The 112,860-nt window shown below is 70.1% G+C and carries 112 protein-coding genes and 1 tRNA gene (2 of these 113 only partly in view); 93 read left to right on the plus strand and 20 right to left on the minus strand.

All coding sequences use genetic code 11. From position 1 onward, the window contains the following. Positions 1-461 carry the beginning of a pyridoxal phosphate-dependent aminotransferase gene (locus ACIPYQ_RS06165; protein ID WP_361753628.1) on the minus strand. It extends 766 nt beyond the left edge of the window, so 461 of the gene's 1,227 nt are visible here — the first part of the coding sequence; its start codon is at positions 459-461; its stop codon lies off the left edge, out of view. A 236-nt stretch (positions 462-697) separates the two neighbouring features. Here ACIPYQ_RS06165 and ACIPYQ_RS06170 point away from each other — a divergent pair. From ACIPYQ_RS06170 to ACIPYQ_RS06215, 10 genes are all read left to right on the plus strand, one after another. After that, positions 698-770: transfer RNA gene (locus tag ACIPYQ_RS06170), tRNA-Trp, on the plus strand. A gap of 106 nt (positions 771-876) precedes the next feature. Next, the gene (gene secE / locus ACIPYQ_RS06175) at positions 877-1,158 is read left to right on the plus strand and encodes a preprotein translocase subunit SecE (protein ID WP_361753626.1); all 282 of its coding nucleotides are present in this window, start codon (positions 877-879) and stop codon (positions 1,156-1,158) included. Positions 1,159-1,242: 84 nt separating this feature from the next. Beyond that, on the plus strand, positions 1,243-2,157 hold the full coding sequence (gene nusG, locus ACIPYQ_RS06180; RefSeq protein ID WP_401246684.1) for a transcription termination/antitermination protein NusG: 915 nt from the start codon (positions 1,243-1,245) through the stop codon (positions 2,155-2,157). Positions 2,158-2,327: 170 nt separating this feature from the next. Continuing rightward, entirely contained in the window at positions 2,328-2,762 is a 435-nt protein-coding gene (gene rplK / locus ACIPYQ_RS06185; protein WP_266934889.1) for a 50S ribosomal protein L11, read from the plus strand. An 88-nt stretch (positions 2,763-2,850) separates the two neighbouring features. Further along, positions 2,851-3,579, plus strand: coding sequence for a 50S ribosomal protein L1 (gene rplA / locus ACIPYQ_RS06190; protein WP_030710300.1), 729 nt, complete (start codon positions 2,851-2,853; stop codon positions 3,577-3,579). A 180-nt stretch (positions 3,580-3,759) separates the two neighbouring features. Next, on the plus strand, positions 3,760-4,686 hold the full coding sequence (locus tag ACIPYQ_RS06195; protein ID WP_401246689.1) for a hypothetical protein: 927 nt from the start codon (positions 3,760-3,762) through the stop codon (positions 4,684-4,686). A 295-nt stretch (positions 4,687-4,981) separates the two neighbouring features. Continuing rightward, positions 4,982-5,512, plus strand: a complete 531-nt coding sequence (rplJ, locus tag ACIPYQ_RS06200) for a 50S ribosomal protein L10 (protein WP_030653597.1) — start codon at positions 4,982-4,984, stop codon at positions 5,510-5,512. Between the two features lie 110 nt (positions 5,513-5,622). Next, a complete protein-coding gene (gene rplL / locus ACIPYQ_RS06205) occupies positions 5,623-6,006 on the plus strand; it encodes a 50S ribosomal protein L7/L12 (protein ID WP_361753619.1) in 384 nt (127 codons plus the stop codon). Positions 6,007-6,593: 587 nt separating this feature from the next. Continuing rightward, positions 6,594-10,076: a DNA-directed RNA polymerase subunit beta gene (gene rpoB / locus ACIPYQ_RS06210; protein WP_030008451.1), complete on the plus strand. Its 3,483-nt coding sequence runs from the start codon at positions 6,594-6,596 to the stop codon at positions 10,074-10,076. A 97-nt stretch (positions 10,077-10,173) separates the two neighbouring features. Beyond that, positions 10,174-14,073 (plus strand): DNA-directed RNA polymerase subunit beta', encoded by a 3,900-nt coding sequence (locus tag ACIPYQ_RS06215; RefSeq protein WP_361753617.1) that lies wholly within the window; start codon positions 10,174-10,176, stop codon positions 14,071-14,073. 104 nt (positions 14,074-14,177) lie between these two features. Here ACIPYQ_RS06215 and ACIPYQ_RS06220 read toward each other — a convergent pair whose 3' ends face one another. Continuing rightward, positions 14,178-16,643 (minus strand): YfhO family protein, encoded by a 2,466-nt coding sequence (locus ACIPYQ_RS06220; protein WP_401246693.1) that lies wholly within the window; start codon positions 16,641-16,643, stop codon positions 14,178-14,180. Between the two features lie 483 nt (positions 16,644-17,126). On the opposite strand from ACIPYQ_RS06220, the gene rpsL reads away from it, so the two are divergent. From rpsL to tuf, 4 genes are all read left to right on the plus strand, one after another. Next, positions 17,127-17,498 (plus strand): 30S ribosomal protein S12, encoded by a 372-nt coding sequence (gene rpsL / locus ACIPYQ_RS06225; RefSeq protein ID WP_007265893.1) that lies wholly within the window; start codon positions 17,127-17,129, stop codon positions 17,496-17,498. A gap of 2 nt (positions 17,499-17,500) precedes the next feature. Further along, positions 17,501-17,971 carry a 30S ribosomal protein S7 gene (gene rpsG / locus ACIPYQ_RS06230; protein WP_007265894.1) on the plus strand — a complete coding sequence of 157 codons (471 nt, stop codon included), beginning with the start codon at positions 17,501-17,503 and terminating at the stop codon, positions 17,969-17,971. Positions 17,972-18,010: 39 nt separating this feature from the next. Then, entirely contained in the window at positions 18,011-20,143 is a 2,133-nt protein-coding gene (fusA, locus tag ACIPYQ_RS06235; protein WP_266603891.1) for an elongation factor G, read from the plus strand. A gap of 148 nt (positions 20,144-20,291) precedes the next feature. After that, the gene (gene tuf / locus ACIPYQ_RS06240) at positions 20,292-21,485 is read left to right on the plus strand and encodes an elongation factor Tu (RefSeq protein WP_150518320.1); all 1,194 of its coding nucleotides are present in this window, start codon (positions 20,292-20,294) and stop codon (positions 21,483-21,485) included. 192 nt (positions 21,486-21,677) lie between these two features. On the opposite strand, the gene rfbC is transcribed toward tuf, so the two are convergent. Together rfbC and rfbA are read right to left on the minus strand one after the other, a co-directional pair. Beyond that, positions 21,678-22,277: a dTDP-4-dehydrorhamnose 3,5-epimerase gene (rfbC, locus tag ACIPYQ_RS06245; protein WP_361753610.1), complete on the minus strand. Its 600-nt coding sequence runs from the start codon at positions 22,275-22,277 to the stop codon at positions 21,678-21,680. After that, a complete protein-coding gene (gene rfbA / locus ACIPYQ_RS06250; protein ID WP_319725466.1) occupies positions 22,274-23,149 on the minus strand; it encodes a glucose-1-phosphate thymidylyltransferase RfbA in 876 nt (291 codons plus the stop codon). The genes rfbC and rfbA overlap by 4 nt, the downstream gene beginning before the upstream one ends. A gap of 81 nt (positions 23,150-23,230) precedes the next feature. Here rfbA and rfbB point away from each other — a divergent pair, with 81 nt between their 5' ends. From rfbB to ACIPYQ_RS06485, 47 genes are all read left to right on the plus strand, one after another. Then, positions 23,231-24,208, plus strand: a complete 978-nt coding sequence (gene rfbB / locus ACIPYQ_RS06255) for a dTDP-glucose 4,6-dehydratase (protein ID WP_361753608.1) — start codon at positions 23,231-23,233, stop codon at positions 24,206-24,208. Further along, the gene (rfbD, locus tag ACIPYQ_RS06260) at positions 24,205-25,125 is read left to right on the plus strand and encodes a dTDP-4-dehydrorhamnose reductase (RefSeq protein ID WP_361753606.1); all 921 of its coding nucleotides are present in this window, start codon (positions 24,205-24,207) and stop codon (positions 25,123-25,125) included. The genes rfbB and rfbD overlap by 4 nt, the downstream gene beginning before the upstream one ends. After that, a complete protein-coding gene (locus ACIPYQ_RS06265) occupies positions 25,122-26,456 on the plus strand; it encodes a hypothetical protein (RefSeq protein ID WP_401246699.1) in 1,335 nt (444 codons plus the stop codon). Before rfbD ends, ACIPYQ_RS06265 begins: the two co-directional genes overlap by 4 nt. 68 nt (positions 26,457-26,524) lie before the next feature. Further along, positions 26,525-27,214 carry a glycosyltransferase family 2 protein gene (locus tag ACIPYQ_RS06270; protein WP_319725460.1) on the plus strand — a complete coding sequence of 230 codons (690 nt, stop codon included), beginning with the start codon at positions 26,525-26,527 and terminating at the stop codon, positions 27,212-27,214. Continuing rightward, entirely contained in the window at positions 27,211-27,657 is a 447-nt protein-coding gene (locus tag ACIPYQ_RS06275) for a DUF2304 domain-containing protein (RefSeq protein WP_401246702.1), read from the plus strand. Before ACIPYQ_RS06270 ends, ACIPYQ_RS06275 begins: the two co-directional genes overlap by 4 nt. A gap of 5 nt (positions 27,658-27,662) precedes the next feature. Then, positions 27,663-28,562 carry a glycosyltransferase gene (locus ACIPYQ_RS06280; RefSeq protein WP_401246705.1) on the plus strand — a complete coding sequence of 300 codons (900 nt, stop codon included), beginning with the start codon at positions 27,663-27,665 and terminating at the stop codon, positions 28,560-28,562. A 31-nt stretch (positions 28,563-28,593) separates the two neighbouring features. After that, positions 28,594-30,441, plus strand: coding sequence for a hypothetical protein (locus tag ACIPYQ_RS06285; RefSeq protein ID WP_401246708.1), 1,848 nt, complete (start codon positions 28,594-28,596; stop codon positions 30,439-30,441). A 189-nt stretch (positions 30,442-30,630) separates the two neighbouring features. Continuing rightward, positions 30,631-31,740, plus strand: coding sequence for a hypothetical protein (locus ACIPYQ_RS06290; protein WP_401246711.1), 1,110 nt, complete (start codon positions 30,631-30,633; stop codon positions 31,738-31,740). A gap of 469 nt (positions 31,741-32,209) precedes the next feature. After that, the gene (gene rpsJ, locus ACIPYQ_RS06295) at positions 32,210-32,518 is read left to right on the plus strand and encodes a 30S ribosomal protein S10 (protein ID WP_003948644.1); all 309 of its coding nucleotides are present in this window, start codon (positions 32,210-32,212) and stop codon (positions 32,516-32,518) included. A 14-nt stretch (positions 32,519-32,532) separates the two neighbouring features. Further along, positions 32,533-33,177: a 50S ribosomal protein L3 gene (gene rplC / locus ACIPYQ_RS06300; RefSeq protein WP_007265899.1), complete on the plus strand. Its 645-nt coding sequence runs from the start codon at positions 32,533-32,535 to the stop codon at positions 33,175-33,177. Positions 33,178-33,181: 4 nt separating this feature from the next. Beyond that, positions 33,182-33,832, plus strand: a complete 651-nt coding sequence (gene rplD / locus ACIPYQ_RS06305) for a 50S ribosomal protein L4 (protein WP_030388861.1) — start codon at positions 33,182-33,184, stop codon at positions 33,830-33,832. Continuing rightward, a complete protein-coding gene (gene rplW / locus ACIPYQ_RS06310) occupies positions 33,832-34,155 on the plus strand; it encodes a 50S ribosomal protein L23 (protein WP_007265901.1) in 324 nt (107 codons plus the stop codon). The genes rplD and rplW overlap by 1 nt, the downstream gene beginning before the upstream one ends. Positions 34,156-34,194: 39 nt before the next feature. Continuing rightward, positions 34,195-35,031, plus strand: a complete 837-nt coding sequence (rplB, locus tag ACIPYQ_RS06315) for a 50S ribosomal protein L2 (RefSeq protein ID WP_008739715.1) — start codon at positions 34,195-34,197, stop codon at positions 35,029-35,031. A 12-nt stretch (positions 35,032-35,043) separates the two neighbouring features. Beyond that, positions 35,044-35,325, plus strand: a complete 282-nt coding sequence (gene rpsS / locus ACIPYQ_RS06320; RefSeq protein WP_008739713.1) for a 30S ribosomal protein S19 — start codon at positions 35,044-35,046, stop codon at positions 35,323-35,325. A 43-nt stretch (positions 35,326-35,368) separates the two neighbouring features. After that, complete coding sequence (gene rplV / locus ACIPYQ_RS06325; RefSeq protein ID WP_037792011.1) at positions 35,369-35,716, plus strand: 50S ribosomal protein L22; 348 nt, start codon at positions 35,369-35,371, stop codon at positions 35,714-35,716. Then, on the plus strand, positions 35,716-36,558 hold the full coding sequence (gene rpsC / locus ACIPYQ_RS06330) for a 30S ribosomal protein S3 (protein ID WP_008739710.1): 843 nt from the start codon (positions 35,716-35,718) through the stop codon (positions 36,556-36,558). The genes rplV and rpsC overlap by 1 nt, the downstream gene beginning before the upstream one ends. Positions 36,559-36,563: 5 nt before the next feature. Next, complete coding sequence (gene rplP / locus ACIPYQ_RS06335) at positions 36,564-36,983, plus strand: 50S ribosomal protein L16 (RefSeq protein WP_008739704.1); 420 nt, start codon at positions 36,564-36,566, stop codon at positions 36,981-36,983. Next, positions 36,983-37,207: a 50S ribosomal protein L29 gene (gene rpmC, locus ACIPYQ_RS06340; protein WP_008739703.1), complete on the plus strand. Its 225-nt coding sequence runs from the start codon at positions 36,983-36,985 to the stop codon at positions 37,205-37,207. Before rplP ends, rpmC begins: the two co-directional genes overlap by 1 nt. After that, entirely contained in the window at positions 37,207-37,488 is a 282-nt protein-coding gene (rpsQ, locus tag ACIPYQ_RS06345) for a 30S ribosomal protein S17 (RefSeq protein WP_030008467.1), read from the plus strand. The genes rpmC and rpsQ overlap by 1 nt, the downstream gene beginning before the upstream one ends. Before the next feature lie 137 nt (positions 37,489-37,625). Beyond that, positions 37,626-37,994, plus strand: coding sequence for a 50S ribosomal protein L14 (gene rplN / locus ACIPYQ_RS06350; protein WP_008739701.1), 369 nt, complete (start codon positions 37,626-37,628; stop codon positions 37,992-37,994). 2 nt (positions 37,995-37,996) lie between these two features. Next, the gene (gene rplX / locus ACIPYQ_RS06355) at positions 37,997-38,308 is read left to right on the plus strand and encodes a 50S ribosomal protein L24 (protein ID WP_030008468.1); all 312 of its coding nucleotides are present in this window, start codon (positions 37,997-37,999) and stop codon (positions 38,306-38,308) included. Next, positions 38,308-38,859 (plus strand): 50S ribosomal protein L5, encoded by a 552-nt coding sequence (gene rplE, locus ACIPYQ_RS06360; RefSeq protein WP_030388859.1) that lies wholly within the window; start codon positions 38,308-38,310, stop codon positions 38,857-38,859. The genes rplX and rplE overlap by 1 nt, the downstream gene beginning before the upstream one ends. Before the next feature lie 5 nt (positions 38,860-38,864). Beyond that, positions 38,865-39,050: a type Z 30S ribosomal protein S14 gene (locus tag ACIPYQ_RS06365; protein ID WP_003956452.1), complete on the plus strand. Its 186-nt coding sequence runs from the start codon at positions 38,865-38,867 to the stop codon at positions 39,048-39,050. 223 nt (positions 39,051-39,273) lie between these two features. Then, on the plus strand, positions 39,274-39,672 hold the full coding sequence (gene rpsH / locus ACIPYQ_RS06370; protein ID WP_007265911.1) for a 30S ribosomal protein S8: 399 nt from the start codon (positions 39,274-39,276) through the stop codon (positions 39,670-39,672). Positions 39,673-39,692: 20 nt separating this feature from the next. Then, positions 39,693-40,232 carry a 50S ribosomal protein L6 gene (rplF, locus tag ACIPYQ_RS06375; RefSeq protein WP_266442974.1) on the plus strand — a complete coding sequence of 180 codons (540 nt, stop codon included), beginning with the start codon at positions 39,693-39,695 and terminating at the stop codon, positions 40,230-40,232. 2 nt (positions 40,233-40,234) lie between these two features. Then, positions 40,235-40,618 (plus strand): 50S ribosomal protein L18, encoded by a 384-nt coding sequence (rplR, locus tag ACIPYQ_RS06380; RefSeq protein ID WP_030008471.1) that lies wholly within the window; start codon positions 40,235-40,237, stop codon positions 40,616-40,618. A 45-nt stretch (positions 40,619-40,663) separates the two neighbouring features. Then, positions 40,664-41,266 (plus strand): 30S ribosomal protein S5, encoded by a 603-nt coding sequence (gene rpsE, locus ACIPYQ_RS06385; RefSeq protein WP_030388857.1) that lies wholly within the window; start codon positions 40,664-40,666, stop codon positions 41,264-41,266. Next, complete coding sequence (gene rpmD, locus ACIPYQ_RS06390) at positions 41,266-41,448, plus strand: 50S ribosomal protein L30 (RefSeq protein WP_005313525.1); 183 nt, start codon at positions 41,266-41,268, stop codon at positions 41,446-41,448. The genes rpsE and rpmD overlap by 1 nt, the downstream gene beginning before the upstream one ends. 1 nt (position 41,449) lies before the next feature. Next, a complete protein-coding gene (gene rplO / locus ACIPYQ_RS06395; RefSeq protein ID WP_008739693.1) occupies positions 41,450-41,905 on the plus strand; it encodes a 50S ribosomal protein L15 in 456 nt (151 codons plus the stop codon). A 187-nt stretch (positions 41,906-42,092) separates the two neighbouring features. After that, entirely contained in the window at positions 42,093-43,406 is a 1,314-nt protein-coding gene (gene secY, locus ACIPYQ_RS06400; protein ID WP_361753591.1) for a preprotein translocase subunit SecY, read from the plus strand. After that, positions 43,406-44,053, plus strand: coding sequence for an adenylate kinase (locus ACIPYQ_RS06405; protein WP_319725412.1), 648 nt, complete (start codon positions 43,406-43,408; stop codon positions 44,051-44,053). Before secY ends, ACIPYQ_RS06405 begins: the two co-directional genes overlap by 1 nt. A gap of 92 nt (positions 44,054-44,145) precedes the next feature. Next, a complete protein-coding gene (gene map / locus ACIPYQ_RS06410) occupies positions 44,146-44,997 on the plus strand; it encodes a type I methionyl aminopeptidase (protein ID WP_361753588.1) in 852 nt (283 codons plus the stop codon). 138 nt (positions 44,998-45,135) lie between these two features. Continuing rightward, positions 45,136-45,357, plus strand: a complete 222-nt coding sequence (gene infA / locus ACIPYQ_RS06415) for a translation initiation factor IF-1 (RefSeq protein ID WP_003956442.1) — start codon at positions 45,136-45,138, stop codon at positions 45,355-45,357. A gap of 74 nt (positions 45,358-45,431) precedes the next feature. After that, entirely contained in the window at positions 45,432-45,545 is a 114-nt protein-coding gene (gene rpmJ, locus ACIPYQ_RS06420) for a 50S ribosomal protein L36 (protein ID WP_003956441.1), read from the plus strand. Positions 45,546-45,746: 201 nt separating this feature from the next. After that, positions 45,747-46,127, plus strand: coding sequence for a 30S ribosomal protein S13 (gene rpsM, locus ACIPYQ_RS06425; protein ID WP_030710357.1), 381 nt, complete (start codon positions 45,747-45,749; stop codon positions 46,125-46,127). A 54-nt stretch (positions 46,128-46,181) separates the two neighbouring features. Then, on the plus strand, positions 46,182-46,586 hold the full coding sequence (gene rpsK / locus ACIPYQ_RS06430) for a 30S ribosomal protein S11 (RefSeq protein ID WP_003956432.1): 405 nt from the start codon (positions 46,182-46,184) through the stop codon (positions 46,584-46,586). Positions 46,587-46,736: 150 nt separating this feature from the next. Then, the gene (locus ACIPYQ_RS06435) at positions 46,737-47,759 is read left to right on the plus strand and encodes a DNA-directed RNA polymerase subunit alpha (RefSeq protein ID WP_007265920.1); all 1,023 of its coding nucleotides are present in this window, start codon (positions 46,737-46,739) and stop codon (positions 47,757-47,759) included. A gap of 104 nt (positions 47,760-47,863) precedes the next feature. Then, a complete protein-coding gene (gene rplQ / locus ACIPYQ_RS06440; protein WP_319733898.1) occupies positions 47,864-48,337 on the plus strand; it encodes a 50S ribosomal protein L17 in 474 nt (157 codons plus the stop codon). A gap of 102 nt (positions 48,338-48,439) precedes the next feature. Further along, the gene (gene truA, locus ACIPYQ_RS06445; protein WP_401246722.1) at positions 48,440-49,291 is read left to right on the plus strand and encodes a tRNA pseudouridine(38-40) synthase TruA; all 852 of its coding nucleotides are present in this window, start codon (positions 48,440-48,442) and stop codon (positions 49,289-49,291) included. 44 nt (positions 49,292-49,335) lie between these two features. Further along, the gene (locus ACIPYQ_RS06450) at positions 49,336-50,964 is read left to right on the plus strand and encodes an ABC-F family ATP-binding cassette domain-containing protein (RefSeq protein ID WP_401246725.1); all 1,629 of its coding nucleotides are present in this window, start codon (positions 49,336-49,338) and stop codon (positions 50,962-50,964) included. Between the two features lie 69 nt (positions 50,965-51,033). After that, entirely contained in the window at positions 51,034-52,302 is a 1,269-nt protein-coding gene (locus tag ACIPYQ_RS06455) for a glycosyltransferase family 87 protein (protein WP_401246728.1), read from the plus strand. Between the two features lie 231 nt (positions 52,303-52,533). After that, positions 52,534-52,977: a 50S ribosomal protein L13 gene (gene rplM / locus ACIPYQ_RS06460; protein ID WP_073912858.1), complete on the plus strand. Its 444-nt coding sequence runs from the start codon at positions 52,534-52,536 to the stop codon at positions 52,975-52,977. A 42-nt stretch (positions 52,978-53,019) separates the two neighbouring features. After that, entirely contained in the window at positions 53,020-53,538 is a 519-nt protein-coding gene (gene rpsI / locus ACIPYQ_RS06465; RefSeq protein ID WP_361753580.1) for a 30S ribosomal protein S9, read from the plus strand. 136 nt (positions 53,539-53,674) lie between these two features. Next, positions 53,675-55,033 carry a phosphoglucosamine mutase gene (gene glmM / locus ACIPYQ_RS06470; RefSeq protein WP_361753578.1) on the plus strand — a complete coding sequence of 453 codons (1,359 nt, stop codon included), beginning with the start codon at positions 53,675-53,677 and terminating at the stop codon, positions 55,031-55,033. A 233-nt stretch (positions 55,034-55,266) separates the two neighbouring features. After that, complete coding sequence (locus ACIPYQ_RS06475; RefSeq protein WP_401246733.1) at positions 55,267-55,605, plus strand: hypothetical protein; 339 nt, start codon at positions 55,267-55,269, stop codon at positions 55,603-55,605. Next, positions 55,602-57,119: a C2 family cysteine protease gene (locus tag ACIPYQ_RS06480; protein WP_401246735.1), complete on the plus strand. Its 1,518-nt coding sequence runs from the start codon at positions 55,602-55,604 to the stop codon at positions 57,117-57,119. Before ACIPYQ_RS06475 ends, ACIPYQ_RS06480 begins: the two co-directional genes overlap by 4 nt. Then, complete coding sequence (locus ACIPYQ_RS06485) at positions 57,116-57,883, plus strand: hypothetical protein (RefSeq protein ID WP_401246738.1); 768 nt, start codon at positions 57,116-57,118, stop codon at positions 57,881-57,883. Before ACIPYQ_RS06480 ends, ACIPYQ_RS06485 begins: the two co-directional genes overlap by 4 nt. A gap of 5 nt (positions 57,884-57,888) precedes the next feature. On the opposite strand, the gene ACIPYQ_RS06490 is transcribed toward ACIPYQ_RS06485, so the two are convergent. After that, positions 57,889-58,851 (minus strand): DUF389 domain-containing protein, encoded by a 963-nt coding sequence (locus ACIPYQ_RS06490; RefSeq protein WP_401246741.1) that lies wholly within the window; start codon positions 58,849-58,851, stop codon positions 57,889-57,891. Between the two features lie 24 nt (positions 58,852-58,875). Beyond that, positions 58,876-59,925: a type I pantothenate kinase gene (coaA, locus tag ACIPYQ_RS06495; protein ID WP_361753568.1), complete on the minus strand. Its 1,050-nt coding sequence runs from the start codon at positions 59,923-59,925 to the stop codon at positions 58,876-58,878. A 260-nt stretch (positions 59,926-60,185) separates the two neighbouring features. Here coaA and ACIPYQ_RS06500 point away from each other — a divergent pair, with 260 nt between their 5' ends. The 8 genes from ACIPYQ_RS06500 to ACIPYQ_RS06535 all read left to right on the plus strand — a co-directional run bounded on the left by ACIPYQ_RS06500 (position 60,186) and on the right by ACIPYQ_RS06535 (position 68,207). Further along, positions 60,186-60,947 (plus strand): hypothetical protein, encoded by a 762-nt coding sequence (locus ACIPYQ_RS06500; protein WP_401246744.1) that lies wholly within the window; start codon positions 60,186-60,188, stop codon positions 60,945-60,947. A gap of 108 nt (positions 60,948-61,055) precedes the next feature. Beyond that, positions 61,056-62,903, plus strand: coding sequence for a glutamine--fructose-6-phosphate transaminase (isomerizing) (gene glmS / locus ACIPYQ_RS06505; protein WP_401246746.1), 1,848 nt, complete (start codon positions 61,056-61,058; stop codon positions 62,901-62,903). Positions 62,904-62,925: 22 nt separating this feature from the next. After that, positions 62,926-63,294, plus strand: coding sequence for a holo-ACP synthase (locus ACIPYQ_RS06510; protein ID WP_361753562.1), 369 nt, complete (start codon positions 62,926-62,928; stop codon positions 63,292-63,294). A gap of 26 nt (positions 63,295-63,320) precedes the next feature. After that, positions 63,321-64,709 carry an NAD(P)H-hydrate dehydratase gene (locus ACIPYQ_RS06515; protein ID WP_401246750.1) on the plus strand — a complete coding sequence of 463 codons (1,389 nt, stop codon included), beginning with the start codon at positions 63,321-63,323 and terminating at the stop codon, positions 64,707-64,709. 340 nt (positions 64,710-65,049) lie between these two features. Continuing rightward, a complete protein-coding gene (gene alr / locus ACIPYQ_RS06520; RefSeq protein ID WP_401246753.1) occupies positions 65,050-66,186 on the plus strand; it encodes an alanine racemase in 1,137 nt (378 codons plus the stop codon). Beyond that, positions 66,183-67,394 carry an alpha/beta fold hydrolase gene (locus ACIPYQ_RS06525; RefSeq protein ID WP_401247673.1) on the plus strand — a complete coding sequence of 404 codons (1,212 nt, stop codon included), beginning with the start codon at positions 66,183-66,185 and terminating at the stop codon, positions 67,392-67,394. The genes alr and ACIPYQ_RS06525 overlap by 4 nt, the downstream gene beginning before the upstream one ends. Beyond that, on the plus strand, positions 67,345-67,911 hold the full coding sequence (tsaE, locus tag ACIPYQ_RS06530) for a tRNA (adenosine(37)-N6)-threonylcarbamoyltransferase complex ATPase subunit type 1 TsaE (protein WP_401246756.1): 567 nt from the start codon (positions 67,345-67,347) through the stop codon (positions 67,909-67,911). Before ACIPYQ_RS06525 ends, tsaE begins: the two co-directional genes overlap by 50 nt. Before the next feature lie 116 nt (positions 67,912-68,027). Then, complete coding sequence (locus ACIPYQ_RS06535; RefSeq protein WP_361760648.1) at positions 68,028-68,207, plus strand: hypothetical protein; 180 nt, start codon at positions 68,028-68,030, stop codon at positions 68,205-68,207. A 33-nt stretch (positions 68,208-68,240) separates the two neighbouring features. Here ACIPYQ_RS06535 and ACIPYQ_RS06540 read toward each other — a convergent pair whose 3' ends face one another. Beyond that, positions 68,241-68,798 (minus strand): hypothetical protein, encoded by a 558-nt coding sequence (locus ACIPYQ_RS06540; protein WP_361760645.1) that lies wholly within the window; start codon positions 68,796-68,798, stop codon positions 68,241-68,243. 167 nt (positions 68,799-68,965) lie between these two features. Here ACIPYQ_RS06540 and tsaB point away from each other — a divergent pair, with 167 nt between their 5' ends. From tsaB to ACIPYQ_RS06565, 5 genes are read left to right on the plus strand one after another with little or no spacing between them, the layout of a single operon-like run. Then, a complete protein-coding gene (gene tsaB / locus ACIPYQ_RS06545) occupies positions 68,966-69,628 on the plus strand; it encodes a tRNA (adenosine(37)-N6)-threonylcarbamoyltransferase complex dimerization subunit type 1 TsaB (RefSeq protein WP_327415826.1) in 663 nt (220 codons plus the stop codon). A 29-nt stretch (positions 69,629-69,657) separates the two neighbouring features. Continuing rightward, positions 69,658-70,137: a ribosomal protein S18-alanine N-acetyltransferase gene (rimI, locus tag ACIPYQ_RS06550; protein ID WP_319727525.1), complete on the plus strand. Its 480-nt coding sequence runs from the start codon at positions 69,658-69,660 to the stop codon at positions 70,135-70,137. Continuing rightward, on the plus strand, positions 70,130-71,263 hold the full coding sequence (tsaD, locus tag ACIPYQ_RS06555; protein ID WP_401246762.1) for a tRNA (adenosine(37)-N6)-threonylcarbamoyltransferase complex transferase subunit TsaD: 1,134 nt from the start codon (positions 70,130-70,132) through the stop codon (positions 71,261-71,263). Before rimI ends, tsaD begins: the two co-directional genes overlap by 8 nt. Further along, positions 71,260-71,532 carry a hypothetical protein gene (locus ACIPYQ_RS06560; protein WP_361760632.1) on the plus strand — a complete coding sequence of 91 codons (273 nt, stop codon included), beginning with the start codon at positions 71,260-71,262 and terminating at the stop codon, positions 71,530-71,532. Before tsaD ends, ACIPYQ_RS06560 begins: the two co-directional genes overlap by 4 nt. A 52-nt stretch (positions 71,533-71,584) precedes the next feature. Then, on the plus strand, positions 71,585-72,208 hold the full coding sequence (locus ACIPYQ_RS06565; RefSeq protein ID WP_401246765.1) for a hypothetical protein: 624 nt from the start codon (positions 71,585-71,587) through the stop codon (positions 72,206-72,208). Between the two features lie 600 nt (positions 72,209-72,808). Here ACIPYQ_RS06565 and ACIPYQ_RS06570 read toward each other — a convergent pair. Next, positions 72,809-74,017 (minus strand): methyltransferase domain-containing protein, encoded by a 1,209-nt coding sequence (locus tag ACIPYQ_RS06570; protein ID WP_401246768.1) that lies wholly within the window; start codon positions 74,015-74,017, stop codon positions 72,809-72,811. A gap of 195 nt (positions 74,018-74,212) precedes the next feature. Between ACIPYQ_RS06570 and ACIPYQ_RS06575 the strand changes: the two genes are divergently transcribed. Both ACIPYQ_RS06575 and ACIPYQ_RS06580 read left to right on the plus strand, forming a co-directional pair. Further along, positions 74,213-75,082: a polysaccharide deacetylase family protein gene (locus tag ACIPYQ_RS06575; protein WP_361760623.1), complete on the plus strand. Its 870-nt coding sequence runs from the start codon at positions 74,213-74,215 to the stop codon at positions 75,080-75,082. Beyond that, a complete protein-coding gene (locus ACIPYQ_RS06580) occupies positions 75,079-75,954 on the plus strand; it encodes a polysaccharide deacetylase family protein (RefSeq protein ID WP_401246771.1) in 876 nt (291 codons plus the stop codon). The genes ACIPYQ_RS06575 and ACIPYQ_RS06580 overlap by 4 nt, the downstream gene beginning before the upstream one ends. On the opposite strand, the gene ACIPYQ_RS06585 is transcribed toward ACIPYQ_RS06580, so the two are convergent. The 5 genes from ACIPYQ_RS06585 to ACIPYQ_RS06605 form a co-directional block, all read right to left on the minus strand. Continuing rightward, entirely contained in the window at positions 75,945-77,363 is a 1,419-nt protein-coding gene (locus ACIPYQ_RS06585) for an FtsW/RodA/SpoVE family cell cycle protein (protein WP_401246774.1), read from the minus strand. The genes ACIPYQ_RS06580 and ACIPYQ_RS06585 overlap by 10 nt on opposite strands. Further along, entirely contained in the window at positions 77,351-78,598 is a 1,248-nt protein-coding gene (locus ACIPYQ_RS06590) for an LCP family protein (RefSeq protein WP_401246777.1), read from the minus strand. The genes ACIPYQ_RS06585 and ACIPYQ_RS06590 overlap by 13 nt, the downstream gene beginning before the upstream one ends. Before the next feature lie 56 nt (positions 78,599-78,654). Beyond that, positions 78,655-80,022 carry a sensor histidine kinase gene (locus tag ACIPYQ_RS06595; RefSeq protein ID WP_401246780.1) on the minus strand — a complete coding sequence of 456 codons (1,368 nt, stop codon included), beginning with the start codon at positions 80,020-80,022 and terminating at the stop codon, positions 78,655-78,657. Further along, the gene (locus ACIPYQ_RS06600) at positions 80,015-80,698 is read right to left on the minus strand and encodes a response regulator transcription factor (protein ID WP_401246783.1); all 684 of its coding nucleotides are present in this window, start codon (positions 80,696-80,698) and stop codon (positions 80,015-80,017) included. Before ACIPYQ_RS06600 ends, ACIPYQ_RS06595 begins: the two co-directional genes overlap by 8 nt. A gap of 169 nt (positions 80,699-80,867) precedes the next feature. Next, positions 80,868-81,329 (minus strand): hypothetical protein, encoded by a 462-nt coding sequence (locus tag ACIPYQ_RS06605; RefSeq protein WP_361760596.1) that lies wholly within the window; start codon positions 81,327-81,329, stop codon positions 80,868-80,870. 257 nt (positions 81,330-81,586) lie between these two features. Here ACIPYQ_RS06605 and groES point away from each other — a divergent pair, with 257 nt between their 5' ends. After that, the gene (gene groES, locus ACIPYQ_RS06610) at positions 81,587-81,895 is read left to right on the plus strand and encodes a co-chaperone GroES (RefSeq protein WP_030011064.1); all 309 of its coding nucleotides are present in this window, start codon (positions 81,587-81,589) and stop codon (positions 81,893-81,895) included. A gap of 112 nt (positions 81,896-82,007) precedes the next feature. Further along, positions 82,008-83,636: a chaperonin GroEL gene (groL, locus tag ACIPYQ_RS06615; RefSeq protein WP_361760593.1), complete on the plus strand. Its 1,629-nt coding sequence runs from the start codon at positions 82,008-82,010 to the stop codon at positions 83,634-83,636. A gap of 73 nt (positions 83,637-83,709) precedes the next feature. Here the strand turns inward: groL and ACIPYQ_RS06620 are convergent, their stop codons facing one another. The 3 genes from ACIPYQ_RS06620 to ACIPYQ_RS06630 form a co-directional block, all read right to left on the minus strand. After that, positions 83,710-84,405, minus strand: coding sequence for an ester cyclase (locus tag ACIPYQ_RS06620; protein WP_401246788.1), 696 nt, complete (start codon positions 84,403-84,405; stop codon positions 83,710-83,712). A 110-nt stretch (positions 84,406-84,515) separates the two neighbouring features. Next, positions 84,516-85,289, minus strand: coding sequence for an SDR family oxidoreductase (locus tag ACIPYQ_RS06625; protein WP_361760587.1), 774 nt, complete (start codon positions 85,287-85,289; stop codon positions 84,516-84,518). 31 nt (positions 85,290-85,320) lie between these two features. After that, positions 85,321-86,007: an MOSC domain-containing protein gene (locus ACIPYQ_RS06630; RefSeq protein WP_401247677.1), complete on the minus strand. Its 687-nt coding sequence runs from the start codon at positions 86,005-86,007 to the stop codon at positions 85,321-85,323. A 92-nt stretch (positions 86,008-86,099) separates the two neighbouring features. Between ACIPYQ_RS06630 and ACIPYQ_RS06635 the strand changes: the two genes are divergently transcribed. Continuing rightward, entirely contained in the window at positions 86,100-86,999 is a 900-nt protein-coding gene (locus ACIPYQ_RS06635; protein ID WP_361760584.1) for a LysR family transcriptional regulator, read from the plus strand. A 192-nt stretch (positions 87,000-87,191) separates the two neighbouring features. Here ACIPYQ_RS06635 and ACIPYQ_RS06640 read toward each other — a convergent pair whose 3' ends face one another. Next, positions 87,192-87,518 (minus strand): WhiB family transcriptional regulator, encoded by a 327-nt coding sequence (locus tag ACIPYQ_RS06640; RefSeq protein WP_030710411.1) that lies wholly within the window; start codon positions 87,516-87,518, stop codon positions 87,192-87,194. 390 nt (positions 87,519-87,908) lie between these two features. Between ACIPYQ_RS06640 and ACIPYQ_RS06645 the strand changes: the two genes are divergently transcribed. The 4 genes from ACIPYQ_RS06645 (at position 87,909) to ACIPYQ_RS06660 (ending at position 92,382) form a co-directional block, all read left to right on the plus strand. After that, on the plus strand, positions 87,909-88,520 hold the full coding sequence (locus tag ACIPYQ_RS06645; protein WP_003948568.1) for a response regulator transcription factor: 612 nt from the start codon (positions 87,909-87,911) through the stop codon (positions 88,518-88,520). Between the two features lie 348 nt (positions 88,521-88,868). After that, entirely contained in the window at positions 88,869-89,498 is a 630-nt protein-coding gene (locus tag ACIPYQ_RS06650) for a sigma-70 family RNA polymerase sigma factor (RefSeq protein ID WP_030389108.1), read from the plus strand. A 114-nt stretch (positions 89,499-89,612) separates the two neighbouring features. Further along, positions 89,613-91,112 carry an IMP dehydrogenase gene (gene guaB, locus ACIPYQ_RS06655; protein WP_361760580.1) on the plus strand — a complete coding sequence of 500 codons (1,500 nt, stop codon included), beginning with the start codon at positions 89,613-89,615 and terminating at the stop codon, positions 91,110-91,112. A gap of 145 nt (positions 91,113-91,257) precedes the next feature. Beyond that, positions 91,258-92,382 carry a GuaB3 family IMP dehydrogenase-related protein gene (locus tag ACIPYQ_RS06660; protein WP_030767410.1) on the plus strand — a complete coding sequence of 375 codons (1,125 nt, stop codon included), beginning with the start codon at positions 91,258-91,260 and terminating at the stop codon, positions 92,380-92,382. A gap of 76 nt (positions 92,383-92,458) precedes the next feature. On the opposite strand, the gene ACIPYQ_RS06665 is transcribed toward ACIPYQ_RS06660, so the two are convergent. Together ACIPYQ_RS06665 and ACIPYQ_RS06670 are read right to left on the minus strand one after the other, a co-directional pair. After that, a complete protein-coding gene (locus tag ACIPYQ_RS06665; protein ID WP_401246795.1) occupies positions 92,459-92,932 on the minus strand; it encodes a hypothetical protein in 474 nt (157 codons plus the stop codon). 117 nt (positions 92,933-93,049) lie between these two features. After that, positions 93,050-94,279 (minus strand): nucleotide sugar dehydrogenase, encoded by a 1,230-nt coding sequence (locus tag ACIPYQ_RS06670; protein ID WP_401246798.1) that lies wholly within the window; start codon positions 94,277-94,279, stop codon positions 93,050-93,052. Between the two features lie 230 nt (positions 94,280-94,509). Here ACIPYQ_RS06670 and ACIPYQ_RS06675 point away from each other — a divergent pair, with 230 nt between their 5' ends. The 7 genes from ACIPYQ_RS06675 (at position 94,510) to ACIPYQ_RS06705 (ending at position 109,012) form a co-directional block, all read left to right on the plus strand. Further along, positions 94,510-96,216, plus strand: coding sequence for a glycerol-3-phosphate dehydrogenase/oxidase (locus ACIPYQ_RS06675; RefSeq protein WP_401246801.1), 1,707 nt, complete (start codon positions 94,510-94,512; stop codon positions 96,214-96,216). A gap of 1,055 nt (positions 96,217-97,271) precedes the next feature. After that, positions 97,272-99,266 carry a serine/threonine-protein kinase gene (locus ACIPYQ_RS06680; RefSeq protein ID WP_401247680.1) on the plus strand — a complete coding sequence of 665 codons (1,995 nt, stop codon included), beginning with the start codon at positions 97,272-97,274 and terminating at the stop codon, positions 99,264-99,266. 77 nt (positions 99,267-99,343) lie between these two features. After that, positions 99,344-101,872, plus strand: a complete 2,529-nt coding sequence (locus ACIPYQ_RS06685) for a protein kinase (protein WP_401246804.1) — start codon at positions 99,344-99,346, stop codon at positions 101,870-101,872. Between the two features lie 125 nt (positions 101,873-101,997). Next, complete coding sequence (locus ACIPYQ_RS06690) at positions 101,998-103,626, plus strand: serine/threonine-protein kinase (RefSeq protein WP_401246807.1); 1,629 nt, start codon at positions 101,998-102,000, stop codon at positions 103,624-103,626. Positions 103,627-103,719: 93 nt separating this feature from the next. Further along, positions 103,720-105,348 (plus strand): succinic semialdehyde dehydrogenase, encoded by a 1,629-nt coding sequence (locus ACIPYQ_RS06695; protein ID WP_401246810.1) that lies wholly within the window; start codon positions 103,720-103,722, stop codon positions 105,346-105,348. Between the two features lie 9 nt (positions 105,349-105,357). Further along, entirely contained in the window at positions 105,358-107,208 is a 1,851-nt protein-coding gene (locus ACIPYQ_RS06700) for a GMC oxidoreductase (RefSeq protein WP_401246813.1), read from the plus strand. A gap of 166 nt (positions 107,209-107,374) precedes the next feature. Further along, positions 107,375-109,012: an LPXTG cell wall anchor domain-containing protein gene (locus ACIPYQ_RS06705; protein ID WP_401246816.1), complete on the plus strand. Its 1,638-nt coding sequence runs from the start codon at positions 107,375-107,377 to the stop codon at positions 109,010-109,012. Positions 109,013-109,293: 281 nt separating this feature from the next. Here ACIPYQ_RS06705 and ACIPYQ_RS06710 read toward each other — a convergent pair whose 3' ends face one another. After that, positions 109,294-109,557 (minus strand): chorismate mutase, encoded by a 264-nt coding sequence (locus ACIPYQ_RS06710; RefSeq protein WP_319726447.1) that lies wholly within the window; start codon positions 109,555-109,557, stop codon positions 109,294-109,296. Between the two features lie 298 nt (positions 109,558-109,855). Here ACIPYQ_RS06710 and guaA point away from each other — a divergent pair, with 298 nt between their 5' ends. The 3 genes from guaA to ACIPYQ_RS06725 all read left to right on the plus strand — a co-directional run. Then, entirely contained in the window at positions 109,856-111,448 is a 1,593-nt protein-coding gene (gene guaA / locus ACIPYQ_RS06715) for a glutamine-hydrolyzing GMP synthase (protein ID WP_361760549.1), read from the plus strand. Between the two features lie 148 nt (positions 111,449-111,596). Further along, positions 111,597-112,370, plus strand: a complete 774-nt coding sequence (locus ACIPYQ_RS06720; RefSeq protein WP_401246821.1) for a class II aldolase/adducin family protein — start codon at positions 111,597-111,599, stop codon at positions 112,368-112,370. Positions 112,371-112,487: 117 nt separating this feature from the next. Then, positions 112,488-112,860 carry the 5' portion of a hypothetical protein gene (locus ACIPYQ_RS06725; RefSeq protein WP_401246824.1) on the plus strand. 869 nt of this gene lie beyond the right edge of the window, so only the first 373 of its 1,242 coding nucleotides appear in the window; its start codon is at positions 112,488-112,490; the stop codon falls past the right edge of the window.

Genomic DNA, 112,860 nt, shown 5'->3' on the forward strand with positions numbered 1-112,860 from the left:
TCGGCGACGACCTCGACCGGGACACCGCCGGCGAGACGGATCGACTCCGGGTAGGTGGTCCAGTACGGAGCCGGGACGATGACCTCGTCACCCGGGTCCAGGATGGCCGCGAAGGCCTCGTAGATCGCCTGCTTGCCGCCGTTGGTCACCAGGACCTGCGACGCGTCGACCTCGTAGCCGGAGTCGCGGAGGGTCTTGGCGGCGATCGCGGCCTTGAGCTCGGGCAGGCCGCCGGCCGGCGTGTAGCGGTGGTACTTGGGGTTGCGGCAGGCCTCGACCGCGGCCTCGACGATGTAGTCCGGGGTCGGGAAGTCGGGCTCACCGGCACCGAAGCCGATCACCGGGCGCCCGGCGGCCTTGAGGGCCTTGGCCTTGGCGTCCACGGCGAGGGTGGCGGACTCGGAAATGGCGCCGATACGGGCGGACACCCGGCGCTCGGAGGAAGGCGTTGCAGAGGTCATGCGAGCAATCGTCCCAGACGGCAAAGAAGCGCCGCACACCGTTTCAGTCATCGGACCGGACACGCACCGGACGGCGGACGGAGACCCTCCGACGGCGAGCGGAGCATGTCAGCCCGGGTGCTGTTCGACGTCAGGGCCCGGTTCACGTACACTCACCTGTCGTTGGACCTCGCCAGCCGCTGCAGAGCGTGAGCACTCCGTGCACTCGCTCGGATGCGGTAGGTTGGGGGACGCAAAGGGTCGTAGCTCAATTGGTAGAGCACTGGTCTCCAAAACCAGCGGTTGGGGGTTCGAGTCCCTCCGGCCCTGCTCCACACTCCTTCTCGGATGTGTGTGCGCAGGTACGTACTTAGATGCAACGCCGTGCGGCGCAACCGGGCGCGGTACGGCCACGACCCGGATTCAGGTGAGAGACGTGACGGACGCCCTGGGCTCCATCGACATGCCTGACGCCGAGGACGAGACGCGCGAGAAGAAGGCCCGTAAGGGCGGCAAGCGCGGCAAGAAGGGCCCCCTGGGCCGTCTCGCGCTTTTCTACCGCCAGATCGTCGCGGAACTCCGCAAGGTTGTCTGGCCCACTCGTCATCAGCTCACGACGTACACCACCGTGGTGATTGTCTTCGTCGTCATCATGATCGGTCTGGTGACCGTGATTGACTATGGGTTCCAGGAAGCCATCAAGTTCGTCTTCGGCTGATCCCCGCGGAGGGCGGCGCCTTGATGGGTGCCGCCCGTTTTCGCATGTTCCACCACCTTTTGTATCCAGGAAGAAGCAGCCACCGTGTCTGACCCGAACCTGAACGCGAGCCACGACTCCGTCGAGTCCGTCGAGGACGAGCTCGACATCGTCGAGGCGGCAGACGCTGTGGACCCCGATGAGGCCGAGCACGCCGACGCCAAGGCGGGTGTCGCCGCCGAAGAGGCCGCGCTGCACGTCGAGGACGAGATCGAGGCCGACGCCGAGATCGAGGACGACGCCGAGTTCGAAGAGGCCGCCGACGACGTCGAGGTTGACGTCGAGGCCGAGGACGACGACGCGGAGGCCGAAGAGGCCGCTCCGGTCGAGCCCGCCGAGCCCGTCGACCCCGTCCAGGCCCTGCGCGACGAGCTTCGCCTGCTTCCCGGCGAGTGGTACGTGATCCACACCTACGCCGGCTACGAGAAGCGCGTGAAGGCCAACCTGGAGCAGCGCGCCGTCTCGCTGAACGTCGAGGAGTTCATCTACCAGGCCGAGGTGCCCGAGGAAGAGATCGTCCAGATCAAGAACGGCGAGCGCAAGAACGTCCGGCAGAACAAGCTGCCCGGTTACGTTCTCGTCCGCATGGATCTGACGAACGAGTCCTGGGGCGTCGTCCGCAACACGCCTGGCGTCACCGGCTTCGTCGGCAACGCGTACGACCCGTACCCGCTGACCCTGGACGAGATCGTCAAGATGCTCGCGCCGGAGGCCAAGGAGAAGGCCGACAAGGCCGCCGCGGAGGCGGCCGGTCTGCCCGCGCCCTCCGTCAAGCGCACCATCGAGGTCCTGGACTTCGAGGTCGGCGACTCGGTCACCGTCACCGACGGCCCGTTCGCGACGCTGCAGGCGACGATCAACGAGATCAACCCGGACTCGAAGAAGGTCAAGGGCCTCGTCGAGATCTTCGGTCGCGAGACCCCGGTCGAGCTCAGCTTCGACCAGATCCAGAAGAACTGATCCACCTCTTCTGAGACACAGCTTCCGGACAGGTCAGATTGCCCCTCGAAGGGCGGTCTGACCTGCTCGGTTTTCAGCCCCGCACCGATACCCGTTATCGTGGTGCGGTATGCCTCCATCCGGATGACCGGTTGGCGGCGAAAAACTCTCACTAGGACCCGGAGAGAGCAATGCCTCCCAAGAAGAAGAAGATCACGGGGCTCATCAAGCTCCAGATCAAGGCCGGTGCGGCCAACCCGGCTCCGCCGGTCGGCCCCGCGCTCGGTCAGCACGGCGTCAACATCATGGAGTTCTGCAAGGCCTACAACGCCGCGACCGAGTCGCAGCGTGGCATGGTCGTGCCGGTGGAGATCACGGTCTACGACGACCGTTCCTTCACCTTCATCACCAAGACTCCGCCGGCCGCGCGCCTCATCCTGAAGGCCGCGGGCATCGAGAAGGGCTCCGGCGAGCCGCACAAGACCAAGGTCGCCAAGCTCACCGGCGCCCAGGTCCGCGAGATCGCCGAGCTGAAGATGCCCGACCTGAACGCCAACGACGTCGACGCCGCGATGAAGATCATCGCCGGCACCGCGCGCTCGATGGGCGTCACGGTCGAAGGCTGATCCAGCCCCCTCCAGCACCACCAGTGGTAGGACCAAGCGCTGGTCCGCACCACGACTCCATGCCTGAAGCCAAAAAACAGGAGCAGAAGTGAAGCGCAGCAAGACTCTCCGCGCTGCGGACGCCAAGGTCGACCGGGAGAAGCTGTACGCCCCGCTCGAGGCCGTCCGTCTCGCCAAGGAGACCTCCGCGACCAAGTTCGACAGCACCGTCGAGGTCGCCTTCCGCCTGGGTGTCGACCCGCGCAAGGCCGACCAGATGGTGCGTGGCACCGTGAACCTCCCGCACGGCACCGGCAAGACCGCCCGGGTCCTGGTCTTCGCGACCGGTGACCGTGCTGCGGCCGCGGAAGCCGCCGGCGCCGACATTGTCGGCGACGACGAGCTGATCAACGAGATCGCCAAGGGCAACCGCCTGAACGAGTTCGACGCCGTTGTGGCCACCCCGGACCTCATGGGCAAGGTCGGCCGCCTCGGCCGCGTGCTCGGTCCCCGTGGCCTCATGCCGAACCCGAAGACCGGCACCGTCACGATGGACGTCGCGAAGGCTGTCACCGAGATCAAGGGTGGCAAGATCGAGTTCCGCGTCGACAAGCACTCGAACCTGCACTTCATCATCGGCAAGGTCTCCTTCTCCGATGAGCAGCTGGTCGAGAACTACGGCGCGGCCCTGGACGAGATCCTTCGTCTGAAGCCGTCCGCCGCGAAGGGCCGCTACATCAAGAAGGCCGCCCTGAGCACCACGATGGGTCCCGGCATCCAGCTGGACTCGAACCGCACCCGGAACCTCCTCGTCGAGGAAGACCCGGCTGCTGTCTGAGCCTGACGGCTCGCTGAGTGGCTGAACGGGCCCCTCGCCCCCTTCACAGGGCGGCGAGGGGCCCGTTTCCGTGTTTCGGGCCACAGGCGGGTCGTCACGGGCCCGAAGGGGGCGAGATCCGCCCGAGGGGGAACGTAGGGTCGCCTTGAATTCGACGCACGATCACGGGGGAGAACCAAGATGCACAAGCCTGTCCGGACCCGGGCCGGTATCGCGATGGCGGGTACCGCACTGCTCGTGGGCGGCCTCACGGCCTGCGGCGGCGCGAAGGCCGACGCGGGCGGCGGAAACGGCGAGGGGGGCCACGGGGGCGACGCGAAGGCGCACTCTCCCGTGGAGGCGGTGAAGGCGTCGTACCTGAAGACGGTGGCCGCCAAGTTCGCCAAGGCGGAGCTGTCCACGGTCGGGCCGGACGGGAAGACCAGCGGCCAGTCCGGTACGAAGGGCTGGTACCCGGCCACCCAGGACCTGATCCTGAAGGGCGAGGACCCCGACACCCGGTCGATCATGATGGGCGACATCGCCTACACCCAGACGGACAAGCCCGTGTACGGCAAGCCCTGGATGAGGATGAACCTGTCCAAGGACGGGAAGCCGGGCATCCGGCTGAACGAGGACCCGGCCGAGTACCTCGCGATGCTGCTGGGCCAGGAGAAGCTCAAGCGCGTCGGCGCCGAGAAGACCGACGGCATCGACGCGCAGCACTACAAGGGCAGCCTGACCAACGAGGACCTGCTCAGGGCGGACGAGTCCACCAAGGTCATGGACGAGAAGAACCGCCAGTACCTGCGCGAGGCCGTGAAGCACGTCAAGACCTTCGAGGTCGACCTGTGGATCGGCAAGGACGGCTACCCCGTCCGCGTCGACAGCGTGAGCACGGACGGTCAGGGCGCCTCGAAGACCACGGCCAAGTTCTCCGACTTCGGCAGCGTCCCGGCCGTCCAGGCGCCGCCGGCCGACCAGGTCATCGCCTTCGAGAACGTCATGAAGGGCGTCGACGAGTCCCTCGCGGAGACCGACCAGAAGCTGAAGGACGCCGACGACGACCTGAAGGAGGCCGACAAGACGCTGCGGGACGCCGGACTGGGCGGTCTCGGCGGCTCCTGAGACGGCGGGGCGAGCGGGGCCGGCAGGGCCTGGGACGGCGGGGCCTGAGGCGATTTGCCTCGACTGGACGGCTTCACGTACTCTTCCGGAGAAGCCAAAGACCGCTGGTCGTTGCCGCGCCCGCAAGGGTGTGGTGGCCGAAGGATCCGTTGAGTGCGGACGACCCGCGTAGGTGACTGTGGAAGGTTCCCGGAATTCGTTCCGGTTGAGCCACGCCCTGGCGCCTGCGCCGGGGCGTTTCGTTTTTCAGCCCCTTCTGAGCGGTCCTCATCACCCGGAAGGAGGCGAACGCACCATGCCGACGCCCAACAAGGCTGCATCGGTAGCCGAGCTCAAGGACGCGTTCCAGAGCTCGAACGCCGCCGTGCTGACCGAGTACCGGGGTCTCACCGTCGCGCAGCTCAAGACGCTGCGTCGCTCCCTCGGTGAGAACGCCCAGTACGCCGTGGTGAAGAACACGCTGACCAAGATTGCGGCCAACCAGGCCGGGATCACCGCGCTGGACGAGCACTTCGCTGGTCCGACCGCGGTCGCCTTCATCACCGGTGACCCGGTGGAGTCGGCGAAGAGCCTGCGTGACTTCGCCAAGGACAACCCCAACCTGATCATCAAGGCGGGTGTCCTTGATGGTAAGGCGCTCTCCGCCGATGACATCAAGAAGCTTGCGGACCTCGAGTCCCGCGAGGTTCTGCTCAGCAAGCTGGCCGGCGCGTTCAAGGGCAAGCAGTCTCAGGCTGCCTCGCTCTTCCAGGCGCTGCCGTCGAAGTTCGTCCGCACCGCGGAAGCGCTTCGCGTCAAGCTCGCCGAGCAGGGCGGTGCCGAGTAATTCGGCTCGCGCACTGATCCACGCCGCCTAGTGCGTGGGTCGTAGCGGGCCGTTACGCCCGCCTCTATATACATCCGGCACCTGCCGATTTAGTGGAAGGATCGCCCATCATGGCGAAGCTCTCTCAGGACGACCTCCTCGCCCAGTTCGAGGAGATGACCCTCATCGAGCTCTCCGAGTTCGTGAAGGCCTTCGAGGAGAAGTTCGACGTCACCGCCGCCGCGGCCGTCGCCGTTGCCGGCCCCGCCGCCGGTGGCGCTGCCCCCGAGGCCCCCGAGGAGCAGGACGAGTTCGACGTCATCCTCACCGGTGCCGGCGACAAGAAGATCCAGGTCATCAAGGTCGTGCGTGAGCTGACCTCCCTGGGCCTGAAGGAGGCCAAGGACCTCGTGGACGGCGCTCCGAAGCCGGTCCTCGAGAAGGTCGCCAAGGAGGCCGCTGACAAGGCCGCCGAGTCCCTCAAGGCTGCCGGCGCGGCTGTCGAGGTCAAGTAACACCTCTGAGGCCTCTCTGAGGCCTCAACCAAGGGCGATCACCCGTAAGGGTGGTCGCCCTTTGGCGTACCCGCAGTGCCTGACTTGCCCTGGTCTCGTTGGGGAGTAGGGTGATCATCGTTGCCCCGAAGCAGGGTCCGAAGATGATCCGCTCGGAGCAGGGGGCCTTGACGAACGGCACGCGGCGCGCAATTCTCAGACCCGTCGAGAGGTCGACCACCTCGATCCGAGATCTGAGGCATGGATCGGCTACGAAGAGGGCAGTACTGATACGCGCTCTGTGTACGAGGGCCGCACGCGTTGTACGCAGGGCCGGACGAGCACTGCGTTGGTTGAACGAGTTGGGGAAGGCCTGTTGCCGGTTTCCGGAAACCTGGTCTGGACATCAGTGAGCCAAGTGGCTACACTGACCCTTTGCGCTGCCTGTTAGCTGTCCCCTGCCCGTCGCCAGGGACATGCCCACGCTTGAGCACACTTGATTGATCCGCCCTGACCTGGCCTTTCAGCTGGATTTGGGGGGCTTGTCTTCTGTGTCTGCTGGGACCGGTACGCGCGTAGTGAGTCCGAGCCCTCGGAAGGACCCCCTCTTGGCCGCCTCGCGCAACGCCTCGACCAATACGAACAACGGTGCCAGCACCGCCCCGCTGCGCATCTCCTTTGCAAAGATCAAGGAGCCCCTCGAGGTTCCGAACCTCCTGGCGCTGCAGACCGAGAGCTTTGACTGGCTTCTCGGCAATGCTGCCTGGAAGTCTCGCGTCGAGTCGGCGCTTGAGAGTGGACAGGACGTCCCCACCAAGTCCGGTCTGGAAGAGATCTTCGAGGAGATCTCGCCGATCGAGGACTTCTCCGGGTCGATGTCGCTGACCTTCCGCGACCACCGTTTCGAGCCGGCGAAGAACTCTGTCGACGAGTGCAAGGAGCGCGACTTCACGTACGCGGCTCCGCTGTTCGTCACGGCCGAGTTCACGAACAACGAGACCGGAGAGATCAAGTCTCAGACGGTCTTCATGGGCGATTTCCCGCTCATGACCAACAAGGGCACCTTCGTCATCAACGGCACCGAGCGTGTCGTCGTGTCGCAGCTTGTCCGCTCCCCTGGTGTCTACTTCGACTCCTCCATCGACAAGACGTCCGACAAGGACATCTTCTCCGCCAAGATCATCCCGTCCCGGGGTGCCTGGCTGGAGATGGAGATCGACAAGCGCGACATGGTCGGTGTACGCATCGACCGCAAGCGCAAGCAGTCCGTCACCGTCCTCCTGAAGGCTCTCGGCTGGACCACCGAGCAGATCCTCGAGGAGTTCGGCGAGTACGAGTCCATGCGCGCCACCCTGGAGAAGGACCACACCCAGGGTCAGGACGACGCGCTGCTCGACATCTACCGCAAGCTGCGCCCGGGCGAGCCGCCGACCCGCGAGGCCGCTCAGACGCTGCTCGAGAACCTCTACTTCAACCCGAAGCGCTACGACCTCGCCAAGGTCGGCCGCTACAAGGTGAACAAGAAGCTCGGCGCCGACGAGCCGCTCGACGCCGGTGTGCTCACCACCGACGACGTCATCGCGACGATCAAGTACCTGGTCAAGCTGCACGCAGGCGAGACCGAGACGACCGGCGAGTCCGGCCGTTCGATCGTGGTCGAGACCGATGACATCGACCACTTCGGCAACCGTCGTCTGCGCAACGTCGGCGAGCTCATCCAGAACCAGGTCCGCACGGGTCTGGCTCGTATGGAGCGCGTCGTCCGCGAGCGCATGACCACGCAGGACGTCGAGGCGATCACGCCGCAGACCCTGATCAACATCCGGCCGGTCGTCGCCTCCATCAAGGAGTTCTTCGGCACCAGCCAGCTGTCGCAGTTCATGGACCAGAACAACCCGCTCTCGGGCCTGACCCACAAGCGCCGCCTGTCGGCGCTGGGCCCCGGCGGTCTGTCCCGTGAGCGGGCCGGCTTCGAGGTCCGTGACGTTCACCCGTCGCACTACGGCCGCATGTGCCCGATCGAGACCCCTGAAGGCCCGAACATCGGTCTGATCGGCTCGCTCGCCTCCTACGGCCGCGTCAACGCGTTCGGCTTCGTGGAGACCCCGTACCGCAAGGTCATCGACGGCGTCGTCACCGACGAGGTCGACTACCTGACGGCCGACGAGGAAGACCGCTTCGTCATCGCCCAGGCCAACGCCGGCCTGTCCGAGGACATGCGCTTCACCGAGAACCGCGTGCTGGTGCGCCGTCGTGGCGGCGAGATCGACTACATCGCCGGCGACGACGTCGACTACATGGACGTCTCCCCGCGCCAGATGGTGTCCGTCGCGACCGCGATGATCCCCTTCCTGGAGCACGACGACGCCAACCGTGCCCTCATGGGCGCGAACATGATGCGCCAGGCCGTTCCGCTCATCAAGGCGGAGGCCCCGCTCGTCGGCACCGGCATGGAGTACCGCTGTGCGGTCGACGCCGGTGACTCGATCCGCGCGGAGAAGGACGGTGTGGTCCAGGAGGTCTCGGCCGACTACATCACCGTCGCGAACGACGACGGCACGTACACCACGTACCGCGTCGCCAAGTTCTCCCGCTCGAACCAGGGCACCTCGGTCAACCAGAAGGTCATCGTCAACGAGGGCGACCGGATCATCGAGTCCCAGGTCCTCGCCGACGGTCCCGCGACCGAAGAGGGCGAAATGGCCCTCGGCAAGAACCTGCTCGTCGCGTTCATGCCCTGGGAAGGTCACAACTACGAGGACGCGATCATCCTGTCGCAGCGCCTCGTGCAGGACGACGTCCTCTCCTCGATCCACATCGAGGAGCACGAGGTCGACGCCCGTGACACCAAGCTGGGCCCCGAGGAGATCACCCGGGACATCCCGAACGTCTCCGAGGAGGTCCTCGCCGACCTCGACGAGCGCGGCATCATCCGCATCGGTGCGGACGTCGTCGCCGGCGACATCCTGGTCGGCAAGGTCACGCCCAAGGGTGAGACCGAGCTGACCCCGGAGGAGCGCCTGCTCCGCGCGATCTTCGGTGAGAAGGCCCGCGAGGTGCGTGACACCTCGCTCAAGGTCCCTCACGGTGAGATCGGCAAGGTCATCGGTGTCCGCGTCTTCGACCGCGAGGAGGGCGACGAGCTTCCTCCGGGCGTGAACCAGCTGGTCCGCGTCTACGTCGCCCAGAAGCGCAAGATCACCGACGGTGACAAGCTCGCCGGCCGCCACGGCAACAAGGGTGTCATCTCCAAGATCCTTCCGATCGAGGACATGCCCTTCCTTGAGGACGGCACGCCGGTCGACATCATCCTGAACCCGCTGGGTGTCCCGTCCCGAATGAACCCGGGACAGGTCCTGGAGATCCACCTCGGCTGGCTCGCCAGCCGCGGCTGGGACGTCTCCGGCCTCGGCGAGGAGTGGGCCGAGCGTCTGAAGGTCATCGGGGCCGACCGTGTCGAGCCCGGTACCAACGTCGCCACCCCCGTGTTCGACGGTGCCCGCGAGGATGAGCTCGCCGGCCTCTTCGAGCACACCATCCCGAACCGCGACGGTGACCGCCTGGTCCTCCCGTCCGGCAAGGCGCGTCTGTTCGACGGCCGCTCCGGCGAGCCGTTCCCGGACCCGATCTCGATCGGGTACATGTACATCCTCAAGCTCCACCACCTGGTCGACGACAAGCTCCACGCTCGGTCGACCGGTCCGTACTCGATGATCACGCAGCAGCCGCTGGGTGGTAAGGCGCAGTTCGGTGGCCAGCGCTTCGGTGAGATGGAGGTGTGGGCGCTCGAGGCTTATGGCGCCGCTTACGCCCTCCAGGAGCTGCTGACCATCAAGTCCGACGACGTCACCGGCCGCGTGAAGGTCTACGAGGCCATCGTCAAGGGCGAGAACATCCCCGAGCCGGGCATTCCCGAGTCCTTCAAGGTGCTCATCAAGGAAATGCAGTCGCTCTGCCTCAACGTGGAGGTGCTGTCCTCGGACGGCATGTCCATCGAGATGCGCGACACCGACGAGGACGTCTTCCGCGCGGCGGAGGAGCTCGGTATCGACCTGTCCCGGCGCGAGCCGAGCAGCGTCGAAGAGGTCTGACGGGCCTGACGGGGGGCTCGCTCAAGAGCCCCCCGTCATCCCCGGGACCGTTCAGACCATGATTGAGACTCGACCCCGAAAGAGGGATTGACGCACAGTGCTCGACGTCAACTTCTTCGACGAGCTGCGGATCGGCCTTGCCACCGCGGACGACATCCGAACCTGGTCGCACGGCGAGGTCAAGAAGCCGGAGACCATCAACTACCGCACCCTCAAGCCCGAGAAGGACGGACTCTTCTGCGAGAAGATCTTCGGTCCTACCCGGGACTGGGAGTGCTACTGCGGCAAGTACAAGCGTGTCCGCTTCAAGGGCATCATCTGTGAGCGTTGTGGCGTCGAGGTCACGCGCGCCAAGGTGCGCCGTGAGCGGATGGGCCACATCGAGCTTGCCGCTCCCGTCACCCACATCTGGTACTTCAAGGGCGTCCCGTCGCGCCTCGGATACCTGCTGGACCTCGCGCCGAAGGACCTCGAGAAGGTCATCTACTTCGCCGCGTACATGATCACGTTCGTCGACGACGAGCGCCGCACCCGCGACCTCCCGTCGCTGGAGGCGCACGTCTCCGTCGAGCGCCAGCAGATCGAGAACCGCCGTGACGCGGACCTCGAAGGCCGTGCCAAGAAGCTCGAGACCGACCTGGGCGAGCTTGAGGCCGAGGGCGCGAAGGCCGACGTACGCCGCAAGGTGCGCGAAGGTGCCGAGCGCGAGATGAAGCAGCTCCGTGACCGCGCCCAGCGCGAGATCGACCGCCTCGACGAGGTGTGGGCCCGCTTCAAGAACCTCAAGGTCCAGGACCTGGAGGGCGACGAGCTCCTCTACCGCGAGCTGCGTGACCGCTTCGGCACGTACTTCGACGGCTGCATGGGCGCCGCCGCGCTGCAGAAGCGCCTGGAGTCCTTCGACCTCGAGGAGGAGGCCGAGCGCCTCCGCGAGATCATCCGTACCGGCAAGGGCCAGAAGAAGACCCGTGCGCTCAAGCGCCTCAAGGTCGTCTCCGCGTTCCTGCAGACCAGCAACAAGCCCAAGGGCATGGTTCTGGACTGCGTGCCGGTGATCCCGCCGGACCTGCGTCCGATGGTGCAGCTGGACGGTGGCCGCTTCGCGACCTCCGACCTGAACGACCTGTACCGCCGCGTGATCAACCGCAACAACCGTCTGAAGCGTCTCCTCGACCTCGGTGCCCCCGAGATCATCGTGAACAACGAGAAGCGCATGCTTCAGGAGGCCGTGGACGCCCTCTTCGACAACGGTCGTCGTGGTCGTCCGGTGACCGGTCCCGGCAACCGTCCCCTGAAGTCCCTCAGCGACATGCTGAAGGGCAAGCAGGGTCGATTCCGTCAGAACCTCCTCGGCAAGCGCGTGGACTACTCCGCGCGTTCCGTGATCGTCGTCGGTCCGCAGCTGAAGCTGCACCAGTGTGGTCTGCCCAAGGCCATGGCGCTGGAGCTCTTCAAGCCGTTCGTGATGAAGCGCCTGGTCGACCTGAACCACGCGCAGAACATCAAGAGCGCCAAGCGGATGGTCGAGCGCGGCCGCACGGTCGTCTACGACGTCCTCGAAGAGGTCATCGCCGAGCACCCGGTTCTCCTGAACCGTGCGCCCACGCTGCACCGCCTCGGCATCCAGGCCTTCGAGCCCCAGCTGGTCGAAGGCAAGGCCATCCAGATCCACCCGCTCGTCTGCACCGCGTTCAACGCGGACTTCGACGGTGACCAGATGGCCGTGCACCTGCCGCTCTCCGCGGAGGCGCAGGCCGAGGCCCGCATCCTGATGCTGTCCTCGAACAACATCCTCAAGCCGGCCGACGGCCGTCCGGTCACGATGCCGACCCAGGACATGGTCCTCGGTCTGTTCTTCCTGACCACCGACGGTGAGCTCCGTGACACCAAGGGTGAGGGCCGCGCGTTCGGCTCCACGGCCGAGGCGACCATGGCGTTCGACAACGGCGAGCTCGCGCTCCAGTCGTCCGTCGACATCCGCTTCCCGGTGGGCACCATCCCGCCGCGCGGCTGGGTGGCGCCGGTCGCCGAAGAGGGCGAGCAGGAGTTCCAGCCGGGCGACAGCTTCCGTCTGAAGACCACCCTGGGTCGCGCGCTCTTCAACGAGCTGCTGCCCGAGGACTACCCGTTCGTCGACTACTCGGTGGGCAAGAAGCAGCTCTCCGAGATCGTCAACGACCTGGCGGAGCGCTACCCCAAGGTCATCGTGGCGGCGACGCTCGACAACCTGAAGGCGGCCGGCTTCCACTGGGCGACCCGTTCGGGCGTCACCGTGGCCATCTCCGACGTCGTCGTGCCCGAGGCCAAGAAGGCCATCGTCGCGGGCTACGAGGCGATGGACGAGAAGGTCCAGAAGCAGTACGAGCGCGGTCTGATCACCAAGGACGAGCGCACGCAGGAGCTCATCGCGATCTGGACCAAGGCGACCAACGAGGTTGCCGAGGCGATGAACGCGAACTTCCCCAAGACGAACCCCATCTTCATGATGGTTGACTCGGGTGCCCGAGGAAACATGATGCAGATGCGACAGATCGCCGGTATGCGTGGTCTGGTGTCGAACGCGAAGAACGAGACCATCCCGCGTCCGATCAAGGCGTCCTTCCGTGAGGGCCTCACCGTTCTGGAGTACTTCATCTCCACGCACGGTGCCCGTAAGGGTCTGGCGGACACCGCCCTGCGTACCGCCGACTCGGGTTACCTGACCCGTCGTCTCGTGGACGTCTCGCAGGACGTGATCATCCGCGAGGAGGACTGTGGCACCGAGCGCGGTCTGAAGCTGAAGATCGCCGTTCGCGGCGAGGACGGCGTGCTGCGCAAGGCCGACGACGTCGAGACCTCGATCTACGCCCGCATGCTGGCCGAGGACGTCGTCATCGACGGCAAGGTCATCGCGCCGGCCAACGTCGACCTCGGTGACGTGCTCATCGACGCCCTGGTCGCCAACGGCGTCGAGGAGGTCAAGACCCGCTCGGTCCTGACCTGTGAGTCCGCGGTCGGCACCTGTGCCTTCTGCTACGGACGCTCGCTCGCCACCGGCAAGCTGGTCGACATCGGTGAGGCGGTCGGCATCATCGCCGCCCAGTCCATCGGTGAGCCCGGTACCCAGCTGACGATGCGTACCTTCCACACCGGTGGTGTGGCCGGTGACGACATCACGCAGGGTCTGCCGCGTGTCGTCGAGCTCTTCGAGGCCCGTACCCCGAAGGGTGTCGCCCCGATCTCCGAGGCCGCCGGCCGCGTGCGGATCGAGGAGACCGAGAAGACGAAGAAGATCGTCATCACGCCCGACGACGGCAGCGACGAGACGGCGTTCCCGATCTCGAAGCGCGCCAAGGTCATCGTGCACGAGGGCGACCACGTCGAGGTGGGCCAGAAGCTCACCATGGGTGCCACCAACCCGCACGACGTGCTGCGCATCCTCGGTCAGCGTGCCGTCCAGGTCCACCTGGTCGGCGAAGTCCAGAAGGTCTACAACTCGCAGGGCGTGTCGATCCACGACAAGCACATCGAGATCATCATCCGGCAGATGCTGCGCCGCGTGACGATCATCGAGTCCGGCGACGCGGAGCTCCTGCCGGGCGAGCTGGTCGAGCGGTCGAAGTTCGAGACCGAGAACCGTCGTGTGGTCACCGAGGGCGGTCACCCCGCCTCCGGCCGTCCGCAGCTGATGGGTATCACCAAGGCCTCGCTGGCGACGGAATCCTGGCTGTCGGCCGCCTCCTTCCAGGAGACGACCCGAGTCCTGACGGATGCGGCGATCAACGCCAAGTCCGACAGCCTCATCGGCCTCAAGGAGAACGTCATCATCGGTAAGCTCATCCCGGCCGGTACGGGCCTCGCCCGCTACCGCAACATCCGGGTGGAGCCGACCGAGGAAGCCAAGGCAGCGATGTACTCGGCCGTCGGTTACGACGACATCGACTACTCGCCCTTCGGCACCGGCTCCGGCCAGGCTGTCCCGCTGGAGGACTACGACTACGGCCCGTACAACGGCTGAGAGCTCGTATGAAGAAACCCCCCGTCGCTCCGAGAGGAGCGGCGGGGGGTTTCCTCGTTCCGGGGCCTCCCCTTCCTGCGGGGCGCCCGGCGCAGGGGACGGGCTCAGGCGCGGCGGCGGCGCAGGCCTGTCACCGTGACGCCGGCGAGGAGCATCAGGGCCAGGGCGCCGCCTGCCAGGCCCGGGGTGAGGCCCTTGGGGGTGAAGGTGCAGGAGAGCTTGCGGGTGTCCGGGGTGAGGTCCACGGCGAGCAGGCCGTGGAAGCTCTTCGCCGGGGCCGAGCACTGCCAGCCCGGGATGTCGGTCACGGCCAGGACGGCCGTGCCGGTGGCGCCCCGGGGGATGGTGGCCTCGATGGAGTGGCCGCCCGTGGTGACCTCGGTGGCGCCGGTGGTGGTGAGGTGGCGGACCGCCGTGTCGAGGGCCGCGCGGTCCAGGCAGCCCAGCGGGTGCCCGCCGGCGGTGGCGTCCTTGGTCTGCGTCCGCACCGTCACGTCGATCCTGCCGGAGGCGGGGACCGGGCCGAGCGGGACGACCCCGGTCATCTCGTCCTCCAGCCGCTGCTGGGCGCCGCCGGTTTCGAGGGTTCCGTAGAGGGCGGGCGAGTACCAGTAGGCCTCGGAGCCGGGGGTGCACCGGGCGGCGTACGTCTGCTCGGTGGCGCTGCCCCCGCGGGTGACCTGGGGGACCTCGTAGACGGTCGCGCCCAGGACGTTCTCCTGGCGGGCGTAGACGCTGTCGGCCGGGGCGGGGGAGGTGTACGGGCCGGTGCGGACGGTGACCAGCGGGGGCGCGGGGAACTTCGAGGCGGTCCAGGTGCCCGGGGCGGAGCCCGGGCGGACCCGTGCGCCGATCGAGAAGATCGCGTCGAGCACCGGGTTGTCGGCGCCGAAGAAGGTCCGGCCGTCGTTCTTGAAGCCGTAGCCGAGGGGTTCCAGGGCCTGGTACGTGGCCTCCGGGAGGTAGCTGCTGTAGTACTGCGGGCCCTCCGCACGCAGGGCGAGAGCGTCGTTGTACGCGGTCTGGGGCGCGCCCGAGTCGGTGCGGTACGCGGGCCAGCCGTTCACGCCGCGGACCGCGTCGAAGTGGCCGGTGACCGACCGGTTCGACGTGGCGATCGGCTTGGCCCAGCGCTCGCGGGCCCGGCGGGCGTCGGCGCTCGCCGCGGCGACGGTGGACTCGGCGAGGACCACGCCGATCATCAGGGCCGCGGCCAGGGGGACGAGGACGCGCCGCTTCTCGCCGAGGGAGAGCAGGACGAGCGCGAGCAGCGAGACCGCACCGCCGCCGAGCACGGCGTGCCAGGTCCAGCCGCCGAAGTCGTCGGTGTGGCGCAGGACGAAGGTGGCCGCGACCAGCAGGGCGGCGGTCAGGGCCAGGTGGAGGGGGCGCGGCCGGTTCGCCAGCGCCAGCCAGGCGAGGACCACCACCATGCCGCTGAAGACGAAGGTCTCGCGGTACGGGTTGCCGTTCGGCACCGCCAGCCCGTGCCACACGAACTGCGTGGGCGGGAACTGGAAGGAGACGAGCACGAGCAGGGCCGCGGCCGCCCACACCAGGCGGGTCCGCTTCGCGATCCTCGCGTTGAGGAGGAAGCTTCCTGCCAGGATCAGGCCCAGCGAGGCCACGTACAGGCGCGGGCGGCCGCCCCACAGGTGGGTGGCCGGGAGCATGCCGGCGAGGAAGACCTCGATGCGTACGGGGTCGAAGGCGGCGGCCTTGGTGGGCTGCGCGGCGCCGCTGGACAGGAAGGACGGCAGGAGGAGCGGGAGGGTGAGCAGGATGCCCGTCCCGGCGGCCGTCGCGGCCCGCCACACGGCGCGCAGCCTCTGCCGGCCGGTCATGTCCCGGGTGAGCAGGCGGATGGCCAGGAGGATGCAGGCGGCCATCGTGGCCATCATCGCGGTGTAGAAGTTCCCGAACCAGGCGAGGGCGACCAGCAGGGCCACGCCCGGCCAGCGCCGCTCCTCCAGGCACCACTCGACGGCGATGCCGAGCAGGGGGAGCGCGACCAGGCCCCACAGCCACATCGGGATGTACGAGGCGTCGCTGAGCGCCCAGCCGCACAGGCCGTACGCGGCTCCGAGCACGCCGCGCTGCCACCACGGGCCGGGGTGCAGTTTGCCGAGGTACACCGTCATGACGGCGGCGGCGGTGCCCATCGTGATCGGGGTGATCGCGAAGACGGCCAGGTCGACGTGGGCGCGCGGGACGAGGACGGCCAGCCAGGAGAAGGGGTTGCCGAGGTACGTGTAGTAGTCGGACAGGAACTGCTGCCCGAAGCCGCCGCGCCAGGAGAAGAGCAGGTCGCCGGCGGCCTGCCCGTGGACCAGGTCCCACAGCGCCCGGTGGAAGGGCACGTACTGGTTGGCCTGGTCGTTCAGGGCGCGGCCGGTGTTGCCGAGGGGGAAGGTGCCGCGCGCCACCCAGGCCGCGCAGAAGGCGGCCGAGGTGATGACGAAGGCGAGCAGGGGCCCGTGGAGGCGGGTGGCCCGGTGGCGGGGCCGGCGGGCGGAACCGGGATGGGGATCGGGGGGAGGAGCGTCGACTGTGGTCTGCTCCGTTGCCACGGTCCCCAATGTCCTGCTCCCTGCTCCTCGACGGCAAGCGGCCAGTTTAGGTCGCCGGGGCGGCGCGGCCCGCAGGACGGGCCGCCCCGTGCGCCGACGAGGCGCGCGTCCGTCCGGTCACTGCGCCGCACCAGCAGTGCGGGCGAACCGTCCACGGAGGAGCTCCCGCCGGCCTCCCCGGGGCCGGTGTGCGGCCCGGGTTCCGGCAGAAGGCCGATGCGCCCCGCTTGCGATCAGTGGGTTTTCGTGCTGGGCATTTGTTTTGACCTACCTCTGTGAGGTAGGTACGCTCTGACCTTGTGCCTGGGGTGTGCCCTGGCTCCCGCGTGTGCATAAGACCCCGCGGAGAGTCCGGAAGAACACACCGCAATCTGCGCCTGCCTCACCTAGGTGAGAGCGTGCAGCGTTCGACACACCCGACCGCGTGGGTCGGGGGAGTTCCAGGTTAGTTTCACTACACGGCACACAGAAACCGGAGAAGTAGTGCCTACGATCCAGCAGCTGGTCCGTAAGGGCCGGCAGGACAAGGTCGAGAAGACAAAGACCCCCGCGCTTGAGGCTTCGCCCCAGCGTCGCGGCGTCTGCACGCGTGTGTTCACGACCACCCCGAAGAAGCCGAACTCGGCGCTGCGTAAGGTCGCGCGTGTGCGTCTGACCTCTGGCATCGAGGTCACCGCTTACATTCCGGGTGAGGGACACAACCTGCAGGAGCACTCGATCGTGCTCGTGCGTGGTGGCCGTGTGAAGGACCTGCCGGGTGTTCGTTACAAGATCATCCGCGGTGCGCTTGACACCCAGGCTGTCAAGAACCGCAAGCAGGCCCGCAGCCGCTACGGCGCCAAGAAGGAGAAGTAAGAATGCCTCGTAAGGGCCCCGCCCCGAAGCGCCCGGTCATCATCGACCCGGTCTACGCATCTCCTCTGGTGACGTCGCTCATCAACAAGATCCTCCTGAACGGCAAGCGCTCCACCGCCGAGCGCATCGTTTACGGCGCCATGGAAGGCCTCCGCGAGAAGACCGGCAACGACCCGGTCATCACGCTGAAGCGCGCGCTGGAGAACGTCAAGCCGTCCCTCGAGGTCAAGTCCCGCCGTGTCGGTGGCGCGACCTACCAGGTCCCCGTCGAGGTCAAGCCGGGTCGCCAGTCGACCCTGGCCCTCCGCTGGCTCGTGGGTTACTCCCGCGCCCGCCGTGAGAAGACCATGACCGAGCGCCTCATGAACGAGCTGCTCGACGCCTCCAACGGTCTTGGCGCTGCCGTCAAGAAGCGCGAGGACACGCACAAGATGGCCGAGTCCAACAAGGCCTTCGCGCACTACCGCTGGTAGTCCCAACCCACATCGAGACCGAGAGAAGACTGAGCCAGTATGGCTACCACTTCGCTTGACCTGGCCAAGGTGCGCAACATCGGCATCATGGCTCACATCGACGCGGGCAAGACGACCACCACCGAGCGCATCCTGTTCTACACCGGTGTGTCTTACAAGATCGGTGAAGTCCACGACGGCGCTGCCACGATGGACTGGATGGAGCAGGAGCAGGAGCGCGGCATCACGATCACGTCCGCCGCGACGACCTGCCACTGGCCGCTCGAGGACGTCGACCACACCATCAACATCATCGACACCCCGGGTCACGTTGACTTCACGGTCGAGGTGGAGCGTTCGCTCCGCGTCCTCGACGGTGCCGTCACCGTGTTCGACGGTGTCGCCGGTGTGGAGCCGCAGTCCGAGACTGTGTGGCGTCAGGCGGACCGCTACGGCGTTCCGCGCATCTGCTTCGTCAACAAGCTCGACCGTACCGGTGCCGAGTTCCACCGCTGTGTCGACATGATCAAGGACCGCCTCGGTGCGGTTCCGATCGTCATGCAGCTCCCCATCGGTGCCGAGGCCGACTTCCAGGGTGTCGTCGACCTCGTCACGATGAAGGCGTTCGTCTGGTCCGCCGAGGCGACCAAGGGCGAGATGTACGACATCGTCGACATCCCGGCCACGCACACCGAGGCTGCTGAAGAGTGGCGCGGCAAGCTGGTCGAGACCGTCGCCGAGAACGACGACGAGATCATGGAGCTGTTCCTCGAGGGCACCGAGCCCTCCGTCGAGCAGCTGCACGCCGCCGTCCGCCGCATCATCATCGGCTCCGGCAAGGGCAAGGGCCAGGCCACGATCACCGCGGTGTTCTGTGGCACGGCGTTCAAGAACAAGGGCGTTCAGCCCCTGCTCGACGCCGTCGTCCGCTACCTGCCGTCGCCGCTGGACATCGAGGCCATCGAGGGCCACGACGTCCGCGACGCCGACACGGTCGTGAAGCGCAAGCCGTCCGACGAGGAGCCCCTCGCCGCGCTCGCGTTCAAGATCATGAGCGACCCGCACCTCGGCAAGCTCACCTTCGTCCGGGTTTACTCGGGCCGCCTGGAGGCCGGCACTGCGGTGCTGAACTCCGTCAAGGGCAAGAAGGAGCGCATCGGCAAGATCTACCGCATGCACGCCAACAAGCGTGAAGAGATCGACGCGGTGGGCGCCGGTGACATCGTCGCCGTCATGGGCCTGAAGCAGACCACCACCGGTGAGACGCTGTGTGACGACAAGAACCCGGTCATCCTGGAGTCCATGGACTTCCCGGCGCCGGTCATTCAGGTCGCCATCGAGCCCAAGTCCAAGGGTGACCAGGAGAAGCTGGGTGTCGCCATCCAGCGTCTCGCGGAGGAGGACCCCTCCTTCCACGTTCACTCGGACGAGGAGACGGGCCAGACCATCCTCGGCGGTATGGGCGAGCTGCACCTCGAGGTGCTGGTCGACCGTATGAAGCGCGAGTTCAAGGTCGAGGCCAACGTCGGCAAGCCGCAGGTCGCGTACCGCGAGACGATCCGCAAGGCCGTCGAGCGTCACGACTACACGCACAAGAAGCAGACCGGTGGTACCGGTCAGTTCGCCAAGGTGCAGATCGCGATCGAGCCCATCACCGAGACCGACGGTCCGGCGTACGAGTTCGTGAACAAGGTCACCGGCGGCCGCGTGCCGAAGGAGTACATCCCTTCGGTCGACGCCGGTGCGCAGGAGGCCATGCAGTTCGGCATCCTGGCCGGCTACGAGATGACGGGCGTCCGCGTCACGCTTCTCGACGGTGGCTACCACGAGGTCGACTCCTCCGAGCTCGCGTTCAAGATCGCCGGTTCGCAGGCCTTCAAGGAGGCCGCGCGCAAGGCTTCTCCCGTGCTCCTCGAGCCGATGATGGCCGTTGAGGTCACCACGCCCGAGGACTACATGGGCGATGTCATCGGTGACATCAACTCCCGTCGTGGCCAGATCCAGTCCATGGACGAGCGTCACGGTGCACGCGTCGTGAAGGGCCTCGTGCCCCTCTCGGAGATGTTCGGCTACGTCGGAGACCTCCGCAGCAAGACCTCGGGTCGCGCCAGCTACTCGATGCAGTTCGACTCCTACGCCGAGGTTCCCCGGAACGTCGCTGAGGAGATCATCGCGAAGGCCAAGGGCGAGTAACTCTTCCGAGTACACGCTTTAGGCTTGTCACCGGAGCCTCTGGGGCAACAGGAATTAACTTCCGTTGCCCCGGAGGGACCGGCTTTCCAGCAAAGATCACCTGGCGCCGATGAGTAAGGCGTACAGAACCACTCTCCAGGAGGACCCCGTGGCGAAGGCGAAGTTCGAGCGGACTAAGCCGCACGTCAACATCGGCACCATCGGTCACATTGACCACGGTAAGACGACCCTCACGGCCGCCATTACCAAGGTGCTGCACGACGCGTACCCGGACCTGAACGAGGCCTCGGCCTTCGACCAGATCGACAAGGCTCCTGAGGAGCGCCAGCGCGGTATCACCATCTCGATCGCGCACGTCGAGTACCAGACCGAGGCGCGTCACTACGCCCACGTCGACTGCCCGGGTCACGCCGACTACATCAAGAACATGATCACCGGTGCCGCGCAGATGGACGGCGCGATCCTCGTGGTCGCCGCCACCGACGGCCCGATGCCGCAGACCAAGGAGCACGTGCTCCTGGCCCGCCAGGTCGGCGTCCCCTACATCGTCGTCGCCCTGAACAAGGCCGACATGGTGGACGACGAGGAGATCCTGGAGCTCGTCGAGCTCGAGGTCCGCGAGCTCCTCTCCGAGTACGAGTTCCCGGGCGACGACCTGCCGGTCGTCCGCGTCTCCGCGCTGAAGGCGCTCGAGGGCGACAAGGAGTGGGGCGAGAAGCTCCTCGGCCTCATGGCTGCCGTCGACGAGGCCATCCCGACCCCGCCGCGTGACACCGAGAAGCCGTTCCTCATGCCCGTCGAGGACGTCTTCACGATCACCGGTCGCGGTACCGTCGTCACCGGCCGTATCGAGCGTGGTGTCCTGAAGGTCAACGAGACCGTCGACATCATCGGTATCAAGGAGACCAAGACCACCACCACGGTCACCGGTATCGAGATGTTCCGCAAGCTCCTCGACGAGGGCCAGGCCGGTGAGAACGTCGGTCTGCTCCTCCGTGGCATCAAGCGCGAGGACGTCGAGCGCGGCCAGGTCATCATCAAGCCCGGTTCGGTCACCCCGCACACCGAGTTCGAGGCCCAGGCCTACATCCTGTCGAAGGACGAGGGTGGCCGTCACACCCCGTTCTTCAACAACTACCGTCCGCAGTTCTACTTCCGTACCACGGACGTCACGGGTGTCGTCACCCTGCCGGCCGGCACGGAGATGGTCATGCCGGGCGACAACACCGAGATGACGGTCGCGCTGATCCAGCCGGTCGCCATGGAGGAGGGCCTCAAGTTCGCCATCCGTGAGGGTGGTCGTACCGTGGGCGCCGGCCAGGTCACCAAGATCACGAAGTAATTCGTGCTCTGACCTGGTAGCCCGTTGAACCGGGCACCAAGTTGCACTGAAGGGCCCCGGCCCATCGCCTCGGCGGTGGGACGGGGCCCTTCGGCGTTGCGGACTCGGACTCGGGCGCGAGAGCGGGCACGGGTACGAGAGAGGGCCGCACCCCCGTCCGGGGATGCGGCCCTCTCTCGTACGTGCGGCGGGTCAGTTCACGCGCAGGGACTCGGTGAACTCCAGGCAGGCGGCGTGGTCGGGCAGCAGCCCGGTCTCGATCGCCTCGGCCAGCGACGGGGCGGCCTCGTCGCGGGCGGACAGCAGCGGGACGTCCGCCGGCCACTCGATGCCCAGGTCGGGGTCGAGGGGGTGGACCGAGTGCTCGCCGGTCGGGTTGTACGTCTCCGAGCAGAGGTACGAAAGCGTCGCGTCGTCGCTCAGCGCGCAGAAGCCGTGGCCCAGGCCCTCGGGGATGTACACCGCGCGGCGGTCCACGTCGTCGAGGCGGACGCCTTCCCACTTGCCGAAGGTGGGGGAGCCGACCCGCAGGTCGACGATGACGTCGAGCACGGCGCCGCGGACGCAGGTCACGTACTTGGCCTGGCCGCGCGGCACGTCGGCGAAGTGGATGCCGCGGACCACGCCCGCGGAGGAGACCGAGAGGTTCGCCTGCGCCAGGTTCAGCGGGTGACCGACGACCTCGGCCAGCCGGTCGAAGCGGTACCACTCGGTGAACAGGCCGCGCGGGTCGCCGTGCAGCTGCGGGGTGACCTCGAAGGCACCCGCGATGGAGAGTTCGCGGAACTTCATCGGGCGTCCTCCTCGTCGAGCAGCGTCAGCAGGTAGTTGCCGTAGCCGCTCTTGGTGAGGGGCTCGGCGAGCGCGCGCAGCTGGGCCGAGTCGATCAGGCCGGCCCGCCAGGCCGCCTCCTCGATGCAGCCGATCTTGAAGCCCTGGCGCTCCTCGATCACGCGGACGAACTCGGAGGCCTGGACCATCGATACGAAGGTGCCGGTGTCCAGCCATGCGGTACCGCGGTCGAGGATGGTGACGTTCAGCTCGCCGGCCTGGAGGTACGCGTCGTTGACGGCGGTGATCTCCAGCTCGCCGCGGGCGCTGGGCTTCAGGCCGCGGGCGATCTCGACGACCTGGTTGTCGTAGAAGTACAGACCCGGCACCGCGTAGCGGGACTTGGGCTTCTCGGGCTTCTCCTCGATGGAGATGGCCTGGCCGTTCTCGTCGAACTCGACGACGCCGTACGCGGTGGGGTCGGCCACCGGGTACGCGAACACGCGGCCGCCCTTGGCGCCGGTGTGCTGGGCGAGGCGGGTGCCGAGGCCACTGCCGTGGAAGATGTTGTCGCCGAGGATCAGCGCGACGGACTCGTCACCGATGAAGTCGGCGCCGAGGACGAAGGCCTGGGCGATGCCCTCCGGGCGCTCCTGGACGGCGTACTCCAGCCGCAGGCCGAACTGCGAACCGTCGCCGAGCAGTCGCTCGAACTGGTCGCGGTCCTCCGGGGTGGTGATGATCAGGATTTCGCTGATCCCCGCCATCACCAGGGTGGAGAGGGGGTAGTAGATCATCGGCTTGTCGAAGACGGGCAGCAGCTGCTTCGAGACTGCCCGGGTCAACGGCCAGAGTCGCGATCCGGTGCCACCGGCCAAAAGGATTCCACGCATGGGTGAACCCTATGCGAGAGCGCACGGGGGAGCCGAGCCAAGGGAATGTGACGTTCGGCAGGCCGCTAGACTCTTCGTATTATGCGCATCCTCGTGACCGGCGGCGCCGGCTTCATCGGTTCAGAATTCGTCCGCCAGCAGCTCGGTGCAGATGCCACGGCGCAGATCACTGTCTTCGACAAGCTGACCTACTCGGGCGTCGAGGCCAACCTCGCTCCGGTCGCGGACCACCCCGGCTACACCTTCGTCAAGGGCGACATCTGCGACGCCGAGGCCGTCGACCAGGTCATGCCCGGCCACGACGTCGTCGTGCACTTCGCCGCCGAGTCCCACGTGGACCGCTCGATCGCCGGCGCGGGCCCGTTCGTGATGACCAACGTCGTGGGCACCCAGGTCCTCCTCGACTCCGCCCGCAAGCACGGCGTCGGCCGCTTCGTCCACATCTCCACCGACGAGGTCTACGGCTCGATCAGCGAGGGCTCCTGGACGGAGGAGTGGCCGCTGGTGCCCAACTCCCCGTACTCCGCCTCCAAGGCGTCGTCCGACCTGCTGGCGCTGGCCTACCACCGCACCCACGGCATGGACGTGGTGGTCACCCGCTGCTCCAACAACTACGGGCACTACCAGTTCCCGGAGAAGGTCATCCCGCTGTTCGTCTCGAACCTGATGGACGGCAAGAAGGTCCCGCTGTACGGCAACGGCGGCAACGTCCGCGACTGGCTGCACGTCTCCGACCACTGCCGCGGCATCGACCTGGCCATGCGCAAGGGCCGCGCCGGCGAGGTCTACAACATCGGCGGCGGCACCGAGCTCACCAACAAGGAGCTCACCGGCGTCCTGCTGGAGGCCGCCGGCCTCGGCTGGGAGATGGTCGAGCAGGTCGAGGACCGCAAGGGCCACGACCTCCGCTACTCCATCGACATCAGCAAGATCGGCGCCGAGCTGGGCTACGCCCCGCAGGTCACCTTCGAGGACGGCATCAAGGCCACCATCGAGTGGTACCGCGAGAACCGCGCCTGGTGGGAGCCGCTGAAGGCGAAGGCGGCCCTGCAGAAGTGAGCACCGACCCGCGAGCCGGGCGCTGGCTCGTCACCGGCGCCGCCGGGATGCTCGGCCAGGACGTCCTGGCCGTCCTGAAGCGCGCCCGGATCGAGGCCGTGGGCCTGCGCCGTGCCGACCTCGACATCACCGACCCGGCTGCCGTCCGGGCCGCCGTCGAGGGCTTCACCGTGGTCGTGAACTGCGCCGCGTGGACCGACGTGGACGGTGCCGAGACCGCCGAGGAAGCCGCCACCGCCGTCAACGGCACCGGTGTGCGCGTCCTCGCCGAGGCCTGCGCCGCCGCCCACGTGCGCCTGCTCCACGTCTCCACCGACTACGTGCTGCCCGGCGACGCCTCGGAGCCGTACCGCGAGGACACCGCCACCGGGCCCGTGAACGCGTACGGCCGCTCCAAGCTGGTCGGCGAGCAGGCCGTGGCCGAACTGCTGCCGCAGGACGGCTACGTGGTCCGCACCGCCTGGCTGTACGGCGAGCACGGCCCCAACTTCGTCGCCACGATGCTGAAGCTGGCCGCCCAGCGGGACACCCTCGACGTCGTCGACGACCAGCACGGCCAGCCCACCTGGTCCTACGCGCTGGCCCGCCACCTCGTCGAGCTCGGCCGGGCCGCGCTCAAGGGCCATGCCATGGGCGGGATCTACCACGGCACCGCGAGCGGCCGGACCACCTGGATGGGGCTCGCCCGCGAGACCTACCGGCTGAGCGGGCTCGACCCCGAGCGGATCCGGCCGACGACCTCCGAGGCGTTCGTCCGCCCCGCCGTCCGCCCCGCCTTCAGCGTGCTCGCGCACGACCGCTGGGACGAGGCCGGAATGGCCCCGCTCGCCGACTGGCGCGAACAGCTGGCCGAGGCGCTCGCCACCCCCGCCTTCACGGCACTGGCCGGAGCGGCCCGGGACGGCCGGGCGGGATGAAGACCCTCCTGACCAAGTTGAGCGCGGCGCTGCCGCCGGGCACCGTCGCGGTGGCCGGCGGCACCGTCGTGCTCGGCGCGGCCTCGTACGTCCACCTGGGCGTGGCCGGCTACAGCCTGACCACGGACGCCCAGGCGAACGTGTCCGTGCTGTGGACGATCGTGATGTCCATCGGCATCGGCGTCTTCTTCCCCATCGAGCAGGAACTCACCCGGATCGTCTCCGCGCGCGTGGTCCTCGGTCAGGGCGCCGCCCCGGTGCTGCGCCGCGCGACCCTGCTCACCGCGGGGATCCTCGGCGCGACCCTGCTCGTCCTCGGCCTCGGCGCCCAGCCCATCGCCGATCTGCTCTTCCACGGGGACCGCGCCCTGGTCGCCGCGCTCGGCGGGGCCTTCACCGGCATGGCCGCCTGCTACCTCACCCGCGGGGTGCTCGCCGGCCTCGGCCGCTTCGGCGCGTACGGGGCCCAGCTCGCCGTCGACGGCGGCCTGCGGATCGCGCTCGCCTTCGGCTGCGCACTGTCCGGGCTGCACTCGGCGCTGGCCTTCAGCCTCATCCTCGCCGTCGCGCCCCTCGTCGCGACGCTGGTCACGCTGCCCGCGCTGCTGCGCGCGGTCGGGCCCGGCGAGCCCCTCGCCTGGCGGGACCTGTGCAACGGTCTCGGCCTGCTGGTCTGCGCGACCCTGCTGTCCCAACTGGTCGTCAACGCGGCCGTGATGAGCACCAAGCTGCTGGCCCCGTCCGACAGCGCGCTGATCGCGGCGCTGCTCAGCGCCCTGGTCCTGGCGCGGGTACCGCTCTTCGTCTTCGGTTCGCTCCAGGCCTCGCTGCTCAGCGGCCTCACCGCCGCCTTCACGGCCGGCGACCGGGTGGCCTTCTGGGCGATGCTGCGCCGGATCGGCACGGTCGTCGGAGCGCTCGGCCTGCTCGGCGGGGTGCCCGCCACGGTCCTCGGCCCCTGGCTCATCGAGGTGCTCTTCCACATCGAGGACCCGGTGCTGGACCGCCTCGACTTCTTCCTGCTGTCCGCCGGCACCGTCGCGTACATGTTCGCGATGGTTCTCGGACAGGCGCTCATGGTATTCAAGCGGCACAACCTGCAGCTGCTCTGCTGGGCCGTCGGCACCGCGGTGCTGGTGGGCATCACCCTGGTCCCCGGCGACGTGGCCGTGCGCGTGATCCTCGCCTACGCCCTCGGCTCCACCGCCACCGTCCTCGCTATGCTGGCAGCCCTCAGGCTGAGCTTCCCCGGAGCCGCGGCCGCAGCCGGTGAAGCACCCCGGCAGATGGCCGACGCAGGCCCCCCGGGCGTGGGCGCGGCCGGGAAATGACCATGCCTCCCCACGACGTCACACCGATCACCGAGCACTCGTATGTGCCACATTCCGCTGGAGCTACCGTGTCCCAATACGACGATGTCTGGCTGGTCATACCGGCCTATAACGAGGGCCAGGTGATCGCCGACGTGGTCGAGGGGGCCCGCAAGACGTTCCCCAACATCGTCGTCGTCGACGACGGCAGCACCGACGACTCGGCCAAGCACATAGCGACGACCGGCGCCCACCTGGTGCGGCACCCGGTCAACCTCGGCCAGGGCGCGGCCCTGCAGACCGGTCTCACCTACGCGCTCGCCCAGCCCGGCGCCCGCTACTTCGCCACCTTCGACGCCGACGGTCAGCACCAGACCAAGGACGTCGAGACGATGGTCGCGGTGCTCCGCCGCGACGAGGCCGACGTCGTGCTCGGCTCCCGCTTCATCGAGCAGAACGGCCAAGTGCCGTGGATCAAGCAGGTCGTGCTGCGCACGGCCGCCGCCGTCAGCCCGACCGCGCGCAAGCTCAAACTCACCGACGCGCACAACGGCCTGCGCGTGCTGGGCCGTGAGGCCGCCGAGCAGCTGAACATCACCATGAACGGCATGGCCCACGCGTCCGAGCTCGTCGGTTTCCTCGCCGGCTCCACGCTGCGCGTCACCGAGGTACCGGTGGACATCCTCTACACCGACTACTCACGCGCCAAGGGTCAGTCCCTGATCAACGGCGTCAACATCCTTTTTGACATTTCGCTGCGGGAGCGTGGGCGTCGATGAAGTACTTCTGGATCCAGCTGCTGCTGATCGTCGGCTCGGTGTCGATGGCCCTGATGTTCATCCGGACCTGGGGCCAGGCGAAGAACCGGGCGTGGAAGCGCATCGCGTTCTCGGCGTTCGTCGTCGTCAACGTGTACGCGGTGCTCCGCCCGACCGACGTCACCTGGCTCGCCCAGCAGCTGGGCGTCGGCCGTGGCACCGACCTGGTGCTGTACGTGATGGTCCTCGCGATGGGCTTCCTCACGCTCAACACCTTCCTGCGCTTCCGCTCGCTGGAGAAGAAGATCACCGACCTCGCCCGGACGGTGGCCATCAACGAGGGCGTCCGGCACAACGACGAGCGCCTGGGTGCGGACGCCGTCGTGGCGCAGGCCGCCGCCCCGGACTCCGCCGCCGGTGCCGAGGCCGAGGCCGGCGCCGACTCCGACTCCGTGAAGGCCTGAAGTCCATGGTGACCTTCGACTTCATGCTCCCCTACTACGGGGACGTGCAGCTGATGCAGGACGCCGTCCGCAGCGTCCTGGCGCAGACGGACCGGGACTTCCGCCTCGTCGTGATCGACGACGGCAAGGAGCCCGAGGTACCCGGCTGGTTCGCGCAGCTCGGTGACGACCGGGTCCACTACACGCGCAACGAGCAGAACCTCGGCATCACCAAGAACTTCCAGAAGTGCGTGCGGCTGTCCGAGGCCGACTACGTCGTCATCATGGGCTGCGACGACCTGCTGCACCCGCACTACCTGGAGACCGTGCGCGGGATCGTCGGGGCCCACCCGGGCATCGGCATGGTCCAGCCCGGCGTCGAGGTCATCGACGGCGACGGCCAGGTGACGGCGGGCCTCGCGGACAACACCAAGAAGCGGCTGTACGCACCGCAGGTGAAGGGCCGCCGGCTGATGGCCGGTGAGGAGCTGGCCGCCAGCGTGCTGCGCGGCAACTGGCTCTACTTCCCGTCGATCGCCTGGCGCGGCGAGGCGCTGCGCAAGGTGAACTTCCGCGACGACTACTCGGTGATCCAGGACCTCGCGCTCGTCGTCGACCTGCTCGAAGACGGCGAGGAGATGGTCATCGACAACTCCACGACCGTGTTCCAGTACCGCCGCCACGCAGTCAGCGAGTCCTCGGTGCAGGCCTTCTCCGGCACCCGCTTCGCCGAGGCCGAGCGGTACTTCTCGGCGGTCGCCGCGCGCATGGACTCCCGCGGCTGGCCGAAGGCGGCCCGCGCGGCGCGCTTCCACAGCGCCTCCCGTCTGCACGCGCTGACGATGCTCCCCGGAGCCCTGCGCCGCGGGCACAAGGAGGGCGCTCGTACGCTGGCGAAGCACGCCTTCACCTCCGGCCAGAACTGAGCCGACTCCGCCCACCACGAAACGGACTGAGATGACACACCTGGCCACCGAGGAGGTCGGTGAGGCCGGCGCTCCGGCGCAGCGGCCTGCCGAACCGGCGCAAGACAAGGGCCACTTGTCCCCCTCCCGGGGCGAGGCGTGGCTGTCGCGGCGGTGGGTCCTGGCCCTGGCCGAGGTCGTCGTCAGCCTGGTGGCAGCCCTCGGGTTCACGCTGCTGAGCACGCACATCAGCGTGAACCCGCTCGTCCGCATCGGTCAGGTCAGCGGTCTCGCCAAGCTCCAGATGTACGCGGCCGTACTCGGCCTGCCGCTGCTCGCGATCCTGCTCTTCACCGCCTACCGCGGCAGCCTGCACCGCCACCAGCTGGCGAAGCGCCTGGTGTGCGCGGCCCTGGCCGGTCTCGCCACCGGTGTGGTGGCGGGCGGCGTCGTCGTCGCGCTGCGCGGTACGCCCTGGGGCCTCGGCGGCCAGGAGGGCGACCCGAGCGCCCTGATCGCCATGGCCAACTCGTTCCTGCACGGCGAGGGTCCGTCGGGCATCTACCCGCCGCTCTTCCCCGGCCTGATGGCCGTCTGGGCGAAGTACCGCTACGGCGGCGTCCCCGGCGGGCCCGGGTTCGCCCTCAAGGACTTCCAGATCTTCTTCACCGCCATCGCGGGCCCGATGACGTACCTGGCCTGGCGGCTGCTGCTCCGGCCGTTCTGGGCGCTGCTGATCGCCGTGCCCTCGGCCATCCTCTTCATGGACCCGATCCGTCCGTACAGCCACGCCAGCATGCTCGTCCTGCTGCCGCTGCTCGGCTACACCCTGCGCGAGATGCGCCGCGCCGGTGACCGGCCACTGCGCGCGACGCTGCTGCGCGGCGCGGTCCTCGGCCTCGTCTTCGGCGTGGTCTTCCTCTGGTACTCCGGCTGGTACGTCTGGGCCGCACCCGGCGTGTTCCTGCTGGCGCTGTGCGTCTTCCCGTGGCGCGCCGGCAAGGCCGTGGTCAAGCGGACCGCCGCGTTCGTCGGTGTCACCCTGCTGACGGCCGGCGTCGTGGGCGCCCCGCTGATCTATCAGATGGCCCGGCTCGGTTCCCAGACCCCGGACCGCTACGCGTTCCTGGCCGTGTACGTCGACCCGGCGTACGTACTGGGCTGGGTGTCGGACCGCTCCGGGAAGCTGGAGTACCAGACCTGGCCGGTGGCCGGCGAGATGGCCGGGCAGAGCGGCTTCGCCCTGCTGCTGCTGTTCGCCGTGGGCCTGGGCGTCGGCCTGGGCCTGCGCAACATCATGGTCCTCACCGCTGCCGCCACGCTGGCGGGCGCCTGGCTGGCGCGCTTCTGGTTCGCCTCGCACATGGCCCACGACAAGGCCGTGCAGCTCTTCCCGCGCACCACCTGGATCATCATGTACTGCCTGATGATCCTGGCCGTCCTCGGCATGATGGCCGTGGTCAACCGGGGCTCGGGCTGGGCCGAGCGCACCCTGCGGCCGAGCGGCGCGGCCCCGGCCGCGCGCGTCGTGCCCCGGCGGGTCGTCGCGCAGCTCGCGACCGGCATGGTGTGCGCGATCGCGCTGTTCGCCACGATGGGCGCGTCCTGGTCGGTCAACCGGTACATGCCGCAGTCCGACAACATGACGATGGGCATCGACGCCTGGCGGGCCCACACCGTCAAGAAGGCGGACGGCACCTGCCCGCGCTTCGCGCCGGACAAGAAGAAGTGCGCGGACATCGTCACGAACGACTGGAAGCAGAACGCCGACGACGGCGAGATCTGGTGCGGCGGCATCGGCCCGCTGAACTGGAAGGCCGTCTGCGGGCGCAAGGCGCCGGCGTCGGAGCTGAAGAAGGAAGAGCAGGAGCAGAAGGAACGGGAGAAGGCGAACAAGTAGCCTCCGTCCCGTCCAGGACCCCCGGTCCGCGGTTCTCCGCGGACCGGGGGTCCTCGCGCATCCGCACCCGTGTGCGCCGGAGCCAGACCCCCATGATCGGCCCGGTACCGGAGGCCAGTAGCATCCGGCCGGTCAGACATGGCTTCTGACCGTCGCAACAGGGGTTGGGGACGCAGGGGGGCGCAGGGCATGGGAAACGACAACCACCACGGCAACGGCGGCGCGGGGGCCTCCGACGAGGAATGGCGCCGGTTCCAGGAGGACGCCGCCGCCGGCACGGGCGCGGCGCCGAGGGAGCCCTCGGCGCGGGCGCGGATGGTCACCGAGCGGCTGCGGGAGACGCAGGGCCAGGAGCCGCCGGGCTGGCGCACCGGGCCCGCCCGGCAGGGGCGCCGGCGCCCGGGGCGGCTCGGGGCCGCCGTGGCCGTCGTGCTGATCGCCGGGCTGGCGCTGATCGCCGTACGGCCCGAGCTGGTGATCGACCGCATCACCGGCAAGGCGGACGCCCGCCAGGAGGCGAAGAACGCTGCTCCGCTGCCCGCGGAGTCCGTACGCCCGACCGCGCCCCCGCCGGCCGTGGACCCGGACCGGCCGACTCTGCAGGAACCTTTCCGTGGTTCCCCGGCCCTCCAGTGGGCCGACGGGGCCGCGGGCATCGAGGTCCCCGAGGCCACGGCCGTCGGCGGGACGTCCAAGCAGCAGGTCGCGGACGCGCTGGAGAAGGCCAGGCAGTTCCTGATCGCGTCCAACCTCGACCCGGCGACCCTGCGCGGTGAGCGGCCGGCCGCCGCCCTGGCGATCCTGGACCCCCGGCAGCCGGAGGTCCCGCAGCGGGTGGAGCAGTCCCTGACCGAGCCCACCGCGGAGAACACCCCGGTGCTGCTCTTCACCCGCTTCGACCAGGCGAAGGTCAAGCCGGTCGGTGACGTCGTCAAGGTGCGCGGCAGCATGCGCGCGGAGCAGGGGGAGCCCGGGGAGCTGCTCGTGGTGACGGACTACACCTTCGTCCACCCCATGACGGACGGGGGATCGAACGTGCAGCGCACCATCGTGCGCCGGCAGATCACCCTGAGCCTGCTCGACCCGGCGCGCTGGGAGGCCACCCGCGGCAAGCTCCAGCTGCGCAAGTACGTCTCGGAGTGGTCGAACGTCGGCTGCGACTCGGCCGACGGCTTCCTGCACCCGGACTTCCCGCGGGAGACCCCGGCCGGGCCGACGCCGACCGGGCCCGCCGTGGATCCGTACGACCGCAGCAGGGACATCCAGGGCGAAGGGTGCGGGACGGTCACCCGCTCCTGACCGGGGGAGGAGCCCCGCCGGGCGATGCGCGTGGTGCAGTTTGACCACTCAGCGTGGCGGGGTATTCTCTTCGGCCCGATTGGCCAGGTACGTGCCTCGTATGGCAGACTACTCAAGTTGCTCGGCTGAGTGCCGATGCTGCGCGCCTCCCGCCGGGAGGACCGGAAGCGAGTCCCACAGTACTCGTCGTCCTTAATCTGCCTCTCGGGGCAGCAATGGGGGCGGACGTACGGGAATCTTCTGGGAAGCGTCAGCACGGTGCCCACCAGGCACTCGGTGGGTGTTTCTCCCCCGAAACGCGGTCACAGGGACCGCACCCCCTTGGACGAGGGAATTTCCGTATGGGAATTTTCTGTAGAGGGAGTGCGACACGCCCGACCGCGTGGGTCGGAGAGAAGCCGCGGGATCCGTCCCGCAGCCGACCGAGAGCCAGAGCGTTTCCACATACAGACAGGACTACGGAGTAGCCATGGCGGGACAGAAGATCCGCATCCGGCTCAAGGCCTACGACCACGAGGTCATCGATTCCTCGGCGAAGAAGATCGTCGAGACGGTGACGCGCACTGGTGCGTCGGTCGCGGGCCCGGTGCCGCTGCCCACTGAGAAGAACGTGTACTGCGTCATCAAGTCGCCGCACAAGTACAAGGACTCGCGCGAGCACTTCGAGATGCGCACGCACAAGCGCCTGATCGACATCCTCGACCCGACCCCCAAGACCGTTGACTCGCTGATGCGCCTGGACCTTCCGGCCGGCGTTGACATCGAGATCAAGCTCTGAGAGGCGTCGAGAAGATGGCAAAGCAGATCAAGGGCGTCCTGGGCGAGAAGCTCGGCATGACCCAGGTCTGGGACGAGAACAACCGTGTCGTCCCGGTGACCGTGGTCAAGGCCGGACCCTGCGTCGTTACCCAGGTCCGTACGAACGACATCGACGGCTACGAGTCGGTCCAGATCGCCTTCGGCGAGATCGACCCGCGCAAGGTGAACAAGCCCCTCAAGGGCCACTTCGCCAAGGCCGACGTGACCCCCCGCCGCCACCTGGTGGAGCTCCGCACCTCCGACGCCAGCGAGTACACGCTCGGCCAGGAGATCACTGCTGAGGTGTTCGAGTCCGGCGTCAAGGTTGACGTCACGGGCAACAGCAAGGGCAAGGGCTTCGCCGGTGTCATGAAGCGGCACAACTTCCGGGGCCTCGGCGCCGGTCACGGTGTGCAGCGCAAGCACCGCTCCCCCGGTTCGATCGGTGGCTGTGCCACCCCTGGGCGTGTCTTCAAGGGCATGCGCATGGCCGGTCGCATGGGTAACGAGCGTGTCACCACCCAGAACCTGACCATCCACGCGGTTGACGCGGAGAAGGGTCTGCTGCTCATCAAGGGCGCGGTCCCCGGTCCGAACGGCGGCCTCGTCCTGGTCCGTACCGCGGCCAAGGGGGCTTGAGGTAATGAGCACCATTGACATCCTTTCGCCGGCAGGCGACAAGGCCGGTACCGTCGAGCTCCCCGCGGAGATCTTCGACGCGAAGACCAGCGTTCCGCTGATCCACCAGGTCGTTGTCGCTCAGCTGGCTGCTGCCCGTCAGGGCACGCACAAGACCAAGCGTCGCGGCGAAGTCCGTGGTGGTGGCCGCAAGCCGTACCGCCAGAAGGGCACCGGCCGCGCGCGCCAGGGTTCGACCCGTGCGCCGCAGTTCGTCGGCGGTGGCGTCGTCCACGGCCCGCAGCCGCGTGACTACTCCCAGCGGACCCCCAAGAAGATGAAGGCCGCCGCCCTCCGCGGTGCCCTCTCGGACCGTGCGCGTCACTCCCGCATCCACGTCGTCACCGGCGTGGTCGAGGGTGCCGCCTCCACGAAGGCCGCCAAGACGCTGTTCGGCAAGATCTCGGAGCGCAAGAACCTGCTCCTGGTCGTCGACCGCGCCGAAGAGGCCGCGTGGCTGTCCGCCCGCAACCTGCCCCAGGTTCACATCCTGGAGCCGGGCCAGCTGAACACGTACGACGTGATCGTCTCTGACGACGTGGTCTTCACTCAGGCCGCCTTCGAGTCCTTCGTGTCTGGCCCCAAGGCCGATGAGACCGAAGGGAGCGACGCCTGATGTCTGAGGCGACCGTTACCAGCAAGACCTTCACTGACCCGCGCGACCTGCTGATCAAGCCGGTTGTCTCGGAGAAGAGCTACGCGCTGCTGGACGAGAACAAGTACACGTTCATCGTCGCGCCCGGCGCCAACAAGACCCAGATCAAGCAGGCCGTGGAAGCGGTCTTCTCGGTCAAGGTCACCGGGGTCAACACGATCAACCGTCAGGGTAAGCGCAAGCGCACCAAGACCGGTTTCGGCAAGCGTGCGAACACCAAGCGCGCCATCGTGACCCTTGCCGAGGGCAACCGTATCGACATCTTCGGCGGCCAGGCCTCCTAACGGAGGTCTAGTCGTCCGGAATCGGACGAGGACTGAGAAATGGGTATCCGCAAGTACAAGCCGACGACCCCGGGCCGTCGTGGCTCCAGCGTCGCCGACTTTGTCGAGATCACGCGGTCCACGCCGGAGAAGTCGCTGGTTCGCCCCCTGCACAGCAAGGGCGGCCGTAACAACACCGGTCGGATCACCGTTCGCCACCAGGGTGGTGGACACAAGCGCGCCTACCGCGTGATCGACTTCCGTCGTCACGACAAGGACGGCGTGCCGGCCAAGGTCGCGCACATCGAGTACGACCCCAACCGCACCGCGCGCATCGCGCTCCTGCACTACGCGGACGGCGAGAAGCGCTACATCATCGCGCCGAAGGCTCTGAAGCAGGGCGACCGGATTGAGAACGGCCCCACGGCCGACATCAAGCCCGGCAACAACCTGGCCCTCCGCAACATCCCGGTCGGTACCACGATCCACGCGATCGAGCTCCGTCCCGGTGGCGGCGCCAAGTTCGCGCGCTCCGCTGGTGCCTCCGTGCAGCTGCTGGCGAAGGAGGGCACGATGGCCCACCTTCGTATGCCGTCCGGTGAGATCCGTCTCGTCGACGCGCGCTGCCGCGCCACGGTCGGCGAGGTCGGCAACGCCGAGCAGTCGAACATCAACTGGGGCAAGGCCGGCCGCATGCGCTGGAAGGGCGTTCGCCCGTCCGTCCGCGGTGTCGCGATGAACCCGGTTGACCACCCGCACGGTGGTGGTGAGGGCAAGACCAGTGGTGGTCGCCACCCGGTCTCCCCGTGGGGTCAGAAGGAGGGTCGTACTCGCTCGCCGAAGAAGGCTTCGAGCAAGTACATCGTCCGCCGCCGCAAGACGAACAAGAAGCGCTAGGAGCGGGTTTAGATGCCGCGCAGTCTCAAGAAGGGGCCCTTCGTCGACGACCACCTCGTAAAGAAGGTGGACGTCCAGAACGAAGCCGGCACCAAGAACGTCATCAAGACCTGGTCCCGTCGCTCGATGATCATCCCCAGCATGCTGGGTCACACCATCGCGGTGCACAACGGCAAGACCCACGTCCCGGTGTTCGTCACCGAGTCGATGGTCGGCCACAAGCTCGGCGAGTTCTCGCCGACTCGCACCTTCCGCGGCCACGTCAAGGACGACCGGAAGTCGAAGCGCCGCTAAAGGCGGGGTGGTTACGACTATGACTTACACCGAAGGGACAACCATGGAAGCCAGGGCCCAGGCGCGGTACATCCGCGTCACGCCCATGAAGGCCCGCCGAGTGGTGGACCTTATCCGTGGCATGGATGCCACGGAGGCTCAGGCGGTCCTGCGTTTCGCCCCGCAGGCCGCGAGCGTGCCGGTTGGCAAGGTGCTGGACAGCGCCATTGCCAATGCCGCACACAACTACAACCACCCGGACGCCTCCACGCTGGTCATCAGCGAGGCGTTCGTGGACGAGGGCCCGACCCTGAAGCGGTTCCGTCCGCGTGCGCAGGGCCGTGCCTACCGGATCCGCAAGCGGACCAGCCACATCACCGTGGTCGTCAGCAGCAAGGAAGGTTCCCGGTAATGGGCCAGAAGGTAAACCCGCACGGGTTCCGGCTCGGCATCACCACCGACTTCAAGTCGCGTTGGTACGCCGACAAGCTGTACAAGGACTACGTCAAGGAAGACGTCGCCATCCGTCGGATGATGACGTCCGGCATGGAGCGCGCCGGCATCTCGAAGGTTGAGATCGAGCGCACCCGTGACCGCGTGCGTGTGGACATCCACACCGCTCGTCCGGGCATCGTCATCGGCCGCCGTGGCGCCGAGGCCGACCGCATCCGCGGTGACCTCGAGAAGCTCACGGGCAAGCAGGTCCAGCTGAACATCCTCGAGGTCAAGAACCCCGAGCTGGATGCACAGCTGGTTGCCCAGGCCGTTGCCGAGCAGCTCTCCTCCCGCGTCTCCTTCCGTCGCGCCATGCGTAAGAGCATGCAGGGCACGATGAAGGCCGGCGCCAAGGGCATCAAGATCCAGTGTGGCGGCCGTCTCGGCGGCGCCGAGATGTCCCGCTCCGAGTTCTACCGCGAAGGCCGTGTGCCGCTGCACACCCTCCGCGCGAACGTGGACTACGGCTTCTTCGAGGCCAAGACCACCTTCGGCCGTATCGGTGTGAAGGTCTGGATCTACAAGGGCGACGTCAAGAACATCGCCGAGGTTCGCGCCGAGAACGCTGCGGCCCGTGCGGGTAACCGCCCGGCCCGTGGCGCGCAGGGCGCTGGCGACCGTCCCGCCGGCCGTGGTGGCCGTGGTGGCGAGCGCGGCGGCCGTGGTGGCCGCAAGCCGCAGCAGGCTGCTGGTGCCGAGGCCCCCAAGGCCGACGCTCCCGCCGCCGCTCCGGCCGAGAGCACCGGAACGGAGGCCTGACCGACATGCTGATCCCTCGTAGGGTCAAGCACCGCAAGCAGCACCACCCGAAGCGCAGTGGCATGGCCAAGGGCGGTACTGAGGTCACGTTCGGCGAGTACGGCATCCAGGCGCTGACCCCGGCGTACGTGACGAACCGCCAGATCGAGGCGGCTCGTATTGCGATGACCCGCCACATCAAGCGTGGCGGCAAGGTCTGGATCAACATCTACCCGGACCGCCCGCTGACGAAGAAGCCGGCCGAAACCCGCATGGGTTCCGGTAAGGGTTCTCCCGAGTGGTGGATCGCCAACGTGCACCCGGGCCGGGTCATGTTCGAGCTGTCCTACCCGAACGAGAAGATTGCTCGTGAGGCGCTCACCCGCGCTGCTCACAAGCTTCCGATGAAGTGCCGGATTGTTCGGCGCGAGGCAGGTGAGTCGTGATGGCGACGGGAACCAAGGCGTCCGAGCTGCGTGAGCTCGGCAACGAGGAGCTCGTTGGCAAGCTGCGCGAGGCCAAGGAGGAGCTGTTCAAGCTCCGCTTCCAGGCGGCCACGGGTCAGCTGGAGAACAACGGCCGGCTCAAGTCCGTCCGTAAGGACATCGCTCGCATCTACACCCTGATGCACGAGCGTGAGCTCGGTATCGAGACGGTGGAGAGCGCCTGATGAGCGAGAACAACGTGACTGAGAAGACCGAGCGCGGATTCCGCAAGACCCGTGAGGGTCTGGTCGTCAGCGACAAGATGGACAAGACCGTCGTCGTCGCCGTCGAGGACCGCGTCAAGCACGCCCTGTACGGCAAGGTCATCCGCCGTACGAACAAGCTCAAGGCGCACGACGAGCAGAACGCTGCCGGCGTCGGCGACCGCGTCCTCATCATGGAGACGCGTCCGCTGTCGGCGAGCAAGCGCTGGCGCATCGTCGAGATCCTCGAGAAGGCCAAGTAAGGAAATTCGCGCAAGCGAATTCCAAACAGACACAGTCTGAGGGGTTTCCCTCAGGTTCGTTCCGCCAGGCTCGGTGGGGGCGACGCTCTCCGGAGTGAAGCCCCCGCCGGGAACCGGCAGACAAACAGGAGATACACGTGATCCAGCAGGAGTCGCGACTGCGTATCGCCGACAACACTGGTGCCAAGGAAATCCTTTGCATCCGTGTTCTCGGTGGTTCCGGTCGCCGCTACGCGGGCATCGGTGACGTCATCGTCGCCACCGTCAAGGACGCGATCCCCGGTGGCAACGTGAAGAAGGGTGACGTCGTCAAGGCGGTCATCGTTCGCACCGTCAAGGAGCGTCGCCGCCAGGACGGCTCGTACATCCGCTTTGACGAGAACGCCGCCGTCATTCTGAAGAACGACGGCGACCCTCGCGGCACCCGTATCTTCGGCCCGGTGGGCCGTGAGCTGCGCGAGAAGAAGTTCATGAAGATCATCTCGCTCGCGCCGGAGGTGCTGTAAGCATGAAGATCAAGAAGGGCGACCTGGTCCAGGTCATCACCGGTAAGGACAAGGGCAAGCAGGGCAAGGTCATCGTTGCCTTCCCCGCTGACAACCGCGTCCTCGTCGAGGGTGTCAACCGGGTCAAGAAGCACACCAAGGCTGCGCAGAACCAGGCCGGTGGCATTGTGATCACCGAGGCCCCGGTCCACGTCAGCAACGTTCAGCTGGTTGTGGAGAAGGACGGCAAGAAGGTCGTCACCCGCGTCGGCTACCGCTTCGACGACGAGGGCAACAAGATCCGCGTTGCCAAGCGGACGGGTGAGGACATCTGATGGCTACCACTCCGCGTCTCAAGACGAAGTACCGCGAGGACATCGCGGGCAAGCTGCGTGAGGAGTTCTCGTACGAGAACGTCATGCAGATCCCCGGCCTCGTGAAGATCGTGGTCAACATGGGTGTGGGCGACGCCGCCCGCGACTCCAAGCTGATCGACGGCGCCATCAAGGACCTGACGACGATCACCGGTCAGAAGCCGGCCGTCACGAAGGCCCGGAAGTCCATCGCGCAGTTCAAGCTGCGCGAGGGTCAGCCGATCGGCTGCCACGTCACCCTCCGTGGTGACCGCATGTGGGAGTTCCTGGACCGTACGCTGTCGCTCGCGCTGCCGCGTATCCGTGACTTCCGTGGTCTGTCGCCGAAGCAGTTCGACGGCCGTGGCAACTACACCTTCGGTCTCACGGAGCAGGTCATGTTCCACGAGATCGACCAGGACAAGATCGACCGTACCCGGGGTATGGACATCACCGTGGTCACCACGGCGACCAACGACGACGAGGGCCGTGCCCTCCTTCGTCACCTCGGCTTCCCCTTCAAGGAGGCGTAAGCGAGATGGCGAAGAAGGCTCTCATCGCGAAGGCTGCCCGCAAGCCCAAGTTCGGTGTGCGTGCGTACACCCGCTGCCAGCGCTGCGGTCGCCCCCACTCCGTGTACCGCAAGTTCGGCCTGTGCCGCGTCTGCCTTCGTGAGATGGCTCACCGTGGCGAGCTGCCGGGCGTGACCAAGAGCTCCTGGTAAATCACCCTCGTCCGCAAGGACTTGGGCGGTACCAGGCACTCTCGGTAAGCATCTGGACGGTGGGTGCCCGGCCGCGCATGCCTTAGGCTTGTGTGGTTGGGCGTCCGCCGCCCATAACGACTTACTACGCCGTAGGTCCCCGCACCGCACCCGTCCCGCCACTGAGTGGGGAGAGGGATGGCGCATACAGGAAACCCCGGCGAGAGAGGCCGAAGGCCACTTCATGACCATGACTGACCCGATCGCAGACATGCTCACGCGTCTGCGTAACGCTAACTCGGCGTACCACGACACCGTCGTGATGCCGCACAGCAAGATCAAGTCGCACATCGCAGAGATCCTCAAGCAGGAGGGTTTCATCACCGGCTGGAAGGTCGAGGACGCCGAGGTCGGCAAGAACCTCGTCCTCGAGCTGAAGTTCGGGCCGAACCGCGAGCGCTCCATTGCGGGCATCAAGCGGATCTCGAAGCCCGGTCTGCGCGTGTACGCGAAGTCCACCAACCTGCCCAAGGTGCTCGGCGGCCTGGGCGTGGCGATCATCTCCACGTCCCACGGTCTCCTGACCGGTCAGCAGGCAGGCAAGAAGGGCGTAGGTGGGGAAGTCCTCGCCTACGTCTGGTAGTCGGGAACGGAGGAAAAGCAATGTCGCGAATCGGCAAGCTCCCCATCCAGGTTCCCGCCGGTGTGGACGTCACCATCGATGGCCAGACGGTCGCGGTGAAGGGCCCCAAGGGTTCCCTCGCGCACACCGTCAAGGCGCCCATCGCAATCGTCAAGGGTGAGGACGGCGTTCTGAACGTCACCCGCCCGAACGACGAGCGTCAGAACAAGGCCCTGCACGGCCTGTCCCGCACGCTGGTGGCGAACATGATCACCGGTGTGACCACGGGATACGTCAAGGCTCTCGAGATCAGCGGTGTCGGTTACCGTGTCCTGGCGAAGGGCTCCAACCTGGAGTTCCAGCTGGGTTACAGCCACCCGATCCTGGTGGAGGCGCCCGAGGGCATCTCCTTCAAGGTCGAGTCGCCGACCAAGTTCACGGTCGAGGGCATCGACAAGCAGAAGGTCGGCGAGGTCGCCGCCAACATCCGCAAGCTGCGGAAGCCCGACCCGTACAAGGCCAAGGGTGTCAAGTACGCCGGCGAAGTCATCCGCCGCAAGGTCGGAAAGGCTGGTAAGTAGCCATGGCATACGGTGTGAAGATCGCCAAGGGCGACGCGTACAAGCGCGCTGCCAAGGCTCGCCGCCACATCCGCATCCGCAAGAACGTCTCGGGTACGGCGGAGCGTCCGCGCCTCGTCGTGACGCGTTCCAACCGCAACATCGTTGCTCAGGTCATCGACGACCTCCAGGGTCACACCCTGGCGTCCGCGTCGACCCTGGACGCTTCGATCCGCGGTGGCGAAGGCGACAAGAGCTCGCAGGCCCAGGCTGTCGGCGCGCTCGTCGCCGAGCGTGCCAAGGCTGCGGGTGTCGAGACCGTCGTGTTCGACCGCGGTGGCAACCGATACGCCGGGCGCATTGCCGCTCTGGCTGACGCCGCCCGCGAAGCCGGGCTGAAGTTCTAAGCCCCGGTTCCGGGACTCACGGACGTAACAGAGAGAGGTAATCCAATGGCTGGACCCCAGCGCCGCGGAAGCGGTGCCGGTGGCGGCGAGCGGCGGGACCGGAAGGGTCGCGACGGTGGCCCTGCCGCCGAGAAGACCGCTTACGTTGAGCGCGTTGTCGCGATCAACCGCGTCGCCAAGGTTGTCAAGGGTGGTCGCCGCTTCAGCTTCACCGCGCTGGTCGTGGTGGGCGACGGTGACGGCACTGTAGGTGTCGGTTACGGCAAGGCCAAGGAAGTTCCCGCGGCCATCGCCAAGGGTGTCGAGGAAGCGAAGAAGAACTTCTTCAAGGTTCCGCGCATCCAGGGCACCATCCCTCACCCGATCCAGGGCGAGAAGGCTGCGGGCGTCGTCCTGCTGAAGCCTGCTTCCCCCGGTACCGGTGTTATCGCCGGTGGCCCGGTGCGCGCCGTTCTGGAGTGCGCCGGCGTTCACGACATCCTGTCGAAGTCCCTGGGCTCCGACAACGCGATCAACATCGTGCACGCGACCGTGGCGGCCCTCCAGGGCCTGCAGCGTCCCGAGGAGATCGCGGCTCGCCGTGGTCTGCCCCTCGAGGACGTCGCCCCCGCGGCTCTGCTTCGTGCACGTGCTGGGGCGGGTGCGTAATGGCTCGCCTCAAGATCACGCAGACGAAGTCGTACATCGGCAGCAAGCAGAACCACCGCGACACGCTGCGTTCGCTCGGGCTCAAGCGCCTGAACGACGTCGTCGTCAAGGAGGACCGCCCCGAGTTCCGCGGAATGGTTCACACCGTCCGCCACCTCGTGACGGTTGAGGAGGTTGACTAACATGGCTGAGAACAGCCCGCTGAAGGCCCACAACCTCCGTCCCGCCCCCGGTGCCAAGACCGCGAAGACCCGTGTCGGTCGTGGTGAGGCGTCGAAGGGTAAGACGGCCGGTCGTGGTACGAAGGGCCAGAAGGCCCGCTACCAGATCCCGCAGCGCTTCGAGGGTGGGCAGATGCCCCTCCACATGCGCCTGCCGAAGCTCAAGGGCTTCAAGAACCCGTTCCGCACCGAGTTCCAGGTCGTGAACCTGGACAAGCTCGGCGCTCTCTACCCCGAGGGTGGAGAAGTCACGGTGGCCGACCTGGTCGCCAAGGGCGCGGTTCGCAAGAACAGCCTCGTCAAGGTCCTGGGCCAGGGCGAGCTCTCCGTGGCGCTGCAGGTTTCGGTTGACGCCGTCTCCGCTTCCGCCAAGGAGAAGATCGCCGCTGCCGGTGGCACCGTCACCGAGCTCGTCTAAGACGATTTCAGTGGCTGAATAGCTCGAAACCCGACCGGGGATGCCTCACATATGGGGCATCCCCGGTCGGTCGTTCCACGGGAGGCACACTCGCCGGTAAGGTGGCGTGCACCTTTGCTTTGTCGTATACGTCGATCCCTCAGACCGTCACCTCTGACGCAGTAGCGCGGGGGTCGCAGGAGGCACCGTGCTCACCGCGTTCGCCCGGGCGTTCAAGACGCCCGACCTGCGCAAGAAGCTGCTCTTCACGCTCGGCATCATCGTGCTGTTCCGGCTCGGGTCCCACATCCCGGTACCCGGCGTGAGCTACAAGAACGTTCAGATCTGCGTCGAACAGGCGGGCAACAGCAATGGGCTGTTCGGCCTCGTCAACATGTTCAGCGGCGGTGCGCTGCTGCAGATCACGATCTTCGCGCTCGGCATCATGCCGTACATCACGGCGAGCATCATCCTGCAGCTGCTGACCGTGGTCATCCCGAAGCTGGAGACCCTCAAAAAAGAGGGCCAGGCCGGCACGGCGAAGATCACTCAGTACACGCGCTATTTGACGGTCGCCCTCGCGATCCTGCAGGGCACCGGCCTCGTCGCCACCGCCCGCACCGGTGCCCTCTTCGGGACCTGTCCGGTCGGCCGCGAGATCGTCCCGGACCGGTCGATCTTCACCACGATCGTCATGGTGGTCACCATGACCGCCGGCACCTGCGTCGTCATGTGGCTCGGTGAGCTCATCACCGACCGCGGCATCGGCAACGGCATGTCGATCCTCATGTTCATCTCGATCGCCGCCGGCTTCATCGGCGCCCTGTGGGCCATCAAGGAGCAGGGCAAGATCGCGGACGGCTGGGTCGAGTTCGGCGTGGTCATGCTGGTCGGCCTCGCGATGGTCGGCCTGGTGGTCTTCGTCGAACAGGCGCAGCGCCGGATCCCGGTCCAGTACGCGAAGCGCATGATCGGCCGCCGTGCCTACGGCGGTACCTCGACCTACATCCCGCTCAAGGTGAACCAGGCGGGCATCATCCCCGTCATCTTCGCCTCGTCGCTGCTCTACATTCCGGCACTGGTCGTGCAGTTCAGCGGTTCCACCGCGGGCTGGGCCAACTGGATCCAGAAGCACTTCGTCAAGGGCGACCACCCGTACTACATCGCGACCTACTTCCTCCTGATCGTCTTCTTCGCGTTCTTCTACGTGGCGATCTCGTTCAACCCCGAGGAAGTTGCAGACAACATGAAGAAGTATGGTGGGTTCATCCCGGGTATTCGTGCCGGTCGACCCACCGCCGAGTACCTGAGCTACGTGCTCAACCGGATCACCTGGCCGGGGTCGCTGTACCTGGGTCTCATCGCTCTTGTGCCGACGATGGCGTTGGCCGGCTTCGGAGCGAACCAGAACTTCCCGTTCGGCGGGACGAGCATCCTGATCATCGTGGGTGTGGGTCTGGAAACCGTGAAGCAGATCGAGAGCCAGCTCCAGCAGCGTAATTACGAAGGGTTCCTCCGCTGATGCGAATCGTCCTCGTCGGACCGCCCGGTGCGGGCAAGGGAACGCAGGCCGCGTTCCTTGCCAAGAACCTGTCGATCCCGCACATCTCCACGGGCGACCTGTTCCGGGCCAACATCAGCCAGGGCACCGAGCTGGGCAAGCAGGCGAAGGCGTACATGGACGCCGGCGACCTGGTCCCCGACGAGGTGACCATCGGCATGGCGAAGGACCGGATGGAGCAGCCGGACGCCGTGGGCGGCTTCCTGCTCGACGGTTTCCCGCGCAACGTCTCGCAGGCCGAGGCCCTCGACGTGATGCTCCAGGCGGAGGGCATGAAGCTCGACGCCGTCCTCGACCTGGAGGTCGAGGAGGACGAGGTCGTCAAGCGGATCGCCGGTCGCCGGATCTGCCGCAACGACTCTTCGCACGTCTTCCACGTCACGTACGCCCCGCCGAAGGCCGAGGGCGTCTGCGACACCTGTGGCGGCGAGCTGTACCAGCGCGGTGACGACTCCGAGGCCACGGTCCGCAACCGGCTGGAGGTCTACCACACGCAGACCGAGCCGATCATCGACTACTACAAGGCCCAGGGCCTGCTGGTGACCATTCCGGCCCTCGGTGAGGTCGCGGACGTCACGAAGCGCGCGATGGACGCCCTCAAGAAGTAGTACCCCCGTAGTGCAAGAACGGCCGCGGTGTCCCCAGGGCATCGCGGCCGTACTGTTGAGAAGACTCGTACCGAGGCTGGAAGGCGTTTTTCATGGTCCAGATCAAGACCCCCGAGCAGATCGCGAAGATGCGCGAGGCGGGGCTGGTCGTCGCCGCGATCCACGCGGCGACCCGTGAGGCGGCCGTTCCGGGCGCCACGACGCGTGATCTGGACATGGTGGCCCGCAAGGTGATCGCGGACGCCGGGGCCAAGTCGAACTTCCTCGGCTACGGCGGTTTCCCCGCGACGATCTGCACCTCGGTGAACGAGGTCGTCGTCCACGGCATCCCGGACGACAAGACGGTCCTCAAGGACGGCGACATCATCTCGATCGACGCCGGCGCCATCATCGACGGCTGGCACGGCGACGCCGCGTACACCGCCTTCGTGGGCACTGGGCACGCCCCTGAGCTCGTGGAGCTCTCCCGGGTGACCGAGGAGTCCATGTGGGCCGGTATCGCCGCCATGAAGCTCGGCAACCGCCTCGTGGACATCTCCAAGGCGATCGAGACGTACATCAAGCGCCAGCCGCGTCCCGCCACCGGTGACCACAGCCTCGGCAAGTTCGGGATCATCGAGGACTACGGCGGCCACGGCATCGGGTCCGAGATGCACATGGACCCCCACCTGCTGAACTACGTCTCGCGCAAGCGGGGCAAGGGCATCAAGCTGGTCCCGGGCGTCTGCCTGGCGATCGAGCCCATGGTCTCCCTGGGCACCGCCCAGACGGAGGTACTGGCGGACGACTGGACCGTCATCACCACGGACGGCACCTGGTCCTCGCACTGGGAGCACTCCATCGCCCTGACGGAGGCCGGTCCGATCGTTCTGACCAGCCCGGACTGCGGCAAGGCGAAGCTGGCGGAGTACGGAGTCACCACGGCTCCGGACCCTCTGGCGTAATGATCTACACTCTGGGGCAAACTTTCCGGATTCGTCTTTCTGGGTGCCCTGACGTAGACTGACTCGTCGGCTCTCGTGCACTTCCATGCCTGCATGGCGCACCGAGCCGATCAAGGTAGCCGATTCGAAGGGCGAAGCGTGGCCAAGAAGCAAGGTGCCATCGAAATCGAGGGCACCGTGATCGAGTCCCTCCCGAACGCGATGTTCAAGGTGGAACTGCAGAACGGTCACAAGGTCCTCGCGCACATCAGCGGCAAGATGCGCATGCACTACATCCGCATCCTCCCGGATGACCGGGTCGTCGTGGAGCTGTCTCCGTACGACCTGACGCGTGGCCGGATCGTCTACCGATACAAGTAGATCTTGTCCTCACTCCTGCCTGGGCGTCTTGTCCCGGTGCGGGTGGTGGCACTGACCCGGAGAACCTCACCAACATGAAGGTCAAGCCGAGCGTCAAGAAGATCTGCGACAAGTGCAAGGTGATCCGCCGTCACGGCCGGGTCATGGTCATCTGCGACAACCTGCGCCACAAGCAGCGCCAGGGCTGACGCACGCCGACCGACCTGCCTTAACGCAGTTCTTCGCGCGACGTAAGAAAACGTACATACGCAGAATCCGCCCAGCCCTGCAAGGGGCCGGCGGCACCTCCGGCGGGGGCCGGGGACCCGGACGTACCACCACCCATTCAGGTGTGGTCGGCGGTCGGGGCTGATTCTGCGGAAGACCCCCGAACACACAGGAGCCATTGAATGGCACGCGTTTCCGGTGTTGACATCCCGCGCGAAAAGCGTGTGGAGATCGCACTCACCTACGTCTTCGGTATCGGGCGCACCCGGTCCAAGGAGATCCTCGCCTCCACCGGCGTGAACCCGAACACCCGCGTTCGTGACCTGGCCGAAGAGGACCTGGTCAAGATCCGCGAGTACGTGGACGCCAACCTCCGCACCGAGGGTGACCTCCGCCGCGAGATCCAGGCCGACATCCGTCGCAAGGTCGAGATCCAGTGCTACCAGGGCATCCGCCACCGTCGCGGCCTCCCGGTGCACGGTCAGCGCACCAGCACGAACGCGCGTACCCGCAAGGGCCCGCGTCGCGCGATCGCCGGTAAGAAGAAGCCGGGCAAGAAGTAGTCCTGTTCAGCGGTCTTGCGCTGTAGGACCGACCACCTCCCGTAGGAGATTTAGATGCCCCCCAAGGGTCGTCAGGGCGCTGCCAAGAAGGTGCGCCGCAAGGAAAAGAAGAACGTCGCTCACGGGCACGCCCACATCAAGAGCACGTTCAACAACACCATCGTTTCGATCACCGACCCCTCGGGCAACGTGATCTCCTGGGCCTCCGCCGGCCACGTCGGCTTCAAGGGCTCGCGCAAGTCCACCCCCTTCGCCGCGCAGATGGCCGCCGAGTCGGCCGCCCGTCGCGCGCAGGAGCACGGCATGCGCAAGGTTGACGTCTTCGTCAAGGGTCCGGGCTCCGGCCGCGAGACCGCGATCCGCTCCCTCCAGGCCACCGGCCTCGAGGTCGGCTCGATCCAGGACGTCACCCCCACCCCGCACAACGGCTGCCGCCCGCCGAAGCGCCGCCGCGTCTGACGCAGCGGACGCACCTGTGCGTTCTTGAGTGTCCGGGCGGTACGACCCCTTCGGGGGCCGTGCCGCCCGTACCCTTGCAGTAGCCGTACCTCGGTACGGCATCCCGTCGGGCGTCAAATAGTGGGCGTCCACGAATGAAGGAACACAGACATGCTTATCGCTCAGCGTCCTTCGCTGACCGAAGAGGTCGTCGACGAGTACCGCTCGCGGTTCGTGATCGAGCCGCTGGAGCCGGGCTTCGGCTACACCCTCGGCAACTCCCTGCGCCGTACGCTCCTGTCCTCGATCCCGGGTGCCGCTGTCACCAGCATCCGCGTGGACGGCGTCCTGCACGAGTTCACCACCGTGCCGGGTGTCAAGGAAGACGTCACCGACATCATCCTGAACATCAAGCAGCTGGTCGTCTCCTCGGAGCACGACGAGCCGGTCGTGATGTACCTGCGCAAGCAGGGTCCCGGCCTGGTCACCGCTGCCGACATCGCGCCCCCGGCCGGTGTCGAGGTGCACAACCCGGACCTCGTCCTCGCCACGCTCAACGGCAAGGGCAAGCTGGAGATGGAGCTGACCGTCGAGCGCGGTCGCGGCTACGTCTCCGCCGTCCAGAACAAGCAGCTGGGCCAGGAGATCGGCCGCATCCCGGTCGACTCCATCTACAGCCCGGTCCTCAAGGTCACCTACAAGGTCGAGGCGACCCGAGTCGAGCAGCGCACCGACTTCGACAAGCTGATCGTCGACGTCGAGACCAAGCAGGCCATGCGCCCGCGTGACGCCATGGCGTCCGCCGGCAAGACCCTGGTCGAGCTGTTCGGTCTGGCGCGCGAGCTCAACATCGACGCCGAGGGCATCGACATGGGCCCGTCCCCGACGGACGCCGCCCTGGCCGCCGACCTGGCGCTGCCGATCGAGGAGCTCGAGCTCACCGTTCGGTCGTACAACTGCCTCAAGCGCGAGGGCATCCACTCCGTGGGTGAGCTCGTCGCCCGTTCCGAGGCCGACCTGCTCGACATCCGCAACTTCGGTGCGAAGTCGATCGACGAGGTCAAGGCGAAGCTGGCCGGCATGGGCCTGGCCCTCAAGGACAGCCCGCCCGGATTCGACCCGACCGCCGCCGCCGACGCCTTCGGCGCCGACGACGACGCGGACGCCGGTTTCGTCGAGACCGAGCAGTACTAAGAAGCCTGTGGGGGGCTCGCGCCCCCCGCACCGCCCTCTCGCGACCGCCTGAGGGAACTGACTCCGGTACCTGACACGGCCGGTGCAGATTTGAAGGAGTAACAATGCCGCGTCCCGCAAAGGGTGCCCGCCTGGGCGGCTCCGCCGCGCACGAGAAGCACCTCCTCGCGAACCTCGCGAAGGCGCTCTTCGAGCACGGCCGCATCACCACCACCGAGGCCAAGGCCCGTCGCCTGCGTCCCTACGCCGAGCGTCTGGTCACCAAGGCCAAGAAGGGCGACATCCACAACCGTCGCCTGGTGCTGCAGACGATCACGGACAAGAGCATCGTGCACACGCTGTTCACCGAGATCGCCCCGCGCTACGAGAACCGCCCCGGTGGTTACACGCGCATCACCAAGATCGGCAACCGTCGTGGCGACAACGCCCCGATGGCCGTGATCGAGCTGGTCGAGGCCCTCACGGTCGCCCAGCAGGCCACTGGTGAGGCCGAGGCCGCCACCAAGCGCGCGGTGAAGGAGGCGGAGGCCAAGGCCGAGGCCACCGAGACCCCCGCCGAGGAGACCAAGGAGGCCTGATCCCGCTACGGGATCGAGCTTGCTTGATCGGCTCTGAACGGGCCCGCCCCTTCCCGGGGCGGGCCCGTTCTGCATTTCGGTGACTCTGAGAGGATCGGTCACGTGAGTGACGAGGTGGAGCCCGGGCACGTCCGGGTGCGGCTGGACCTGAGCTACGACGGCAAGGACTTCTCCGGCTGGGCGAAGCAGCGCGTGCTGCGCACCGTCCAGGGAGAGCTGGAGAGTGCCCTGCAGACCGTGATGCGGCTGAAGGACCCGGTCGAGCTGACCGTGGCGGGCCGCACCGACGCGGGCGTGCACGCCCGCGGGCAGGTCGCCCAGTTCGACCTCGCCGAGGAGGTGTGGGCCGAGCACCACGACAAGCTGCTGCGCCGGCTCGCGGGCCGGCTGCCGCACGACGTACGGGTGTGGAAGGTCGCCGAGGCCCCCGAGGGCTTCAACGCGCGCTTCTCGGCCATCTGGCGCCGCTACGCCTACCGTGTCGGCGACCACCAGGGCGGCGTCGACCCGCTGCGCCGCGGCCACGTGCTGTGGCACCAATGGCCCCTCGACGTGGACGCCATGAACGAGGCCGCCGCCGCGCTGCTCGGCGAGCACGACTTCGCCGCGTACTGCAAGAAGCGCGAGGGCGCCACGACCATCCGCACGCTCCAGCAGCTCAGCTGGGAGCGCGCCGAGGACGGGATCGTCACCGCGACCGTCCGCGCCGACGCCTTCTGCCACAACATGGTCCGCTCGCTGGTGGGCGCCCTGCTGCACGTCGGCGACGGACACCGGCCCACCGACTGGCCGGGGAAGGTCCTGCGCGCCGCCGTGCGGGACTCTTCGGTGCACGTCGTGAAGCCGCACGGGCTGACCCTGGAGGAGGTCGGCTACCCGGCGGACGAGCTGCTGGCCGCCCGCAGCAAGGAAGCCCGCAACCTGCGCACCCTCCCCGGAGCCGGCTGCTGCTGAGCGGCGGCCAAACCGGTTGGGTGGATCGCCGCCGGACCGGGAGAATGCCGGGCATGGGACATCTCGAAGCCAGCCATTTGGAGTACTACCTTCCCGACGGGCGGGTCCTGCTCCCCGACGTCTCCTTCCGGGTGGGGGAGGGGTCGGTGGTCGCCCTGGTCGGGGCGAACGGGGCCGGCAAGACCACCCTGCTGAAGATGATCTCCGGGGAGCTGCAGCCGCACGGCGGCGGTGTGACCGTCTCCGGCGGTCTCGGCGTGATGTCGCAGTTCGTGGGCTCGGTGCGGGACGAGACGACCGTGCGGGACCTCCTGGTGTCGGTGGCCCAGCCGCGGATCCGGGAGGCCGCCAAGGCCGTGGACCGGGCCGAGCAGCTGATCCTGACGGTGGACGACGAGGCCGCGCAGATGGCGTACGCGCAGGCGCTGAGCGACTGGGCGGACGTCCAGGGCTACGAGGCGGAGACCCTGTGGGACGTCTGCACCATGGCCGCGCTGGCCATCCCGTACGACACCGCGCAGTTCCGCGAGGTGCGCACGCTCTCGGGCGGTGAGCAGAAGCGGCTCGTGCTGGAGGCGCTGCTGCGCGGGCCGGACGAGGTGCTGCTGCTCGACGAGCCGGACAACTACCTCGACGTCCCCGGCAAGCGGTGGCTGGAGGACCAGCTCAAGGCGACCCGCAAGACGGTGCTGTTCGTCTCGCACGACCGGGAGCTGCTGACCCGGGCCGCCGAGAAGATCATCAGCCTGGAGGCGAGCCCGATGGGCTCCGACGTCTGGGTGCACGGTGCGGGCTTCGACACCTACCACGACGCCCGCAAGGAGCGCTTCGCGCGCTTCGAGGAGCTCAAGCGGCGCTGGGACGAGGAGCACGCCCGGCTCAAGGCCCTGGTGCTGCGGCTGCGCAATCAGGCCGCGAGCAGCCCCGACATGGCCTCGCGGTACCGGGCGATGCAGACCCGCTTCCAGAAGTTCGAGGAGGCGGGCCCCCCGCCGGAGCCGCCGCGTGAGCAGGACATCAAGATGCGGCTCAAGGGCGGGCGTACCGGCGTACGCGCGCTGACCGTGGAGAACCTGGAGCTCACGGGGCTGATGAAGCCCTTCTCGCTGGAGGTCTTCTACGGGGAGCGGGTCGCGGTGCTGGGCTCCAACGGCTCCGGCAAATCGCACTTCCTGCGGTTGATGGCGGGCGAGGACGTCAAGCACACGGGCACGTGGAAGCTGGGCGCGCGGGTGGTTCCCGGCCACTTCGCGCAGACGCACGCCCACCCCGAGCTGTTCGGCCGCACCCTCGTCGACATCCTGTGGACGGAGGCGGCCAAGCCCCTGGGCCAGGCGATGGGGGCCCTGCGCCGGTACGAGCTGGAGCGCCAGGGCGAGCAGCCGTTCGAGAAGCTCTCGGGCGGCCAGCAGGCGCGTTTCCAGATCCTGCTGCTGGAGCTGGCGGGGACCACGGCGCTGCTGCTGGACGAGCCGACGGACAACCTGGACCTGGAGTCCGCGGAGGCGCTCCAGGACGGCCTGGAGGCGTACGACGGGACTGTGCTGTGCGTCACGCACGACCGGTGGTTCGCGCGCACATTTGACCGTTACCTGGTCTTCGGTTCGGACGGTGTTGTGCGGGAGACTCAGGAACCCGTCTGGGACGAACGTAGAGTCGAACGCAAGCGCTAGGGGGCTACCGTCACCCCCTCGGATGAGTGAGGGGCAGGCGTCGTGGGGCTGCGGCCTAGCATCTGGCTGATGAAGTGGGAGAACCAGACCTCCGGCGCGCCGGCGTCGGGGAGCCGGCTGATCGACTGGCTGCTGCGGCCGGCCTCCCGGACCTGGCAGGTGCTCGCCGTCGCGGTGCTCCTCGGGGTCTGCGTCTCCACGAGCCTGCGCGCGAACTGGGGCTCGGACAACGCCTTCGTGGTCAAGGCCGCGCAGACGCTGCTCGCGGGCGGGTCCCCGTACGAGGACAAGCGGTTCCTCTACCTCCCCAGCGCCGTGATCATGGCGGTGCCGGAGGCCCTGCTGCCGCGCACGCTGCTGCAGTGGGTGCTGCCGGCCGGGATGTCGGCGCTGCTGGGCGCGGGCTGGCTGGCCGCGCTGCGGATGTTCTCGGTGCCGCTGCGCTCGCGCTTCGCGGTCGGCGGTTTCGCGGTGTTCGCCCTCGCCTACAAGCCGTACGTGAACCTCGTGCTGATCGGCAACTGGACCGCCATCTCGGCGGCCGCGCTGCCGGTGGCGCTGCTGCTCGCCCACCGGCGGTCGTGGGCGGCGGCCGGGCTGGTGGTGGGGCTGGCGATCGCCTGCAAGCCGATGCTGGTGCCGATCGGGCTGCTGTTCCTGCTCGCCCGGCAGTGGCGGGGTCTGGCCGCGGCCGTACTGGTGCCGCTGGGGCTCTCGCTGGCCGGCGCGCTGATGATGCCGAGCCCGGCGCTGTTCTTCACCAAGACCCTGCCCTTCCTGCTCCAGGGGCAGGACGCGTACGCGCTGCCCTGGGACGCCTCGCCGATCGCGGTGCTGCCGCGGCTGGGGGTGCCGGAGCCGCTGGCGGTGCTGCTCGCGTTCGCGGGGGCCGCCGGCGGTCTGTGGGCGGCCTGGGTGCGGTGGCGCCGGCAGGACGATGCCGACCGGGGGGAGCTGCGCCTGGTGGAGACCGCCTGCATGGTGATGCTCGCCGCATTCCTGGTGTCCCGGCCGTCCTTCGACCACTACCTGCTGGTGGTGCTGCCGCTGCTGCTGGCGTCGGCGGTGCGGCCGGGCTCGATGCCCCGCTCGCCCTGGTTCTGGCTGGCGCTGACGCCCCAGGTGGCCCTGGTCCCGTGGCCCTCGGAGCTGGACCGCAAACGGCGCGCCTTCAAGGACTGCGCCACCCTGTGCGGGCTCGCCATTCTGCTGGCGCGTCGTGCGCTGCGCCCCGGGCGGGTTACTCTGGTGCCCGTAACAACTGCGGGGTCCCCACCCAGGACCGAACCGGAGTGCGCCGCGACGCCAGCAGAATCGGCATCGCGGACCGCGTTTTGACCCGTATGGGTCTGCTTGGGTATCCTGCTGGTTTGTTATGCGTATTGGCTTTCTCATTCTCACGTGAAAGGGCCTTGCGCCGGTCCACCGGACCGATGACCAGCGGTTCACACGGGTTGCGTCCCCGATGTGAACGAGGGCTGTCGTGATCGTCCGTGGTGACCCTGTCAGGACCTTCCCGTGGGGCTTGCGCCCTTGGGATACCACCACTGAAGAAGCGAAGGCATACGCGTGCGTACGTTCAGCCCCAAGCCCGGCGACATCTCGCGCCAGTGGCTCGTCATCGACGCCCAGGACGTTGTCCTCGGCCGTCTGGCGACCCAGGCCGCTGCCCTCCTGCGGGGTAAGCACAAGCCGACTTACGCCCCCCACATGGACATGGGCGACTTCGTCATCATCGTCAACGCCGACAAGGTTCACCTGTCCGGCAACAAGGCGACCCAGAAGATGGCGTACCGCCACTCCGGTTACCCGGGCGGTCTCCGTTCGGTGCGCTACGACGACCTCCTGGCCAACAACCCGGAGAAGGCCGTCGAGAAGGCCATCAAGGGCATGCTCCCCAAGAACACCCTGGGCCGTCAGATGCTCTCGAAGCTGAAGGTCTACTCGGGCGACCAGCACCCGCACGCTGCCCAGCAGCCGGTGCCGTTCGAGATCACCCAGGTCGCGCAGTAGTTCCGGCCACCCCCTAAGACGTAGAAAATTCTGAGGAGCATCGTGGCCGAGACCACCGCCGAGACGACCGTCGAAGAGTTCGAGGGCAACGTCGAGGAGTACACCAGCGAGTCCGAGGCCGTAGTCGAGGGCGACTACACCTCCGAGTCCCTTGCCGGTCGCTTCGGCGACCCCCAGCCGGCTGCCGGCCTGGGCCGTCGCAAGAACGCCATCGCCCGCGTCCGGATCGTTCCGGGCACCGGCAAGTGGAAGATCAACGGTCGCACCCTTGAGGACTACTTCCCCAACAAGGTGCACCAGCAGGAAGTCAACGAGCCGTTCAAGCTGCTCGAGCTCGACAACCGCTACGACGTCATCGCCCGCATCTCGGGTGGCGGCGTTTCCGGCCAGGCCGGCGCCCTGCGCCTCGGCGTGGCCCGTGCGCTGAACGAGGCGGACGTGGACAACAACCGCCCGGCGCTGAAGAAGGCCGGCTTCCTCTCCCGCGACGACCGTGCGGTCGAGCGCAAGAAGGCCGGTCTCAAGAAGGCCCGTAAGGCTCCGCAGTACAGCAAGCGTTAATCTGCGCCTGCTGTTCTGCAACGAAACCGCCCCGGCAGCACTCTCTGTGCTGTCGGGGCGGTTCGTTTACCGCCACAAGCGGCAAATACCTGTCACAAGCGGTCACAAAGCGATGCGGAAACTCGGGAGGACAACAGTGGGACGACTCTTCGGGACGGACGGTGTACGCGGCGTTGCCAACGCGGATCTGACGGCGGAGCTCGCGCTCGGCCTCTCCGTGGCGGCTGCCCACGTACTGGCCGAAGCGGGCACCTTCGCGGGCCACCGGGCGACGGCCGTGGTCGGCCGGGACCCCAGGGCCTCCGGCGAATTCCTCGAGGCCGCGGTCGTGGCCGGCCTCGCGAGCGCGGGCGTGGACGTCCTGCGCGTCGGTGTGCTGCCCACCCCGGCGGTGGCGTATCTCACCGGTGCGCTGGGTGCCGACCTCGGCGTGATGCTCTCCGCCAGCCACAACGCGATGCCCGACAACGGCGTCAAGTTCTTCGCGCGCGGCGGCCACAAGCTCGCCGACGAGCTGGAGGACCGCATCGAGTCGACCTACGAGGAGCACCGCACGGGCGCCCCCTGGGACCGGCCCACCGGCTCCGGCGTCGGCCGGGTCTCCGACTACACGGAGGGCTTCGAGAAGTACGTCGCCCACCTCATCGGTGCCCTCCCCAACCGCCTCGACGGCCTGAAGATCGTCCTGGACGAGGCCCACGGCGCGGCCGCGTACGTCTCGCCCGAGGCCTTCGCCCGGGCCGGCGCGGAGATCGTCACGATCGGCGCCGAGCCGGACGGCCTGAACATCAACGACGGCTGCGGCTCCACCCACCTGGGCCTGCTCAAGGCGGCCGTCGTCGAGCACGGTGCCGACTTCGGCATCGCGCACGACGGTGACGCCGACCGCTGCCTGGCCGTGGACGGCTCGGGCGCGGAGGTCGACGGCGACCAGATCCTCGCGGTGCTGGCGCTGGCCATGCGCGAGGCCGGCCAGCTGCGCGAGAACACCGTGGTCGGCACCGTGATGTCGAACCTGGGCTTCAAGCTGGCCATGGAGGGCGAGGGCATCGAGGTCGTGCAGACCGGGGTCGGCGACCGGTACGTGCTGGAGTCGATGAAGGAGCACGGCTACGCCCTCGGCGGCGAGCAGTCCGGCCACGTGATCATCCTCGACCACGCGACGACCGGTGACGGCACGCTGACCGGCCTGCTGCTGGCGGCGCGGGTCGCGGCCACCGGCAAGTCCCTCGCCGAGCTGGCGGGCGTCATGCAGCGGCTGCCGCAGGTGCTGGTCAACGTCCCCGACGTGGACAAGTCCCGGGTCACCACCTCCGCGGAGCTGGCGGCGGCCGTGGCCGACGCCGAGCGCGAGCTGGGCACCACCGGACGGGTGCTGCTGCGGCCCTCCGGCACGGAGCCGCTCGTACGGGTGATGGTCGAGGCCGCCGACATCGAGCAGGCCCGCGCGGTCGCCGGCCGGCTCGCCGACGTCGTGAAGTCGGCGCTCGGCTAGGCCAGCGGCCCTCGCCCCGGCCCCGCCGTTCCGGATGTCCGGAACGGCGGGGCCGAGGCGTTTCCGGGCCCGGCAGGTGGCGCCGGCCCACGGCCGCGACGCGGTCCGCCTTCGTGATGCGGCGTCAGTTTCCACTGGGATAGCCGTGATGGCGACTCCACGACTTCGAACTGATCATCGAAATGATAATCTCGGACGCCGTTGATGTGGTCGGTGGGTACGGGGGATACACAGTGGCGCGACCGGATGATCCGGCGGGGGAGACACCGGAACAGCTGAAGAAGCGGGCGAACGACCTGAGGGCCTGTGCCCGCAAGGCGCGCGGGCTCGCCAAGACGCTGGGGCCGCATCTCGACGCCGCCGCCAAGAAGGCCACGCAGGCCGATCCGCCGGTCTGGCAGGGTCCGTTCGCCACCCAGTCCGCGACGCAGATAGTGAACCGCCGGGGCACGCTCAACCAGATGGCGAACGCGCTCATGCACGACGCCGGCCGCTGGGAGTTCGAGGCGGACCGCCTCGACGACCAGGCGAAGACGGCCGCGGCCAAGCAGAAGACGGGGTCGGGCAATTGACCGAGTTCCGCGGGTTCGACACCGCCGAGATACGTGCCCTCGCGTCCAGCCTGCGCAAACTGGGGGGTGACGCCCGCGGCATGCACCGGGACGTGGCCGGCGTCCTCACCGAGGCGGCCCAGCTCATGAACGGCAAGCCGGCCACCACGGACCCGCTGCTGGAGCCGCTGGTCGGCCAGCTCTTCTGGATGCCGTCCTTCTTCGGCGGGCCCAGCTCCATGCCCGGGCTGCTCGACGACGAGCTCGGTGACATGGCGGGGTCCATGGAACGCCGCAGCAAGCAGCTCGACGAGTGCAAGATCCTCATCGAGCACGGCTACGCCGTCGATTCGGCCCTCCTCTTCGCCGACGAGGTCGCCCCCAACGAGAAGCACATCAGCGATGCGCTCACGAAGCTCAAGGAGCTCGACGGCAAGGACTTCGGCAGCAACGGCAACCGCGACGACCTGCAGAAGGTCAAGAGCATGCTGGAGGGGATGACGGCCGCCGAACTCGACGCCTTCTTCGACCGCGTCCCCGAGGCCGACCTCAAGCGTTACAACGACCTGATGAACGACACGGACGACAGCGGCTGGAAGTGGTGGGACGAGAACGGCCTGCCCGCGGGCGAGCGCCGTGACCACCTCAGCATGATCCTCACGAAGCTGGGCCCGGCGCACTGGGCCAAGGCGCAGGCCGCGTTCCCGGGGATGCAGCCGGGCTTCGACACGACGGACGCGTTCCTGGACGGGCGGAACTCGCAGTCCGGCGCGCAGGCCAAGGGCATGCACTGGGGCCGCCCGACCGACCCCCTGTTCGCGCCCGGCTCCGACGGCAAGGAGATCACGGCCGCCGACATCAACCAGGGGCGGTTCGCGGACTGCTGGTACATCGCGTCGCTCACCTCGACGGCCCAGGTCAACCCCCAGTTCATCCGGGACGGGATCAAGGAGAACCCCAACGGCACCATCAACGTCCGCATCTGGGACGAGGACGGCAACCAGCGCTGGGTCACCGTCACCCCCGACCTGCCGCTGGACGAGAACGGCAACCCCATGACCGCCCACGCCAAGGGCGCGATGTGGCCGGCCTACTACGAGAAGGCCTTCGCCCTCGTCTACGGCGGCGACGACGGCGGTGCGCCCAACGAGCACAACGGCGACAAGCGCTACGACCGCAAGGAACAGGGGTCGTACGGCGCCACCGAATGGGACTTCAACGAGAAGGCCCCGCCGTACATCACCGGCCACGACTCCGAGGGCATCGACGACAATGTCACCTCGGTGCGCGAGAACTTCGAGTCGGGGCGCCCGGTGATCGTCAGCACGCCCAACGGGGACGACATCCAGAAGGACGGCAAGGCCAAATGGGGTGAGACCTTCTCCACCCGGCACGTGTACTTCGTCAAGGGGTTCCAGGGCGACAACATCGTGCTGGGCAACCCGTGGGGCCCGCCCCACAAGGACATCGTGGCCACGCCCGAGGACTACGAGAAGTTCTTCCAGAATCCGCAGGCTCTGAAGGTGCCCAAGTGAAGACCCTCCGACTCACCGCGGCCATCGGCTGCGTTCTGCTCGCCTCGGCCTGCGGCCCGTCCGGGACGAAGGCCGGGCCCGCCACGGCATCCCCGAGCGCGAGCCCCACCACCGCACGCCCCGTGCCGCCCGAGGACAAGGGGCCGGAGTGCGCCGGTGACCTCGCCGCGAAGGGACTCCACGTCCTGCGCGGCGGGACCGTCCAGCTGCCCGGCGGCGCCGGTACGGTGCTGTACCAGCAAGCGCAGGCGGACGGCACGTCCCGTACCGCCGTGCTGACGAACGGTACGGGTTCGGGTACGGCGCAGGCCGGGACCGAGTCCTGGACCGTGGCGCCGGGCCAAGCCCTGACCGTGGGCGGTGCCGCGTTCACCGTCTCGCAGATCTGCACCTACCGGGTCGTACTCACACCGAAGGACCAGAAGAACGTGACCGAGTCGCCGCAGCCCAGCTCCGAGGCCAGGTGGCCGTCCCTGGTCGACGGGGGCTTCCGTCTCCGCTGGCACGTCCCCAACACCGAGTACAACGGGCAGTACAGCGTCGTGGTCACGGAGATCAATCCCGGCCCGCGTGCCGACATCAGCATCCCGAGCCGGGACGGCGGGGACGCCTCCTACAGCGACGCCAAGATCGGCGACACGCTGGAGTTCGCCGGACGGCTCTGGAAGGTGTCCGCGATCGACGTCGGTGACGGCAACCCCGACGGCAGCAACCCGAACTCCGGCTACGTGGACCTGAAGCTCATCGGCCCGGCCGGCGGCTGACACGGTTATCGCCTGCCCCGTGGCGCACCCGGCTTCCGGATCATCCGGTTCTGCTGGGTGCGCCACAGCAGTTTCCAGGCGATGAGGGTGAGTGTCCCCGAGAGGATGATGCCGCCCAGGTTGAGCGCCAGCTGGATGCCGGAGCCCCACATCTGGCCGAGGTCGCCGTAGCTGAGGGCCACGGCGGCGTTGGCGCCCGCCGGGACGGTGGTCACGGAGATCGCCACGCCGACGAGTGCGCCCGCCTTCGCGGACGTCAGCGAGAGCATGCCGGCCACGCCTGCAAGCAGCGCCACGACGAACGAGAACGGGTCGGGCTGCCAGATGAAGCTGGTGTTCGGCCGTTCGTTCTCGAGCAGGTGCTCGTGGAAGAGGCCCAGCTCGTCCATGACCAGGCTGAAGACCGTGGTGGCCACGATCGCCGCCGTGAAGCCGACCGCCAGCGCGACGAACGAGCGCCAGGCGAGTCTGGGCCTGCGCTGCACCAGACCGGTGCAGATGCCGGCGAGCGGGCCGAACTCGGGGCCGACCGCCATCGCGCCCACGATCAGCACGGCGTTGTCGAGCACGACACCGCACGCCGCGATCATCGTCGCCAGGATCATGAAGGCGGCGTAGGTGATGGTGAGGGTGGACTCCTCGTGCGTCGACTCGGCGAGCTGTTCCCAGACCACCGCGTCGGCGGCCTCGCCCGGCGCCTCCTCCTCCGCCGCGTCGGCGCGCCGGGAGATCGACAGGTCGATGTTCTCGACGGCGATCGAACCGGTCCGGTCGATGCCGAGGACGCGCATCTCCTGGAGCAGCTCGTCGGCCGACTCGCGGGCGACGTCGCAGAGCACGAGGTCACCCTCCGGGTCGCGGGCGGCGCCGGTCAGTACGACCAGGTGGGTGGTGCCGACCGTCTGGTCGATCAGCTCCACCACCTGCTCCGTGAGGTGGTGCGGGGTGATCATCCGCAGATGCAGCATGCCCGCACCCTAGCCACGCGGGTGTCAGAGCTTGCGCAGGCTCAGCTTCTGGACCTTGTGGTCCGGGCCCTTGCGGACGACGAGGGTGGCCCGGCCGCGGGTGGGTGCCACGTTCTCCAGCAGGTTGGGCTTGTTGATCGTCCGCCACATCGTCTGCGCGTACTCCATGGCCTCCTCCTCGGAGACCTGGGTGTACTTGCGGAAGTAGGAGAAAGGATTCTGGAAGGCGGTCTCGCGCAGCTTCCGGAACCGGTTGAGGTACCAGCGCTCGATGTCCTCGGGGCGCGCGTCCACGTACACGCTGAAGTCGAAGTAGTCGGCGAGGGCGACGCGGGTGCGGCCGTCCGTGCCGGGGAGGGCCGGCTGGAGCACGTTGAGGCCCTCGACGATGAGGATGTCCGGGCGGCGGACGACGAGCTCCTCGCCGGGGACGATGTCGTAGATCAGGTGCGAGTAGACGGGGGCCCTGACCTCGTCCTTCCCGGCCTTGATGTCGGCGACGAAGCGGGTGAGCGCGCGGCGGTCGTAGGACTCCGGGAAGCCCTTGCGGGAGGTGAGCCCGCGCCGCTGGAGCTCCTTCATCGGGTACAGGAACCCGTCGGTGGTGACCAGCTCCACGCGCGGGTGCTCGGGCCAGCGGGCGAGGAGGGCCTGCAGGAGGCGGGCGACGGTGGACTTGCCGACGGCGACCGAACCGGCGACCCCTATGACGAAGGGCGTGCCCTGCTGGGCGCCGTGGCCGTTGCCCGCGTCACCGAGGAAGGTGTTCAGGGTGCCGCGGAGGTTGCTGGTGGCGCCGACGTAGAGGTTGAGGAGGCGGGAGAGCGGCAGGTAGACGTCGCGGACCTCGTCGAGGTCGATGACGTCGCCGAGGCCGCGCAGCCGCTCCACCTCGTCGGCGGTCAGCGGCAGCGGGGTCCGCTCGCGCAGGGCGCTCCACTCGGCCCGGGTGAGGTCGACGTACGGCGAGGCCTCGGGGCCCCGGCGGTGGGCGGGGCGCGTGGGGTGCCCCTCCCGGCCGCGTCGCTCCGTTGCGTCGTCCGGCGTGCTGCTTCGTGGCGGCGAAGTGATCACACCGCCATTGTCGGGGCTCGGGGGCGCTTGTGGGTGGTGTGGTCGGTCACGTGCGCGGGGGCCGTGGGAGGGCAGGGCGGCGGTTGTGGCGGGGCCGGTCTCGATTCGGGGCGAAGGGGGTCTCGCCCTGATCACGATCGGCGGGCCTCGCGGAAATCCCCGATCGGCTGATGGAACAACCCGTACATTGATGATCACCGCAGCGCTGATGGCCTTTCGTGCTGCCCTGATTCCGTTGTGCTCCATGGGGGAGATCTTTCGTGCGTACCGCTCTTGTCCGTCGTACCGTCCTGACCGCGTCCGCGGTGTCCCTGGCCCTGCTGGCCACCGCCTGCGGCTCCGACAAGGCCGACACCAAGGCCGATGCCAAGCCGTCGGCCGCCGCCTCCTCGCCGGCCGCGGCCGCCCCGGCCGCCAAGGCGAAGACGGACGCCGAGCTGTCCGCCCTGATCCTGACCAAGGACGATCTGGCGGACCACCTGGTCGTCGCCGTCCCGAAGGACGAGGTGGCGATCGCCGAGGCCGCGAAGGGCGACAAGGCCGAGTGCCAGCCCGTGGTCAGGACCCAGGGCACGGCCACCGTCGGTACGGCCGCCGGTGTGGCGCGGATGAAGGCCGTCGCCAAGCCCAAGGCGGGCGCCAGCCCGGAGGACACGGCCGCGGCCGGGCTGAAGGCCCTCGCCGGCACCCGCACCTCGGTCACCCTCGCCTCGTACGAGGGCAAGGGCGCGGAGGAGGCCTTCGCGGCCGTCAAGAGCGCGGCCACCGCGTGCGCCGGCGGTTTCTCGCTGGCGATGGACGGCGAGAACACCAAGATCGACAAGGTGGTGTCCTCCGCGGCCACCGGGGGCGACGAGGCGATCGCCCTGACGCTGGAGGCCGACGTCGCGGGCACGAAGGTCACGACCGAGACCGTCGTCGTCCGCAAGGGCAACGTGCTGGCCACCCACACCGCGTCGGCCGCGGGCGTCGCGGAGAAGCCGACCGCCATCGTGGCCGCGCAGGTGAAGAAGCTCGGCTGAGCCCCGTCCGATCCCACGTCAACCCCGCTCCGGCTCATCGGCCGGGGCGGGGTTTTCGTCTCGTTCAGGTACGGGGCAGACGGCCAACTACGGCGTACGCTGCGGCCTATGTGCGGAATTGTGGGTTACGTGGGAGCGCAGTCTGCGCTCGATGTGGTCATCGCCGGACTCAAGCGACTGGAGTACCGCGGCTACGACTCGGCGGGGGTCGCCGTGCTCGCCGACGGCAGCCTGGCGGCCGCCAAGAAGGCCGGCAAGCTCGTCAATCTGGAGAAGGAACTGGTCGGTCACCCGCTGCCGGCCGGCTCCACGGGACTCGGACACACCCGGTGGGCGACCCACGGCGGGCCCACCGACGTCAACGCCCACCCGCACCTCGACAACTCGGGGCGGGTGGCCGTCGTGCACAACGGCATCATCGAGAACTTCGCCGAGCTCCGGACCGAACTCGCCGAGCGCGGCCACCGGCTGGATTCCGAGACGGACACCGAGGTCGTGGCGCACCTGCTGGCCGAGCACTTCTCGGCGACCGGCGACCTCGCCGAGGCCATGCGGCAGGTGTGCCGGCGGCTGCAGGGCGCCTTCACGCTGGTCGCCGTGCACGCCGACGACCCGGACGTGGTGGTCGGCGCGCGCCGGAACTCGCCCCTGGTGGTGGGCGTCGGAGAGGGCGAGAACTTCCTCGCCTCGGACGTGGCCGCGTTCATCGCCCACACCCGGGCCGCGATCGAGCTGGGCCAGGACCAGGTCGTGGAACTGCGCCGCGAAGGGGTCACGGTGACCAACTTCGACGGTACGCCCGCGACCGTGCGCGCCTACCACGTGGACTGGGACGCCTCGGCGGCCGAGAAGGGGGGCTACGACTACTTCATGCTCAAGGAGATCGCCGAGCAGCCGAAGGCCGTCGCCGACACCCTCCTGGGCCGGATCGACGCGAGCGGCTCGCTGACCCTGGACGAGGTGCGCATCCCCGTCTCGGTGCTCAGGGAGGTCGACAAGGTCGTGATCGTGGCGTGCGGTACGGCGTACCACGCGGGCATGATCGCGAAGCTGGCCATCGAGCACTGGACCCGCATCCCGTGCGAGACGGAGCTGGCGAGCGAGTTCCGCTACCGGGACCCGATCCTGGACCAGCGGACGCTGGTCGTCGCGATCTCCCAGTCCGGCGAGACCATGGACACCTTGATGGCGCTCCGGCACGCGCGCGAGCAGGGGGCCAAGGTGCTGGCCGTCTGCAACACGAACGGCTCGACGATCCCGCGCGAATCGGACGCCGTGCTCTACACGCACGCCGGGCCCGAGGTCGCCGTCGCCTCGACCAAGGCGTTCCTGACGCAGCTGGTCGCCTGCTACCTCGTGGCGCTGTACCTCGGGCAGGTGCGCGGCACGAAGTGGGGCGACGAGATCCGGGCCGTGATCCGCGAACTGTCGGACATCGCCGCCGCGGTGGACACCGTGCTGGAGACCATGGAGCCGGTACGGCAGCTCGCGCGCTCCCTCGCCGACAAGAACACCGTGCTGTTCCTCGGCCGGCACGTCGGGTACCCGGTGGCGCTGGAGGGCGCGCTCAAGCTCAAGGAGCTCGCGTACATGCACGCCGAGGGCTTCGCGGCGGGCGAGCTCAAGCACGGGCCGATCGCCCTGATCGAGAAGGACCTGCCGGTGGTGGTGGTCGTCCCGTCGCCGCGCGGCCGGTCGGTGCTCCACGACAAGATCGTGTCGAACATCCAGGAGATCCGGGCGCGCGGGGCGCGGACCATCGTGATCGCGGAGGAGGGTGACGAGGCGGTGGTCCCGTACGCCGACCACCTGATCCGGATCCCGGCGACGCCCACGCTGCTCCAGCCGCTGGTGGCGACGGTGCCCCTGCAGGTCTTCGCGTGCGAACTGGCGACCGCGCGGGGCAACGAGGTGGACCAGCCGCGTAACCTCGCAAAGTCCGTGACCGTGGAGTAGTGACCGGCTGGAGTTGTGGGACGTGATTATCGGCGTCGGGATCGACGTGGCGGAGATCGAGCGGTTCGGCGCGGCGCTGGAGCGCACGCCGGGCCTCGCGCAGCGGCTGTTCGTCGACGCCGAGTTGACGCTGCCGAGCGGTGAGCGGCGCGGGACCGCCTCGCTCGCCGCGCGGTTCGCCGCCAAGGAGGCGCTGGCCAAGGCGCTCGGCGCGCCCGCCGGGATGCTGTGGACCGACGCCGAGGTGTACGTGGAGGCCAGCGGGCAGCCGCGGCTGCGGGTGGCGGGGACGGTGGAGGCGCGGGCGCTCGCGCTGGGCGTGAAGTCGTGGCACATCTCGCTGAGCCACGACGCCGGCGTCGCCTCCGCCGTGGTGATCGCCGAGGGATAGCGCCCGCCGTCGGGCAGGCTGGTCCCATGCGTACTGCTTACAGCGTGGAGACCGTACGGGCCGCCGAGCGGGAGCTGATGGCCCGGCTGCCCGAAGGGGCCCTGATGCAGCGGGCGGCGGCCGGACTGGCCGCCGTGTGCGCGGGGCTGCTCGTGCGGGTGTACGGGTCCCGGATCGTGCTGCTGGTCGGGCCCGGCGACAACGGGGGCGACGCGCTCTACGCCGGGGCGCGCCTCGCCCGGCGCGGGGCCGCGGTCACGGCGGTGCCGATGGACCCCGAACGGATGCACGCGGGCGGGCTGGCCGCGCTGCGGGCCGCCGGCGGCCGGGTCGGGGAGGCCGTCCCGCAGCGGGCGGACCTCGTGGTCGACGGGCTGCTCGGGATCGGCGGCCGGGGCGGGCTGCGGCCGGCGGCGGCCGCGCTGGCGGAACGGATCCCGCCGGGGGTCCCGGTGGTGGCCGTGGACCTGCCGAGCGGGGTGGACGCGGACACCGGGGAGGTGCCGGGGCCGGCCGTCACGGCCGACGTGACGGTGACCTTCGGCGCGTACAAGCCCGGTCTGCTGATCGACCCGGGGGCCTCGCGGGCCGGGGTGGTGCGGTTGGTGGACATCGGGCTGGAGCTGCCGTCGCCGCAGGTGGAGGCCCTGCAGCACGTCGACGTCGCGGGGCTGCTGCCGGTGCCGACGGCGACGAGCGACAAGTACCGGCGGGGCGTGGTCGGGATCGTCGCCGGCTCCGCGCAGTACCCGGGGGCGGCCGTACTGGCCGTGGCGGGAGCGCTGCGGGGCGGTGCGGGCGCGGTGCGGTACGTGGGGCCGGCGGCGGAGGCCGTGCTCGCGCGGTACCCGGAGACGCTGATCGGGCCCGGCCGGGTGCAGGCGTGGGTGGTCGGGCCGGGACTGGGGGAGGGGCGCGCCGGGGAGGTCGCGGACCTGCTGGCGGACGACGTGCCGGTGCTGGTCGACGCGGACGGGCTGCGCGGGCTGGACGCGGACCTGCTGCGGGCCCGCACGGCCCCGACCCTGCTGACCCCGCACGCGGGGGAGGCGGCGGCGCTGCTCGGGGTGTCGCGGGAGTCGGTGGAGGCGGGGCGGCTGGGGGCGGTGCGGAGGCTGGCGGCCGGGTACGGGGCGGCGGTGCTGCTGAAGGGGTCGACGACGCTGGTCGCCTCCGGCGGGTGCGCCGTCCGGGTGAATCCGACGGGGAGTTCGTGGCTGGCCACGGCGGGGAGCGGGGACGTGCTGTCGGGGTTGGCGGGGTCGTTGCTGGCGGGCGGGCTGTCGGGGGCGGATGCCGGTGCGGTGGCCGCGTACCTCCACGGCCTGGCGGCCAGGCTCACCGGCGGCCCCCTCCTGGCCCACCAGCTGGCCGAGGCCCTTCCGTCCGCTTGGCGCAACACCACCCACCCGTGACCACCCGCGGCACCGCCGCCGGGGCCAGCCCCGGACCCCGCGCCTCAATCGCCGGCGAGGCTGGATTGGTGCGGCGAGGCTCGATCTTTCAGCCCGTCCGGCGTTTGAGGACCGGGGTCTGGGGCGGAGCCCCTGGGGGCACCTCCCAGCGGTAGCTGGGGGAGAAACGGTGAAAGGGCGGGGCGGGGAGCAGCTCCGCGCAGCGGCGCCGTTGCCGGGGGCCAGCCCCCGGACCCCCGCGCCTCAAACGCCGGCGGGGCTGGATTGGGGCGGCGAGGCTGAAACGGCTCGGTGGGGCTGAAAGGTGGGGGTGGGCGGGGGTTCTGAGAGACTGGGGGCGATGAACGAGACACCGACGCGCGTGTACGCCGAGATCGATCTTGACGCCGTACGGGAGAACGTGCGCGCACTGCGCGAGCGGGCGCCCCGGGCCGAGTTGATGGCCGTGGTCAAGGCGAATGCCTACGGGCACGGAGCCCTGGCCTGCGCCAAGGCCGCCCAGGAGGCCGGCGCCACCTGGCTCGGGACCGCCACCCCCGAGGAGGCGCTCGCGCTGCGCGCCGCCGGGATCGAGGGGCGGATCATGTGCTGGCTCTGGACCCCCGGCGGGCCCTGGCGGGAGGCCGTCGAGGCCGGCATCGACGTGTCCGTCAGCGGAATGTGGGCCCTCGACGAGGTGCGCGAGGCCGCCCGCGCCGCGGGCCGCACCGCGCGGATCCAGCTCAAGGCAGACACCGGCCTCGGCCGCAACGGCTGCCAGCCCGCCGACTGGGAGGCGCTGGTCGGGGCGGCCGTCGCCGCCGAGGCCGAGGGGACCGTCAAGGTCACCGGGGTCTGGTCGCACTTCGCCTGCGCCGACGAGCCCGGCCACCCCTCCATCCAGCTCCAGCTCGCCGCCTTCCGCGACATGCTCGCGTACGCCGAGAAGGAGGGCGTCGAGCCCGAGGTCCGGCACATCGCGAACTCGCCGGCCACCCTCACCCTGCCGGAGTCCCACTTCGACCTGGTGCGCTGCGGGCTGGCCCTCTACGGGGTCTCGCCCGCGCCCGAGCTCGGCACCCCGGCCCAGCTGGGCCTGCGGCCCGCGATGACCCTCAAGGCCTCCCTCGCCCTGGTCAAGAGCGTCCCCGCCGGGCACGGCGTCAGCTACGGCCACCACTACGTCACCGGGATCGAGACGAGCCTCGCCCTGATCCCGGCCGGCTACGCCGACGGCATCCCGCGCAATGCCTCCGGGCGCGGGCCTGTGCTCGTCGCCGGCCGGATCCGCCAGGTCGCCGGACGCATCGCCATGGACCAGTTCGTGGTCGACTTGGGTGCGGACCACGCCCGCGCCGGCGACGTAGCCGTCATCTTCGGGGACGCGGAACGTGGTGAACCCACCGCCGAGGACTGGGCACAAGCGGCGCACACGATCGCGTATGAGATCGTCACCCGTATCGGTGGACGTGTGCCCCGGGTGTACCTGGGCGGCTGAGCGAGCGGAGTGAGGGCGGCGGCGTGAGCGAGAACTGGCGCAAGGCCGGCTGGGCCGGCGCCGCCATCGGCGTGATGGCCGCTGGCGCGGCGGCCGGTGTCGCGGTCGAGCGGATCACCGTCGGGCGCGGCATGCGCAGGAAGGCGCGCCTCGCACTCGACGCCGCCGGGGACTACGGCGCCCTGCGCGGGACCGAGGGGACCTGCCGGGCCGAGGACGCCACCGAGCTCTACTACGAGGTCGAGGAAGTGCCCGAGGAGGGCAAGCGGCGGCGGCTGCGGCGCAAGGCCGCGGCCCCGGCCACCGTCGTCTTCTGCCACGGCTACTGCCTCAGCCAGGACTCCTGGCACTTCCAGCGCGCCGCCCTGCGTGGAATGGTCCGCGCCGTCTACTGGGACCAGCGCAGCCACGGCCGCAGCGCGCGCGGCCTCGCCCAGGCGGACGGCGAGCCGCTGACCATGGAGCAGCTCGGCCGCGACCTGAGGGCCGTCATCGACGCCGCCGCGCCAGAGGGCCCGCTGATCCTCGTGGGTCACTCGATGGGCGGAATGACCATCATGGGATTTGCCGAGCAGTTCCCCGACATCGTGCGCGAGCGCGTGGTCGGCGTGGCCCTGGTCGGGACCTCCAGCGGCCGCCTCGACGAGGTGACGTACGGGCTGCCGTCCGTCGGGGTGGGCGCCGTGCGGCGGATCCTGCCGGGCGTGCTCAAGGCGCTCGGATCGCAGGTGGAGCTGGTGGAGAAGGGCCGCCGGGCCACCGCCGACCTGTTCGCCGGCATGATCAAGATGTACTCGTTCGGCTCCCGTGACGTGGACCCGGGCGTCACGCGCTTCGCGGAGCGGCTCATCGAGGCCACCCCGATCGACGTGGTCGCCGAGTTCTACCCGGCCTTCCAGACCCACGACAAGACGGCCGCGCTCCGGCTGTTCGCGGACATCCCGGTCACCGTCATCGCCGGCGACAAGGACATGATCACCCCGCCCGGGCACAGCGTGGCCATCAAGGAGGCGCTGCCCGGCGCGGACCTCGTGGTCCTGGAGTCCACCGGGCACCTGATGATGCTGGAGCGCCCGGAGACGGTGACGCGGCTGCTCACCGGGCTGCTGGCGCAGACCGGCGCCGTCCCGCTCCCCACACCGACTAACGTTGGCGCGCATGGAAGAAGTACCGCTGGAAGCCCAGCGCAGCCAGGCACCGGCACCTGAGGCCGAGGACAGCACGGAGACCCGGATCACCGTCGGTTCGCCCGACGAGATGCAGGAACTGGGCCGCAGGATCGCCGCCCTGCTGCGTCCCGGCGACCTCGTCCTGCTGACGGGTGAGCTGGGAGCGGGCAAGACCACGCTGACCCGCGGCCTGGGCGAGGGCCTGGGCGTGCGCGGGGCCGTGACCTCGCCGACCTTCGTGATCGCCCGCGTGCACCCCTCGCTGACCGGCGGGCCCGCGCTGGTGCACGTGGACGCGTACCGCCTGGGCGGCGGGCTGGACGAGATGGAGGACCTGGACCTCGACGTCTCGCTGCCCGAGTCCGTGGTCGTCGTGGAGTGGGGCGACGGCAAGGTGGAGGAGCTCTCCGACGACCGCCTGCACGTGGTGATCGCGCGCGCGGTCGGCCACGAGGAGGTGCTGGACGACGTGCGCGAGGTCGCGGTGCGCGGGGTCGGGGCGCGCTGGACGGCCGGAGCCGGGCTGGACTCCCTGGCCGGTGCTCTCTCGGAGTAAACGTCCCGACAACTCGTCGGCAAGATATTGCGCTGGTGGCAGCGCTCGTGGTGACATGGTACCGAGAGTTTCTTAGGTATGCCTAAGTTCGGTGTCCCGGGGTCCAGGAGGCAGCCATGTCGGCACCAGCAGGAGCACAGCGCGATCCCCGCCCGTCCGTCGTCTCCATGCGGACGCTGCTCGCCGCCGGAGTGGCCGCCACAGCCGTCTCGACGCCGCCCGCGCGCGAACGCGTACCGGGAGCGCCCGAGGACGGCGCATGCGAAGAGGCCGCTCCGGAATCCGAAGCGGCCTGAGTCGCACGTACGGGTGAAGCGCGGGCGTCCCGGTCAGGGGACGACGACGACCTTCGAGTTGATCGTCGCGAAGGCCCACATCGCGTCGCCGTCGGCGCGCGTCATGCGGATCCCGCCGGTCTTCTTGGCCGCGTCGGGCGCCGGCGTCGCGCCGTCCAGACGGGCGCTGAAGCCGACCGCCACACCCTCGGCGGTGGCGAACCGCACGACGTGCTCGATCGGCACGCCGTCCGAGCCGGTGACCGAGCCCGAGCGCGAACCGACGAGGTAGCTGCCCGCCTTCGGGTGCACCGTGCTCGGCATCACCGTGAACGACTTCGGCTCCTGCCCGGCGTCGCCCACCAGCCACACCCGCTTCTGGCCCACCGAGTACACGACGCGCGTCCCCGTGCCGGAGCCCTCCGGCACGGGCACCGGCTTCGCCGGGTCCTGCTTGGCGGCGGCCTGGCTCGGGGCGGGGGCCGGGTTCTGCGCGGCCGCCTTCGGGGCGCGCGGCGGCGCCGTGGCGGAGGCCTGGTAGCCGAGGAAGCCGACCGCGGCCACCGCCGCGATGGTGAGCCCGGCCACGATTCCCGAGCTGCTGCGTGCCACCTTGCTCCACCTCTCCGCGCCGACCGACACCGCGACCGACAGTTCGACCGGCGGTCCGGCCGACGGCTCGACCGATACCTCAGTGATCCCTCGGTCGAAAGGTAGCAGCCGCCCTCCTTTCCGACCGGCCGCAAGGGGCGCGGCCGCCGGAGTCGTAGGCTGTTCGCGTGCTCCTGCTCGCTGTAGATACCGCCACGCCCGCCGTCACCGTCGCCCTGCACGACGGCGAGTCCGTCCTCGCCGAGTCGAACCAGGTCGACGCCCGCCGCCACGGGGAGCTGCTGCTGCCCTCCGTGGACCAGGTGCTCGCCGAGGCCGGGCTGAAGCTCGACGCCCTCACCGGCATTGTCGTCGGGGTCGGCCCCGGCCCCTACACCGGGCTCCGCGTCGGCCTCGTCACCGCCACCACCTTCGCCGCCGTGCTGGGCGTGCCCGTGCACGGCCTGTGCACGCTCGACGGCCTCGCGTACGCCGCCGGCGCCGCCGGGATCGAGGGCCCCTTCACCGTCGCCACCGACGCGCGGCGCAAAGAGGTCTACTGGGCCCGGTACGAGGACCCGCGCACGCGCGTCGGAGAGCCCGCCGTGGACCGCCCGGCCGACATCGCCGAGCAGGTCGCGGGGGTGCCCGCGGTGGGCCAGGGCGCGCTCCTGTACCCCGAGGTGTTCCCGGACGCGCGCGGCCCCGAGCACCAGTCCGCCGCCGCGCTGGCCTCACTGGCCGCGGAACGACTGGCGGCGGGGGCCGAGTTCCTGCCTCCGACCCCGCTCTACCTGCGCCGGCCCGACGCGCAGGTCCCCAAGAACTACAAGGTGGTCACCCCGCAGTGACCCCGGCGACCCCCCACACCCTGCGCGAGATGCGCTGGTGGGACATCGGGCCCGTGCTGGAACTGGAGCACGAGCTGTTCCCCGAGGACGCCTGGTCCGCCGGGATGTTCTGGTCCGAGCTCGCCCACGCCCGCGGCCCGCACGCCACCCGCCGCTACGTCGTGGCCGAGGACGCGTCGGGCCGGCTCGTGGGATACGCCGGACTGGCCGCCGCCGGCGACCTGGCCGACGTACAGACCATCGCGGCCGCCCGCGACCAGTGGGGGACCGGGCTCGGCGCCCGGCTCCTCACCGACCTGCTGCGCGCCGCCACCGCGTTCGAATGCGCCGAGGTGCTGCTGGAGGTGCGGGTGGACAACACCCGCGCCCAGAAGCTCTACGAGCGCTTCGGCTTCGAGCCCATCGGCTTCCGGCGCGGCTACTACCAGCCCGGCAACGTCGACGCGCTCGTCATGCGACTGACCGACCCCGCACAAGCACGAACTGAGAGCAGTGAGAGCAATGGCTGACGAACCGCTCGTCCTCGGAATCGAGACGTCCTGCGACGAGACCGGCGTCGGCATCGTCCGTGGCACGACCCTGCTCGCGGACGCGATCGCGTCGAGCGTCGACGAGCACGCGCGCTTCGGCGGCGTCGTGCCCGAGGTGGCCTCGCGGGCCCACCTGGAGGCGATGGTCCCCACCATCGAGCGCGCGCTGAAGGAGGCCGGGGTCAGCGCCCGCGACCTCGACGGCATCGCGGTCACGGCCGGGCCGGGCCTCGCGGGGGCGCTGCTGGTGGGCACCTCGGCGGCCAAGGCGTACGCGTACGCGCTGGGCAAGCCGCTCTACGGGGTGAACCACCTGGCCTCGCACATCTGCGTGGACCAGCTGGAGCACGGGCCGCTGCCGGAGCCGACGATGGCGCTGCTGGTGTCCGGCGGGCACTCCTCGCTGCTGCTGGCCCCCGACATCACCTCCGACGTACGGCCGCTCGGCGCGACCATCGACGACGCGGCGGGCGAGGCCTTCGACAAGATCGCGCGCGTGCTGCAGCTGGGCTTCCCCGGCGGCCCGGTCATCGACCGGCTCGCGCGCGAGGGCGACCCGAAGGCGATCAACTTCCCGCGCGGGCTGACGGGGCCGCGCGACGCGGCGTACGACTTCTCCTTCTCCGGGCTGAAGACGGCCGTCGCCCGCTGGATCGAGGCGAAGCGGAACGCGGGCGAGGAGGTGCCGGTGCGCGACGTGGCGGCGTCCTTCCAGGAGGCCGTGGTGGACGTGCTGACGCGCAAGGCGATCCGCGCGTGCAAGGACGAGGGCGTCGACCACCTGATGATCGGCGGCGGTGTGGCCGCCAACTCGCGGCTGCGGTCGCTGGCGCAGGAGCGGTGCGACGACGCGGGGATCGTCCTGCGGGTGCCGCGGCCGAAGCTGTGCACGGACAACGGCGCGATGGTGGCGGCGCTGGGCGCGGAGATGGTCAAGCGGAACCGGGCCCCCTCCGACTGGGACCTGTCGGCCGACTCCTCGCTGCCGGTGACGGACCCGCACGTGCCGGGCGCCGCGCACACGGCCGGGCACGGCCACGGGCACGGCCACGCCCATGACCACGACCACGTGCACGAGCTGAGCAAGGACAACCTCTACTCATGAGCACCGTCGCGCTGATGTGGGAGGCCCGGGCCACGGACGGCCGGGGCAACGAACTCCTGGAGTGGGCCCGGGCCCAGGTCCTCGCCCGGGAGCCGGTGCGCCGCGAGGTGTTCCGGGCCCCGCAGGACCGGGTGCTCGTGATCACCTGGTGGGAGGCGGCCGAAGGGGTGTCGGCGGAACTCCCCGAACTGCCCGAGCCCGCGGCCGACTTGATCACGCGGGCCGTGCACCGCTGGCGGTTCGAGTCGGTGGAGGTCGACGGGGGCTGACGGCGCCCGCCCGGTCCGGGAGCGGTCCCGGGCTGCGGCTATGGTCATGTGCATGCCTCGCCGTGACCTGCCGCCTCCGCCGCCGCCCGCGCACCTGCGCGCCTGGCTCGACGAGGGCGCCGTACGGGCCGACCGCGCGCGCTTCCTCCACGACCTGCGCCAACGCAGCCTGGGCATGGGGCGGTTGCTGCTGCTCTGGTCCGTCTCGGCCGTCTTCGCCCTCGGCTGGTCCTTCGTCGGCATGGCCCTGGTGGCCTTCGAGGCGGGAGACCCGGTCTCCTTCGTCCTCGGGCTCGTCTTCCTCGTCGTGGGCGCCGGCGTGCTGATCCCGGCCGGCTTCTGGTTCGCCTGGGGCGCCCGGCGCGACCGCGAGGTACGGCGGCTGCTGAGCGCGTGGGCCGAGGCGGGCCGGGACCCGGCCGTCGACGCCCGGATGCGCGCGCCCGGCCGGAGCCTGACCTGGCTGCTGGCCTCCCTCGTACTGGGCGCGGCCGGGCTGTGGGTGACCTTCGGCGTCGCCGTGACGGCCCGCCCGGGCGAGGAGACGTACGGCGAGGTCGCGTACTACATGGGCCTGGGCATGATCCTGTGGATCACCGCCCTCCTGGGCGCCGCCAAGGCCGCCGCCCACTACCGCTGGGCCCTGCGCGCCGTCCGCCCGGCCCACACGGCGTAGCCGGAGAACCGACGGCCGCGAGCCCGCGTCTGCGGCCCACGGTCGGGTGCCGGCCCGCGCCGGCTCCGCCGGTTGCCGGGCGGCGCCGGCCCGGAACCGGCGGCCGTGCGCCCCGGCCCGCGGCCGGGCCGCGAGCCCGCGTCTGCGGCCCGCGCTCGGGCGCCGACCCGCGCCGGCTCCGGCTCGGCCGGTTGCCGCTCGGCTGCGTCCCCGCCGGCTCCGCCAGCCGTCCCCGCCGGCTCCGCCAGCCGGGCGCGTCGCATGCGCTGCGCCGGGTGCCGGGCCGGCGCGTGTTGCACCGCGTCAGCCCGGTCGTCGACGGGCGGCGGCCGCGCGGGAAGGCCACTGCCCGGGCATCGCCGCAGGCGGCACGGCGGGACGTCACTGCCCGGGCATCGCCGCAGGCGGTACGGCAGGCGGCGCGGCGGGACGTCCCTGCTCAGGCATCGCTGCAGGCGGCGCGGCGGGATGTCACTGCCCGGGCGTCGCCGCAGGCGGTACGGCAGGCGGCGCGGCGGGACGTCCCTGCTCAGGCATCGCTGCAGGCGGCGCGGCGGGACGTCACTGCCCGGGCGTCGCCGCAGGCGGCGCGGCGGGACGTCACTGCCCGGGCGTCGCCGCAGGCGGTACGGCAGGTGGCGCGGCCGGGCGGCCGATCAGCATGGACGGGGCGCCCGCCACGCGGGTCAGGAAGACCGTCGCCGCGTTCGCGCCCTGTGGTTTGACCTTCCTGCGCAGCTCCTCCGGTTCGATCGCCGAGCCGCGCTTCTTCACGGTCAGGACGCCGACCCCGCGCTCGCGCAGCAGGGCCTTCAGCTTCTTCAGGCCGAAGGGCAGCACGTCGGTGATCTCGTACGCCGTCGCGTACGGGGTCGCGCGCAGCTCGTCGGCGGTGATGTAGGCGATGGTCGGGTCGATGAGCCGACCGTCCAGCTGCTCGGCGACCTCGGCGACCAGGTGGGCGCGGATGACGGCGCCGTCGGGCTCGTAGAGCCAGCGACCGACGGGGCCGGCCGGCGGATCGGGCAGCGGATCGGCGGTCCGCAGCTCGCGCGGCCCGGGCAGCAGGGTGGCGCGCACGGTCCCGGGGGCGGTCCCGAACCAGAGCACCGCCTCCTTGACGTCACCCTGGTCGGAGATCCACTCGGCCTCGGCCTCTTCGGGCACGGCCTCGTGCGGGATCCCGGGGGCGATCTTGATGGCGGCGTACTTCGCCGCACGGGCCGTCCCGACCGCCCACGACAGCGGCGGCGAGTACGACTCCGGGTCGAAGACCCGGCCGCGCCCCCCGCGCCGGGCCGGGTCGATGAAGACGGCGTCGTAGCCGGAGGTGTCCACCTCGGTCACGTCCGCCTCCCGGACCTCGATGAGGTCCGCCAGCCCCAGCGCCCCGGCGTTGGCCCGCGCGACGGCGACGGTCAGCGGGTCGCGGTCCACCGCGAGCACCCGGATGCCGAGCCGGGCCAGGGCGAGGGCGTCGCCGCCGATGCCGCAGCACAGATCCGCGAGGCTGCGTACGCCGAGGGCCGCGAGCCGCTCCGCCCGGTACGCGGCCACGGACGCTCGGGTGGCCATCTCGCCGCCGCCGGGCGTGAAGTACATCCGGAAGGCGTCCTCGGCGCCGAACTTCGCCACCGCGCGCTGCCGCAGCCGGGCCTGCCCGAGCGCGGCGGACACCAGCCCCGCGGGGTGCTCGCGGCGCAGCCGGGTGGCCACGGCCAGCTCCTGGGCGGGGTCGTAGTCGCGGAGCGAGTCGAGGAGGGCGCGGCCCTCGGGGGTGAGGAGGGCGGCGAAGTCTTCGGGGGTCACGGGTCCATTGTCGGCGACGGGCCGGACCCGGGAGGTGTGGGCCAGTCGAAGGAAGGTGGGACCGCGTTCGCGGTGTCTTCCGGGGAGCCCGTGTGTCGGGTGCCAGGATGCGCTGCTATGCAGCTAGTACGACAAAAGGGAAATAAGTCGCAACAGGGTCACCGGTACGCGGCAGGTCCGCGCGGCCGGTTCGGGGTGGCCGTCGCAGCCCTGCTCGTCGCCGCCCTCGGAACGGCCTGCGGATCCGGGGACTCCGGGCCGGACAAGGCCGCGAAGGAGAAGGCCGCCAAGGCCGCCGAGGCGGGCGCCGCGGGCGCGCTCAGCGCCGCCGAGAAGGCCAAGGCGGCCCAGCAGGCGCGCGTCGTCGCGGCGAAGAAGTGGGGCCTGCGCAAGACCCCGCTCACCGCCCCGCCCGCGCCGAAGGAGAAGCCCGAGATCACCACGCGGGACGGCTTCGAGGTGGAGGACCAGGAGGAGTACCCCCATGTCTTCACCACCGTCCCGACCGAGGACAAGGTCGTCTTCCTGACGATCGACGACGGCTCGGAGAAGGACCCCGAGTTCCTGAAGATGATGCAGGAGCTGAAGATCCCGTACACGGCCTTCCTCAGCGACTACGTCGTGCGGGACAACTACCCGTACTTCAAGCAGATGCAGGCCGCGGGCGTCACGCTCAACAACCACACGCTCAACCACCGCTACATGCCGGGCCTGTCGTACGAGCAGCAGCGCGAGGAGATCTGCGGTCAGCAGGACACCATCCAGAAGCAGTTCGGCAAGCGGCCGACCCTCTTCCGGCCGCCGTACGGCAACTACAACCAGGACACGCTGCGCGCGGCGAAGTCCTGCGGCATCAAGGCCGTCCCGCTGTGGAACGCCGAGGCGTTCACGAACCGCATGGACTACCGCGAGTGGGACCGGGACCTGCACCCCGGTGACATCATCCTCACGCACTTCCGCGGCAAGGAGGACTGGAAGGGCACGATGCCTGACATGATCCGTCATGTCATGAAGACCGTCACGGACAAGGGTTACGCCGTGGCTCGCCTGGAGGACTATCTGTGAAGCACGCGCGCCGGTTGGTAGCCGGAACGCTGGCGGCCGGCGCGCTCGCGCTGTCCCTGACGGGGTGCGGGGACAGCGCCGACTCCACCGGACGGCTGGGCCAGAAGACCCGGACCTCGGACGCGGCGTCCTCGCCCGCCGCGCCCTCGCCCTCGGGGAGTGCGTCGGGCAGCGCCTCTGACGAGGCGTACAAGAAGTGGGGCCTGACCGCCCCCCTCTCCTTCGCGCCGAAGCCCGCCCAGAAGCCGCAGATACCCAAGGCGGCCCCGGGCAAGGTCCCGGTGGTCGACCGAATACCCGTCCCGGCCGGGGAGAAGACGGTCTTCCTGACCTTCGACGACGGCGCGGAGAAGGACCCCGAGTTCCTGAAGATGGCGGCCGACCTCAAGCTGCCGATCAGCATGTTCCTCACGGACAGCGTGGCCGCCTCGGACTACGGGCACTTCGAGAAGCTCCGCGACAACGGCTCGGCGAGCACGATCAACAACCACACGCTCTCGCACCCGAACCTCCGGACCCTGCCCTTCGAGGGGCAGAAGAAGGAGATATGCGGCCAGCAGGAGCGCCTGGAGAAGCGCTTCGGCACCCGCCCGCCGCTCTTCCGCCCGCCCTTCGGCAACTACAACGACGACACCCTCCGGGCCGCCTCGGAGTGCGGTGTCTCGTCCCTGGTCCTGTGGCGGGTGTCGATGCAGATCAACAACTTCCAGTACGCCGAGGGCTCCGCCCTCCGCCCGGGCGACATCATCCTGGCCCACTTCCGCGGCCCGGCAGAGCTCAAGGGCGCGAGCGAGACCCAGATGACGACGCGGATGCTCCAGCGGATCCAGGAACAGGGCTTCCGCATAGGCCGCCTGGAGGACTACCTGTAGCCGGGGGCCCCGCTCTCCACCCGCACCACCGGGGTGATCGTGGTCTCCACCGGACCGCGGGTGTCGGCCTCGCGCTGGCGTTCCGCGCTGTCGCTGATGCGCAGGAGCAGGGCGATCATGATCCAGTTGGCCAGGAGGGACGAGCCGCCCTTGGCCAGGAAGGGCAGCGCCTTTCCGGTCAGGGGGATCAGGCCCGTCACGCCGCCCGCGACCACGAAGACCTGCAGGGCCAGCGCCGCGGCCAGGCCGACCGCCAGCAGCTTGCCGAAGGGGTCGCGGGCGCCGAGCGCCATCCGCAGCCCCCGCTGCACGAGGAGTGCGTAGAGGATCAGCACGGCCATGACCCCGGCCAGGCCGAGCTCCTCGCCCACCGTCGTGAGGATGAAGTCGCTTCGGCCGGCGAACTTGATCAGCTCGGGGTGGCCCATGCCCAGGCCCGTGCCGGAGACGCCGCCCGTGCCGAAGCTGAACAGCGCCTGCGCCGACTGGTCCGAGGTGACCCCCGGCGGCCGGTTCTCCCAGTAGTACGACAGCGGGTTGAGCCACGCCGCCACGCGCGCCTTGACGTGCGGCTCCGTAGAGCCGACGACGAAGGCGCCGGCCGAGGCCATGACCAGGCCGCAGACGATCCAGCTGGTGCGCTCGGTGGCGACGTACAGCATCACCACGAACACGCCGAAGAAGATCAGCGAGGTGCCCAGGTCCCGCTCGAAGACCAGCACCAGCATCGAGAGGATCCACACCGTGATGATGGGTCCGAGCTGGCGCATCGGGGGCAGCCGCATGCCGAGGAACTTGCGGCCCGTCAGGGCCAGCGAGTCGCGGTGGATGACCAGGTAACCGGCGAAGAAGATCGAGATCATGATCTTCACGAACTCGCCGGGCTGGAGCGAGAAGCCGAAGAGGATGATCCACCGCTTGGCGCCGTACGTGTCCGCGCCGAAGAACGCCGGCGCGATCAGCAGCACCAGCGCGACCGCCATCGTGATGTAGATGAACCGCTGGAGCAGCCGGTGGTCGCGCAGCAGCGCCAGCACCGCGATGCAGGCGGCGACACCGACCACCGTCCACAGGAGCTGGCCCGGGGCGTTGGCATCCGAGTTCCACCGCTCGATGTAGCCCTGGTCGAGCCGGTGGATCAGTACGAGCCCCAGGCCGGTCAGCAGCATGGCGAGCGGGAAGACCAACGGATCCGCGTAGGCCGCGAAACGGCGCACGCCCAGGTGCCCGACCAGTGACAGCAGGGTCATGCTGATGGTGAAGCCGGCGAGGTTGGGCGGCAGCTCGTCGTTCATGGCGAGGCCCGCGGCGGTGTGGCCGAAGACCGCGATGGCGACGACGAAGGCCAGGAGCAGCGCCTCGGTGCGGCGGCGGGCGCCCGCCGAGGTCAGGGGCTTCAGTCCACGCACGGGATGCCGCCACCGTCCTTGGGGGTGGACGGGGAGGGCGACGGGGGTACCGCCTCCGGCGAGGACGGAGGTGAAGACGGAGGTGAAGACGGAGGTGAAGACGGAGGTGAAGACGGTGCGCCGGGGCTTACGGAAGCCTTGGGTCCGATCTGCTCTGCAATGAGGCGCTTTATCTTCATATCATCTACGACGTTGATGTCCTCCCCATGGTTCCTTCCGAAGCCTTCGATGGGGAGCGTCGTGAACTGCACCTTCCCCCCGGACAGGTTCTTGGCCTGCTTCACGAACGACAGCAGGTCCCAGCCCTCGTCCGTCACCACGTCCTTCTTCGCGGCGTCGATCAGCTTGATCAGCTTCATCGGGTCGGTGAAGGTCCCGGCCGAGTTGAGCTTCTTCGTCGCGCCCGCGAGGAAGGCCTGCTGCCGCTTCGTCCGGTCCAGGTCGCCCCCGTCGAGGCCGTGCCGCTGGCGCACGAAGGCCAGGGACTGCCGGCCGTCGAGCGTCTGCGGACCCGCCGGGAAATCGGCGCCGGAGTACTTGTCCTTCACCGCCTTGTTCAGGCACACCGGTACGCCGCCCGCGTCGGCGAGGTGGTAGAAACCGGCCAGGTTCAGCTCGGCGAAGTGATCGATCGGGACGCCCAGGAAGTTCCGCACCGTCTCGATCTGCGCCCTGCGCCCCGCCTCCCGGCCCTCCCGCTCCAGCCGCCGGCCGTCCTTGACCCCCTGCGCGGCGAGCTGCTCCTGCCGCTTCTCCTTCGCCAGCCCGTACGCCTTCTTGATCTTGTCCTTGCCGTGGGCTGGGGGTCCCCCCGGCGGTAGCTGGGGGAGTATGGCGACGAAGTCGTCGCGGGGCACGGAGAAGGCCTTCGCCCGGCTGCCGTCCCCGGGCACGTGCAGCAGGATCAGGGTGTTCGCGTTGTAGCCGCCGATGTCCGAGCTGCCGGCGTGCAGTGCGTCGAGGACCTCCTCCGGCAGCTTGTCGCCGTTCTGGTCCCGGCGGCTGTCCAGCCCCATGAGCAGGATGTTGGTGTCGCCGAACGCCGACTTCCCGGCGCCTTCGAGGGCCTTGGAGCTGCCGATGCCGGCGGCGAGGTCCCGGTACGCGTACCAGGCGCCGCCGCCCGCCATGACGGCCAGCGCACAGCCGGTGAGGAGCAGGGTGCGCCCGATCCGCCGACGGCGGGACGGGCGGTGGCGGGATCGGGTCGTCGGCTTCCTCCGGTGCGCGCTCATGCCTGTCGATGCTGACGGAGGTCCGCTGAAGGAATCCTGAGGGCGCCCGCGGAGCGCTACCGGATCCGCAGCACCAGCCGCGCGCCCCCGGCGGGCGCCGGCAGCGCGCGTACGTCGCCCCCGTGCGCCCGCGCGATCTCCCGGGCGATGGCCAGGCCCAGCCCGGTGCCGCCGCTGGCCCGGCCCCGGTCCGCGGCCAGCCCTGGGGGCCCCTCCCAGCGGTAGCTGGGGGAGAACCGCTCGAACACCCGGTCCCGGTCCGCCTCCGGTATGCCCGGCCCGTCGTCCGTGACCTCCAGCACCGCCCAGCCGTCCTGCGCACCCGCCCGTACGACGACCTCCGCGCGGGCGTACCGCAGGGCGTTGTCCACCAGGTTGGCCAGCGCCCGCTCCAGCCGCGTCGGATCCCCGGACGCCGGTACGGGCGCCCGCGCGTCCACCCGTACCGCGACCCGGGAGCCGCCCCGGCGCGCCACGTCCTCCGCGGCCAGCAGTGCCAGGTCCACCGGCTCGGGCCGGGGCGCCGGCCCGCCGTCGAGGCGGGCCAGCAGCAGCAGGTCCGCCGCGATCCGCTGGAGCCGCTCGGTGTCGGCCAGCGCGGCCGCGACCGACTCCCGGTCGGGGCGGTCCATGGCCAGCGCCACCTCCAGCCGGGACCGTACGGCGGCCAGCGGGTTGCGCAGCTCGTGGGAGGCGTCCGCGGTGAACTGCCGCTGCCGGGCGTCGGAGCGCTCCAGCCGGTCGAGGGTGTCGTTCACGGTCCGGGCCAGCTGCGCGATCTCGTCGGCCCCGCCCGGGTCCGGAACCCGCCGGTCCAGCTCGCTCCCGGAGACCGCCGCCAGCTCGGTCCGGATCGCGCTCACCGGGCGCAGCGCGTGGCCGGTCACCCACCAGGCCAGGGCCGCCGCGAAGCCGATCAGCGGGGGCGCGCCCGCGAGCAGCCCGATCTCGACGGCCCGGGTCGCGTCGTCGACGTCGCCGAGCACGGTCATCGCGTACACGGTGTGCGCCCCCGGCGCCTCGACCACGACGACCGCGCGCCGTTCCGCGCCGGGGTGCGCGGGCGGCAGGACCGCCGACCGGGAGTCCTCCCCGGGCCCGGGGCGCGGCGCGCCGTCGAGCTCGTGGAGGTCCGGGCCGTGCCTCGGGTCGCCGCTGGTGGCGACGGTCCGGCCGGCCGCGTCCCGTACGAGGACCAGGTCCACCCCGCTCTCGGGCGCGGGCAGCCGTCCGCCGGGCGGCAGGGTCCGGCCGTCGAGCTGGGCGGCGACCTTGCGGGCGGCGAGCTCGGTGCGGCCGGTGGTGTTGTCGAGGAGGTTGGCGCGCAGCAGGGCGTGCAGCCACAGCCCGCCGGCGGCGAGGACGGCGGTCATCGCGAGGGCGGCGGCCGCGGCGGTGCGGGCGCGGACGGTGGTTCTAGCCACCGTCGGGGGCCATCCGGTAGCCGGTGCCGTGGACGGTGCGGATCGAGCGGCGGCCGAAGGGCGCGTCGATCTTCTTGCGCAGCGAGGAGACGTACACCTCGACGATGTTCGGGTCGATGCCGTGCGGGGTGTCCCAGACCTCGTCGAGGATGTCCTGCTTGGCGACGGCCCGGCCGGGCTGCTCCATCAGGCAGGCGAGCACGCCGAGTTCGCGGGCGGTGAGCTCGATGTCCCGGCCGCCGCGGCGGCAGCGGCGGCCCTGCGGGTCCAGGACGAGGTCGCCGGCCTGGAGGAGGCAGCTGCGGTCGGGGGCGCCGGCGCGGCGGGCCAGCGCCCGGATCCTGGCGGCAAGCACCACGAAGGAGAACGGCTTGGTGAGGTAGTCGTCGGCGCCGCAGTCCAGCCCCTCGGCCTCGTCGTACTCGCCGTCCCGGGCGGTGAGCATCAGGACCGGGGTGGTGTCGCCGTGGGCGCGCAGGCGGGCGCAGATCTCGTAGCCGCTCAGGCCGGGGAGCATCAGGTCGAGCAGGACGACGTCGTACGGGCCGCCCGCGAGGGCGAGGTCAAGGCCGCGGTGGCCGTCGTGCGCGACCTCGACCAGGTGTCCGTCGGCGGACAGGCCGCGCCGCAGGGACTCGGCGAGGCCCTCTTCGTCTTCGACCACGAGGATGCGCACGGAGCAAGCGTCACATATCGCCCTTTCCCTCCCGGGTGGGGGTGCCGTGTCCCTGCGGGCGCGGTCCGGCTGTGTGGCCCGGGTTGCGCGCTCGTCCTGCGGGGACCCTCCGGGTGTCCCCGCTCCACGGTCCGACCGAACACCGCCGAGCCCCCGCAGGGGAGAGGCGTCAGACCGCCGAGCGCCCCGCAGGGGACCGGCGCCGGGTCAGGGTGTCGCGGGTGGCTGCCGTCAGGGCCCAGGCCGGGAAGGCGAAGGCGGTCAGGCCCAGGCCCATGGGTGCCAGGGAGGTCAGGATGCTCATCTGTACGGCCCGGTCGGCATCGGGCCCGCTGACGCGGGCGGCCACCGGCGCCTGCGGCCGCTCGTCGAAGACGCCGTCGATCCGGATCCCCGTCAGGGTGAACGATCCGTCGGCGGCGGTGAACGACCCCCGGCACGTCATCGTGCGGTCTCCGTCGGAATCCGGCTCACCCCACACGCACCGTTCCGCGCCGAACCTGCCGTCCACCCCCGTCAGCTGGGTGATGAGCCGTGGCAGGGCTGCGTGGAACATCCAGATCCCGACGGCGAGCCCGACGGCGATCGGCACGGCGTGCACCCACCGCACCCCTGAGTTTGTCCTGGTCATGCGGTGGAGAGTAGTGATTCCGAACGTTCGTGCGCCCTGGTTTTCGCGGTTCCGGGCCCCGTCCGCGCAACGCCCGGCCGTCGGGAATTGGCACTCCGCTTGACCGAGTGCTAATCGCCGGAATAGTCTCGCACCTGGCACTCGCCCCTGGTGAGTGCCAACACAGCGACAGGCAGATCCGGCACCCGCGACGACGGATCGACCTGGTCGCCACCTCAGACAGTTAACCCCGGATCTCCGAAGGGGGAGGTCGGATCGTGACGACCGCCAGCTCCAAGGTTGCCATCAAGCCGCTTGAGGACCGCATTGTGGTCCAGCCGCTCGACGCCGAGCAGACCACGGCCTCCGGCCTGGTCATCCCGGACACCGCGAAGGAGAAGCCCCAGGAGGGCGTCGTCCTCGCGGTGGGCCCGGGTCGCTTCGAGGACGGCCAGCGTCTCCCGCTGGACGTCACCGTCGGCGACATCGTGCTCTACAGCAAGTACGGCGGCACCGAAGTGAAGTACAGCGGCGAGGAGTACCTCGTCCTCTCGGCTCGCGACGTGCTCGCGATCGTCGAGAAGTAATTCTCTTCATCAGTACTGCTTTGAGTTGCGCCCCTGGTCACCCCGCTGATTGCCGGGCGGCGAGGGGCGCAGCTCGTTAAACCCGAGTTTTCGAGAGGGCTGAACCGCTCCCATGGCGAAGATCCTGAAGTTCGACGAGGACGCCCGTCGCGCCCTCGAGCGCGGCGTCAACAAGCTTGCCGACACGGTCAAGGTGACGATCGGCCCCAAGGGCCGCAACGTCGTCATCGACAAGAAGTTCGGCGCCCCCACCATCACCAACGACGGTGTCACCATCGCCCGCGAGGTCGAGCTGGACGACCCGTACGAGAACCTGGGCGCGCAGCTCGTGAAGGAGGTGGCGACCAAGACCAACGACATCGCGGGTGACGGCACCACCACCGCCACCGTGCTGGCCCAGGCGCTGGTCCGCGAGGGGCTGCGCAACGTCGCCGCGGGTGCGTCCCCGGCCGCCCTGAAGAAGGGCATCGACGCCGCGGTCAAGGCCGTGTCCGAGGAGCTCCTCGCGACCGCCCGCCCGATCGAGGACAAGTCCGACATCGCCGCCGTGGCCGCGCTCTCCGCGCAGGACCAGCAGGTCGGCGAGCTCATCGCCGAGGCGATGGACAAGGTCGGCAAGGACGGTGTCATCACCGTCGAGGAGTCCAACACCTTCGGCCTGGAGCTGGAGTTCACCGAGGGCATGGCCTTCGACAAGGGCTACCTCTCGCCGTACATGGTCTCCGACCAGGAGCGTATGGAGGCCGTCCTCGACGACCCGTACATCCTGATCAACCAGGGCAAGATCTCCTCGATCCAGGACCTCCTGCCGCTGCTGGAGAAGGTCATCCAGGCCGGCGGCTCCCGCCCGCTGCTGATCATCGCCGAGGACGTCGAGGGCGAGGCCCTCTCCACCCTCGTCGTCAACAAGATCCGCGGCACCTTCAACGCGGTCGCCGTCAAGGCCCCCGGCTTCGGTGACCGCCGCAAGGCGATGCTGCAGGACATGGCCACCCTCACCGGTGCCACCGTCATCGCCGAGGAGGTCGGCCTCAAGCTCGACCAGGCCGGTCTGGACGTACTGGGCTCCGCCCGCCGCGTGACCATCTCCAAGGACGACACCACCATCGTCGACGGTGGCGGCAGCCACGAAGAGGTCCTCGGCCGCGTCAACCAGATCAAGGCCGAGATCGAGTCCACCGACTCGGACTGGGACCGCGAGAAGCTGCAGGAGCGCCTGGCGAAGCTCGCCGGCGGCGTCTGCGTCATCAAGGTCGGCGCCGCCACCGAGGTGGAGCTCAAGGAGAAGAAGCACCGTCTCGAGGACGCCATCTCGGCGACCCGCGCCGCGGTCGAGGAGGGCATCGTCTCCGGCGGTGGCTCCGCGCTCGTCCACGCCGTCAAGGTCCTCGAGGGCAACCTCGGCCTGTCGGGCGACGAGGCCACCGGTGTCGCGGTCGTGCGCCGCGCCGCCGTCGAGCCGCTGCGCTGGATCGCCGAGAACGCCGGTCTCGAGGGTTACGTCATCACCTCGAAGGTCGCCGAGCTCGACAAGGGCCAGGGCTTCAACGCCGCCACCGGCGAGTACGGCGACCTGGTCAAGGCCGGCGTCATCGACCCGGTGAAGGTCACCCGTTCCGCGCTGGAGAACGCCGCCTCCATCGCCTCCCTGCTGCTCACGACCGAGACCCTGGTCGTCGAGAAGCCGGCGGAGGACGAGGGCGACGCCGGTCACGGCCACGGTCACGGCCACAGCCACTGATCGCGCACCACGCAGAGAAGGCCCCGTTCCGCAGCCGCGGAACGGGGCCTTCCCCGTGGTTCGGACCCGGGCCTCAGGATCCGTAGGGCAATCCGGAGCCGCCCATCTGGCGCTGCAGCGCTCCGGGGTTGTAGTGCCACCAGCCCTCGACGATCTCTCCGTCCAGGCACCGGAAGGTGGTGCTCCCGGACATCTCGTACGTCTTCCCGGTCGGTGCGACTCCCATGAACGTCCCCTTGTGGGTGCCGCGCCAGTTCCACACCGTCGTGACCATGTCTCCCTCGGCCAGCTGGGCCGTCGGCTCGAAGGTCATGTCGAAGCCGGCGCGCCAGGTCTCCATGTCCGACCGCATGGCGTCGCGTCCGATGACGGTGGGTTCCTCCTTGCTGACGTCGTGGTCGATGTAGTTCACCGCGAAGCACTCGTCCAGGACGCTCATGTCGCCCTTCATGGCGGCTTCCTGGAACACCCGGTCGACGAGCTGCTTGTTGAGGTGCTCGTCGCGGACCACATCGAGGTTCATGAACTTCGGCATGCCTTCGCAGAGGGCCACCATCTCCTGGAACATCCGGTCCGTCTCCGGGAGCTGAGAGTTCTTCATGGCCTCCTCGTACGAGGCGAATTCCACCATGTCCACGTAGTGGTTCCGGGCCTCGCGGTCCTGGCCGATCATCGTGTGCGTGGCGGTGCGCCTGCCGCTGCTCTGCTCCGCCCAGCGGTCGATGAGCGCGTTCATCTCATCGAACCGCCTGGTCTCATAATCGATCACTTGTACGAATGTCATCGCGTCGCCTCCCGCTGGAGATGGGACATGTCCAGTTTAGGGAGGGTTCACCCGTTTGGCGGCTCGGTGGCGGGCTTACCGGCGGGTCACGAGCGCTACTGCGGCCCGTACTTGCGGCCCGTACGCGAGGACACCCCGCCCAGCAGCCCGCGCGGCGTCAGCTTCACCACGCCCATCAGCGCCTTGTACCGCGGGTCCGGGATCGACACCGTCTTCCCCCGCGCCAGGTCGGCCAGGGCCGCCGCCACCAGCTTGTCGGCGTCCAGCCACATCCAGCCGGGGATGTTGTCCGTGCCCATGCCGGCCCGCTGGTGGAACTCCGTACGGACGAAGCCGGGGCACAGCGCCATCAGCCGCACCCCGGACCCCGCCAGGTCCCGCGCCGCGCCCTGGGTGAACTGCACGACCCAGGCCTTGCTCGCCCCGTACGTGCCGCGCGGCACGAAGGCGGCCACCGAGGCCACGTTGATCACGCCGCCGCGGCCGCGCGAGCGCATCGACTCCGTGGCCGCCGAGGTCAGCCGCAGGACCGCCTCGATGTGCACCTTCAGCATGGTCAGCTCGTCGGCCATGGAGACCTCGAGGTAGCGGCCCTTGTTGCCGAAGCCGGCGTTGTTGACCAGCAGGTCCACCGGGTGCGTACGGTCGTCGAGGCGCTGCTCCACCGCCGCGATCCCCGCCTCGGTGGAGAGGTCGGCGGCCAGCACCTCGGCCTCGATCCCGTGCCGGTCGTGCAGCTCGGTGGCCTGCTCGCCCAGCCGCTTGGTGTCGCGCGCCACCAGCACCAGGTTGTGCCCCTGGGCGGCGAGCCGCCGGGCGAATGCGGCGCCGATGCCCGCAGTGGATCCCGTAATCAACGCAGTCGTCATAGGCGCAACCTAGCCGCCCCGGCTGACGGAGCTACCGCGCCCCGGCGCCGGCCCCGTGGTTCTCCAGGTACCGGCGCACCCGCTCGTGGGCCTCGGGTTCCATCGCCGCACCCGCCGCCAGGGTGCGCGGCAGCAGTGCGCGCTCGGTGGTGAAGGCGCGGAACCACAGCTCCACCGTCACCTCGTGGTCCGGCCGGTGGATGATCTCGACGGGATCGCCGGGGGAGACCGAGCCCTCCCGGATCACCCGCAGGTACGCGCCCGGCCGGACCACCTGGGTGAACCGCTTGACCCAGCCGGTCTCGCCCATGACCCCCTGGAAGGTCCGGCAGGGGATGCGGGCCGAGGCCACTTCGAGTTCGAGCTCCGCGCCGACCCGCCAGCGGTCGCCCAGCCGCGCGGTGTTCAGGTCGATGCCGGAGGTGGTGAAGTTCTCCCCGAAGATCCCGCCGGGCAGCTCGCGGCCCAGCTCGCCCTCCCACCAGTCCAGGTCCTCGCGCGCGTACGCGTAGACGGCCTGGTGGTCGCCGCCGTGGTGGCGCCGGTCGCAGACGGCGTCCCCCTCCAGGCCGCTGCCGAGGCCGGTCGCCTTCGGGCCGGGGGTGCGGACGCGGACCGGCCCGGGGGCGGGGCGCTTGCCGATGCCCGTCACCCCGCCCTCGGCGTCGGTGTAGTCGGCGGCCGTGGCGCGGCCGAGGTTCACGGAGATCAGTCGCATGGTGCCCATGGGGAACACGCTAGCCGCGAGCGGACCCCAAAGCGTCCCGGAGACATTCGCGCAGCAGTCAAAGCAGGCCTTATGCTCGAAGGGTGATCGAGGCACGTCATCTCCGCGTTCTGCGCGCCGTCGCCGGGACCGGTTCCTTCTCCGCCGCCGCCCGCGAACTCGGCTGCACCCAGCCCGCCGTCTCCCAGCAGATGAAGGCGCTGGAGCAGTCGGCCGGCACGCCGCTGCTCATCCGCACCGGGCGCGAGATGCGGCTGACCCAGGCCGGTGAGGCCCTGGTGCGGCACGCCGCCGGAATCCTGGCCGGGCTGACCGCCGCCGAGGAGGAGGTCGCGGCCATCGCCGGGCTGCGCGCCGGCCGGGTCCGGCTCGTGTCCTTCCCCAGCGGCAGCTCCACGCTGGTGCCGACCGCGCTCGCGGCGATGCGCGCCGAGCACCCGGGCACCCGGATCTCGCTGGTCGAGGCGGAGCCGCCGCGCTCGGTGGAGATGCTGCGCGAGGGCGACTGCGACCTGGCGCTGGCCTTCCGCTACGGCGGGGCCGCCGGCTCCGCCGGGGAGTGGGAGGACCTCGTGGTGCGGCCGCTGCTGACGGACCGGCTCGTCGGGCTGGTCCCGGAGGGGCACCGGCTGGCCGGGGCGGAGCGCGTGGGCATGGCGGAGCTGGCCGACGAGCCCTGGATCGCGGGCTGTCCGCGCTGCCGCCGCCACCTGGTGGAGGTGTGCGAGGGCGTGGGCTTCACCCCGCGCATCGACTTCGCCACCGACGACTACCCGGCGGTGGTCGGCCTGGTCGGTGCGGGGCTGGGCGTGGCGGTGCTGCCGGAGCTCGCGGTGGAGTCCGTACGGGCCAAGGGCGTGAGCACGGTCGTCGTGGAGCCGGCCGTCGAGCGGGAGGTCGTGGCCCTGACCCTGCCCGACCTGGCCCGGGTGCCGGCGGTGGCCGCGACCCTGGCCGAGCTGGAGCGGGCCGCCACGCGCTGACGGCCCGCGCCGACGGGCCGTACGCACCCGTCGGCGGAACGCATGCACCCGTCGGCGGGTCGCGCAACCGGCCGTACGCACACACTCCACCGGGTGCGTACGGCCGAACGCGTGAATTCCGGGCCCGGCGGCGACACGCCCGGGTGTGCAGGTGAATCGAAGAAACGTTCCTGCGGACGTTTCGGCGGACGCTCAGTCCGGAGCGATCGGACCGATCGCACTCGACGCGGGGATCAGGCGGTGCCGGGCGCGGCCCATCAGTTCCTCACGTTCGTCCTCGGTCAGACCTCCCCACACTCCGTAGGGCTCGCGGACGGCGAGTGCGTGCGCGGCACATTCCGCGCGGACCGGGCATCGCATGCAGACCTCTTTAGCCGAGGCCTCGCGCGCGCTCCTGGCCGCGCCCCGCTCGCCTTCCGGGTGGAAGAAGAGGGAGCTGTCGACCCCGCGGCAGGCAGCCAGCAGCTGCCAGTCCCAGAGGTCGGCGTTCGGGCCGGGGAGGCGGGAGAAATCTGCCATTGGTAGTCCTCGTTGGTGCCGGTACTGAGGCGGATACGGTCGATGTCTCCAAGGGTCTCCACACCTACTGTCGGAGTAGATGTAAATATGACTCATTGGGAATCTAGCCTCAGACACGTGCCAAACGGAAGGAAAGCCGCCAAATAGGGCATAGCTCCAGATGGAGGACAGGTGGCTTGTGGCGTCGACGCCGTGATCGCTTCCTCACGTAGAGTGCCGAAGGTGTCCGTCCGACCCGTAACTCTTTCGAGTGACCATCGTTGAGAGTGCGAAGGCGGTTGAACCAATAAGTTCTCGGACAGGTGTCCGGGGGCATCGACCGCACAGGTGACGATACGTACCAGCCTGGAGGCTCAAGGTGACGCGCATCAGCAGCTGCGGAGGGCGGTCATGACATCCGTCCTCGTCTGCGACGACTCCCCGCTTGCCCGAGAGGCGCTCCGTCGCGCGGTTGCCACCGTGCCCGGCGTCGAGCGTGTGACGACGGCTGCCAACGGCGAGGAAGTCCTCCGCCGCTGGGGTGCCGACCGCTCCGACCTGATTCTGATGGATGTACGGATGCCGGGGCTCGGCGGCGTGGAGACGGTCCGCCGACTGCTCTCGGCCGACCCCGGTGCCCGCATCATCATGCTGACGGTCGCCGAGGACCTGGACGGCGTGGCCCTCGCGGTCGCCGCCGGCGCCCGCGGGTACCTGCACAAGGACGCCTCGCGCGCCGAACTGCGGGCCACGGTCACCCAGGCCCTCGCCGACCCGACCTGGCGACTGGCCCCGCGCCGGCTCCGCTCGGCCGAGATGGGCGCCGCGCCCACGCTCACCGCGCGCGAGATCCAGGTGCTGGAGGGCATGAGCCACGGCCGGTCCAACGCGGAGATCGGGCGCGAGCTCTTCCTCTCCGAGGACACGGTCAAGACGCACGCCCGCAGGCTGTTCAAGAAGCTCGGCGCCTCGGACCGGGCGCACGCCGTGGCACTCGGATTCCGCTGGGGTCTGGTCCGCTGACCCGCGGGTCGTGGCCGGGCCCGGCCCGGTCCGCCGCGGACCGCGGATCGTCGAGAGCGGTCCCGTCCGCCACGGGCGGACGGGGCGGCGCGCCGCCCTCGTTTTCGGTGTAGCCCTGTCCCGCCGTACCCGGTGCGCACCCGGGGGTTGGCGGGGCACAATCCGGGGGACGTCTCGCTTCGTGCGCGATGCCGCATCCTTGAGGGTGTGGAGTCTCTCGGAGACTATTCGGCCGAGCGGGAGGGGAGGGCGCAGATGACGAGCTCAGGCGCACCCGCTCATAACGCTTCGATGCACAACAAGGGCCACGGTGCCGCGGATGCTCCGGCGCCAAGGCACCATGGATTGATGCGCGACGACGAGGCCCTGGGGTCCCCCGCGGCCACAGGCCCCACCGGCGCCGCCAAAGGCGGCAGTGCCGGGGGTGTCAGCGCGCTCGTACGCAGGGCGGTCGAGGGTGACGAGCAGGCCACGCACGACCTGCTGGCCTTCGTGCACCCCCTCGCGATCCGCTACTGCCGCACGCGACTGTCGCGGCTCCCGGGTGACGCTCGTCACTTCGTGGAGGACCTGGCGCAGGAGGTCTGCGTCGCCGTCCTGATGGCGCTGCCGCGCTACCGGGACACCGGCCGGCCCTTCGAGGCCTTCGTCTTCGCCATCGCCGCGCACAAGGTCGCCGACCTGCAGCGGGCCGCCATGCGGCACCCGGGCAGCACGGCCGTGCCCTCCGACGAGATGCCGGAACGGCCCGACGACTCGCTGGGTCCGGAGGAGCGGGCGCTGCTCAGCAGCGACGCCGCCTGGGCCAAGAAACTGCTGGCCAACCTTCCGGAGAACCAGCGCGAGCTCCTCGTCCTGCGGGTGGCCGTCGGGCTGACCGCGGAGGAGACCGGGCAGATGCTCGGGATGTCCCCCGGAGCCGTGCGCGTGGCACAGCATCGGGCGCTCAGTCGGCTGCGGGCGCTCGCCGAACAGTAGGAGCAGTCGTAGGAAGCGACGAAACTTCTGCTTGACCTTGGTCGTGGAATGAGACGCGTCGGGATCCCGTTAGCATGGACATCCGCGCTGAGCAAGACCATTTGGGAAGGTGTCATGACCGCCGACGGAGTGCCCGACAAATTCGCCACGCTCGGACTGACCTACGACGACGTGCTGCTGCTGCCGGGCGCGTCGGACATGTCGCCTGATGCGATCGATACCTCTTCCCTGATCTCGCGGAACGTCCGAGTGAACGTTCCCCTGCTGTCCGCGGCCATGGACAAGGTCACCGAGGCCCGCATGGCCATCGCGATGGCCCGCCAGGGCGGCGTCGGCGTGCTGCACCGCAACCTCTCCATCGCCGACCAGGCCAACCAGGTCGACCTGGTCAAGCGCTCCGAGTCCGGCATGGTCACCGACCCGATCACGGTCCACCCGGACGCGACCCTGCGCGAGGCCGACGAGCTCTGCGCGAAGTTCCGCATCTCCGGCGTCCCGGTCACCGACGCCGCGGGCAAGCTCCTCGGCATCGTCACCAACCGCGACATGGCCTTCGAGTCGGACCGCAGCCGCCAGGTGCGCGAGGTCATGACCCCGATGCCGCTGGTCACGGGCAAGGTCGGCATCTCCGGCGTGGACGCCATGGAGCTGCTGCGCCGCCACAAGATCGAGAAGCTTCCGCTGGTCGACGACGCGGGCATCCTCAAGGGCCTCATCACGGTCAAGGACTTCGTCAAGGCCGAGAAGTACCCGAACGCCGCCAAGGACAAGGACGGCCGGCTGCTCGTCGGCGCGGCCGTCGGTGTCGCCGGCGACGCGTACGAGCGCGCCCAGGCCCTGATCGAGGCGGGCGCCGACTTCATCGTCGTCGACACCGCCCACGGCCACTCCCGCCTGGTCGGCGACATGGTCGCCAAGATCAAGTCGAACTCCGGCGTCGACGTCATCGGCGGCAACGTCGCCACCCGCGACGGCGCCCAGGCGCTGATCGACGCCGGCTGCGACGGCATCAAGGTCGGTGTCGGCCCCGGCTCGATCTGCACCACCCGCGTCGTCGCCGGCATCGGCGTCCCGCAGGTCACCGCGATCTACGAGGCCTCGCTCGCCGCCAAGGCGGCCGGCGTCCCGGTCATCGGCGACGGCGGCCTGCAGTACTCCGGCGACATCGCCAAGGCCCTGGTCGCGGGCGCCGACACGGTGATGCTCGGTTCGCTGCTCGCGGGCTGCGAGGAGTCCCCGGGCGAGCTGCTCTTCATCAACGGCAAGCAGTTCAAGTCCTACCGCGGCATGGGCTCGCTCGGCGCGATGCAGTCCCGCGGCGACCAGCGCTCCTTCTCCAAGGACCGCTACTTCCAGGAGGGCGTGGGCGGCGACGACAAGCTCATCCCCGAGGGCATCGAGGGCCAGGTCCCGTACCGCGGCCCGCTCTCCGCGGTCGTGCACCAGCTCGTCGGAGGCCTGCGCCAGTCGATGTTCTACGTCGGCGGCCGCACGGTCCCCGAGCTGCAGGACCGGGGCCGCTTCGTCCGGATCACCTCGGCGGGCCTCAAGGAGAGCCACCCGCACGACATCCAGATGACGGTGGAAGCACCGAACTACTCCCGCAAGGGGTAGCAGCCGACGCGGAGGGGCGGGCCCGGACGACCGGGGCCCGCCCCTTCGGCGTGGGGGCCGGTCGTCCGTACAGCGGTCACCGGAACGCGGGCCCCCGGGGTTCGGGGATACTGGACGGGCAGACCCAGAGGAAAGGCCACCACACGTGACTGAGATCGAGATCGGGCGCGGCAAGCGCGGCCGCCGGGCGTACGCGTTCGATGACATCGCCATCGTCCCCAGCCGCCGTACCCGGGACCCGAAGGAGGTCTCGATCGCCTGGCAGATCGACGCCTACCGCTTCGAGCTGCCCTTCCTGGCCGCCCCCATGGACTCGGTCGTCTCCCCGCAGACCGCGATCCGCATCGGCGAGCTCGGCGGCCTCGGCGTGCTGAACCTCGAAGGCCTGTGGACCCGGTACGAGGACCCGCAGCCGCTGCTCGACGAGATCACCGAGCTGGACGAGGAGGCCGCCACGCGCCGCCTCCAGGAGATCTACTCCGCGCCGATCCAGGCGGACCTGATCCGGCAGCGCATCAAGGAGGTCCGCGACTCCGGTGTCGTGACCGCCGCCGCGCTCTCCCCGCAGCGCACCGCCGAGTTCTCCAAGGCCGTCGTCGACGCGGGCGTGGACATCTTCGTGATCCGCGGCACCACCGTGTCGGCCGAGCACGTCTCGGGCGCCGCCGAACCGCTGAACCTCAAGCAGTTCATCTACGAGCTCGACGTCCCGGTCATCGTGGGCGGCTGCGCCACCTACACCGCGGCCCTGCACCTGATGCGCACCGGCGCGGCCGGTGTCCTCGTCGGCTTCGGCGGCGGCGCCGCGCACACCACGCGCAACGTGCTCGGCATCCAGGTCCCGATGGCGACCGCCGTCGCGGACGTGGCCGCGGCCCGCCGCGACTACATGGACGAGTCCGGCGGCCGCTACGTGCACGTCATCGCCGACGGCGGCGTGGGCTGGTCCGGCGACATCCCGAAGGCCGTCGCCTGCGGCGCGGACGCCGTGATGATGGGCTCCCCGCTGGCCCGTGCCACCGACGCGCCCGGCAAGGGCAACCACTGGGGCATGGAGGCCGTCCACGAGGACGTGCCGCGCGGCAAGAAGGTCGACCTGGGCACCGTCGGCACCACCGAGGAGATCCTCACCGGTCCCTCGCACACCCCGGACGGCTCGATGAACATCTTCGGCGCCCTGCGCCGCTCGATGGCCACCACCGGCTACAGCGAGCTCAAGGAGTTCCAGCGGGTCGAGGTCACGATCGCGGACTCGCAGCACAGCCGCTGACCGCTGCGCCCGTACGCCGGAGGGCCGGCACCCCGTGGGGGGTGCCGGCCCTCCGGCGTGGTGCGGTGCGCCCGGGTCAGTCGCCCATCTTCTTGGCCGAGCCGAAGGCGGCGAAGCCGCCGATGCCGAGGAAGACGTAGGACATGAAGTCCGCGCTCTCCTTCCAGAGGTCGTTCAGGCCGCCGATGCCGACCTCGCTGAGCACCTCGCCCACGCCGACCTTGCCGTAGTCGGCGATCGCCAGCGCGATGAAGAAGAGCTGGCCGAGGTAGACGGCGCCGAGGGAGAGCGCGGCGGCGATCACGGGCAGGATCGGGTTGCGGCCGCCGACCTTGCCGGCGGCGAGGCCGACGAGGAGGCCGACGCCGATGGCGGCGTAGCCGATCTCGCGGTCGATGGCGTTCATGATGCCGCCGTACGCGCCCGCAGCGACGAGGGCCGCGACGACGGCCGCGACGATGCCCAGAGCGATGTTGCCGGTGCGGGCCGGGGCCGGGGCGGGCGCCGGGGTGAAGGAGTCGGGCGCGGGCGGCGTGAAGTTCTGGCTCATTGGGAAATCCCCCCCAGGGATGCGTGGCACACGTGTCCAGGGGGACGTATGTGCGAGATAAGTGACGCCGCAGGCTAGCAGCCGCGACGGACATTCACGGGGAGGATTTCCCTGTTGTCACAGGCGGTGGGCCGCGCCCGCCGGGCTGGCGCCGCGGGTGTCCAGCAGCAACTGGGCCTTCACGGCAAGACCTTGCAGGTCGTAGGTGCGGTGGTGCTGGAGCAGGATGGTCAGGTCGGCGTTGGCCGCGGCCTCGTACAACGATTCGGCGCGGGGGACCGGCTGGTCCCTGACCCGCCAGCCCGTGATGTACGGGTCGTGGTAGCTGATCAGCGCCCCCAGGTCGAGCAGGCGGCTGGCGATCTCGCGTGCCGGGGAGCCCTCCTGGTCGGCGAGGTCGGGCTTGTAGGTGACGCCCAGCAGGAGGACGCGGGCGCCGCGGGCCGACTTGCCGTGCTCGTTCAGCAGGGTGGCGGAACGCTGGATGACGTACTGCGGCATCCGGTTGTTGATCTCCTGCGCCAGGCCGACCATGCGCAGGGGGTGGCCGGGGGTGCGGGTGGTGTGGGGGAGGTAGTTCGGGTCCAGGGGGACGCCGTGGCCGCCGACCCCGGGGCCGGGGCGGAAGGCCTGGAACCCGTACGGCTTGGTCTCGGCGCAGCGGATGACGTCCCACAGGTCGACACCGAGGTCGTGGCAGAGCACCGCCATCTCGTTCATGAGGGCGATGTTGACGTGCCGGTAGTTCGTTTCGAGGAGCTGGACGGTCTCGGCCTCGCGCAGCCCGCGGGCGCGGACCACCTTCTCGGTGAGGCGGGCGTAGAAGGCGTGCGCGGACTCGGTGCAGGCGGGGGTGAGGCCGCCGATCACCTTGGGGGTGTTGGCGATGCCGTGGGTGCGGTTGCCCGGGTCGTGGCGGCTGGGGGAGTAGGCCAGGTGGAAGTCCCGGCCGGCCCGGAGCCCCGAGCCCGCTTCGAGGATCGGGCGCAGGTAGTCCTCGGTGACGCCCGGGTGGACGGCGGATTCGAGGATCACGGTGGTGTGCGGGCGCAGCCGCGCGGCGAGCGCGTGGCCGGCCTCGCCGACGGCGGAGAGGTCCAGTGCGCGATCGGCGCCGAGCTGGGTGGGGGCGCAGATGACGGCCGTGCGGACCCGGCCGAGCTCGGCGGGGTTGGTGGTCACCCGGAAGCCGGCCGCCGACATGCGGCGGATCTCGGCGGCGGTGAGGGTGGAGTCCGTGACCGGACCGCTGTCGTAGCCGACCGTCTCGATCCCGGCGGCGACGGCCGCCTGGGCGAGTGGGAGGCCGAGATGGCCGAGTCCGATGACGGCGAGATCTGCGGGCATGGGGGTGCCGTCCCTTCCCTGAATGAGGGGGCTGCCGCGCAAGTCCTCCGGGGGGACAGGGGAGCTGGCGCAATGTCAGACTAGGCGTATATATGAAAGATATGTCGCATTCCGGGGTGAAGGTCATCGTTGTGTTGTCCACAGCCGGTGGCTGATGTCGGGGCGGGCGGTCAGAATCGTGGAACGGGGGCATGTGAGCGGGATCTCACCCGCACCAACGGGAGGCAGCCGTGAGGACAGCGACACTGGGGCCGGCGCAGCGGGCCGAGGCCCTCACCCGGATGGCCGAACGCGAACTGGACGTGCTGGTGGTGGGCGCGGGCGTGGTGGGCGCGGGCACCGCGCTCGACGCCGCCACCCGCGGCCTGTCGACCGGCCTGGTGGAGGCGCGGGACTGGGCCTCGGGCACCTCCAGCCGGTCCAGCAAGCTGATCCACGGAGGCCTGCGGTACCTGGAGATGCTCGACTTCGCCCTCGTACGGGAGGCGCTGAAGGAGCGCGGCCTGCTGCTGGAGCGGCTCGCCCCGCACCTGGTGAAGCCGGTGCCCTTCCTGTACCCCTTGCAGCACAAGGGCTGGGAGCGGCTGTACGCGGGCTCCGGCGTCGCGCTGTACGACGCGATGTCGGTCTCCAGCGGGCACGGGCGGGGGCTGCCGGTGCACCGGCACCTGTCGCGCAAGCGCGCGCTGCGGGTGGCTCCGGCGCTGCGCAAGGACGCGCTGGTGGGGGCCCTGCAGTACTACGACGCCCAGATGGACGACGCGCGGTACGTCACCACGCTGGTGCGCACGGCCGCGGCGTACGGGGCGCACTGCGCCAACCGGGCGAGGGTGATCGGCTTCCTGCGCGAGGGCGAGCGGGTGGTCGGCGCGCGGGTGCAGGACGTGGAGGGCGGCCGTGAGTACGCCATCCGGGCGAAGCAGGTCGTCAACGCGACCGGGGTGTGGACGGACGATACCCAGGCGCTGATCGGGGAGCGCGGGCAGTTCCACGTGCGGGCCTCGAAGGGCATCCACCTGGTCGTGCCGAAGGACCGGATCCATTCGAGCACCGGGCTGATCCTGCGGACCGAGAAGTCGGTGCTGTTCGTCATCCCGTGGGGGCGGCACTGGATCGTGGGGACCACGGACACCGACTGGGACCTGGACAAGGCGCACCCGGCGGCGTCGAGCGCGGACATCGACTACCTGCTGGAGCACGTGAACTCGGTGCTGGCGGTGCCGCTGACGCGCGATGACGTCCAGGGCGTGTACGCGGGCCTGCGGCCGCTGCTGGCCGGCGAGTCGGACGCGACGAGCAAGCTCTCGCGCGAGCACACGGTGGCGCACCCGGTGCCCGGGCTGGTGGTGGTGGCGGGCGGCAAGTACACGACGTACCGGGTCATGGCGAAGGACGCCGTCGACGAGGCCGTGCACGGGCTGGACCAGCGCGTGGCGGAGTGCGTGACGGAGGACGTGCCGCTGGTGGGGGCGGAGGGGTACCGGGCGCTGTGGAACGGGCGGGCGAGGATGGCGGCCCGGACGGGCCTTCATGTGGTGCGGGTGGAACACCTGTTGAACCGGTTCGGGTCCCTGACGGAGGAACTGCTGGACCTGATCGCCGCCGATCCGGGACTGCGCGAGCCGGTGACCGGGGCGGACGACTACCTGCGGGCGGAAATCGTGTACGCGGCCTCGCACGAGGGGGCGCGGCACCTGGACGACGTGCTGACGCGGCGGACCCGGATCTCGATCGAGACCTTCGACCGGGGGACGCGGTCGGCTCGGGAATGTGCGGAGTTGATGGCTCCGGTTCTGGGGTGGGACAAGCAGCAGATCGAGAAGGAAGTGGAGCACTACGAGAAGCGGGTCCAGGCGGAGCGGGAGTCGCAGCGCCAGCCGGACGACCAGACGGCGGACGCGGCGCGGCTGGGGGCGCCCGACATCGTTCCGTTGTAACTCCGGAATGCGGGAAGGGGAACCGCGGACCCGGGGGGCCCGTCCGTTGCGGAGTGAGGAACAATGAGGGTTCTGCCGGGGCGGGTTACCGCGGGCCCCGGCCGCCGGGTCGCTCGGCCGCCGGGGCAGGCGGAGCAGCGGCAGGATCGCAGAGGGGACGCATGTCGAAGCCGGAGCACACCGAGTCACCTGCGGGGACGCCTGCGGCGGCGCCTGACAGTGCGAAGTCTTCGGCTGGCCGCGTGCCTTCCGGGGCGCCTGTGGCGAAGCCTGGCAGCGAGAAGGCCGGGTCGCCTGCCGGGTCGCCTGCGGCGAAGCCTGACAGTGCGAAGCCTGAGGGGGCGAAGCCGGGCGGGTCGCCTGCGGCGAAGCCCGGCCGTGAGGAGCGGGCCGTTGCGAAGGCCGAGCCTTCCGACGCACCTGCCGAGACGCCGAAGCCGAACAGTGACCAGACGGAGGCCGAGCGCGCGCCTGCCGGGTCGCCTGCGGCGAAGCCTGACGGTGCGAAGGCCGAGGGTGCGAACCCGGCCGGGTCGCCTGGGGCGAAGTCCCGGGCGGCGAAGCCTGCGCCTGTGGCGGAGCCTGACGATGCCAAGCCTGCGGCTGCGAAGCCCGGGTTGAGCAAGGCCGAGCCCGAGGGCAAGCCCGCGGCGACGGCTGGGGCCGCGGCTGCGGCCAAGCCCGAGGCGGTGCCCGGGGTGGACGCCAAGGCCGCGCCTGCGCCTGCGGCCAAGCCCGAAGATGCGAAGCCGGGGCTGGGCAAGGCCGCGGTGAAGGCCGACGCCGAGCGCGAGGCCGCGCCTGCGGCCAGGGCCGGGCGCGAGGGCAAGCCTGCGGCGAAGGCTGGGGCCGCGGCTGCGGCCGAGCCCGAGGCGGTGCCCGCGGCGGACGCCAAGGCTGCGCCTGCGGGCAAGGCCGCGGTGAAGGACGACGCCGAGCGCGAGGTCGCGCCTGCGGCGAAGGCTGAGGGTTCGGCAGTGAAGCCGGGGCTGGGGAAGGCTGTGGCTGCCAAGGCGGGCGAAGGGGTCAACCCCGTCGTCGAGAAGGCCGATGCCATGGCGGCTGCCGTCAAGGCCGCCGCGGCGAAGGCGGCCGGGGACGGCCAGGACGAGGGACGGCTGCTGGCCGGGCGCTACCGGCTCGGAGCCGTGCTCGGCAAGGGCGGCATGGGCACCGTCTGGCGGGCCCAGGACGAGACCCTGGGCCGGACGGTCGCCGTCAAGGAGCTCCGCTTCAGCACCGGGGTCGACGAGGACGAGAAGCGCCGCCTCATCACCCGTACCCTCCGCGAGGCCAAGGCCATCGCCCGGATCCGCAGCGGCGGCGCCGTCACCGTCTACGACGTCGTCGACGAGGACGGCCGGCCGTGGATCGTCATGGAGCTCATCGAGGGCCCCTCGCTCGCCGAGTTCGTACGGGAGAACGGTCCGCTGACCCCCCGTCGCGCCGCCGAGGTCGGCCTCGCCGTGCTCGACGTGCTGCGCGCCGCCCACGGCCAGGGCATCCTGCACCGCGACGTCAAGCCCTCCAACGTGCTCATCGCCGGCAACGGCCGTGTCGTCCTCACCGACTTCGGCATCGCGCAGGTCGAGGGCGACCCCTCCGTCACCTCCACCGGCATGCTCGTCGGCGCGCCCTCGTACATCTCCCCCGAGCGCGCCCGCGGTCAGAAGCCCGGCCCGCCCGCCGACATGTGGTCGCTCGGCGGCCTGCTGTACGCCTCCGTCGAGGGAGTGCCCCCGTACGACAAGGGGTCCGCGCTCGCCACCCTCACCGCGGTGATGACCGAGCCCGTGGACCCGCCGAAGAACGCCGGCCCGCTGGCCGAGGTCATCTACGGTCTGCTGGTCAAGGACCCCGCGCTGCGGCTCGACGACGCCCGGGCGCGGGCCCTGCTCACCGCCGTGGTCAACGCGCCCGAGCCCGTGCCGGCCCCGGCGGTCCCGGCCCCCGCCGAGGAGACCCGGCAGATATCCCTCGCGGACGCCAAGGCGGCCGCGGACAAGGCCTCCGCCGAGAAGGCCGCCGAGAAGGCCGCCGAGAAGGCCGCCGAGAAGGCGGCGAAGAAGGAACGCGAACGCCGTGAGCGCGAGCAGCGCGAACGCGCCCGCGCCGCACTGAAGTCGGCCCGCAAGGCGGCCACGGCCGCGGCGGCCACGACGGCCGTCTCGGCCGCCGAGCCGCCGAAGGCCAAGCCGTCCCCCGTCGCCGCGTCGCTCACCGACGTCATGCCGCGCCGCACCATCGCGCTCGCGATAGCCGCCGTGGTCGTGGTGCTGGCCGTGGTCGGCTCGCTGATCGCCTACGCCATGGGCGACGACGACAAGGGCGGCAAGAACGAGGGCAAGGGCGGCCAGCCCACCCCGGCCGCCTCCGCCCCCGACAAGCCGGCCTCCCCGAAGCCCTCGGGGAACACCGGTGATTCGGCCGGCAACGGCAGTGCGGGCACCAGTGCCGGCACCGGCACCACCACCGGTACCACCACCGGCACGGGCGGCGAGCCCGGCCAGGGCCAGCAGTCCCCGGCCGCCAGCGCGGGACAGGGCGCCGGCGAGGGACAGGGCGCCACCTCCGGGGGAGTGGGCGGCGCCGTCCCGGCCGGATACGCCCTGGTGCAGGACTTCGGGTTCCACTTCTCGATGGTGATGCCCGAGGGCTTCAAGCACCTGGAGACGGCGGGCAAGAACTCGGGCGCCATCTACAGCCGGGCCAAGGACTTCCCGAAGATCCAGGTCGACTACACCAAGAGCCCGGGCGACGACGCCCGCAAGGCCTGGCTCGAACTCGCCCCCTCCGTGGGCGGCAGCAGCAGGGCGTACAAGCAGATCCGCATAGACACCACGGAGTACAAGGGCTACCCGACGGTCGCGGACTGGGAGTTCGAGCGCGAGCAGAACGGCGTCACGGTCCGGGTGCTCAACCGCGGGTTCAGGGTGGACGCCACGCACGGCTACGCCGTCATGATCAGCTGCGCCGCCGACCAGTGGGACGGTCCGCAGTGCACCCAGATGCGCAACATCGCCTTCGAGACCTTCCAGCCGCTCGGCTGACCCCGGGACGCGGGCGCCTCCGGCGACGTATCGTGTCAGCGGGGCCATGGGGGGCCCACGCACTCGGGGGAGGCGATGTGGAGGAGTACGCGGGCCGGATCCTGGCCGGCCGTTACCGTCTGCCGCTGCCCCCGTCCGACGCGTACGAGCTGGTCGAGACCCGGGCCTTCGACACGCGCACCGGGCAGGAAGTCCTGGTTCGGCAGGTGCCGTTGCCGGAGGTCGTGGACGCCGAGCTGCTCGACGGACAGCGGCCCGTCCCGGCGGCGGCGCGCCGCTCGCCCGCGGACCTGCCGGCCGTGCGGCGCGCGATCGAGGCGGCGCAGGCGGCGGCCGCGATTCCGGACCATCCCCGGCTGGACCAGGTCTTCGACGTGTTCGCCGAGGGCGAGTCGCTGTGGATAGTGAGCGAACTGGTCCCGGCCCGGCCGCTGGCCGCCCTGATAGCCGATGAACCGCTCAGCCCCTACCGGGCGGCTGAGGTGGCGTCGGACGTGCTGACCGCGCTGCGCGTGCTGCACGCGCACGGCTGGACGCACCGGAACATCACCGTCCGGACGGTGCTGGTGTGCGAGGACGGCCGGGTCGTGCTGACGGGCCTGGCGGCCGGCGCGGCGGAAGAGGCCCTGTGCGGCTACGACCCCGTGCCGAACTCCGCCGACCCCGAAGGCGCCGGCGGCTGGGGAACGGCTCCCGCCCCGGCCCCGGGGCCCGCCACCGCCCCGGCTCCCGGGCCGGCTCCGGCCCCGACGGCCGCCCCCGCCACCGCCCCCGCGCCCACGCCTTTACCGGAGCCCGCCCCGGACACTTCCGCCGGGTACGCCCCGCTGGTGGCTCCCGGGTACGACACCGGGCCCCGGTACAACGATCACATCACCCCGGGCCGTCCCCAGGACCGCCCCGACCTCCAGGCCGCCGCGCGGGCCGGAGCCATCGCCGCCTACCGGGCCGGGGCCCGGGCGGCCGCCGCCAAGGTCGGCGAGCAGCGCCAGACCGGTCCCGTCGTCGTGCCGGAGCAGCGGCCGCACGGGTCGACGCTCCCGCAGGGGTACTCGTACCCGTACGGCGGCCCGGAGACCTCCGCCGCCGCTCCCTGGCACGGCGCGACCCCCCGCAACCGCCCGGCCCTGCCCGCCTCGCAGGAGCCGGCCCCGCTGGACCCGCTGGATCCGCAGCAGTCGCCGGAGTCGCCGGAACAGGACGGCCGGCAGGCCCAGGCCCAGGCCCCGGCCGAGCCGCAGCCCGGGCCCGCCCCGGCGGCCTGGAGCCGGGCCGAATCCCCGGCGGCGCCCGCGCTGCCCGCCCGGCTCGCCCTGCCCCAGGGCTACCGCCAGGCCGAGGCCCCCGTACCGGCCGCGCCCGAGGCGCCGCAGCCCGTCGGGGCGGGACCCGCCCCCGCCACGGTCGGCTGGGCCGGGCCCCGTACCGGGCTGGACGCCGAGCGGGCGCGCCAGACGCGCATGGCCGTCGTCGGCGCCGTCACCGAGCGGTGGGCGCCCGAGCAGGCCGGCCCCGTCCTCGGGCACTGGCAGCTGGCGCCCCCCGTCGGGCCCGCCACCGACCTGTGGGCGCTCGGCGCACTGCTGTACCGCGCGGTGCAGGGGCACGCCCCGTACCCCGAGGACAGCGTCGCCGAGCTCGTCGAGCTGGTCTGCGCCGAACCGCCCGCCTTCGCGGAGGAGTGCGGGGCGCTGCGCCCGGTCGTGGAGTCGCTGCTGCGTCAGGACCCGACCGAGCGGCCCGACTTCGAGGAGCTCCGCGGCTGGCTGCGTTCGCTCGTACGGTCGGCCCCCGAGCCGGAGGCCGGCTTCGGGCTGCTTCCCATGCCGGAGGCGGATCCCGCGCGGCTGCCCGTCGTACGCCGCCGCGGCGAGGTCCACGGGCGGCACCGCAATCCCGCGGCCCCCCGCAAGCCGCGCGCCCTCGGCCGCACCCTGCTCGTCGGCATCCTGGTCCTGCTGGCCGGGGCCGTGGCGTACGCGATGCTGTTCATGCCCCGGTCCGGCACCGCGGACCAGCAGGGCGACGCCCCGGGGAGCAGCGCGCAGCCGCAGTCGAAGCCGAGCCCCTCGCAGGTCCCCACCGGCACACCCGAGTCCAGGCCCGCGCCGCAGACGACCGCGCCCGCCGGGTCACCGGCCGCCCCCGCGTCCGCCCCGCCCGGCTACACCGCCCAGCAGGACCCGGAGCACTTCGAGATCGCCGTGCCCAACGGCTGGGAGCGGCGCGGGATCAACGAGGCCGGCCAGGTGCGGTACACGGACGGGGCGTTCGTGCTGACCGTGGTCCCCGGCCGGGACAAGGTCCAGGGCAACCCGGACCCGGCGGCGTACCAGAAGGACAAGGAGCCGGAGCTGACCCCGTACCGCACCTCCACCTGGTCGACCGTCGGGGACGTCAAGACCACGAAGGTGGGCCAGCAGCTTCAGGCCACGGGCCGCTACACGTGGATCGACGGGACCGGTCGCAACGTCTACGCCCGCAATTTCGTCGTGGCGCTGGGAGGCAGTTACCACGTCGTCCTGGTCACCGGCCCGGAGGACGAGCAGTCCAAGGTCACCGAGGTCTTCGAGAAGGCCACGGCGAGTTACAAGTCGGGCGGTTGAACGGATACTGACGACGGATCAGTACGGCGATTGCGTCACAGTGCCGTCTTTCGGCGGCCGGGCGGTTCCTGCAGCCCCTGTGGGCTCCGTAATCTGGCCGTAAGTGCAGAGAGCGGCGGGATTTCGTGGAACAGCAGACAGGTGGGGGCGCCGTGCTGGCGGGCCGGTACCGGCTCGTCGAGCCGATCGGCCGCGGCGGCATGGGCAAGGTGTGGCGCGCGCATGACGAGCTGCTCCACAGGACCGTCGCGGTCAAGGAACTGACGGCGGGTCTGTACGTCTCCCAGGCCGACCGGGACGTCATGCACGCCCGGACGCAGAAGGAGGCGCGGGCCGCGGCCCGGATCCAGCATCCGGCGGTGGTCGTCGTGCACGACGTGCTGGAGCACGACGACCGGCCGTGGATCGTCATGGAGTACATCGACGGCCCCTCCCTCGCGGAGGCGGCCAAGGCGGCCGGGCGGATCGAGCCCCGCGAGGCGGCCCGGATCGGCCTGCACGTGCTGGGCGCGCTGCGCGCCGCGCACGCGGTCGGCGTGCTGCACCGGGACGTGAAGCCGGGCAACGTGCTGCTGGCCAAGGACGGCCGGGTGCTGCTCACGGACTTCGGGATCGCCGCGATCGAGGGCGACTCCTCGATCACGCGGACCGGCGAGATCGTCGGCTCCATCGACTACCTGGCTCCCGAGCGGGTCACCGGCGGGATCCCCGACCCGTCCTCGGACCTGTGGTCGCTGGGCGCCACCCTCTACACGGCGGTGGAGGCCCGCTCGCCGTTCCGGCGTACGTCGCCCATCTCCAGCCTGCAGGCCGTGGTGAACGACGAGCCGCCGGCGCTGCGCCAGGCGGAGGCCCTGGGTCCGGTCATCACGGCCCTGCTGCGCAAGGATCCGATGGAGCGTCCCTCGGCCGCGGAGGCCGAGCGGATGCTGCTGGAGGCGATGGAGGGCCGGGAGCCGAAGGCGGCGCAGGCGTACGTGCCGACGCGCGCGGTGACCCAGGACGAACTGGCCCCGGCGCAGGAGCCGTCCGCCGAGCCGGCCGCGCCGGCCGAGCGCGCGCACCCGGCCCCGCAGACGACCTCGCAGACGGCCCCGCTGCCGGAACCCGCGGAGCGCCCGCCGGTACCCGCACCCGCGGATCCGGCGAGCGGCTGGCTCAAGCGGGCCGCGGGCATCGCCCTGGTGGCGGCGCTGCTCGGCGGCGGCGGTGTGTTCGGGGTGCTCAAGTACACCGGTGACGCGGGGAGCGGCGGCGGGGACAAGAACGTCAGCGCCCCCGACGTGGCCCCCGTGCCGGCCGGCTACACCAAGGTCACCGACCCCATCGGCGGCTTCACCCTGTTCGTCCCGGAGGGCTGGAAGCGCGTGTCGAACGGCGACCAGATCGACTACACCCCGGACGACGGGAAGCACTTCATCCGGATCGCCGCCGACCCCACCCCGGACTACCGGGACCCGTTGGCGCACCTGCTCGACCTGGAGCAGCAGGTGGCGAAGCGGACCGACTACAAGAAGGTGCGGCTGAACCAGAACACCTTCCGGGGCAGCACCCGGGGCGCGCTCTGGGACTTCACCTGGACGGAGAAGCAGAACCACCCCGGTCCGCGAAGAGCCAAGGAGCAGATGTACATCGACCCGGACGGCACGGAGTACGCGATCTACATGTCGAGCCCCGTCGCCGACTGGTCCACGACCGAGCAGCAGTTCGACATCGTGCTCAGCGGCTGGGAACCGCCCGTCAAGAAGCCCTGATTCCGGCATCCTGCCAGCGATCACTGGCGGAAATGGCAAAATCCGGTTACCGGCGGGTACCCAAAGGCTGTCCGGCGCAATACGCTCACCGGCATGACGGATTCGCAGGCCCCGGCCCCCCTCCGCACCGCACCGGCACCCACCAATCCGGTCGCCCCGGCCCCGGCCGGCGCCCGTACCGCCGCCGACGTGGTGACCCCCGATCTGGTCGCCCGGCTGACCCGCGGAGTGCTCGGCTCCGGGCGCACCGCCAACCACACCCCCTTCACCGGGGACCGGCTGGCGGAACTCCCCGAGGCCACCCCCGAGGACGTGGCCGAGGCCTTCGAGCGGGCCCGCGCCGCCCAGCCCGCCTGGGCGGCCGTCCCCGTCGCCAAGCGGGCGGCCGTGCTCCTGCGCTTCCACGACCTGGTCCTGGACCGGCAGGCCGAGGTCCTCGACCTGATCCAGCTGGAGACCGGCAAGGCCCGCCTGCACGCCCACGAGGAGGTCCAGGCGGTCGCCGTCGCCGCCCGGCACTACGGCCGCAAGGCCCCCTCGTACCTGCGCCCCAAGGGCCACACGGGCGCCATGCCCACCCTCACCAAGGTCACCGAGCTGCGCCAGCCGCGCGGGGTCGTCGGCCAGATCGCCCCCTGGAACTACCCCCTGGAGCTGTCGGTCGGCGACGCCCTGCCCGCCTTCGTGGCGGGCAACGCCCTCGTCATGAAGCCCGACACCGAGACCGCCCTCACCGCCCTGTGGGCGCGCGACCTGCTGATCGAGGCCGGGCTCCCCGCCGACGTCTTCCAGATCGTCCTCGGCGAGGGCCCGGTCGTCGGCCCCGAGGTGGTCCGGCACGCCGACTACGTCTCCTTCACCGGCTCCACCCGCACCGGCCGCGAGGTCGCCCGGGGCGCCGCCGACCGGCTCGTCGGGGTCTCCCTCGAACTCGGCGGCAAGAACGCCATGCTCGTCCTGCACGACGCCGACGTGGAGAAGGCCGCCGCGGGCGCCGTCCGCGCCTGCTTCTCCTCCGCGGGCCAGCTGTGCATCTCCATCGAGCGGCTCTACGTCCACGCCTCCGTCGCCGACGCGTTCGTCGAGCGCTTCGCCGCCCGCACCAAGGCCATGCGGCTCGGCAGCTCGCTCGCCTACGGCGCCGACATGGGCTCCCTGGTCGGCGAACGCCAGCTGGAGACCGTACAGCGGCACGTGGACGAGGCCGTCGCCAAGGGCGCCACCCTCGTCGCCGGCGGCACCGCCCGCCCCGACATCGGCCCGCTCTTCTACGAGCCCACCATCCTCGACGGCGTCGAGTCGCCCATGGCAGTGTGCGGCGAGGAGACCTTCGGCCCGGTCGTCTCGATCTACCGCTTCACCGACGAGGACCAGGCCATCGCGGAGGCCAACGCCACCGCGTACGGCCTCAACTCCAGCGTCTGGACCAAGGACGCCCGCCGCGGCCACTCCGTCGCCGCCCGCCTGCGCACCGGCACCGTCAACATCAACGAGGGCTACGCCCCCGCCTACGGCAGCGCCCAGGCGCCCATGGGCGGCATGAAGGACTCCGGCCTCGGCCGCCGCCACGGCTCCGAGGGCATCCTCAAGTACACCGAGGCCCAGACCGTCGCCCACCAGCGGCTGCTCCCGATGGCGCCCTCGCTGGGCATGGACGACGAGAAGTACGCGGCGTTCATGACCCGCAGCCTCAAGATCATGAAGGCCCTCCGACTGCGCTAAGGGGTATCCGTGTCGCACGACGACGCATCCGACGCAACCGGCGCAGTCGACGCATCCGACTCCGCCGACGCGTCCGACGCCGCATACGACTACGACGTCATCGTCATCGGATCGGGCTTCGGCGGCTCGGTCTCGGCCCTGCGCCTGACCGAGAAGGGGTACCGGGTCGGCGTCCTGGAGGCAGGGCGCCGGTTCACCCGCGAAAGCCTGCCGAAGAACAGCTGGGACCTGCGGAACTACCTGTGGGCCCCGGCCCTCGGGCTCTACGGGATCCAGCGGATCCACCTGCTCGGCAACGTCATGGTGCTCGCGGGCGCCGGCGTGGGCGGCGGCTCGCTCAACTACGCCAACACCCTGTACGTGCCGCCCACCGCCTTCTTCGAGGACCGGCAGTGGGCGTCCATCACCGACTGGCGCGCCGAACTCGCCCCCTACTACGACCAGGCCCAGCGGATGCTCGGCGTGCGACTCAACCCGACCATGACCCCCTCCGACGTCCACCTCAAGGCGGCCGCCGAGAAGATGGGCGTGGCGGACTCCTTCCACATGGCCCCGGTCGGCGTCTTCTTCGGCGACGGCGACGACGCCGAGGGCCACGCGAAGGTCCGGCCCGGCGAGGAGGCCCCCGACCCGTACTTCGGCGGCGCCGGCCCCGCCCGCAAGGCCTGCACCGAATGCGGCGAGTGCATGACCGGCTGCCGGCACGGCGCCAAGAACACCCTGAACGAGAACTACCTGCACCTCGCCGAACGTGCCGGCGCCGTCATCCACCCCATGACGACCGTCACCGCCCTCGCCGACCACCCCGAGGGCGGCTACCGCGTCCGCACCGTCCCCACCGACGGCCGCCGCCGGGGCCGGGCCAAGGTGCTGCGCGCCCGCCACGTGGTCGTCGCGGCGGGCACGTACGGCACGCAGACCCTGCTGCACACGATGAAGGACCGCGGGGAGCTCCCGCACCTGTCCGACCGGCTCGGCGAGCTGACCCGGACCAACTCCGAGGGCCTGGTCGGCGCACAGACCGACGACCGCCGCTACCGCAAACGGCAGGGCGCGGGCCCCGGCACGGAGCAACGCGCCGACTTCACCCGGGGCGTGGCGATCACCTCCTCCGTGCACCCCAACGCCGACACCCACATCGAGCCGGTCCGCTACGGCAAGGGCTCCAACGCCATGGGGTTCATGACCGTCCTCCAGGTCCCCCACAGCAGGCACCGCGTCCGCGCCTGGCTGGCCAGGACCGCGAAGCACCCGCTCCAGCTGGCCCGCTCGCTGTCGAACCGGCGCTGGTCGGAACGGACCATCATCGGCCTGGTCATGCAGTCGCTGGACAACTCCCTGACCACGTACCGCAAGCCCGGCGGGATCGGGAAGGGCCTGCTCACCGCCCGCCAGGGCCACGGCGCCCCCAACCCGGTGCAGATCGCGGAGGCCACGCAGGCGGCGACGCTGCTGGCCGAGGAGATCAACGGCTTCCCGGGCAGCAACATCGGCGAGCTGATGGGGACCCCGCTGACCGCGCACTTCCTCGGCGGCTGCCCGATCGGGGCGTCGGCGCAGGAGGGCGTGGTGGACCCGTACCACCGGCTCTACGGGCACCCGGGCATCTCGGTGGTCGACGGTTCGGCGGTCTCCGCGAACCTCGGGGTCAATCCGTCGCTGACGATCACGGCACAAGCGGAGCGGGCGATGTCGTACTGGCCGAACAAGGGCGAGCAGGACCCGCGGCCCGCACAAGGGGCGGCGTACGTACGCCTGGAGGCGGTGGAGCCGGCCCGTCCGGCGGTCCCGAAGGAGGCCTTCGGCGCCCTGCGCTTGCCGTTCCTGGCGGTCCCCGAGATTCCGCCGCGCCGGTCATGACAGCGGCGGGTACCGCGCTCCCCCTCCGAGCGCGGTACCCGCCGCGGTACATAGGTGACAGATGTTCAGCCTTGAAGGTTGTACCGGAATCCGCCGGGCCCGGCTGTGGCGTCGATCACACGGTGAAGTGTGCAACTGCTACTGATCTTCGACAGTCAACGGCTGCATGAGAAAGCGCATCTCCTTGCTGGCTGCCTGTGGCCTCGCGGCCGTGGCGCTGGCCACCCCTCCCGCACACGCAGCGGACCCCGAATTCCGGCTGGCCGGCCCGGCCGAGACGGGCCTGCGCCCCCACCCCGGCGCCGATGCCAAGCCGCAGAAGACCTCGGTCGAGTTCCGGATCTTCAACGACACCGCCAGGACGTTCGACCGCCAGAGCACCTTCACGATCGACCTGACCCCTCTCAAGGGCGTCGCCGACGTCACGCTCGCCGAGCACCAGAGCTCGGACTGCACGCTCACCGCCACCGCCGTGACCTGCAAGCGCTGGGCACTGTGGACGGGCGACTCCACCGTCGTGGACCTGAACCTCAGCGCGGCCAAGGACAGCAAGGCCGGCGCGACCGCGGACCTGACGGTCACCGGCAAGGCCGAGGGCGCCGCCATCAAGGCCGCCACCACCAAGGTGCGGGTCGGCGGCCCCGACCTGGTGATGGAGCCCGCAGCCCTCAAGGCGGAGCAGAAGCCGGGCGACAAGCAGGCCCTGCCGATCGTCTTCGCCAACCGGGGCACGGAGTCCGTCCAGGGCGTGGTGCTCGAAGTGCGCACCACGCACGGCATCGGCCTGGTGGAGCAGTACGGCAACTGCTCCTACTCCGAGGACACGGGCGCGGGCGGGCCGTGGACCACGGTGCAGTGCCTGCTCGAAGGCGAGTACGAGGCGGGCAAGATCTACGGCGTGGACGGCCCGCTGACCCTCAGGGCCGCCCCGCACGCCTTCGCCGACTCGCTCACCTACGCGGTGTACGCGAACGGCGAGCAGCCGAAGGCCGAGAAGCTCCGCAAGCCCGCCGCCGGCAAGCAGCTGACCGCGAAGGCGCGGGCGCCCAAGGCCTCCGCGCAGGCGGATGACCTCGCCCCCTGGAACAACCTCCAGGAGTTCGACTTCGCGACGAAGAACACCGCCGACCTCGTGGTCGCGCCCGTGTCCCTCAAGGGCAAGGCCGGCGAGACGGTGCGGGCCGACTTCGGCTTCCGCAACAACGGCCCGGCGTGGGTGGCCCACCTGCGTTCCGACAAGGACGTCGCCCGCACGGACATCGTCATCCCGGCCGGCGCGAGGGTCACCAAGGTGCCGGACCGCTGCCAGGGGGTCAACGCCGACGGCACCCAGCGCGAGCAGGCCCTGGGCGCGCCGCGCTACTTCTGCTCCACCGGAAACGTGGTGGGGGAGAAGGAGAGGTTCGTCTACCCGTTCGAGCTGAAGATCGAGAAGGTCGTCGAGGACGCCAAGGGCTCCGTCTCGGTCGGCCAGTGGACGCCCGGCGGCACCCAGCCCCAGCGGTGGGACCCGAACCACGCCAACAACAAGGCGGCCTTCGTGATCAACGCGAAGGGCGGCGGCACCACGCCGAGCCCGACGCCCACGGCCTCGGCCACCCCGAGCGCCTCGGCCACCCCGACGGCGAGCGCCTCGCCGACCTCGGGCACCGGTACCGGCACCGGCACGGGCACCAAGGCGAACGGCGGCCTGGCCTCCACCGGCACCTCGGCCGAGGTGATCGCCTTCGGCGGCGCGGCACTGGTGGCCGCCGGCGGCGCCCTGGTCCTGGCGTTCCGGCGCAAGGCGGCCGGGCGGGCGTAGCCCCGTACGCGGGTGACCCCGTACGCGTGAAGACGAAGAACGGCCGGCCCGGGGCGTCCCCAGGGCCGGCCGTCCTCCAAGGGGTGACCGGGCTGCTGTCCCCTGCCGTCCGGTCACGCGAAGGAGCGAGGTCCCACGACGCGCGCTCCACGGGGCGCACGTCTCATCGCTCCGGCGGAGCCACGCGTGGTGATGCGGTCCCGCGGCTGGCTGCCGCGGACAACCTCACCAACGAAGGGCCACGGCGGGCGGTCACGCTCCGGACGGGTGACGAACAGCCGTCACACGCGACCGCGGCACAGCTCCAGCACGGTCATGGCGAGGGCGGTGCCGGGCTTCCCGAGGGCATCGCTCCAATGGGAGAGCACCTCCATCTCGCGGGACAGGTGCACGCGGCGCCCGCCCGATGAGATCCGGGCGTCCTGGATGACCGTGGAGACGGCCATCCGCTCCTGGATCAGGCCGATGATCCGGTCGTCGATGGCGTCGATGCGCATCCGGGAGTCGGCGATCAGCTGCTCGGGGGTGGTGGTGATCGTGGTCATGGTCATCTCTCCTGTCGGGTGGGGCCCGCAGGTCCGGAGGAACGCCAGAGCGCCCCGGTCCTGTCGGACCGGGGCGCTCTGGGAAGTCAGCGGCTCAAGCGAGCATCACGAGGACCCATGGCGACCGGACCGGCCGGTGCCATAGGTAAAGAGGAAGCTCAGCTGCTTGCGCATGGAACGGATTATTACCTTCCGTCGGCCCCGGGGCCAAGCCGATTCGGATGGTGAGACGAAGAGGGCACTGCGTCCCCCGTTAGAATCGACAAAACAGCCACCTCTTCCGCCGGAAGGCCGCCCCGTGCCAGAAGCACCCTCCGCCGCCCACGACAGCGCCCCGGACACGGTTCTCGTCGTCGACTTCGGCGCCCAGTACGCCCAGCTCATCGCCCGCCGCGTCCGCGAGGCACGGGTCTACAGCGAGATCGTGCCGAGCTCGATGCCCGTCGACGAGATGCTGGCCAAGAACCCCAAGGCGATCATCCTCTCCGGCGGTCCGTCCTCCGTGTACGAGGAGGGCGCCCCGCGCCTGGACGACGCCCGCGCCCTCTTCGAGGCCGGCGTCCCCGTCTTCGGCATGTGCTACGGCTTCCAGCTGATGGCGGTCACCCTCGGCGGCCAGGTCGACAACACCGGCGCCCGCGAGTACGGCCGCACCCCGCTGGCCGTCTCCAAGGCCGGCTCCACCCTCTTCGAGGGCACCCCCGAGAACCAGTCGGTGTGGATGTCCCACGGCGACGCCTGCTCCGCCGCCCCCGAGGGCTTCACCGTCACCGCGTCGACGAACGTCGTCCCGGTCGCGGCCTTCGAGAACGACGAGAAGAAGCTGTACGGCGTGCAGTACCACCCCGAGGTGATGCACTCCACGCACGGCCAGCAGATCCTGGAGCACTTCCTCTACCGCGGCGCGGGCCTCGCCCCCACCTGGACCACCGGCAACATCGTCGAGGAGCAGATCGCGGCGATCCGCGAGCAGGTCGGCGACAAGCGCGCCATCTGCGGCCTCTCCGGCGGCGTGGACTCCGCGGTCGCCGCAGCCCTCGTGCAGAAGGCCATCGGCTCGCAGCTGACCTGCGTCTACGTCGACCACGGCCTGATGCGCAAGGGCGAGACCGAGCAGGTCGAGAAGGACTTCGTCGCCGCGACCGGCGTGCAGCTGAAGGTCGTCGACGCGCAGGAACGCTTCCTGAACGCGCTCGCCGGCGTCTCCGACCCGGAGACCAAGCGCAAGATCATCGGCCGCGAGTTCATCCGCGTCTTCGAGCAGGCCCAGCTGGAGATCCTCCAGGAGGACGGCCCCGCGGTCGCCTTCCTCGTCCAGGGCACCCTGTACCCGGACGTCGTCGAGTCCGGCGGCGGCACCGGCACCGCGAACATCAAGTCCCACCACAACGTGGGCGGGCTCCCCGACGACATCGAGTTCGAACTCGTCGAGCCGCTGCGCCAGCTGTTCAAGGACGAGGTCCGGATGGTCGGCCAGGAGCTCGGCCTGCCGGACGAGATCGTCCAGCGCCAGCCCTTCCCGGGCCCCGGCCTCGGCATCCGCATCGTCGGCGAGGTCACCAAGGAGCGCCTGGACCTGCTGCGCGAGGCCGACGCCATCGCCCGCCACGAGCTGACCGCGGCCGGCCTGGACCGCGAGATCTGGCAGTGCCCGGTCGTGCTGCTCGCCGACGTCCGCAGCGTCGGCGTCCAGGGCGACGGCCGCACCTACGGTCACCCGATCGTGCTGCGCCCCGTCTCGTCCGAGGACGCGATGACCGCGGACTGGACGCGCATGCCGTACGAGGTGCTCGCGCGGATCTCCACGCGCATCACCAACGAGGTGCCGGAGGTGAACCGGGTGGTCCTGGACTGCACGAGCAAGCCCCCGGGCACCATCGAGTGGGAGTAGTCCCCGTCAGCGCCTGAAACCGAAGCCGCCGCTCCTTCCCGAGCGGCGGCTTCGTCGTATGTATGGCCACTTCGCGGGGGCGCCGGTACTTTGCGCCGCGACCCGAGGACGACCGTGGGCGAACGCAGACGACCGTAAGGAGGGGACCATGCCGGACCGGCCCGTACCCGTGCCCGTGGAGCGGCTCGGTTTCGAGATGCCGCCCGTGCACGACACCGCCGAGGCGGCGCGCGCCCACCGCAAGGAGCGCCTCGCCGGGGCGCTGCGGCTGCTGGGCCGGCTGGGGTACGGGGACGGGGTGGCCGGGCAGGTCACCGTGCGGGACCCCGAGTTCGAGTACTGCTACTGGGTGAACCCCTTCGGACGGCCCTTCGCCGCGCTCACCGCCGGCGACCTGCTGCTGGTCGACGGGGACGGACGGGTGCTCCGCGGGGAGCGCCGGGTCAACGAGCTGGCCTTCGCCGTGCACGCGGCGGTCCACCGCCGGCGCCCCGAGGTGGTGTCCGTGGTGCGCGCGCAAGCCCCGTACGGCCGTGCCCTCGCGGCCCTGGGCGAGCTGCTGGCCCCGATCACCGAGGAGGCCTGCGCCTTCTACGAGGACCACGCGCTGCTCGACGAGTACGCCGGGGCCGAGGAGCCCGGCCGGATCGCGCTCGCGCTGGGCCCGTACAAGGCGCTGGTCCTGCGCAACCGGGGGCTGCTGACGGTCGGGGACTCGGTGGACGCCGCCCTCTGGTGGTTCCTCGCGGCGGAGCGTGCGGCGCAGGTGCAGCTGATCGCCCGGGCGGCCGGGAAGCCGGTGCCCATCGACCACCGCGCCGCGGTCGCCACCCGCGAGCGCTTCGGGTCCGACCTGGCCGCCTGGGTGAGCTGTCAGCCGCTGCTCCACGAGGGGGACACGCCGGTGGCGTCAACATCATGAACCGTTAATCACCTGCTCTGACATCGTGCGCAATCCGGAGCACTGCCGCAGTGGTGCACAATTCGCTGGCATTGCACCGTAGTTCAGAGAGGCGGCACGTCCGTGGCTGTCCAAGAGATGTCCAGAGGTACCCATACCACGGCCTGCACCTGCGAGGAGTGCGCACGTGAGGGCCACCGCCGTGCCGTCGCCGCCTTCCTGGAGAAGCGCGACGAGTTCGCCTCCGGGCTGGGCGTGCCGGCCGCCGTGGCCCACTCGCTCGGCGCCTCCCGCCAGTGGGTCTCCGACGAACTGACCCTGTCGGCCCGTACGGTCGCCGACCGGGGCCGGGAAGCCGGGAACTCCTGGCTGTACCTGTTCTCGCGGCGGGCCGTCCTCGCCGTGTGGATCGCCGCCGGGGTGCTGCTGCTGGTCCAGGTCGCCGCCGCGCTCGGCACCGGCTGGTCCGCGGCGCGCACCGCCGGGCTGCTGGCCGCCCTGGTGCTGGCCG

This window comes from Streptomyces sp. NPDC090045 (genome assembly GCF_044747975.1).
In the GTDB taxonomy this organism is placed as follows: Bacteria; Actinomycetota; Actinomycetes; order Streptomycetales; family Streptomycetaceae; genus Streptomyces.

Excerpts from the sequence above, each read along its gene's own strand:
- rpmD (WP_005313525.1), top strand. The coding sequence starts at position 41,266 with ATGGCTCGCCTCAAGATCACGCAGACGAAGTCGTACATCGGCAGCAAG.
- ACIPYQ_RS06605 (WP_361760596.1), bottom strand. The coding sequence starts at position 81,329 with ATGACCAGGACAAACTCAGGGGTGCGGTGGGTGCACGCCGTGCCGATC.
- rpsM (WP_030710357.1), top strand. The coding sequence starts at position 45,747 with ATGGCACGCGTTTCCGGTGTTGACATCCCGCGCGAAAAGCGTGTGGAG.
- map (WP_361753588.1), top strand. The coding sequence starts at position 44,146 with ATGGTCCAGATCAAGACCCCCGAGCAGATCGCGAAGATGCGCGAGGCG.
- ACIPYQ_RS06665 (WP_401246795.1), bottom strand. The coding sequence starts at position 92,932 with ATGAGCCAGAACTTCACGCCGCCCGCGCCCGACTCCTTCACCCCGGCG.
- rpsS (WP_008739713.1), top strand. The coding sequence starts at position 35,044 with ATGCCGCGCAGTCTCAAGAAGGGGCCCTTCGTCGACGACCACCTCGTA.
- fusA (WP_266603891.1), top strand. The coding sequence starts at position 18,011 with ATGGCTACCACTTCGCTTGACCTGGCCAAGGTGCGCAACATCGGCATC.
- ACIPYQ_RS06695 (WP_401246810.1), top strand. The coding sequence starts at position 103,720 with ATGACGGATTCGCAGGCCCCGGCCCCCCTCCGCACCGCACCGGCACCC.
- rplV (WP_037792011.1), top strand. The coding sequence starts at position 35,369 with ATGGAAGCCAGGGCCCAGGCGCGGTACATCCGCGTCACGCCCATGAAG.
- rplO (WP_008739693.1), top strand. The coding sequence starts at position 41,450 with ATGGCTGAGAACAGCCCGCTGAAGGCCCACAACCTCCGTCCCGCCCCC.
- ACIPYQ_RS06455 (WP_401246728.1), top strand. The coding sequence starts at position 51,034 with ATGAAGTGGGAGAACCAGACCTCCGGCGCGCCGGCGTCGGGGAGCCGG.
- tsaD (WP_401246762.1), top strand. The coding sequence starts at position 70,130 with ATGGCTGACGAACCGCTCGTCCTCGGAATCGAGACGTCCTGCGACGAG.
- rplR (WP_030008471.1), top strand. The coding sequence starts at position 40,235 with ATGGCATACGGTGTGAAGATCGCCAAGGGCGACGCGTACAAGCGCGCT.
- ACIPYQ_RS06625 (WP_361760587.1), bottom strand. The coding sequence starts at position 85,289 with ATGACGACTGCGTTGATTACGGGATCCACTGCGGGCATCGGCGCCGCA.
- rpsH (WP_007265911.1), top strand. The coding sequence starts at position 39,274 with ATGACCATGACTGACCCGATCGCAGACATGCTCACGCGTCTGCGTAAC.
- rplK (WP_266934889.1), top strand. The coding sequence starts at position 2,328 with ATGCCTCCCAAGAAGAAGAAGATCACGGGGCTCATCAAGCTCCAGATC.
- ACIPYQ_RS06435 (WP_007265920.1), top strand. The coding sequence starts at position 46,737 with ATGCTTATCGCTCAGCGTCCTTCGCTGACCGAAGAGGTCGTCGACGAG.
- ACIPYQ_RS06705 (WP_401246816.1), top strand. The coding sequence starts at position 107,375 with ATGAGAAAGCGCATCTCCTTGCTGGCTGCCTGTGGCCTCGCGGCCGTG.
- rpsQ (WP_030008467.1), top strand. The coding sequence starts at position 37,207 with ATGAGCGAGAACAACGTGACTGAGAAGACCGAGCGCGGATTCCGCAAG.
- rplX (WP_030008468.1), top strand. The coding sequence starts at position 37,997 with ATGAAGATCAAGAAGGGCGACCTGGTCCAGGTCATCACCGGTAAGGAC.
- tsaE (WP_401246756.1), top strand. The coding sequence starts at position 67,345 with ATGGAAGAAGTACCGCTGGAAGCCCAGCGCAGCCAGGCACCGGCACCT.
- rplC (WP_007265899.1), top strand. The coding sequence starts at position 32,533 with ATGGCAAAGCAGATCAAGGGCGTCCTGGGCGAGAAGCTCGGCATGACC.
- ACIPYQ_RS06275 (WP_401246702.1), top strand. The coding sequence starts at position 27,211 with ATGAAGTACTTCTGGATCCAGCTGCTGCTGATCGTCGGCTCGGTGTCG.
- rpsE (WP_030388857.1), top strand. The coding sequence starts at position 40,664 with ATGGCTGGACCCCAGCGCCGCGGAAGCGGTGCCGGTGGCGGCGAGCGG.
- groL (WP_361760593.1), top strand. The coding sequence starts at position 82,008 with ATGGCGAAGATCCTGAAGTTCGACGAGGACGCCCGTCGCGCCCTCGAG.
- ACIPYQ_RS06590 (WP_401246777.1), bottom strand. The coding sequence starts at position 78,598 with ATGAGCGCGCACCGGAGGAAGCCGACGACCCGATCCCGCCACCGCCCG.
- ACIPYQ_RS06680 (WP_401247680.1), top strand. The coding sequence starts at position 97,272 with ATGGCGGCTGCCGTCAAGGCCGCCGCGGCGAAGGCGGCCGGGGACGGC.
- ACIPYQ_RS06290 (WP_401246711.1), top strand. The coding sequence starts at position 30,631 with ATGGGAAACGACAACCACCACGGCAACGGCGGCGCGGGGGCCTCCGAC.
- rplD (WP_030388861.1), top strand. The coding sequence starts at position 33,182 with ATGAGCACCATTGACATCCTTTCGCCGGCAGGCGACAAGGCCGGTACC.
- ACIPYQ_RS06195 (WP_401246689.1), top strand. The coding sequence starts at position 3,760 with ATGCACAAGCCTGTCCGGACCCGGGCCGGTATCGCGATGGCGGGTACC.
- ACIPYQ_RS06490 (WP_401246741.1), bottom strand. The coding sequence starts at position 58,851 with ATGCTGCATCTGCGGATGATCACCCCGCACCACCTCACGGAGCAGGTG.
- ACIPYQ_RS06535 (WP_361760648.1), top strand. The coding sequence starts at position 68,028 with ATGTCGGCACCAGCAGGAGCACAGCGCGATCCCCGCCCGTCCGTCGTC.
- ACIPYQ_RS06560 (WP_361760632.1), top strand. The coding sequence starts at position 71,260 with ATGAGCACCGTCGCGCTGATGTGGGAGGCCCGGGCCACGGACGGCCGG.
- rplL (WP_361753619.1), top strand. The coding sequence starts at position 5,623 with ATGGCGAAGCTCTCTCAGGACGACCTCCTCGCCCAGTTCGAGGAGATG.
- glmS (WP_401246746.1), top strand. The coding sequence starts at position 61,056 with ATGTGCGGAATTGTGGGTTACGTGGGAGCGCAGTCTGCGCTCGATGTG.
- rplP (WP_008739704.1), top strand. The coding sequence starts at position 36,564 with ATGCTGATCCCTCGTAGGGTCAAGCACCGCAAGCAGCACCACCCGAAG.
- ACIPYQ_RS06645 (WP_003948568.1), top strand. The coding sequence starts at position 87,909 with ATGACATCCGTCCTCGTCTGCGACGACTCCCCGCTTGCCCGAGAGGCG.
- ACIPYQ_RS06280 (WP_401246705.1), top strand. The coding sequence starts at position 27,663 with ATGGTGACCTTCGACTTCATGCTCCCCTACTACGGGGACGTGCAGCTG.
- ACIPYQ_RS06365 (WP_003956452.1), top strand. The coding sequence starts at position 38,865 with ATGGCGAAGAAGGCTCTCATCGCGAAGGCTGCCCGCAAGCCCAAGTTC.
- guaB (WP_361760580.1), top strand. The coding sequence starts at position 89,613 with ATGACCGCCGACGGAGTGCCCGACAAATTCGCCACGCTCGGACTGACC.
- rimI (WP_319727525.1), top strand. The coding sequence starts at position 69,658 with ATGCGCTGGTGGGACATCGGGCCCGTGCTGGAACTGGAGCACGAGCTG.
- ACIPYQ_RS06650 (WP_030389108.1), top strand. The coding sequence starts at position 88,869 with ATGCGCGACGACGAGGCCCTGGGGTCCCCCGCGGCCACAGGCCCCACC.
- ACIPYQ_RS06515 (WP_401246750.1), top strand. The coding sequence starts at position 63,321 with ATGCGTACTGCTTACAGCGTGGAGACCGTACGGGCCGCCGAGCGGGAG.
- rplQ (WP_319733898.1), top strand. The coding sequence starts at position 47,864 with ATGCCGCGTCCCGCAAAGGGTGCCCGCCTGGGCGGCTCCGCCGCGCAC.
- ACIPYQ_RS06285 (WP_401246708.1), top strand. The coding sequence starts at position 28,594 with ATGACACACCTGGCCACCGAGGAGGTCGGTGAGGCCGGCGCTCCGGCG.
- rplB (WP_008739715.1), top strand. The coding sequence starts at position 34,195 with ATGGGTATCCGCAAGTACAAGCCGACGACCCCGGGCCGTCGTGGCTCC.
- rfbA (WP_319725466.1), bottom strand. The coding sequence starts at position 23,149 with ATGCGTGGAATCCTTTTGGCCGGTGGCACCGGATCGCGACTCTGGCCG.
- rplF (WP_266442974.1), top strand. The coding sequence starts at position 39,693 with ATGTCGCGAATCGGCAAGCTCCCCATCCAGGTTCCCGCCGGTGTGGAC.
- rfbC (WP_361753610.1), bottom strand. The coding sequence starts at position 22,277 with ATGAAGTTCCGCGAACTCTCCATCGCGGGTGCCTTCGAGGTCACCCCG.
- rpmJ (WP_003956441.1), top strand. The coding sequence starts at position 45,432 with ATGAAGGTCAAGCCGAGCGTCAAGAAGATCTGCGACAAGTGCAAGGTG.
- ACIPYQ_RS06710 (WP_319726447.1), bottom strand. The coding sequence starts at position 109,557 with ATGACCACGATCACCACCACCCCCGAGCAGCTGATCGCCGACTCCCGG.
- rfbB (WP_361753608.1), top strand. The coding sequence starts at position 23,231 with ATGCGCATCCTCGTGACCGGCGGCGCCGGCTTCATCGGTTCAGAATTC.
- rpsG (WP_007265894.1), top strand. The coding sequence starts at position 17,501 with ATGCCTCGTAAGGGCCCCGCCCCGAAGCGCCCGGTCATCATCGACCCG.
- ACIPYQ_RS06265 (WP_401246699.1), top strand. The coding sequence starts at position 25,122 with ATGAAGACCCTCCTGACCAAGTTGAGCGCGGCGCTGCCGCCGGGCACC.
- rplW (WP_007265901.1), top strand. The coding sequence starts at position 33,832 with ATGTCTGAGGCGACCGTTACCAGCAAGACCTTCACTGACCCGCGCGAC.
- ACIPYQ_RS06720 (WP_401246821.1), top strand. The coding sequence starts at position 111,597 with ATGCCGGACCGGCCCGTACCCGTGCCCGTGGAGCGGCTCGGTTTCGAG.
- ACIPYQ_RS06450 (WP_401246725.1), top strand. The coding sequence starts at position 49,336 with ATGCCGGGCATGGGACATCTCGAAGCCAGCCATTTGGAGTACTACCTT.
- rpsC (WP_008739710.1), top strand. The coding sequence starts at position 35,716 with ATGGGCCAGAAGGTAAACCCGCACGGGTTCCGGCTCGGCATCACCACC.
- ACIPYQ_RS06630 (WP_401247677.1), bottom strand. The coding sequence starts at position 86,007 with ATGCGACTGATCTCCGTGAACCTCGGCCGCGCCACGGCCGCCGACTAC.
- ACIPYQ_RS06565 (WP_401246765.1), top strand. The coding sequence starts at position 71,585 with ATGCCTCGCCGTGACCTGCCGCCTCCGCCGCCGCCCGCGCACCTGCGC.
- rpsJ (WP_003948644.1), top strand. The coding sequence starts at position 32,210 with ATGGCGGGACAGAAGATCCGCATCCGGCTCAAGGCCTACGACCACGAG.
- ACIPYQ_RS06640 (WP_030710411.1), bottom strand. The coding sequence starts at position 87,518 with ATGGCAGATTTCTCCCGCCTCCCCGGCCCGAACGCCGACCTCTGGGAC.
- rplJ (WP_030653597.1), top strand. The coding sequence starts at position 4,982 with ATGCCGACGCCCAACAAGGCTGCATCGGTAGCCGAGCTCAAGGACGCG.
- ACIPYQ_RS06670 (WP_401246798.1), bottom strand. The coding sequence starts at position 94,279 with ATGCCCGCAGATCTCGCCGTCATCGGACTCGGCCATCTCGGCCTCCCA.
- alr (WP_401246753.1), top strand. The coding sequence starts at position 65,050 with ATGAACGAGACACCGACGCGCGTGTACGCCGAGATCGATCTTGACGCC.
- rpmC (WP_008739703.1), top strand. The coding sequence starts at position 36,983 with ATGGCGACGGGAACCAAGGCGTCCGAGCTGCGTGAGCTCGGCAACGAG.
- rplE (WP_030388859.1), top strand. The coding sequence starts at position 38,308 with ATGGCTACCACTCCGCGTCTCAAGACGAAGTACCGCGAGGACATCGCG.
- ACIPYQ_RS06405 (WP_319725412.1), top strand. The coding sequence starts at position 43,406 with ATGCGAATCGTCCTCGTCGGACCGCCCGGTGCGGGCAAGGGAACGCAG.
- rpsK (WP_003956432.1), top strand. The coding sequence starts at position 46,182 with ATGCCCCCCAAGGGTCGTCAGGGCGCTGCCAAGAAGGTGCGCCGCAAG.